General features: G+C 60.7%; 104 protein-coding genes, 1 tRNA gene and 1 pseudogene (2 of these 106 running past the window's edge). 34 read left to right on the forward strand and 72 right to left on the reverse strand.

Going from position 1 to position 115,343, the window contains the following annotated elements; genetic code table 11:
• From TK06_RS15580 to TK06_RS15615, 8 genes are all read right to left on the reverse strand, one after another.
• A protein-coding gene (locus TK06_RS15580) for a response regulator (RefSeq protein ID WP_063322803.1) crosses the window boundary here: on the reverse strand, positions 1-9 show its beginning. It extends 993 nt beyond the left edge of the window; only the first 9 of its 1,002 coding nucleotides appear in the window; its start codon is at positions 7-9; the stop codon falls past the left edge of the window.
• A gap of 45 nt (positions 10-54) precedes the next feature.
• Positions 55-1,065, reverse strand: coding sequence for a chemotaxis response regulator protein-glutamate methylesterase (locus tag TK06_RS15585; RefSeq protein WP_063322804.1), 1,011 nt, complete (start codon positions 1,063-1,065; stop codon positions 55-57).
• Positions 1,062-3,326: a hybrid sensor histidine kinase/response regulator gene (locus tag TK06_RS15590; protein ID WP_063322805.1), complete on the reverse strand. Its 2,265-nt coding sequence runs from the start codon at positions 3,324-3,326 to the stop codon at positions 1,062-1,064. The genes TK06_RS15585 and TK06_RS15590 overlap by 4 nt, the downstream gene beginning before the upstream one ends.
• The gene (locus tag TK06_RS15595; RefSeq protein ID WP_063322806.1) at positions 3,323-3,994 is read right to left on the reverse strand and encodes a chemotaxis protein CheW; all 672 of its coding nucleotides are present in this window, start codon (positions 3,992-3,994) and stop codon (positions 3,323-3,325) included. Before TK06_RS15595 ends, TK06_RS15590 begins: the two co-directional genes overlap by 4 nt.
• On the reverse strand, positions 3,991-5,256 hold the full coding sequence (locus TK06_RS15600) for a CheR family methyltransferase (RefSeq protein ID WP_063322807.1): 1,266 nt from the start codon (positions 5,254-5,256) through the stop codon (positions 3,991-3,993). Before TK06_RS15600 ends, TK06_RS15595 begins: the two co-directional genes overlap by 4 nt.
• Positions 5,253-5,789, reverse strand: a complete 537-nt coding sequence (locus TK06_RS15605) for a chemotaxis protein CheW (protein WP_063322808.1) — start codon at positions 5,787-5,789, stop codon at positions 5,253-5,255. Before TK06_RS15605 ends, TK06_RS15600 begins: the two co-directional genes overlap by 4 nt.
• On the reverse strand, positions 5,789-7,411 hold the full coding sequence (locus tag TK06_RS15610; RefSeq protein ID WP_063322809.1) for a methyl-accepting chemotaxis protein: 1,623 nt from the start codon (positions 7,409-7,411) through the stop codon (positions 5,789-5,791). The genes TK06_RS15605 and TK06_RS15610 overlap by 1 nt, the downstream gene beginning before the upstream one ends.
• A 319-nt stretch (positions 7,412-7,730) precedes the next feature.
• Positions 7,731-8,441: a tellurite resistance TerB family protein gene (locus TK06_RS15615; protein WP_063322810.1), complete on the reverse strand. Its 711-nt coding sequence runs from the start codon at positions 8,439-8,441 to the stop codon at positions 7,731-7,733.
• 183 nt (positions 8,442-8,624) lie between these two features.
• Here TK06_RS15615 and TK06_RS15620 point away from each other — a divergent pair, with 183 nt between their 5' ends.
• The 9 genes from TK06_RS15620 to TK06_RS15660 all read left to right on the forward strand — a co-directional run bounded on the left by TK06_RS15620 (position 8,625) and on the right by TK06_RS15660 (position 17,576).
• The gene (locus TK06_RS15620) at positions 8,625-9,539 is read left to right on the forward strand and encodes a LysR family transcriptional regulator (RefSeq protein ID WP_018611075.1); all 915 of its coding nucleotides are present in this window, start codon (positions 8,625-8,627) and stop codon (positions 9,537-9,539) included.
• Positions 9,540-9,683: 144 nt separating this feature from the next.
• Entirely contained in the window at positions 9,684-11,141 is a 1,458-nt protein-coding gene (locus TK06_RS15625) for a gamma-aminobutyraldehyde dehydrogenase (RefSeq protein ID WP_063322811.1), read from the forward strand.
• Positions 11,142-11,231: 90 nt separating this feature from the next.
• Positions 11,232-12,383 (forward strand): putative ABC transporter substrate-binding protein YdcS, encoded by a 1,152-nt coding sequence (ydcS, locus tag TK06_RS15630; RefSeq protein WP_063322812.1) that lies wholly within the window; start codon positions 11,232-11,234, stop codon positions 12,381-12,383.
• 229 nt (positions 12,384-12,612) lie between these two features.
• Positions 12,613-13,650, forward strand: a complete 1,038-nt coding sequence (locus TK06_RS15635) for an ABC transporter ATP-binding protein (RefSeq protein WP_014336742.1) — start codon at positions 12,613-12,615, stop codon at positions 13,648-13,650.
• 1 nt (position 13,651) lies between these two features.
• Positions 13,652-14,599, forward strand: a complete 948-nt coding sequence (locus TK06_RS15640) for an ABC transporter permease (RefSeq protein WP_063322813.1) — start codon at positions 13,652-13,654, stop codon at positions 14,597-14,599.
• Positions 14,589-15,407: an ABC transporter permease gene (locus TK06_RS15645; RefSeq protein ID WP_063322814.1), complete on the forward strand. Its 819-nt coding sequence runs from the start codon at positions 14,589-14,591 to the stop codon at positions 15,405-15,407. The genes TK06_RS15640 and TK06_RS15645 overlap by 11 nt, the downstream gene beginning before the upstream one ends.
• Positions 15,408-15,479: 72 nt before the next feature.
• A complete protein-coding gene (locus tag TK06_RS15650) occupies positions 15,480-16,904 on the forward strand; it encodes a gamma-aminobutyraldehyde dehydrogenase (protein ID WP_063322815.1) in 1,425 nt (474 codons plus the stop codon).
• Positions 16,905-17,050: 146 nt separating this feature from the next.
• A complete protein-coding gene (locus tag TK06_RS15655; RefSeq protein WP_063322816.1) occupies positions 17,051-17,314 on the forward strand; it encodes a CopG family ribbon-helix-helix protein in 264 nt (87 codons plus the stop codon).
• Complete coding sequence (locus TK06_RS15660) at positions 17,277-17,576, forward strand: type II toxin-antitoxin system RelE/ParE family toxin (protein ID WP_063322817.1); 300 nt, start codon at positions 17,277-17,279, stop codon at positions 17,574-17,576. The genes TK06_RS15655 and TK06_RS15660 overlap by 38 nt, the downstream gene beginning before the upstream one ends.
• 44 nt (positions 17,577-17,620) lie before the next feature.
• On the opposite strand, the gene TK06_RS15665 is transcribed toward TK06_RS15660, so the two are convergent.
• Positions 17,621-17,806 carry a hypothetical protein gene (locus TK06_RS15665; protein WP_003198116.1) on the reverse strand — a complete coding sequence of 62 codons (186 nt, stop codon included), beginning with the start codon at positions 17,804-17,806 and terminating at the stop codon, positions 17,621-17,623.
• Between the two features lie 361 nt (positions 17,807-18,167).
• On the opposite strand from TK06_RS15665, the gene TK06_RS15670 reads away from it, so the two are divergent.
• Complete coding sequence (locus tag TK06_RS15670) at positions 18,168-19,796, forward strand: glucan biosynthesis protein D (protein WP_063322818.1); 1,629 nt, start codon at positions 18,168-18,170, stop codon at positions 19,794-19,796.
• 113 nt (positions 19,797-19,909) lie between these two features.
• On the opposite strand, the gene TK06_RS15675 is transcribed toward TK06_RS15670, so the two are convergent.
• The 4 genes from TK06_RS15675 to TK06_RS15685 all read right to left on the reverse strand — a co-directional run bounded on the left by TK06_RS15675 (position 19,910) and on the right by TK06_RS15685 (position 24,086).
• A complete protein-coding gene (locus tag TK06_RS15675; protein WP_063322819.1) occupies positions 19,910-21,016 on the reverse strand; it encodes an NADH:flavin oxidoreductase/NADH oxidase in 1,107 nt (368 codons plus the stop codon).
• A gap of 391 nt (positions 21,017-21,407) precedes the next feature.
• Complete coding sequence (locus TK06_RS32450; RefSeq protein WP_153044841.1) at positions 21,408-21,590, reverse strand: hypothetical protein; 183 nt, start codon at positions 21,588-21,590, stop codon at positions 21,408-21,410.
• An 85-nt stretch (positions 21,591-21,675) separates the two neighbouring features.
• Complete coding sequence (recJ, locus tag TK06_RS15680; RefSeq protein WP_063322820.1) at positions 21,676-23,385, reverse strand: single-stranded-DNA-specific exonuclease RecJ; 1,710 nt, start codon at positions 23,383-23,385, stop codon at positions 21,676-21,678.
• A gap of 158 nt (positions 23,386-23,543) precedes the next feature.
• Positions 23,544-24,086, reverse strand: coding sequence for a YaeQ family protein (locus tag TK06_RS15685; protein ID WP_003198109.1), 543 nt, complete (start codon positions 24,084-24,086; stop codon positions 23,544-23,546).
• 147 nt (positions 24,087-24,233) lie between these two features.
• Between TK06_RS15685 and TK06_RS15690 the strand changes: the two genes are divergently transcribed.
• A complete protein-coding gene (locus TK06_RS15690) occupies positions 24,234-25,433 on the forward strand; it encodes a CaiB/BaiF CoA transferase family protein (protein WP_063322821.1) in 1,200 nt (399 codons plus the stop codon).
• A gap of 234 nt (positions 25,434-25,667) precedes the next feature.
• On the opposite strand, the gene TK06_RS15695 is transcribed toward TK06_RS15690, so the two are convergent.
• From TK06_RS15695 to ffh, 11 genes are all read right to left on the reverse strand, one after another.
• On the reverse strand, positions 25,668-25,955 hold the full coding sequence (locus TK06_RS15695; protein ID WP_063322822.1) for a DUF3509 domain-containing protein: 288 nt from the start codon (positions 25,953-25,955) through the stop codon (positions 25,668-25,670).
• Between the two features lie 184 nt (positions 25,956-26,139).
• Entirely contained in the window at positions 26,140-27,510 is a 1,371-nt protein-coding gene (locus tag TK06_RS15700) for a transporter substrate-binding domain-containing protein (protein WP_063322823.1), read from the reverse strand.
• A 121-nt stretch (positions 27,511-27,631) separates the two neighbouring features.
• Complete coding sequence (gene thrC / locus TK06_RS15705) at positions 27,632-29,041, reverse strand: threonine synthase (protein WP_063322824.1); 1,410 nt, start codon at positions 29,039-29,041, stop codon at positions 27,632-27,634.
• 104 nt (positions 29,042-29,145) lie between these two features.
• Entirely contained in the window at positions 29,146-30,450 is a 1,305-nt protein-coding gene (locus TK06_RS15710; protein WP_003198098.1) for a homoserine dehydrogenase, read from the reverse strand.
• 132 nt (positions 30,451-30,582) lie between these two features.
• The gene (locus TK06_RS15715) at positions 30,583-31,314 is read right to left on the reverse strand and encodes a DsbC family protein (RefSeq protein WP_063322825.1); all 732 of its coding nucleotides are present in this window, start codon (positions 31,312-31,314) and stop codon (positions 30,583-30,585) included.
• Between the two features lie 308 nt (positions 31,315-31,622).
• Positions 31,623-32,519: a site-specific tyrosine recombinase XerD gene (gene xerD, locus TK06_RS15720; RefSeq protein ID WP_003198093.1), complete on the reverse strand. Its 897-nt coding sequence runs from the start codon at positions 32,517-32,519 to the stop codon at positions 31,623-31,625.
• A gap of 133 nt (positions 32,520-32,652) precedes the next feature.
• Positions 32,653-33,003 (reverse strand): 50S ribosomal protein L19, encoded by a 351-nt coding sequence (gene rplS, locus TK06_RS15725; RefSeq protein WP_063322826.1) that lies wholly within the window; start codon positions 33,001-33,003, stop codon positions 32,653-32,655.
• Between the two features lie 45 nt (positions 33,004-33,048).
• Positions 33,049-33,822, reverse strand: coding sequence for a tRNA (guanosine(37)-N1)-methyltransferase TrmD (gene trmD, locus TK06_RS15730; RefSeq protein ID WP_170845966.1), 774 nt, complete (start codon positions 33,820-33,822; stop codon positions 33,049-33,051).
• Positions 33,804-34,340: a ribosome maturation factor RimM gene (rimM, locus tag TK06_RS15735; protein WP_058544503.1), complete on the reverse strand. Its 537-nt coding sequence runs from the start codon at positions 34,338-34,340 to the stop codon at positions 33,804-33,806. The genes trmD and rimM overlap by 19 nt, the downstream gene beginning before the upstream one ends.
• A 5-nt stretch (positions 34,341-34,345) precedes the next feature.
• Entirely contained in the window at positions 34,346-34,597 is a 252-nt protein-coding gene (gene rpsP, locus TK06_RS15740; RefSeq protein WP_003198088.1) for a 30S ribosomal protein S16, read from the reverse strand.
• A gap of 251 nt (positions 34,598-34,848) precedes the next feature.
• Positions 34,849-36,225, reverse strand: a complete 1,377-nt coding sequence (gene ffh / locus TK06_RS15745; RefSeq protein WP_003198085.1) for a signal recognition particle protein — start codon at positions 36,223-36,225, stop codon at positions 34,849-34,851.
• A 206-nt stretch (positions 36,226-36,431) separates the two neighbouring features.
• Between ffh and TK06_RS15750 the strand changes: the two genes are divergently transcribed.
• From TK06_RS15750 to cmoB, 8 genes are all read left to right on the forward strand, one after another.
• Positions 36,432-37,244: a cytochrome C assembly family protein gene (locus TK06_RS15750; RefSeq protein WP_063322827.1), complete on the forward strand. Its 813-nt coding sequence runs from the start codon at positions 36,432-36,434 to the stop codon at positions 37,242-37,244.
• 12 nt (positions 37,245-37,256) lie between these two features.
• Positions 37,257-38,498 (forward strand): transporter associated domain-containing protein, encoded by a 1,242-nt coding sequence (locus TK06_RS15755; RefSeq protein ID WP_063322828.1) that lies wholly within the window; start codon positions 37,257-37,259, stop codon positions 38,496-38,498.
• Between the two features lie 430 nt (positions 38,499-38,928).
• Positions 38,929-40,242, forward strand: a complete 1,314-nt coding sequence (locus TK06_RS15760; protein ID WP_063322829.1) for an MFS transporter — start codon at positions 38,929-38,931, stop codon at positions 40,240-40,242.
• Between the two features lie 150 nt (positions 40,243-40,392).
• Positions 40,393-42,807: an endopeptidase La gene (lon, locus tag TK06_RS15765; RefSeq protein ID WP_063322830.1), complete on the forward strand. Its 2,415-nt coding sequence runs from the start codon at positions 40,393-40,395 to the stop codon at positions 42,805-42,807.
• A 212-nt stretch (positions 42,808-43,019) separates the two neighbouring features.
• Entirely contained in the window at positions 43,020-43,412 is a 393-nt protein-coding gene (locus TK06_RS15770; protein WP_063322831.1) for a protease inhibitor I42 family protein, read from the forward strand.
• A 2-nt stretch (positions 43,413-43,414) separates the two neighbouring features.
• Positions 43,415-44,059 carry a lysoplasmalogenase gene (locus tag TK06_RS15775; protein WP_063325160.1) on the forward strand — a complete coding sequence of 215 codons (645 nt, stop codon included), beginning with the start codon at positions 43,415-43,417 and terminating at the stop codon, positions 44,057-44,059.
• Positions 44,060-44,202: 143 nt separating this feature from the next.
• A complete protein-coding gene (gene cmoA / locus TK06_RS15780; protein ID WP_063322832.1) occupies positions 44,203-44,946 on the forward strand; it encodes a carboxy-S-adenosyl-L-methionine synthase CmoA in 744 nt (247 codons plus the stop codon).
• Positions 44,943-45,899, forward strand: coding sequence for a tRNA 5-methoxyuridine(34)/uridine 5-oxyacetic acid(34) synthase CmoB (gene cmoB, locus TK06_RS15785; RefSeq protein WP_063322833.1), 957 nt, complete (start codon positions 44,943-44,945; stop codon positions 45,897-45,899). Before cmoA ends, cmoB begins: the two co-directional genes overlap by 4 nt.
• 736 nt (positions 45,900-46,635) lie before the next feature.
• Here the strand turns inward: cmoB and tadA are convergent.
• The 9 genes and pseudogenes from tadA to TK06_RS15830 all read right to left on the reverse strand — a co-directional run bounded on the left by tadA (position 46,636) and on the right by TK06_RS15830 (position 55,249).
• Positions 46,636-47,133, reverse strand: coding sequence for a tRNA adenosine(34) deaminase TadA (gene tadA / locus TK06_RS15790; protein ID WP_063322834.1), 498 nt, complete (start codon positions 47,131-47,133; stop codon positions 46,636-46,638).
• Positions 47,133-48,509, reverse strand: coding sequence for a multicopper oxidase family protein (locus tag TK06_RS15795; protein ID WP_063322835.1), 1,377 nt, complete (start codon positions 48,507-48,509; stop codon positions 47,133-47,135). Before TK06_RS15795 ends, tadA begins: the two co-directional genes overlap by 1 nt.
• Before the next feature lie 196 nt (positions 48,510-48,705).
• Positions 48,706-49,098 carry a DUF6632 domain-containing protein gene (locus TK06_RS15800; protein WP_063322836.1) on the reverse strand — a complete coding sequence of 131 codons (393 nt, stop codon included), beginning with the start codon at positions 49,096-49,098 and terminating at the stop codon, positions 48,706-48,708.
• 181 nt (positions 49,099-49,279) lie between these two features.
• Positions 49,280-49,804 (reverse strand): helix-turn-helix transcriptional regulator, encoded by a 525-nt coding sequence (locus tag TK06_RS15805; protein WP_063322837.1) that lies wholly within the window; start codon positions 49,802-49,804, stop codon positions 49,280-49,282.
• 4 nt (positions 49,805-49,808) lie between these two features.
• Positions 49,809-50,084 (reverse strand): annotated as a pseudogene (locus TK06_RS15810) (hypothetical protein).
• Between the two features lie 387 nt (positions 50,085-50,471).
• Positions 50,472-52,049, reverse strand: a complete 1,578-nt coding sequence (gene guaA / locus TK06_RS15815; protein WP_063322838.1) for a glutamine-hydrolyzing GMP synthase — start codon at positions 52,047-52,049, stop codon at positions 50,472-50,474.
• A gap of 79 nt (positions 52,050-52,128) precedes the next feature.
• Entirely contained in the window at positions 52,129-53,598 is a 1,470-nt protein-coding gene (gene guaB / locus TK06_RS15820; protein ID WP_063322839.1) for an IMP dehydrogenase, read from the reverse strand.
• A gap of 264 nt (positions 53,599-53,862) precedes the next feature.
• Positions 53,863-54,411 carry a hypothetical protein gene (locus TK06_RS15825; RefSeq protein WP_063325161.1) on the reverse strand — a complete coding sequence of 183 codons (549 nt, stop codon included), beginning with the start codon at positions 54,409-54,411 and terminating at the stop codon, positions 53,863-53,865.
• A 70-nt stretch (positions 54,412-54,481) separates the two neighbouring features.
• Positions 54,482-55,249, reverse strand: coding sequence for a sulfite exporter TauE/SafE family protein (locus TK06_RS15830; protein ID WP_063322840.1), 768 nt, complete (start codon positions 55,247-55,249; stop codon positions 54,482-54,484).
• A 218-nt stretch (positions 55,250-55,467) separates the two neighbouring features.
• Here TK06_RS15830 and xseA point away from each other — a divergent pair, with 218 nt between their 5' ends.
• The 3 genes from xseA (at position 55,468) to leuA (ending at position 59,811) form a co-directional block, all read left to right on the forward strand.
• Positions 55,468-56,847 (forward strand): exodeoxyribonuclease VII large subunit, encoded by a 1,380-nt coding sequence (xseA, locus tag TK06_RS15835; RefSeq protein WP_063322841.1) that lies wholly within the window; start codon positions 55,468-55,470, stop codon positions 56,845-56,847.
• A gap of 3 nt (positions 56,848-56,850) precedes the next feature.
• Entirely contained in the window at positions 56,851-57,672 is an 822-nt protein-coding gene (locus TK06_RS15840; RefSeq protein ID WP_063322842.1) for a peptidoglycan DD-metalloendopeptidase family protein, read from the forward strand.
• Between the two features lie 459 nt (positions 57,673-58,131).
• Positions 58,132-59,811: a 2-isopropylmalate synthase gene (leuA, locus tag TK06_RS15845; RefSeq protein WP_063322843.1), complete on the forward strand. Its 1,680-nt coding sequence runs from the start codon at positions 58,132-58,134 to the stop codon at positions 59,809-59,811.
• A 194-nt stretch (positions 59,812-60,005) separates the two neighbouring features.
• On the opposite strand, the gene TK06_RS15850 is transcribed toward leuA, so the two are convergent.
• The 22 genes from TK06_RS15850 to trmJ form a co-directional block, all read right to left on the reverse strand.
• Positions 60,006-60,419, reverse strand: a complete 414-nt coding sequence (locus TK06_RS15850; RefSeq protein WP_063322844.1) for a hypothetical protein — start codon at positions 60,417-60,419, stop codon at positions 60,006-60,008.
• Positions 60,420-60,482: 63 nt separating this feature from the next.
• Positions 60,483-61,277, reverse strand: coding sequence for an amidohydrolase (locus tag TK06_RS15855; RefSeq protein WP_063322845.1), 795 nt, complete (start codon positions 61,275-61,277; stop codon positions 60,483-60,485).
• On the reverse strand, positions 61,265-62,413 hold the full coding sequence (locus TK06_RS15860) for a pyridoxal phosphate-dependent aminotransferase (RefSeq protein WP_063322846.1): 1,149 nt from the start codon (positions 62,411-62,413) through the stop codon (positions 61,265-61,267). Before TK06_RS15860 ends, TK06_RS15855 begins: the two co-directional genes overlap by 13 nt.
• A gap of 270 nt (positions 62,414-62,683) precedes the next feature.
• Positions 62,684-64,156: a ribosome biogenesis GTPase Der gene (gene der / locus TK06_RS15865; protein WP_063322847.1), complete on the reverse strand. Its 1,473-nt coding sequence runs from the start codon at positions 64,154-64,156 to the stop codon at positions 62,684-62,686.
• A gap of 134 nt (positions 64,157-64,290) precedes the next feature.
• Complete coding sequence (gene bamB, locus TK06_RS15870; RefSeq protein WP_063322848.1) at positions 64,291-65,442, reverse strand: outer membrane protein assembly factor BamB; 1,152 nt, start codon at positions 65,440-65,442, stop codon at positions 64,291-64,293.
• Positions 65,435-66,076, reverse strand: coding sequence for a YfgM family protein (locus TK06_RS15875; protein ID WP_063322849.1), 642 nt, complete (start codon positions 66,074-66,076; stop codon positions 65,435-65,437). Before TK06_RS15875 ends, bamB begins: the two co-directional genes overlap by 8 nt.
• A gap of 40 nt (positions 66,077-66,116) precedes the next feature.
• Positions 66,117-67,406, reverse strand: coding sequence for a histidine--tRNA ligase (hisS, locus tag TK06_RS15880; protein WP_014336698.1), 1,290 nt, complete (start codon positions 67,404-67,406; stop codon positions 66,117-66,119).
• Between the two features lie 24 nt (positions 67,407-67,430).
• Positions 67,431-68,540: a flavodoxin-dependent (E)-4-hydroxy-3-methylbut-2-enyl-diphosphate synthase gene (ispG, locus tag TK06_RS15885; protein WP_003185136.1), complete on the reverse strand. Its 1,110-nt coding sequence runs from the start codon at positions 68,538-68,540 to the stop codon at positions 67,431-67,433.
• A gap of 3 nt (positions 68,541-68,543) precedes the next feature.
• Positions 68,544-69,563 carry a RodZ domain-containing protein gene (locus tag TK06_RS15890; protein ID WP_063322850.1) on the reverse strand — a complete coding sequence of 340 codons (1,020 nt, stop codon included), beginning with the start codon at positions 69,561-69,563 and terminating at the stop codon, positions 68,544-68,546.
• Positions 69,563-70,321: a type IV pilus biogenesis/stability protein PilW gene (pilW, locus tag TK06_RS15895; protein ID WP_063322851.1), complete on the reverse strand. Its 759-nt coding sequence runs from the start codon at positions 70,319-70,321 to the stop codon at positions 69,563-69,565. Before pilW ends, TK06_RS15890 begins: the two co-directional genes overlap by 1 nt.
• Before the next feature lie 12 nt (positions 70,322-70,333).
• Positions 70,334-71,482, reverse strand: a complete 1,149-nt coding sequence (rlmN, locus tag TK06_RS15900; protein WP_063322852.1) for a 23S rRNA (adenine(2503)-C(2))-methyltransferase RlmN — start codon at positions 71,480-71,482, stop codon at positions 70,334-70,336.
• 28 nt (positions 71,483-71,510) lie between these two features.
• Complete coding sequence (gene ndk, locus TK06_RS15905) at positions 71,511-71,936, reverse strand: nucleoside-diphosphate kinase (RefSeq protein WP_063322853.1); 426 nt, start codon at positions 71,934-71,936, stop codon at positions 71,511-71,513.
• Between the two features lie 88 nt (positions 71,937-72,024).
• Positions 72,025-72,225, reverse strand: a complete 201-nt coding sequence (iscX, locus tag TK06_RS15910; RefSeq protein WP_003198004.1) for a Fe-S cluster assembly protein IscX — start codon at positions 72,223-72,225, stop codon at positions 72,025-72,027.
• Positions 72,226-72,238: 13 nt separating this feature from the next.
• Positions 72,239-72,580, reverse strand: coding sequence for an ISC system 2Fe-2S type ferredoxin (gene fdx, locus TK06_RS15915; RefSeq protein ID WP_003198002.1), 342 nt, complete (start codon positions 72,578-72,580; stop codon positions 72,239-72,241).
• A 3-nt stretch (positions 72,581-72,583) separates the two neighbouring features.
• Positions 72,584-74,446 carry a Fe-S protein assembly chaperone HscA gene (gene hscA / locus TK06_RS15920; RefSeq protein WP_063322854.1) on the reverse strand — a complete coding sequence of 621 codons (1,863 nt, stop codon included), beginning with the start codon at positions 74,444-74,446 and terminating at the stop codon, positions 72,584-72,586.
• 50 nt (positions 74,447-74,496) lie between these two features.
• Positions 74,497-75,018, reverse strand: coding sequence for a co-chaperone HscB (gene hscB / locus TK06_RS15925; protein WP_063322855.1), 522 nt, complete (start codon positions 75,016-75,018; stop codon positions 74,497-74,499).
• Between the two features lie 8 nt (positions 75,019-75,026).
• The gene (gene iscA / locus TK06_RS15930) at positions 75,027-75,350 is read right to left on the reverse strand and encodes an iron-sulfur cluster assembly protein IscA (protein ID WP_030139597.1); all 324 of its coding nucleotides are present in this window, start codon (positions 75,348-75,350) and stop codon (positions 75,027-75,029) included.
• A 24-nt stretch (positions 75,351-75,374) separates the two neighbouring features.
• Positions 75,375-75,761 carry a Fe-S cluster assembly scaffold IscU gene (iscU, locus tag TK06_RS15935; RefSeq protein WP_003185157.1) on the reverse strand — a complete coding sequence of 129 codons (387 nt, stop codon included), beginning with the start codon at positions 75,759-75,761 and terminating at the stop codon, positions 75,375-75,377.
• 43 nt (positions 75,762-75,804) lie between these two features.
• Positions 75,805-77,019, reverse strand: coding sequence for an IscS subfamily cysteine desulfurase (locus TK06_RS15940; RefSeq protein ID WP_063322856.1), 1,215 nt, complete (start codon positions 77,017-77,019; stop codon positions 75,805-75,807).
• A 50-nt stretch (positions 77,020-77,069) separates the two neighbouring features.
• On the reverse strand, positions 77,070-77,561 hold the full coding sequence (iscR, locus tag TK06_RS15945) for a Fe-S cluster assembly transcriptional regulator IscR (protein ID WP_003185160.1): 492 nt from the start codon (positions 77,559-77,561) through the stop codon (positions 77,070-77,072).
• 265 nt (positions 77,562-77,826) lie between these two features.
• Entirely contained in the window at positions 77,827-78,603 is a 777-nt protein-coding gene (gene cysE / locus TK06_RS15950) for a serine O-acetyltransferase (protein WP_003197992.1), read from the reverse strand.
• Position 78,604: 1 nt separating this feature from the next.
• Entirely contained in the window at positions 78,605-79,375 is a 771-nt protein-coding gene (trmJ, locus tag TK06_RS15955; protein ID WP_063322857.1) for a tRNA (cytosine(32)/uridine(32)-2'-O)-methyltransferase TrmJ, read from the reverse strand.
• Between the two features lie 144 nt (positions 79,376-79,519).
• Here trmJ and suhB point away from each other — a divergent pair, with 144 nt between their 5' ends.
• Positions 79,520-80,338 carry a type III secretion system regulator SuhB gene (suhB, locus tag TK06_RS15960; RefSeq protein WP_003185165.1) on the forward strand — a complete coding sequence of 273 codons (819 nt, stop codon included), beginning with the start codon at positions 79,520-79,522 and terminating at the stop codon, positions 80,336-80,338.
• Between the two features lie 310 nt (positions 80,339-80,648).
• Here the strand turns inward: suhB and TK06_RS15965 are convergent, their stop codons facing one another.
• The 6 genes from TK06_RS15965 to queA form a co-directional block, all read right to left on the reverse strand.
• Positions 80,649-81,197 carry a glycine zipper 2TM domain-containing protein gene (locus TK06_RS15965; RefSeq protein ID WP_003197986.1) on the reverse strand — a complete coding sequence of 183 codons (549 nt, stop codon included), beginning with the start codon at positions 81,195-81,197 and terminating at the stop codon, positions 80,649-80,651.
• Positions 81,198-81,314: 117 nt separating this feature from the next.
• Positions 81,315-82,229, reverse strand: a complete 915-nt coding sequence (gene secF / locus TK06_RS15970) for a protein translocase subunit SecF (protein ID WP_063322858.1) — start codon at positions 82,227-82,229, stop codon at positions 81,315-81,317.
• A 9-nt stretch (positions 82,230-82,238) separates the two neighbouring features.
• Entirely contained in the window at positions 82,239-84,107 is a 1,869-nt protein-coding gene (gene secD, locus TK06_RS15975) for a protein translocase subunit SecD (RefSeq protein WP_063322859.1), read from the reverse strand.
• Between the two features lie 63 nt (positions 84,108-84,170).
• Entirely contained in the window at positions 84,171-84,509 is a 339-nt protein-coding gene (gene yajC, locus TK06_RS15980; protein WP_007916913.1) for a preprotein translocase subunit YajC, read from the reverse strand.
• 43 nt (positions 84,510-84,552) lie between these two features.
• Positions 84,553-85,668, reverse strand: coding sequence for a tRNA guanosine(34) transglycosylase Tgt (gene tgt / locus TK06_RS15985; protein ID WP_161951757.1), 1,116 nt, complete (start codon positions 85,666-85,668; stop codon positions 84,553-84,555).
• Positions 85,669-85,682: 14 nt separating this feature from the next.
• The gene (gene queA / locus TK06_RS15990; RefSeq protein WP_025211994.1) at positions 85,683-86,732 is read right to left on the reverse strand and encodes a tRNA preQ1(34) S-adenosylmethionine ribosyltransferase-isomerase QueA; all 1,050 of its coding nucleotides are present in this window, start codon (positions 86,730-86,732) and stop codon (positions 85,683-85,685) included.
• A gap of 108 nt (positions 86,733-86,840) precedes the next feature.
• Here queA and TK06_RS15995 point away from each other — a divergent pair.
• The 5 genes from TK06_RS15995 (at position 86,841) to TK06_RS33220 (ending at position 93,224) form a co-directional block, all read left to right on the forward strand.
• Positions 86,841-86,925, forward strand: a tRNA-Leu gene (locus TK06_RS15995).
• 288 nt (positions 86,926-87,213) lie between these two features.
• Complete coding sequence (locus TK06_RS16000) at positions 87,214-87,543, forward strand: hypothetical protein (RefSeq protein WP_063322860.1); 330 nt, start codon at positions 87,214-87,216, stop codon at positions 87,541-87,543.
• A gap of 168 nt (positions 87,544-87,711) precedes the next feature.
• Positions 87,712-91,701 carry an NACHT domain-containing protein gene (locus tag TK06_RS16005; RefSeq protein WP_238992547.1) on the forward strand — a complete coding sequence of 1,330 codons (3,990 nt, stop codon included), beginning with the start codon at positions 87,712-87,714 and terminating at the stop codon, positions 91,699-91,701.
• A gap of 646 nt (positions 91,702-92,347) precedes the next feature.
• Positions 92,348-92,986, forward strand: coding sequence for a hypothetical protein (locus tag TK06_RS32455; protein ID WP_139199605.1), 639 nt, complete (start codon positions 92,348-92,350; stop codon positions 92,984-92,986).
• Positions 92,987-93,119: 133 nt separating this feature from the next.
• The gene (locus TK06_RS33220; protein WP_275261145.1) at positions 93,120-93,224 is read left to right on the forward strand and encodes a colicin E3-like toxin immunity protein; all 105 of its coding nucleotides are present in this window, start codon (positions 93,120-93,122) and stop codon (positions 93,222-93,224) included.
• A gap of 144 nt (positions 93,225-93,368) precedes the next feature.
• Here TK06_RS33220 and TK06_RS16015 read toward each other — a convergent pair whose 3' ends face one another.
• The 3 genes from TK06_RS16015 to TK06_RS16025 form a co-directional block, all read right to left on the reverse strand.
• On the reverse strand, positions 93,369-93,818 hold the full coding sequence (locus tag TK06_RS16015; RefSeq protein ID WP_063322862.1) for a hypothetical protein: 450 nt from the start codon (positions 93,816-93,818) through the stop codon (positions 93,369-93,371).
• A gap of 158 nt (positions 93,819-93,976) precedes the next feature.
• The gene (locus tag TK06_RS16020; protein ID WP_063322863.1) at positions 93,977-94,336 is read right to left on the reverse strand and encodes a DUF6124 family protein; all 360 of its coding nucleotides are present in this window, start codon (positions 94,334-94,336) and stop codon (positions 93,977-93,979) included.
• A gap of 513 nt (positions 94,337-94,849) precedes the next feature.
• Positions 94,850-95,416, reverse strand: a complete 567-nt coding sequence (locus tag TK06_RS16025; protein ID WP_063322864.1) for a helix-turn-helix domain-containing protein — start codon at positions 95,414-95,416, stop codon at positions 94,850-94,852.
• Positions 95,417-95,566: 150 nt separating this feature from the next.
• Here TK06_RS16025 and TK06_RS16030 point away from each other — a divergent pair, with 150 nt between their 5' ends.
• The 3 genes from TK06_RS16030 (at position 95,567) to TK06_RS16040 (ending at position 97,607) form a co-directional block, all read left to right on the forward strand.
• Complete coding sequence (locus TK06_RS16030) at positions 95,567-96,349, forward strand: aldolase (protein WP_063322865.1); 783 nt, start codon at positions 95,567-95,569, stop codon at positions 96,347-96,349.
• 19 nt (positions 96,350-96,368) lie between these two features.
• Entirely contained in the window at positions 96,369-97,256 is an 888-nt protein-coding gene (locus TK06_RS16035; RefSeq protein ID WP_063322866.1) for a dihydrodipicolinate synthase family protein, read from the forward strand.
• A gap of 84 nt (positions 97,257-97,340) precedes the next feature.
• Complete coding sequence (locus tag TK06_RS16040) at positions 97,341-97,607, forward strand: Rho-binding antiterminator (RefSeq protein WP_063322867.1); 267 nt, start codon at positions 97,341-97,343, stop codon at positions 97,605-97,607.
• An 18-nt stretch (positions 97,608-97,625) separates the two neighbouring features.
• On the opposite strand, the gene TK06_RS16045 is transcribed toward TK06_RS16040, so the two are convergent.
• Positions 97,626-97,856 carry a DUF6429 family protein gene (locus TK06_RS16045; protein WP_063325162.1) on the reverse strand — a complete coding sequence of 77 codons (231 nt, stop codon included), beginning with the start codon at positions 97,854-97,856 and terminating at the stop codon, positions 97,626-97,628.
• Positions 97,857-98,009: 153 nt separating this feature from the next.
• A complete protein-coding gene (locus TK06_RS16050) occupies positions 98,010-98,285 on the reverse strand; it encodes a DUF2442 domain-containing protein (protein WP_063322868.1) in 276 nt (91 codons plus the stop codon).
• A gap of 229 nt (positions 98,286-98,514) precedes the next feature.
• Between TK06_RS16050 and TK06_RS16055 the strand changes: the two genes are divergently transcribed.
• Together TK06_RS16055 and TK06_RS16060 are read left to right on the forward strand one after the other, a co-directional pair.
• Positions 98,515-99,708, forward strand: coding sequence for a colicin E3/pyocin S6 family cytotoxin (locus TK06_RS16055; protein ID WP_063322869.1), 1,194 nt, complete (start codon positions 98,515-98,517; stop codon positions 99,706-99,708).
• Complete coding sequence (locus tag TK06_RS16060) at positions 99,705-99,935, forward strand: DUF7683 domain-containing protein (RefSeq protein WP_063322870.1); 231 nt, start codon at positions 99,705-99,707, stop codon at positions 99,933-99,935. Before TK06_RS16055 ends, TK06_RS16060 begins: the two co-directional genes overlap by 4 nt.
• Before the next feature lie 71 nt (positions 99,936-100,006).
• On the opposite strand, the gene TK06_RS16065 is transcribed toward TK06_RS16060, so the two are convergent.
• Positions 100,007-100,372 carry a DUF6124 family protein gene (locus TK06_RS16065; RefSeq protein WP_063322871.1) on the reverse strand — a complete coding sequence of 122 codons (366 nt, stop codon included), beginning with the start codon at positions 100,370-100,372 and terminating at the stop codon, positions 100,007-100,009.
• 497 nt (positions 100,373-100,869) lie between these two features.
• Between TK06_RS16065 and TK06_RS16070 the strand changes: the two genes are divergently transcribed.
• On the forward strand, positions 100,870-101,955 hold the full coding sequence (locus TK06_RS16070) for a sensor domain-containing diguanylate cyclase (RefSeq protein WP_063322872.1): 1,086 nt from the start codon (positions 100,870-100,872) through the stop codon (positions 101,953-101,955).
• On the opposite strand, the gene TK06_RS16075 is transcribed toward TK06_RS16070, so the two are convergent.
• The 5 genes from TK06_RS16075 to TK06_RS16095 all read right to left on the reverse strand — a co-directional run.
• Positions 101,939-104,290, reverse strand: a complete 2,352-nt coding sequence (locus TK06_RS16075) for a TonB-dependent receptor (RefSeq protein ID WP_063322873.1) — start codon at positions 104,288-104,290, stop codon at positions 101,939-101,941. The genes TK06_RS16070 and TK06_RS16075 overlap by 17 nt on opposite strands.
• Position 104,291: 1 nt before the next feature.
• Complete coding sequence (locus tag TK06_RS16080; RefSeq protein ID WP_063322874.1) at positions 104,292-106,691, reverse strand: hybrid sensor histidine kinase/response regulator; 2,400 nt, start codon at positions 106,689-106,691, stop codon at positions 104,292-104,294.
• Positions 106,691-107,527 (reverse strand): response regulator transcription factor, encoded by an 837-nt coding sequence (locus TK06_RS16085; protein ID WP_086936660.1) that lies wholly within the window; start codon positions 107,525-107,527, stop codon positions 106,691-106,693. The genes TK06_RS16080 and TK06_RS16085 overlap by 1 nt, the downstream gene beginning before the upstream one ends.
• Before the next feature lie 1,243 nt (positions 107,528-108,770).
• Positions 108,771-110,435, reverse strand: coding sequence for a ShlB/FhaC/HecB family hemolysin secretion/activation protein (locus TK06_RS16090; RefSeq protein ID WP_063322875.1), 1,665 nt, complete (start codon positions 110,433-110,435; stop codon positions 108,771-108,773).
• Positions 110,436-110,531: 96 nt separating this feature from the next.
• Positions 110,532-115,343, reverse strand: partial view of a filamentous hemagglutinin N-terminal domain-containing protein gene (locus tag TK06_RS16095; RefSeq protein WP_086936661.1) — the 3' portion only. The gene runs 2,853 nt beyond the window's last position; the window shows 4,812 of its 7,665 coding nt (coding positions 2,854-7,665); the start codon falls outside the window, past its right edge; the stop codon is at positions 110,532-110,534.

The raw sequence follows: 115,343 nt of genomic DNA on the forward strand, positions 1-115,343 counted from the left end.
ATCATTCATGGTGGCTTACCTGAGTACGGCCTGAGGCAACGCGGGCGGAATTCTTCATGGGGTAAAAATCTCCAACAACCGTGGCGCGATAGCGTCCAGGGCGAGAATATGGACGGCGGCGTCGATGGCGGCCGCCGCTTTGGGCATCCCGTACACCGCGCTGCTGCGCTGGTCCTGGGCAACGGTCACATAGCCCTGCTGGCGCATGAGTTTAAGCCCTTGTGCACCGTCGCGGCCCATGCCGGTGAGCAATACGCCCACCGCGTCACCGCTCCAGTACTGGGCAACACTTTCAAAAAACACGTCGATGGAGGGCCGGTAGATCTCGTTCACCGGCTCGGCGGTGTAGGCCAGGGTGCCGTCCTTCAACAAACGCAGATGATGGTTGGTCCCGGCCAGCAACACCGTGCCACTTTGCGGCGTCTCGCCGTGCCGGGCCAGGCGCACCGTGTGGCCCGACACGCTGCCCAGCCACTCGGCCATGCCTGCGGCGAACACCTCGTCCACATGCTGGACCAGCACGATGGCCGGGGCAAAGTCACGCGGCAGCGCCTTGAGCAGCACTTCCAGCGCCGCCGGCCCGCCCGCCGACGACCCGATGGCCACCAGGCTCTTGCGCGACACTGCCGCACGCTGCGCCGCCGGCGCGGGGCGCTCATGCTTGTTGCGTTCACCGATCAGCCAGCCGATGTTGGTGATCTTGCGCAACAGCGGTGCCGCCGCGTCCGCCGGGTTACCGACGCCCAGGGCCGGGGTATCGACCACATCCAGCGCGCCATGGCCCATGGCCTCGAACACTCGGTGGACATTCTGCTGGCTGTCCCCGGTGACAATCACGATCGCGCAGGGGCTGTCGGCCATGATCCGCCGGGTGGCCTCCACACCATCCATGATCGGCATGAGCAAATCCATCAGGATCAGGTCCGGGGTGTACTCGGCGCAACGCTGCACCGCCTCGGCCCCGTTGGCCGCCACCCAGACCAGTTGATGCGCCGGCTCGAACGCCAGGGCCCGGCGCAGGGCCTCGACCGCCAGGGGCATGTCATTGACGATGGCGATCTTCAAGCGCGCGCCCCTCCGATCAATTCGACCACGGCATCAAGCAAGGCGTCGTCATGGAAACTCGCCTTGGCCAAATAATAGTCGGCGCCGGCGTCGAGGCCACGGCGACGATCTTCTTCACGATCCTTGTAGGACACCACCATCACCGGCAGCGATTGCAGTCGGTTGTCACGCCGCAACAGCGACACCAGCTCGATGCCGTCCATGCGCGGCATGTCGATGTCTGTGATCAGCAAATCGAAATCCTCCGAGCGCAATGCGTTCCAGCCGTCCATGCCATCCACCGCCACGGCGACGTCGTAGCCGCGATTGAGCAACAACTTGCGTTGCAGCTCGCGCACGGTCAGGGAATCGTCCACCACCAGGATCCGCTTGCGCGGGGCCTGGGCCTGGTTCTGCCGGGCGATGCGCTCCAGGCGTCCGGTATCGAGCAACTTGTCCACCGAACGCAGCAGGTCTTCGACATCGACAATCAACACCACTGAGCCGTCGTCGAGCAAGGCCCCGGCGGAAATGTCCTGGACCTTGCCCAGGCGCTCGTCCAGGGGCAGGACCACCAGGGTTCGCTCGCCGATGAAGCGCTCCACCGCCACGCCGTAGATCGTCTCGCGCTCGCGAATCACCACGACCTTGAGGGTTTGGTTGCTGCCTTGCGTCGCCGGGCGATTGAGCAACTGGCTGGCGGCCACCAGCCCGATATGCCGGCCTTCGTGCCAGAAATGCTGGCGGCCTTCGACCTGAACGATGTCTTCCGGCGCCAGGTCGCACATGCGTTCGATGTGGGCCAGGGGAAAGGCGTACGCTTCATCGCCGACTTCCACCACCAGGCTGCGCACCACCGACAGCGTCAGCGGCACCTCAAGATGGAAACGACTGCCCTCGCCCGCCGTCTGCTCCAGCACCACCGCGCCGCGCAGTTGCCGGACCATGTGCTGGACCGCGTCCAGGCCGACGCCGCGCCCGGACACTTCGGTGACCTTGTCGCGCAAGCTGAAACCGGGCAGGAACAGGAAAGTCAGCAGTTCCTCTTCGCTCAGGCTGGCGGCGGTTTGCTCAGGGGAAAGGCCGCGCTCGACGATGCTGCGGCGCACCCGTTCCAGGTCCACCCCGGCGCCATCGTCCGCCAATTCCAGGACCAGCAGGCCGGCCTGATGGGAGGCGCGCAGGCGGATCACGCCTTCGGCAGGCTTGCCGGCCAGTATCCGTTGTTCCGGGGGTTCGATGCCGTGGTCCACGGCGTTGCGCAGCAAGTGGGTCAGTGGCGCTTCGAGCTTTTCCAGTACATCGCGGTCGACCTGGGTTTTCTCGCCTTCAATCTCCAGGCGCACCTGTTTGTCCAGGCTGCGGCCCAGGTCACGGACCATGCGTGCCTGACCCGAAAGCACATCGGCGAATGGGCGCATGCGGCAGGCCAGCGCCGTGTCGTACAGCACCTGCGCCCGCTGACTGGCCTGCCAGGCGAACTCATCCAGCTCGGCGGTTTTCTGCGCCAGCAATTGCTGGGTTTCGGCGAGCAAACGGCGGGCATCGCCAAGGGCTTCCTGGGCTTGCAGGCTCAGGGCATGGTCCTTGAGGTGTACATTCAGCTCTTCAAGGGCACGCAAACCGGTGCTTTGCTGGCGCTTGAGCCGCTGCATCGTCGCCAGCCAGGGCTTGAGGCGCTGAGTCTCCACCAGGGACTTGCTCGACAGATCGAGCAAGCTGTTGAGGCGTTCGGCCGTGACCCGCAAGACCCGCTCGCCGCCTTCGGTGACCCGTTTGCGCTGGGGGGCCGGCTCCGTTGCCGGAGGCGGTTCCACGTCCGGCAGCTCGATGCGTAGCGGCTCGACCGCTGTCTCGACGCTGGGTAAGACCACTGCCGGGGCCTGTGGCGCGTTGGGATCAAGCAGCCGCCCCATCAACGCCACATAGGCGTCGATATCCGGGGCACCGACGCTGTTGCCCGGGGTGGCGATGCGCATCAGCAGGTCAGTACCTTGCAGCAAGGCATCGATGTGTTCAGCGCCCAGCACCAGGCGCTGCTCTTGGGCGCTGACCAGGCAATCTTCCATCACATGGGCCACGCTGACGCCAGCGTCCACCCCGACAATGCGTGCCGCGCCCTTGAGGGAATGCGCCGCGCGCATGCACGACTCCAGGTAATCGGCCTGGGTCGGATCGCGCTCCAGGGCCAGCAGGCCGGCACTCAGCACCTGGACCTGGGCTTCGGCTTCCAGGCTGAACAGCTCCAGCAACGAGGCGTCGCGCATCTGGTCAGGGGTCATGACAGGCTCCGAGCCACGGCGGACAGCAGTTGTTCTTCATCCAGCCAGCGCAGGCTGCGGCCCTTGAAGGGCAGCACACCACGGGTGTACTTGCCCGTCGATTGCGAAGCGCTCGCCAGGACGCGTTCATCGATGGCGTGGATGCCGTCGACCTCATCCACCGGCACCACCACCGGCCCGCCCTTGGCCGCGACAATCAACATGCGCGGCATCACCCGTGCGCCGGAAAGCACCGCTGTGCCGGGTTCCAGGTCCAACAGCTCCACCAGCGACAGGCAGGCCACCAGCGCCCCGCGTACATTCGCCACCCCCAACAAGGCCCGCGAGCGCTGGTGGGGCAAGGAATGGATCGGCTGCAACGGCGCCACTTCCACCAGGCTGCGCGTCGTCAGGCCCAGCCATTCCTCGCCGAGGCGGAACATCAACAGCGAGCGCGTGACCGCATCGGTGTCCGCGGGGGCAAGAGACAGATCCCGCTGATCCTGCGGCAAGGCATAACGGTCGAGCAGCCGGGTGGCGGCCGCCGAATACACCGAGCAATTGCGGCAGTGAATATGCTCGACCAACAACGGACAGGATTTGTCGCCATGCACGCCGATGCGATTCCAGCAGTCGTCGATAGCCTGGGCATCGTCATGGGTAACGGTGTAAGAAGCCGAACCGCTCATCGTTTGTGCTCACTGTCTGCCGCGCGCCCGCTACGGGCGGCGCGTTCCTGCAATCGACGGGCTCCGGCCGCGTCTCCCTGGGAAGCCAGCAGCGCCGCCAGATGCACCAGGGCCTCGGCGTGTTGCGGTTCAAGATAAAGCGCCTTGCGATAAAAACCCTGGGCTTCAAGGGCGCTGCCAGCCATGTCGCTGAGCAGGCCCAACCAATAGAACACCTGGGCGTTTGGCGCGTGGCTGCGCAAGTAGGCCTCGCAGGCCACGCGGGCCTCGGCGCTTTTGCCACCGTTGGCCAGGGCAGCAATATTGGCCAGCAAGGCCGCAGCGTCACTGCTTTTGGGTTCGGCAATCGGCGTCACGCTTGCCGCAAACGGCCGCGGCCGAATCACCGGCGGGACAACGCGGGGCGGTGGCTGACGAACCGGCAGCGGGGTCGGCATCAAGGCCGGCAACGGTTGCGGCTCGGGTGCCCCCTGGCGGCTGAAGGCGAACGATTGGGCAATCCCGATCGAGCGCATGCCCAATCGGCCCAGCAAGCTGCCCTCGGCAGGGCCGATAAACAGCACACCGTCCTGATGGGTCAGGCGCTTGAGCACCTCGAACACCTGCTGCTGGGTCGGCTGGTCGAAATAGATCAGCAAGTTGCGACAGAACACAAAGTCGTAAGGAGCCTCGTTCACCAACAAGGCCGGATCCAGCAGGTTGCCCACTTGCAAACGCACCTGTTCGCGCACCCGCTCGCTGAGGCGGTAGCCCTCGTCTTCGGCGTCGAAGTAGCGCTCGCGAAAACCCAGCTCCGCGCCACGGAAGGAATTCCTGCCGTAACGCGCTTCCCTGGCCCGCGCCACCGACAGCGGGCTGACATCCAGGCCGTCGACCTTGAACTGATGTGGCCCCAGGCCCGCGTCGAGCAAGGCCATGGCAATCGAATAAGGTTCTTCGCCGGTGGAACACGGCAAGCTGAGGATGCGCAGCGCGCGCAGGTGCTTGATCTCGGCCAGGCGCTTGACGGCCAGCCTGGCGAGGGTGGCGAAGGATTCGGGGTAGCGGAAGAACCAGGTCTCCGGGACGATCACCGCTTCGATCAGCGCCTGCTGCTCCGGGGCCAAATGCTGCAGGGCCTGCCAATACTCATCGGCGGTTCGCCCGGGCACGGCACTGATCCGTTGGCGCACGGCCCGCTCGATGATCGCGGTGCCGACGGAGGTCACATCCAGGCCGATGCGCTCCTTGAGAAAATCGAAAAAACGCTGGTCGTTGTTCATGGCGTTGCCCCGAGGTCGTCGAGGTCCAGCGGCGGCGCAGGAAACAGCAGCGCCCGAACGGATTCATCGAGCAGGTCATTGACCCGCACCCATTGCAGCAACCCCTGGGCATCTTCGCGTACCGGGCCGAGGTACGGCGCCTGCCGGTTGTCCAGGCCATAGGGTTTGAAATCGGCCGGGTCACAGCGCACGGTGTCGGTCGCCTGTTCCAGGATCAGGCCCAGCACCTGCCCCGTTTGTTGCGCGTCGCCCTGATAGCGCACCAGCACCAGTCGCGTACTGGTCCGGGCCTCGGCGCTCTGGCCAAAGGTCAGGGCGCACAGGTCGATCACCGGCACCACCGTGCCACGCCAGGCAAACACCCCCGCCACCCAGGACGGCGCCCGGGCGATCGGTTTGAGGGGCAGGCGCGGCAGCACTTCCACCACATCGATGGCCTGCAGGGCGTAACGTTCGTTGCCGATGCAGAACACCAGGAACAACGACTGGCGGGCCGTCGGTGCGGCGCCACGCCGGGTCTCGAGTTCACCCATCAGACTTTGAAACGCGAGACGCCGCTGCGCAGCCCTACGGCTACCTGGCTCAGCTCGTCGATGGCGGAACTGGCCTGGCGCAGGGACTCCACGGTCTGGCTGCTGGCATCGCCCAGTTGCACCAGGGCGTGGTTGATCTGCTCGGCACCGGTGGCCTGGGCCTGCATGCCTTCGTTGACCATCAACACCCGCGGTGCCAGGGCCTGGACCTGATGGATGATCTGCGACAGTTGCTCACCCACCTGTTGCACTTCGGCCATGCCTCGGCGCACTTCTTCGGAGAACTTGTCCATGCCCATCACGCCGGCCGATACCGCGGACTGGATCTCGCGCACCATCTGCTCGATGTCATAGGTCGCCACGGCGGTCTGGTCGGCCAGGCGTCGTACTTCAGTGGCGACCACGGCGAAACCACGACCGTACTCACCGGCCTTTTCGGCCTCGATGGCCGCGTTGAGGGACAACAGGTTGGTCTGGTCGGCCACTTTGACGATGGTCACCACCACTTGGTTGATGTTGCCGGCCTTCTCGTTGAGGATCGCCAGCTTGGCGTTCACCAGATCGGCGGCACCCATCACCGAATGCATGGTTTCCTCCATGCGCGCCAGGCCTTGCTGGCCGGAGCCAGCGGCCACCGAGGCCTGGTCTGCGGCGGTGGACACTTCAGTCATGGTGCGCACCAGGTCTCGGGAGGTGGCGGCGATTTCCCGGGAGGTCGCGCCGATCTCAGTGGTGGTGGCGGCGGTTTCGGTGGCCGTGGCCTGTTGCTGGCGCGAGGTCGCAGCGATCTCGGTGACCGAGGTGGTGACCTGCACGGATGAACGCTGGGCCTGGGACACCAGTGAGGTCAGCTCGGCCATCATGTCGTTGAAGCCGGTTTCCACGGCACCGAATTCGTCTTTGCGCGCCAGGTTCAGGCGCCCGCTCAGGTCGCCGCTGCGCATGATCTCGAGGATCTCGACGATGCGGTTCATCGGCCCCATGATCGCCCGCATCAGTAACAGGCCACAGAGTACGGCGACGACCAGCGCGACCAGTAACGACAGGCCCATGGCGACCTTGGCCGCCGTTACCGCATCGCCAATGGTCTGGGTGGCACTTTGCGCCAGTTCGCGATTGCGCTCGATGATCTGGTTCAAGTGCCCGCGGCCGTCGAGCCACGCCTTGGTCAGCTCTGTGTTCAACGCCAGTCGCGCCCCTTCGTAATCCTTGCGCTGATACAGGTCCAGGACCTTCGCCAAGGCCTTGTTGAAATCCTGGTGATTGACTTCGAACTCGTCGAAAGAGACTTGGTCGGCCGGGGCCTGGATCAGTTTCTGATAGTTCTGTATTTCTTCGCGCAGGTGCTGCTCGAAGCCCTGGTAGCGGGCCTTGTCCTCAGCGGTGATTTCCCGGTTACCCGAAAGGCCGACGATCTGCTGGGTCAAGACGTAGCTGTCCACCCAGCCACCGCGAATCATGGAGCTGTAATACACCCCGGGCACCGCATCGACCCGGACGTTTTCTTCACTGTCCTCGATCTTCAACAACCGTGAGTACGAGACAACCACCATCAACAGCATGATGGCGATGATCACCGCAAAACTCGCCAGGATGCGTTGGCGCAATGTCCAATTCTTCACAGTAAAACCTCGGGCACTTGAAAATGCTGGGGAGTATAGCCGAGGGTTGCGTGGTGACTTAAGGGCGGCGTGGGGCGAAGGCAAGGTTCATTAATCGCCCAGGGCCAGATGAGAGCCCTGTGGCGAGGGAGCTTGCTCCCGCTGGCGTGCGGAGCACGTCCAAACGGACCGACGCGGTATGAGCTGACCCACCGCATCGGCTGGTTTGGGGCGGCTGCGCCACCCAGCGGGAGCAAGCTCCCTCGCCACAGGGGGTTGCGCCCTTCTGTGGGAGCCTGCTCGCGATGGCGGTGGATCAGGGAATAGCGCTGGGGCTGTTCTAGGCGGTCGCCTGGCGCACCTGTTTTTCCAGTTCCACTTTCAACCCCGGCTCCAATTTGAGTTGGCGCGCCAGTTCATCGAGGTAGGACTTCTCCATGAAGTTTTCCTCGTCCACCAGCATTACGCTGGCGATGTACATTTCTGCCGCCATCTCCGGGGTGCTGGCGGCGCGGGCGACGTCGGTGGGGTCCAGGGGCTTGTTGAGTTCGGCGTGCAGCCAGTGTTGTAGTTCCTGGTCGTTGTCGAGCTTGGTGAACTCGCCTTCGATCAACTGCCGCTCGCGCTCGTCCACATGGCCGTCGGCCTTGGCCGCCGCCACCAGCGCCTTGAGGATCGCCTGGCTGTGCTGCTCGACCTGCGCCGGGGGTACACGGTCGAGGGTCTGCGGTTCGGATCTCGGCGCGGTGCCTTGCTGGGCCTGCCAGTTGCCGTAGGCCTTGTAGGCGATCACGCCCAAGGCTGCGAGACCGCCATAAGCCAAGGCCTTGCCGCCGAAGCTGCGGGCTTTCTTGTTGCCCAGCAACAGGCCCATGGCCCCGGCGGCCAGTGCCCCGCCGCCCGCGCCGGAAAGCATCCCGCCCAGGTTGCCGGAGCCGCCGAGCAATCCACCCAGACCGCCGGATGACTTGCCTTGGGACCCGCCAGCCTTGTTCTGCAACATTTCCTGGCCGGACTTGAGAAGCTGATCGAGCAATCCACGGGTGTTCATTTGTTGTCTCCACCTATTCGGGTCAACTTAAGGCCACCAGCGTAGATCGAAAGTGCCCCGGCGCCGTTGGCGAGATTGCTTCCAGATGTTGCCTGGCTCATTCAAAGACACACTTACCTACCCTTCTAAAAAAACGATATACACTCCAGCACATTGATAAAACCGCCTTCCGGGTATTCGACCATGATGACCCTGCGCCAGATCCGCCATTTCATCGCTGTGGCCGAAACCGGCTCGATCTCCGCCGCTGCGCAAACGGCGTTCATTTCCCAGTCGACCTTGACCCTGGCCATCCAGCAACTGGAGCAGGAAATCGGCGTCAGCCTGTTCAACCGCCACGCCAAAGGCATGACCCTGACCCATCAGGGTCATCAATTCCTGCGCCAGGCCCATTTGATCCTGGCTACGGTCGACAACGCCAAGCGCAGCCTGCAACAGAGCACCGACCAGGTCGCCGGCCAAGTCACCATCGGCGTCACCAGCCTGGTCGCCGGCTATTACCTGGCGGACCTGCTGACCCGTTTCCAGCGCGCCTATCCCAACGTGGAAATCCGGGTGATGGAGGACGAGCGGCCCTACATCGAGCATTTGCTGGTCAGCGGCGAAATCGACGTCGGGGTGTTGATCCTGTCCAACCTGGAAGACCGCCATGCCTTGCAGACCGAAGTGCTGACGCATTCACCACACCGCTTGTGGCTGCCGGCGCAGCACCCATTGCTGGAACACGACAGCATCAACCTGGCCGACGTGGCCCGCGAGCCGCTGATCCAGCTGAACGTCGATGAAATGGACCGTAACGCCCAACGCCTGTGGCGCGGTGCCGGCCTGCAACCGAAGATCACCCTGCGTACGGCATCGACCGAAGCGGTGCGCAGCCTGGTGGCGGCGGGGTTGGGCGTGTCGATCCAGCCGGACATGACCTACCGGCCTTGGTCGCTGGAGGGTGACATCATCGAAGCACGACCGATTGCCGACCTCAACCAGACCCTCGACGTCGGCCTGGCCTGGCGCCGGGGCACGGCGCGACCGGCGTCGGTCGACCCGTTCCTGGCCGTCGCCCGGGAGCAGCCTCATGGCGGGCGCAAGCCATCTATTTAATCGAACGCAGCCTTGAGTATTTCGAATTTGTCGGCCTTGAGGCTGAGCACTAGTCTTGCTGCATCACCCCATTCCATTGTGGGAGCGAGCAAGCTCGCCCCCACAGGTTCGGTGTTTCAACCGACATAAAAAGAGAAATCGGACATGGCTGGTATGCAAACCCCGTTGTGCACCGCGTTGCTGATCGACGGGGAACTCGTTCCCGGTGCAGGCATTGTCGAGCCGATTCTCAACCCGGCCACCGGCGAAGTGGTGGCTCACATCGCCGAGGCCAGCACTGAACAGGTGGAAGCCGCGATCCTCGCCGCCCATCGCGCCTTCGACGGCTGGTCGCGCACCACGCCGCAACAACGCTCGAACCTGCTGCTGGACATTGCCAGCGCCATCGAAAAGAACGCCGATGAACTGGCCCGCCTCGAATCCCTGAACTGCGGCAAGCCGCTGTACCTGGCGCGCCAGGACGACCTCAGTGCGACGGTGGATGTATTCCGTTTCTTCGCTGGCGCCGTGCGCTGCCAGACCGGCCAGCTCAGTGGCGAATACCTGCCCGGCTACACCAGCATGGTGCGCCGCGACCCGATTGGCGTGGTGGCGTCCATCGCACCATGGAACTACCCGATCATGATGGCCGCGTGGAAAATCGCCCCGGCCCTGGCCGCCGGCAATACGCTGGTGTTCAAGCCGTCGGAACACACACCGCTGTCGATCCTGGCCCTGGCGCCGACACTGGCGCAGATCCTGCCTCGAGGCGTCATCAATATCCTCTGCGGGGGCGGCGAAGGGGTGGGCAGCCATCTGGTCAGCCATCCCAAGGTGCGCATGGTCTCGCTGACCGGCGATATCGTCACCGGGCAGAAGATCCTTCAGGCGGCAGCGAAAACCCTCAAGCGCACGCACTTGGAGCTGGGCGGCAAGGCACCGGTGATCGTGTGCAACGACGCCGACATCCAGGCCGTGGTCGAAGGCGTGCGCACCTACGGTTATTACAACGCCGGGCAGGATTGCACCGCGGCGTGCCGGATCTACGCCCAAGGCGCGATTCACGATCGCCTGGTGGCCGAACTCGGTGCGGCGGTCAGCAGCCTGCGCTTTGCCGGCAAGCGCGACGCCGACAACGAGATCGGCCCGCTGATCAGCACCCGCCAGCGCGACCGCGTCGCCAGTTTCGTCGAGCGCGCCCTCGGCCAGCCGCACATCGAACGCATCACCGGCGCGGCGGTGCATTCCGGCGCCGGTTTCTACTACCAGCCCACGCTGCTGGCCGGCTGCAAGCAAAGCGATGAAATCGTCCAGCGCGAAGTGTTTGGCCCGGTGGTCACCGTGACCCGCTTCGACGAACTCAGCCAGGCGGTGGACTGGGCCAACGACTCCGAATACGGCCTGGCGTCCTCGGTATGGACGCAAAACCTGGACAAGGCCATGCAAGTGGCGGCGCGCCTGCAATACGGCTGCACCTGGATCAACAGCCATTTCATGCTGGTCAGCGAAATGCCCCACGGCGGCCTGAAGCGCTCGGGCTATGGCAAAGACCTGTCCAGTGACTCGCTCCAGGACTACAGCGTGGTGCGCCACATCATGGCCCGCCACGGCCAGCATCTGTAGATAACAGCACTACTCTAATAACAGGCCTTCAATGGCGCTTCACCCCGTTGAAACACTGCCCCGACCATAATTAAAGCAAGAGGGATTTCCATGTACGCGCACAAGACCGTATTGCTCAGTGCAATCACCACGGCGCTGCTGACCAGCGTCAGCCTCCAGGCCGCCGAACCGCTCAAGGCCGTCGGCGCCGGCGAGGGCCAACTGGATATCGTCGCCTGGCCGGGTTACATCGAACGCGGCGAAAGCGACAAGGCTTACGATTGGGTCACCGGTTTCGAGAAGGAAACCGGTTGCAAGGTCAATGTGAAAACCGCCGCCACCTCCGACGAAATGGTCAGCCTGATGACCAAGGGTGGCTACGACCTGGTCACCGCCTCGGGCGACGCCTCGTTGCGGCTGATTGCCGGCAAGCGTGTGCAGCCGATCAACACCGCGCTGATCTCCAACTGGAAAAACCTCGATCCGCGCCTCAAGGATGCACCGTGGTACGTGGTCAACCAGCAAACCTACGGCACCCCGTACCAGTGGGGCCCGAACGTGCTGATGTACAACACCGACGTGTTCAAGCAGGCGCCCACCAGTTGGAACGTGCTGTTCAGCGCCCAGAACCTGCCCGACGGCAAGCCGAACAAAGGCCGCGTGCAAGCCTACGATGGTCCGATCTACATCGCCGACGCGGCGCTGTACCTCAAGACCGCCAAGCCTGAGTTGGGCATCAAGGACCCCTACCAACTCGACGAGGCGCAGTACAAGGCCGTGCTGGAATTGCTGCGGGGCCAGCAACCGCTGATCCACCGCTACTGGCACGACACCACCGTGCAGATGAGCGATTTCAAGAACGAAGGCGTGGTGGCGTCCGGCGCCTGGCCGTATCAGGTCAACGGGCTGATGAACGAGAAGCAACCGATCGCCTCGACCATTCCCAAAGAAGGTGCCACTGGTTGGGCCGACACCACGATGTTGCACGCCGAGGCCAAGCACCCCAACTGCGCGTACAAGTGGATGGATTGGTCGCTGCAACCGAAAGTCCAGGGTGACGTCGCCGCCTGGTTCGGCTCCTTGCCGGCGGTGCCGGCGGCGTGCAAGGGCAGCGAGCTGCTGGGCGCCGAGGGCTGCAAGACCAACGGTTTCGATCAGTTCGACAAGATCGCCTTCTGGAAAACCCCACAGGCCGAGGGCGGCAAGTTCGTGCCGTACAGTCGCTGGACCCAGGACTACATTGCGATCATGGGCGGGCGCTAAAGCGCATTAACCTGTTTTGGGGGAACCTGCTTAACCCTGTGGCGAGGGAGCTTGCTCCCGCTGGCGTGCGCAGCACGCCCAAAACAGACCAACGCGGTATGACCTGACCCACCGCATCGGCTGGTTTTGGGGTGGCTGCGCCACCCAGCGGGAGCAAGCTCCCTCGCCACGGGATCGCATTCCAATCCCTGAAATTTCATACCCGCCCCGCTTTTTGGAGCCCCGCACCATGACGCTTGCAGTCCAATTCACCCAGGTATCCCGTCAGTTCGGCGATGTGAAAGCCGTTGACCGGGTTTGCATCGACATCCAGGACGGCGAGTTCTTTTCCATGCTGGGCCCATCCGGTTCGGGCAAGACCACCTGCCTGCGGCTGATCGCCGGGTTCGAACAACCCAGTGCCGGCTCGATCCGCATCCATGGCGAAGAGGCCACCGGGCTCGCGCCATACCAGCGCGACGTCAATACGGTTTTCCAGGATTACGCCCTCTTCCCCCATATGAACGTGCGCGACAATGTGGCCTACGGCCTGAAAGTCAAAGGCGTCGCCAAGGCCGAGCGCATCAAGCGCGCCGACGAAGCGCTGGAGATGGTTGCCCTGGGCGGCTACGGCGAACGCAAGCCGGTGCAGCTCTCCGGCGGCCAGCGCCAACGCGTGGCCCTGGCGCGTGCGTTGGTCAATCGCCCACGGGTGTTGCTGCTCGATGAGCCCTTGGGCGCCCTGGACTTGAAGTTGCGTGAACAGATGCAGGGCGAGTTGAAAAAGCTGCAACGCCAGCTGGGCATCACCTTCATTTTCGTCACCCACGACCAGACCGAAGCACTGTCGATGTCCGACCGCGTGGCGGTGTTCAACAAGGGCCGCATCGAACAGGTCGACACCCCACGCAACCTGTACATGAAACCGGCGACCACCTTCGTCGCCGAATTCGTCGGCACCTCCAACGTGATCCGCGGCGAGTTGGCCCGGGAACTGAGCGGTTATCCACAGCCGTTCTCGATTCGCCCGGAACACGTGCGTTTCGCCGAGGGTCCGTTGGCCAGTGGTGAGATCGAAGTCCACGGCCTGCTGCACGACATCCAATATCAGGGCAGCGCCACGCGCTACGAGTTGAAACTTGCCAACGGCCAGACCCTGAACCTCAGCCAGGCCAACACCCAGTGGCTCGACAACACGGCGCAGCACCAGACCGGCCAGCATCTGAGCGTACGCTGGGCGCGGGAGGCGATGGTCGCGCTGCACGACACCGTCAGTGGCGAGGTGTGAGATGAACACCCTGGCCATCGCTCAAACGCCCGCGCCCGGCTCACCGTTGCGACGTTTTTCCAACCTGCTGTACCGGCGCCCCAACCTGTACCTGTCGATGTTGCTGGTGCCGCCACTGATCTGGTTCGGCGCAATCTACCTGGGCTCGCTGCTGACCTTGCTGTGGCAAGGTTTCTACACCTTCGACGACTTCACCATGGCGGTCACGCCGGACCTGACCCTGGCGAATTTCGCGGCGCTGTTCCAACCGTCGAACTTCGACATCATTTTGCGCACCCTGAGCATGGCGATAGCGGTGTCCATCGCCAGCGCCATCGTCGCGTTCCCGATTGCCTATTACATGGCGCGCTACACCAGTGGCAAGACCAAGGCGTTTTTCTACATCGCGGTGATGTTGCCGATGTGGGCCAGCTACATCGTCAAGGCCTATGCCTGGACGCTGCTGCTGGCCAAGGGCGGCGTGGCGCAATGGTTCGTCCAGCACCTGGGCCTGGGGCCGGTGTTGCAGTTCGTGCTGGGGATCCCCGGCGTGGGCGGCAGCACCTTGTCCACCTCACACCTGGGGCGTTTTTTGGTGTTCGTCTACATCTGGTTGCCGTTCATGATCCTGCCGATCCAGGCGTCCCTGGAGCGTCTGCCGCCATCGCTGCTGCAAGCCTCGGCCGACCTGGGCGCCAGGCCACACCAGACGTTCATGCAGGTGATCCTGCCGCTGTCGATCCCCGGCATCGCCGCCGGCTCGATCTTCACCTTCTCGCTGACCCTGGGGGATTTCATCGTGCCGCAACTGGTGGGCCCGCCAGGCTACTTCGTCGGCAGCATGGTCTACGCCCAGCAAGGCGCCATCGGCAACATGCCCATGGCCGCGGCATTCACCCTGGTGCCCATCGTGCTGATCGCGATTTATCTATCCATCGTCAAGCGACTGGGGGCTTTCGATGCACTCTGACTCTCAAGACCGGGCCTCGTGGGGCTTGCGGATCGCGGCGTGGGGCGGGCTGGTGTTCCTGCACTTCCCAATCCTGATCATCTTCCTTTACGCCTTCAATACCGAGGACGCGGCGTTCAGCTTCCCGCCCAAGGGCCTGACCTTGAAGTGGTTCAGCGTCGCCTTCTCGCGCCCGGATGTGCTGGAGGCGATCAAGCTGTCGTTGCAGGTCGCGGCCATCGCCACGCTGATCGCCATGGTGCTTGGCACCTTGGCCTCGGCGGCGCTGTACCGGCGCGATTTCTTCGGCAAACAGGGTATTTCGCTGATGCTGATCCTGCCGATTGCCTTGCCGGGCATCATCACCGGTATCGCGCTGCTGGCGACCTTCAAGACCTTGGGCATCGAACCCGGGATGTTCACCATCGTCGTCGGCCATGCAACCTTCTGCGTGGTGATCGTCTACAACAACGTGATCGCCCGCCTGCGCCGCACCTCCCACAGTCTGATCGAGGCTTCGATGGACCTGGGCGCCGACGGCTGGCAGACCTTCCGCTACATCATCTTGCCTAACCTGGGGTCGGCACTGCTGGCTGGCGGGATGCTGGCGTTCGCGCTGTCGTTCGACGAGATCATCGTCACCACCTTCACCGCCGGCCACGAACGCACCTTGCCGCTGTGGCTGCTCAACCAGCTCAGCCGCCCCCGCGATGTGCCGGTGACCAACGTGGTGGCGATGCTGGTGATGATAGTCACGATGTTGCCGATATTGGGCGCGTATTACCTGACCCGTGGCGGTGAGAGCGTGGCCGGTAGCGGCGGGAAATAATCAACAGTGATCGCTCACTGGGGAACCGCTCCCACAGGGGACTTGGGAAAACATTCAAGAGAGGACTTGGACATGCAAACCAAACTGCTGATCAACGGCCACCTGGTAAACGGCGAAGGCCCCGGCCAGGCGGTGTTCAACCCGTCGCTGGGCCGGGTACTGGTGGAAATCAACGAGGCCAGCGAGGCCCAGGTCGATGCCGCCGTGCGCTCCGCCGATGCCGCCTTCGAAGCCTGGTCGCAAGTACCGCCCAAGGACCGCTCCCTGTTGCTGCTCAAGCTGGCTGACGCCATCGAAGCCCATGGCGAAGAACTGGCGAAGCTGGAGTCGGACAACTGCGGCAAACCCTTGAGCGCCGCGCTGAACGACGAGATCCCGGCGATTGCCGACGTGTTCCGCTTCTTTGCTGGCGCCAGCCGCTGCATGAGCGGTTCGGCGGGCGGCGAGTACCTGCCGGGGCACACTTCGATGATCCGTCGCGATCCGGTGGGCGTCATCGCCTCCATCGCGCCATGGAACTACCCGCTGATGATGGTCGCCTGGAAAATCGCCCCGGCCCTGGCGGCCGGCAATACCGTGGTGCTCAAGCCGTCGGAGCAAACCCCACTCACGGCGTTGCGCCTGGCGGAACTGGCGTCGGAAATTTTCCCGGCTGGTGTACTCAACGTGATCTTTGGCCGTGGGCAGACCGTCGGCAATCCGCTGGTCACCCACCCGAAAGTGCGCATGGTGTCGCTGACCGGCTCCATCGCCACCGGCTCGAACATCATTTCCAGCACGTCCGACAGCGTCAAGCGCATGCACATGGAACTGGGCGGCAAGGCCCCGGTGATCATTTTCGACGACGCCGATATTGACGCGGCGGTGGAAGGCATTCGCACTTTCGGTTTCTACAACGCCGGCCAGGACTGCACCGCCGCCTGCCGCATCTATGCCCAGCAAGGCATCTACGAGCAGTTCGTCGAGAAACTCGGTGCCGCGGTGGGCAGCATCAAGTACGGCCTGCAAACCGCGCCGGACACCGAAATGGGCCCGCTGATCACCGCCCAGCACCGCGACCGCGTGGCCGCTTTCGTCGAACGGGCCATCGCCCAGCCACATATCCGCCTGATCACCGGCGGCAAGGCCGTGGACGGCAACGGTTTTTTCTTCGAGCCGACGGTGCTGGCCGACGCCCAGCAGGATGACGAAATCGTCCGCCGGGAAGTCTTTGGGCCAGTGGTGTCCGTCACCTCGTTCCTCGACGAAGCACAAGTACTGGCCTGGGCCAACGATTCGGACTACGGCCTGGCCTCATCGGTGTGGACCGCCGACATTGGCCGTGCCCATCGCCTGTCAGCCCGCTTGCAATATGGCTGCACCTGGGTGAACACGCACTTCATGCTCGTCAGCGAAATGCCCCATGGCGGTCAGAAACGTTCCGGCTATGGCAAGGACATGTCCATGTATGGGCTGGAGGACTACACGGTGGTGCGGCATGTGATGTTCAAGCATTGACGACAAGACAACGTTGGCAACACATGCTCGCGCCTGCCCGGCGTTCGTCCTGCTAAGGTTTTCGTCGATCGGTGCACGCCCGCCGGTTGACGGAAATCCTGGCAGCACCTAGGGTGTCTACAACGTATACACCTTGGAGATCAGCCATGGCCTCGCCCGTTTTGTCCTTTCGTGTGGAAGAAGGTCTGGCCCAACAGCTGGACTTGCTGGCTGCCGCCACCGACCGCGACCGCCAATATCACCTCAAGCGTGCACTGGTTCGATATGTGGAAGCCGAATCCTGGCATCTGCAAGCCATCAGCGAAGGCATGGCCGATGCCGACGCTGGAAATCTGACCGATCTGGACGCCGTGAAGGCTAAGTGGGCAAAGCGTGCCGAGCATCGTACTGACCGACAAAGCACAGAGTGACCTCGACTCGATCCACGAACATTACCAAAGCGCTATCGGCGCAGAAGGCGCCGATGAGGTCATCCTCGCCATCCTGGAGACATTGCGCCAACTGCAACGCTTTCCCGGCTCGGGCCGTCCTTCGGTCGTTCCCGATATTCGAGAGCTGGTGTTGACACGCTACCCGTTCGTTGCCCCGTACCGGCTCGAGCAGGGACAACTGCAAGTCCTGCGGATACTGCACCAGCGCACCGAACGTCCCCAGGACTGGTCGGTGGAGTGATGTCGGCCGGCGCGCCTGCCCCGACCGCTCACCTGCGCCAGGCTTCAAAACCGCGAAACACTCCTCATCGCATCCACCAGATAGCGCATGGCGATGCGGTCGTTTTCCGACAACTCCCGATAGCGCTCCACCAGTCTCAATTCTTCAAGGCTGAGCCGGCGTGTCCTGCGCGGGTTGGTCAGGCCTGGAAAGATCCCCAGCATTTCGGTAATGCCCTGTATTTTTGTCATGAGTTGTCCTTCTTTACGTCGAGGTTGACCTGATAGCGCCGTCTGAACCCGGGTTAGATCGTCTATCACGCTAAAGAATAGGGAGGATTCAAAGCGTGAAAAGGGAGTTTTAGAGTAATTAGTCAAAAAATGCCGCAATCCTTATAAAAAAAGAAATAACTGTAAGAAAATTTGACCAGGCCACGCTTTCCTTGCTCTCAAAGCCTGTATTTCCCCTATGATTTTGCGCCTCGGTGAACCGATCCAGCTCTCAGGTATCTGTTCTAACGTTCGTCGCGTTTGGCCAAAGGCATGTCCGAACTCTTTTATCAGTCTTTGTTGCCAGGATCGGCTCGGGATTGTTTCGAGAAAGGTTGTATTTATGCACCGCAGGAATCTGCTCAAGGCCTCCATGGCCTTCGCCGCCTACACCGGGCTTTCAGCCTCAGGCCTCATGGCAGCACGCGCCTGGGCCGCCGATCAGACTGCCGACGGCGAAGCCCGTCCTTTCGACTTCAACGGTTTGAAAGATCAAGCCCGACGGCTGGCCGAGAGCCGCTATGTCGACACCAAGCAAGTCCTGCCAGAAACCCTGGCCCTGATGTCTCCGCTGCAGTTCAACGCCATCCAGTACGACGTCAACCACTCGCTGTGGAATGACCTGGACGGGCGGCAACTGGATGCGCAGTTCTTCCACGTCGGCATGGGCTTCAAGCAGCCGGTGCGCATGTACAGCGTCGATCCGAAGACGCGTATGGCCCGTGAGGTGCACTTCCGTCCGGAACTGTTCAACTATCAGAAAACCACGGTCAACACCGCGCAATTGAAGGGTGACCTGGGCTTCGCCGGCTTTCGCGTCTTCAAGGCGCCGGAACTGGATCGGCACGACATCGTTTCGTTTCTGGGGGCCAGCTACTTCCGCGCCGTGGATGCCAGTGGCCAGTACGGGCTGTCGGCCCGCGGTTTGGCCATCGACACCTACGCCAAGCAACGCGAAGAATTCCCGGACTTCACCAAGTTCTGGTTCGAAACCCCGGAAAAGAACAGCACCCGGTTCGTGGTCTATGCCCTGCTCGACTCCCCCAGCGCCACCGGAGCCTATCGGTTTGACATCGATTGCCAGCCAACCCGGGTAGTGATGGAGATCGACGCGCACATCAATGCCCGTACCGCCATCGAGCAACTGGGTATCGCGCCCATGACCAGCATGTTCAGCTGTGGCACCGTCGAACGGCGCATGTGCGACACCATTCACCCGCAAATCCACGATTCCGACCGGCTGGCCATGTGGCGCGGCAACGGCGAGTGGGTGTGCCGTCCGTTGAACAACCCCGCCACCTTGCAATTCAACGCCTTCGCCGACAAGGACCCGAAAGGTTTCGGCCTGGTGCAGACCGACCACGACTTTGCCAGCTACCAGGACACTGTGGACTGGTACAGCAAGCGCCCAAGCCTGTGGGTCGAACCGACGACGGCCTGGGGCGAAGGCTCGGTCGACTTGCTGGAGATTCCTACCACCGGCGAAACCCTGGACAACATTGTCGCGTTCTGGACGCCGAAAAAACCGGTGGCCGCCGGCGACTCGCTGAACTATGGCTACAAGCTCTACTGGAGCGCGCTGCCGCCGGTCAGCACGGACCTGGCCCGCGTCGACGCCACCCGCTCAGGCATGGGCGGTTTCATCGAAGGCTGGGCACCGGGCGAGCATTACCCGACCGTCTGGGCACGTCGTTTCGCCGTGGACTTCAGCGGCGGCGGCCTCGACCAACTACCGCCGGGCACCGGCATCGAACCGGTGGTGACCTGCTCCCACGGCGAAGTGAAGGACTTCAATGTGCTGGTGCTGGATGCGATCAAGGGCTACCGCATTACCTTCGACTGGCACCCGACCGACGACAGTGTGGAGCCGGTGCAGATGCGCCTGTTCATTCGCACCAAGGACCGCACCTTGAGCGAGACCTGGTTGTACCAGTACTTCCCGCCGGCGCCGGATAAGCGCAAGTATCCCTGATCGTTATCCAGCGACTGGGCTTGCTCGCGATGAGGCAAGTACAGGCACCGGCATTTCAGCCAGACAAGCAAAAGCCCCGGCCAACCCGACCGGGGCTTTGTTTTATCCCTCACTCAATCGCGCAAATCCGACTCGTGAATCGGCTGGTCCCGATGCGTTGCCCGCTGGTACTGCGCGGGCCACGTGGCCTTGCGTCCGCCCAGGTCATCGTCGGCATGCAGGGCCCAGTACGGATCGCGCAACAATTCGCGGGCCAGGAAGATGATATCGGCCTGGCAGGTGCGCAGGATGTGTTCGGCCTGGGCTGGTTCGGTGATCATGCCGACGGTGCCGGTGGCGATTTCCGACTCCTTGCGCACCCGCTCGGCAAAGCGCGTCTGGTAACCCGGGCCGGTGGGAATTTCCGCATTGGCGGCCGTGCCACCCGATGACACATCGATCAAATCCACTCCCAGGGCCCTGAACCGCCGTGCCAGCTCCACGGTTTCGTCCGGGTTCCACCCGTCCTCGACCCAATCGGTGGCAGAAACGCGAACGAACACCGGCAGTTCTTCAGGCCATACGGCCCGCACCGCTTCGGTGACTTGCAGCACGAGGCGGATGCGATTCTCGAACGAGCCGCCATATTGATCGCGCCGCTGATTGCTCAAGGGCGAGAGGAACTGATGCAACAGATAACCATGGGCCGCGTGGACCTCAACCACCTTGAAGCCGGCCGTGAGAGCACGCTTGGCCGAGTCCACGAAGGCCTGGATCACCCCGGCGATCTGCCCTTCGTCCAGTTGGACCGGCTGGGTGTGCTGCGGGTCGAAGGCAATCGGCGATGGGCCAACCGGCACCCAACCGCCGTCAGCCGGTTTTACGCTGCCATGCTTGCCCAGCCAGGGTCGCCAGGTGCTGGCCTTGCGTCCGGCATGGGCCAGTTGTATGCCCGGCACGGCCCCTTGGGCGGTGATGAACCGGGTGATGCGTTGCAAGGGTTCGATCTGTTCATCATTCCACAGCCCCAGGTCCTGGGCAGTGATGCGACCGTCGGCGGTGACGGCGGTGGCTTCGGTGAACACCAGGCCGGCACCGCCCACGGCACGGCTGCCCAAGTGCACCAGGTGCCAATCGTTGGCCAGGCCATCGGTGCTCGAATACTGGCACATCGGCGATACCGCGATGCGATTGGGCAGGGTCAATTGGCGAAGGGTATAGGGTTCCAGCAGCAGACTCATGGGGCACCTCTCGAATCAGTGGGCAGGCTCCAGGGTTCTGTTTGAAAAGTCGACGTGTGACAAAAGGTGCAACACCCGCCCCCGCGGGCAAAAAATTCGACAAGACGTCACAAGGGCTATCAAGCAGTGCTTAGAGCCTAGTCGACAACCCGCAGGGACGGAGGGTTCAGAACTTAAAAACCGACGGTGTGACGCAAGCGCCTCCCCCTGTGGCGAGGGAGCTTGCTCCCGCTGGGCTGCGCAGCAGCCCCCTCTCAAGCTCACTCAATCAACCTGATCCACCGCGTCGCCAGGTTCTAGGGCCGCTGCGCGCCCCAGCGGGAGCAAGCTCCCTCGCCACGGGAATTGGGCACGGCGTGGGTTAAGGGAATGCCTCGAATCGGTGTCAGCTTCAAGAGCAAATCGGTTGGTCGACCGGAATGCTTTTGAGCTTTTGAGCTTTTGAGCTTTTGAGCTTTTGAGCTTTTGAGCTTTTGAGCTTTTGAGCTTTTGGGCTTTTGAGCTTTTGGGCTTTTGTGGCGAGGGAGCTTGCTCCCGCTGGGCTGCGCAGCAGCCCCCTCTCAAGCTCACTCAATCAACCTGATCCACCGCGTCGCCGGGCTCCAGGGCCGCTGCGCGCCCCAGCGGGAGCAAGCTCCCTCGCCACAAAGGCCCATCGGCTAGCGCGGTTCGATATGGGCAATCATCAACTGCACCGTTTCCTGGCCGCGGAACTCGTTGAGGTCGAGCTTGTAGGCCAGTTCCACCCAGCGCACGGTAGGGTTGGGCCAGATCTCGCGGTCGATGCCGAAGGCAATGCCGTCGAGCTTCACCGAGCCGCACTCGCTCTTGAGAATGACCTTCAGGTGCCGTTCGCCCACCACGCGTTGTTCGACCAACTGGAACACACCATGGAACATCGGCTCCGGGAAATGCTGGCCCCAGGGACCGGCATGGCGCAGCGCCCGGGCCAGCTCGAGGTGGAATTCCTCCACCGCCAGGGTGCCATCCGACAACAGCCGGCCGGTCAGGTCTTCTTCGCGCAACTGCCGGCGCACTTCCGCATCGAACGCCTCGGCGAACAACGGAAAATTCGCTTCCGGCAGCGTCAGCCCCGCAGCCATGGCGTGACCGCCGTACTTGCTGATCAAGGTGGGATGCTGCGCCGCCACCACACTCAGCGCATCACGAATGTGAAAGCCCGGCACCGAGCGCCCCGAGCCCTTGAGCAAGCCGTCCCCGGCATCGGCAAAAGCAATGGTCGGACGGAAATAGCGCTCTTTCATCCGCGAGGCGAGAATGCCGATGACCCCCTGGTGCCACTGCGGATCGAACAGGCACAAGCCGAACGGCATCGACTCCACCGGCAGGTCCTTGAGCTGGGCCAGGGCTTCGCGCTGCATGCCCTGCTCGATGGACTTGCGGTCCTGGTTCATGCCGTCCAGTTGCGCCGCCATCTCCCGCGCCAGGGCCGGATCGTCGGTGAGCAGGCACTCGATGCCCAGGCTCATGTCGTCCAGGCGCCCTGCCGCATTCAGACGCGGCCCGAGGATAAAGCCGAGGTCGGTGGAGGTGATACGCGAAGCGTCGCGCTTGGCCACTTCCAGGATTGCCTTGATGCCGGGCCGGGCACGCCCGGCGCGAATCCGTTCCAGGCCCTGATGCACCAGGATCCGGTTATTCGCGTCCAGGGGCACCACGTCGGCCACGCTGCCCAGGGCCACCAGGTCGAGCAATTCGCCGATGTTCGGCTGAGGTGTACTGGCATACCACCCCAGGCTGCGCAGACGCGCCCGCAGGGCCATCAGCACATAGAAAATCACCCCGACACCCGCCAGGGCCTTGCTCGGGAACTCGCAGCCCGGCTGATTCGGATTGACGATGGCATCGGCTGCCGGCAGTTCGAGGCCGGGCAAGTGATGGTCGGTGACCAGCACCTGGAGCCCCGCCGCTTTCGCCGCCGCCACGCCTTCCACACTGGAAATACCGTTATCCACGGTGATCAGCAACTGCGGTTCGCGGGCCAAGGCGACTTCGACGATTTCCGGGGTCAGCCCGTAGCCATATTCGAAGCGATTGGGCACCAGGTAGTCGACATGGGCCGCACCGAGCAGGCGCAACCCGAGCATGCCCACGGTGCTGGCGGTCGCGCCATCAGCATCGAAGTCGCCCACGATCAGGATGCGTTGGCGTTGTTCCAGCGCCGTCACCAGCAGATCCACCGCGGCGTCGATCCCCTTGAGCTGCTGAAAGGGAATCAAGCGCGCCAGGCTCTTGTCCAGTTCGGCCTCGGACTGCACACCACGTGCAGCGTACAGGCGGGTCAACAGGGGCGGCAGGTCACCGAGAAATGGCAGGGTGTCGGGCAGTTGGCGGGGTTCTATGCGCATGGGGTGACGGACATTTCTCTATTTTTTGGATCCTGGACTGTGGCGAGGGAGCTTGCTCCCGCTGGGCTGCGAAGCGGCCCCTTTTTGTGGGTGCTGCGCACCCAAGCGGGAGCAAGCTCCCTCGCCACAATGAGTTCACTCAATACCGGGTCAACGGCTCAACCACGCTCGCCCAGCAACCATTGCAGCTGGACTTCATGCTGACCACGGTCGTCGGTCACGAAAATCGTGCCCTCACTGATCATCACATCCCACTTGATCACCCGGGGCATGTCCTGGGCCAGGGTTTCGAGCACTTCCTGGGGCACAGCGGCGATGTTGACGTTCTTCAGGTTCTTGACCGCCGGGATCACCTTGCCTTCCCACACCCGCAGGCTGCCGTAAGCCAGCAGGCTGGTGCGCTCGGTCCGGCGCGAGCACCAGGTCAGGCGATCGGCATCCGGCTGGCCGACTTCGATCCAGTGCAGCACACGGTCATCCAGGCTTTTTTCCCACAGCGCAGGCTCGTCGACGTCTGACAGGCCACGACCAAACGCCAGCAGCTCGTTGTACCAGAACGCGTAGGCCAGCAGACGCACGGTCATGCGCTCTTCGGTTTCCGAAGGGTGGCGGGCGATGGTCTGCTTCACATTCTCATACACATTGCGGTCGAGATCGGTGAGGTTCAGTTCAAACTTGTAAGTCGTGGACGGCTGGGCCATGAACGGGCTTCTTGATACGAGGAAAGGCGGCAAGTCTAACCGATGACGCGGGCAATCCACGAATTGCCGACCATCAACCTACGGCGACTGACGCTGGCCTATGATAAAACGCTCTATTCGTTCTGCCTTTGTCCTACAGGATCTGTCATGTCGCTTACTGCCAAACCCCTTGCCGGCGTCAAAGTCATCGAACTCGGCACCTTGATCGCCGGGCCTTTCGCCTCGCGCATCTGCGGCGAATTCGGTGCCGAAGTCATCAAGGTCGAATCGCCCGACGGCGGTGACCCCCTGCGAAAGTGGCGCAAGCTATACGAAGGCACCTCGCTGTGGTGGTTCGTCCAGGCACGCAACAAGAAGTCCCTGACTTTGAACCTCAAGCACCCTGAAGGCCTGGCGATCCTGAAAAAACTGCTCGGCGAAGCCGATATCCTGATCGAGAATTTTCGCCCCGGCGTCCTGGAAAAGCTCGGCCTGGGCTGGGATGTCCTGCACGCGCTGAACCCGAAACTGGTGATGGTGCGGCTTTCGGGCTTCGGCCAGACCGGGCCGATGAAAGATCAGCCGGGGTTTGGCGCGGTGGGCGAATCCATGGGCGGCCTGCGCTACATCACCGGCTTCGAGGACCGCCCGCCAGTGCGTACCGGGATTTCCATCGGCGACTCCATCGCCGCCCTCTGGGGCGTGATCGGCGCATTGATGGCCCTGCGTCACCGCGAGATCAACGGCGGCACCGGGCAAGTGGTGGACGTGGCCCTGTACGAGGCGATTTTCGCCATGATGGAAAGCATGGTGCCGGAGTTCGATGTGTTCGGCTTCATCCGTGAGCGCACCGGCAACATCATGCCCGGCATCACCCCCTCGTCCATCCACACCAGCTCTGACGGAAAGCACGTGCAGATTGGCGCCAACGGCGACGCAATCTTCAAGCGCTTCATGCAGATCATTGGCCGCGACGACCTGGCCAATGACCCGCAACTGGCCAGCAACGATGGCCGTGACAGCCGCCGCGACGAGCTGTACGGTGTCATCGATCGCTGGGTCAACGCGCTGCCGCTCGATAGCGTTATCGACCAATTGAACCAGGCCGGAGTGCCGGCCAGTCGGATCTTCAGCGCCGAGGATATGTTCAGCGACCCACAGTTTCTGGCCCGTGAAATGTTCCTGCAGGCCAAGTTGCCGGACGGCAAGGCGTTCAAGATGCCGGGAATCGTACCGAAACTCTCCGACACCCCGGGCACCTCCGAATGGGTCGGGCCGGCGCTGGGTGAACACAACGCACAAGTGCTCGGCGAGCTTGGCTACGATGCACAGCAGATCGCCAAGCTGCGCACCGAGGGTGCCATTTGACACACCGCAGCAGGCCGTCACAGAAGATCAGACCTGTGGGAGCGCCTGACAGAACGCGCTAAAAACGTAAAAGCCAGGCAAAAAGAAACCCCGAGAAGTGGGGAGACGACTCGGGGTTAAACGTGACCATTCATGGTCCGTACAACAAGCGACAAGCACCGGAGCACAATGCTTGCTCTTGTTGGTAAAGAGTCTGACTCGTCAGGACGTAGGAAGGTTCCCACAACCCCCCAGTCAATTCGCCCCGACCATGACCTTGTCGCGCGCCAGATTGCGCAGCGCCGCAATCACACAGGGCTCCAGGCGGCCCTCGGCAATCAATACATCGCGATGCAGGCCATCGACCACATCCGTCAACTGACGCTTGTCGGTCAATTGGGCCTGATTGAACACTCGCTCGACCATGATGGCCCCGGAGGCATTCTTCAGCGTCACCAGGCATTCGCCCTTGGCGCCGGAGGGAGTCAGCGTGACCAGATACGGGCTCAAAGCCTCACTCAGCAATAGGCTGATACTTTCCATTCGCTCACCCTTCAATAGTCCGAAAACAACTGCATGTTCACAGTAAGTGACCGTGGGCCGCAGCAGAAAGTTCGTCAGCGCACCGGACCGGCACGCCTCCAACCTGTTCAACCGAGCATGCGCGCCCAATATGACAGGCAAACAACAGCCTTCTCTTGAGGCCTTGGCGTGGTGACGGTCGGCGTCAGGCCATCAACTTGTCGCAACGGCGCCGCCGACGCCCGGCATCGGTCCAGCCCCCCAGAATGCCGCGCAACTGCCCATCAGCCCCATAGAAGGGCACCGACCAATGATAGATTTCCCGCAAGCCGCTGCTGAACATCAATTGCCGGTCGAAGAACCGAGACTGGCCGGTGCGCAATTGCTCCATCACCTCCCCATGGAGCAACTCGGCGGTGGCCGGTGGAAATGCCGCCGAATCCGTCAGCCGCGTGCCCCGCAGCTTTTCGAAGCGGGTCGCTAACTGGTCCTCGTAGCTTTTGTTGCACATGACCAGGCGCCCTTCCAGATCCCGGATGAAAATCGGGTCGGGAATGGCGTCCATCAAGGCGCGTTGGAGCATCAATTGGTCCTTGAGGACCGCCTCAGCCTTGAGACGCTGGTCGATCTGTATCTGCAGACGGCGGTTCCATAGCAGGGACAGGAGGCCGAACACCACGACCACGGTCACGCACCAGTACCCCCAGCGGGAAAACCGCTCCCAGATCGATGGCGCCGGCGCGGGTGTGCTGCCGGCCATCCATTTGGAACGCAGCGCGCGCATGTCCTTGGCCGGGAAGGCTTCCAGGGCTTTGTTCAAGATGCTCAGCAGCACGGCCAGGTCCTGGCGTACCGCGAGGTAGTCAGGTTCCCACTTGCCCTCAAGCCCCCTTCCTACCTGCAATTGCCCCGCCGGATAGAGATGCACCCCGGTTTCATTTTCGATGGTGGCATAGGCCTCCCGACTCTCGACCAATGCCCGCGCCTCGCCATAGGTCTTGGTCGTGCGCAATTTGATGGCCGGGTAGTCGCGCCTGATCTCCGCTTCCAGGGCATGCCGCGCCGGCAACGCCAGGACCTTCCCTTCCAGCTGTTCCAGCGAATGGAGGATCGACTCTCCGTCACGGCCAACAAATACCCAGCCCGAGCCACCAAATGCATGGCTGAAGCTCAGGAAATCCCTGCGTTCGTCATTCATCGCCAAGAGGGTCGTCATGTCGGCTTCGCTGTTCTCCAGCATCGTCAGCAACTCGCCGGGGGAGAACGACTCCCGATGCACGAACTCAAGGCCAGTCATTTGCGAGATGCGCTGGAGAATGTCGTGGTTCAGACCGTTCCACTGCCCCAGTTCATTCTTGAACAGGTACAGCGGAAACTGCATCGTGGCCACGATGACGCGTGGGTTCTCCTTGATCCACTTCAATTCCTGCGCATCCAATACCAGCCGCTCGCCAGGATTGAACGGCGGCGTTTCGAAAGCCGCCAACTGCGTCGCATTGCCCCCTTGCACCCAGTGCATCAGGGCCAGGCCCATTACCCAGCCCCGGGCTGGCTTGCATTTGCTAAAAAACGACATCTGCATTTCCTTCGAGATGACTCGCCCGTCCCTCCAAGGGGCGAAAACCTGATCAGTTTGGCATGCAGAAACAAGAAAGCCCGTCAGGAGACGGGCTTCAAAATGTGACAGGTCTAGGCTATCAGAGCGGCTTGCCGCGGTTGCCATGCTGGCTGACAAAGGCCTGCACAGCCTTCAAGTCGTTGGGCAACACGGTGCAACGCTCATCTCGCTCAAACAAATCAGAAAGATGTGCAGGTAGTTCAAGCGCTTTTCCTACACCGGCTTTCTCCACGGCTTCCGGGAACTTGACCGGATGCGCCGTGCCGAGAATCACCATCGGGATGTCCAGGCTACGACGGCACTCACGAGCGGCCCTGACGCCAATGGCCGTGTGCGGATCGAGCAGCTCGCCGCTCTGCGCGAACACCTCGGCGATGGTTTCGCAAGTCTGCTCATCGTCCACGGCCAGGGAGTCGAACAACTTGCGGGCTTCGGTCCAGCGCTCAGGCTCGACGCTGAAACCGCCGCCCTGGCGGAAGCTGTCCATCAGGCCGGCAATCGCCGCACCATTGCGACCGTGCAGGTCGAACAGCAAGCGTTCGAAGTTCGACGACACCATGATGTCCATCGAAGGCGACAGCGTGGCGTGCAGGGTTTCCTTCACGTACTGGTTGCCGCTCATGAAGCGGTGCAGGATGTCGTTGCGGTTGGTGGCGACGATCAATTGATTGATCGGCAGGCCCATGTTGCGCGCCAGGTAACCGGCGAAAATATCGCCGAAGTTGCCGGTCGGCACCGAGAATGACACGGAGCGGGCCGGGCCGCCCAATTGCAGGGCCGCGTGGAAGTAATAAACGATCTGGGCCATGATCCGCGCCCAGTTGATCGAGTTCACCGCCACCAGCCGCGTGCCCTTGAGGAAGCTCTGGTCGGCGAAACTGGCCTTGACCATTTCCTGGCAGTCATCGAAGTTGCCTTCGATGGCGATGTTGTGGATGTTATCGCCAAAAATCGTCGTCATCTGCCGACGTTGCACTTCCGAGACCCGGTTGTGCGGGTGCAGGATGAAAATGTCGACGTTTTCGCAATGCTTGCAGCCTTCGATGGCCGCCGAACCGGTGTCGCCGGAAGTGGCACCGACGATCACCACACGCTCGCCACGCTTTTGCAGCACGTAGTCCAGCAGGCGACCGAGCAATTGCAGGGCGAAGTCCTTGAACGCCAGGGTAGGGCCGTGAAACAGCTCCATGACCCATTCGTTACCGTTGAGCTGACGCAGCGGTGCGATGGCGTTGTGGGAAAAGACGCCATAGGTCTCTTCCAGGATTTTCTTGAAATCGGCGTCCGGGATGCTGCCGGTGACGAACGGGCGCATGACCCGGAACGCCAGCTCGTGATACGGCAGGCCGGCCCAGGAAGCGATTTCTTCCTGGGTGAAGCGCGGCAGGTTTTCCGGCACATAGAGACCGCCGTCCGTGGCCAGGCCGGCCAGGAGGACATCTTCGAAATTCAGGGCCGGTGCCTGGCCGCGGGTGCTGATATAGCGCATGGGGGCAAACCTTTGGTTTGAGCTTCGAGCTTCAAGCTGCAAGCGGCAAGTTTAAAGCGAATCGGCTTTTTACTTGTCGCTTGCGGCTCGGAGCTTGCCGCTGATTAATTCAAATGTTCAACGCGGATACGGACCACCGGGCCAACGACACCCTGGAGCGCTTCCAACGCCGCAATAGCGTCGTTGATGCGCTGCTCGACCACACGGTGGGTCAGCAGGATCATCGGCACCAGGCCGTCGTGTTCCTCGACTTCCTTCTGCATGATCGACTCGATGTTGATACCGCGTTCCGAGAGAATGCTCGCCACTTGGGCCAGCACACCCGGATGGTCCTTGGCCTGGATACGCAGGTAGTAGGAGCTTTCGCATGCCTCGATCGGAAGAATCGGGTGAGCCGACAACGAGTCTGGCTGGAAGGCCAGGTGCGGCACACGGTTTTCCGGGTCCGAGGTCATGGCGCGAACCACATCCACCAGGTCGGCGATCACCGAAGAGGCCGTCGGTTCCATGCCCGCACCGGCGCCGTAGAACAGCGTCGAGCCGGAGGCGTCGCCGTTGACCATCACCGCGTTCATCACACCGTTGACGTTGGCGATCAGGCGATCGGCCGGGATCAAGGTCGGGTGCACGCGCAGCTCGATGCCATTGGCGGTGCTGCGCGCCACGCCCAGGTGCTTGATGCGATAGCCCAAGGCTTCGGCGTAATTCACGTCAGCGGTGGTCAGCTTGGTGATGCCTTCGGTGTAGGCCTTGTCGAACTGCAACGGGATGCCGAACGCAATGGAGGCCAGGATCGTCAGCTTGTGCGCTGCGTCGATGCCTTCCACGTCGAACGTCGGATCAGCCTCTGCGTAGCCCAGGGCCTGGGCTTCGGCGAGCACGTCTTCGAAGGTGCGACCCTTCTCGCGCATCTCGGTGAGGATGAAGTTGCCGGTGCCGTTGATGATCCCCGCGACCCAGTTGATACGGTTGGCCGACAGGCCTTCGCGGATCGCCTTGATCACCGGGATACCACCAGCCACGGCGGCTTCGAAAGCCACGATCACGCCCTTCTCGCGGGCCTTGGCGAAAATCTCATTACCGTGAACAGCGATAAGCGCCTTGTTCGCGGTGACCACATGCTTGCCATTCTCGATGGCCTTGAGTACCAGCTCACGGGCAACGGTGTAGCCGCCGACCAGCTCTATGACGATGTCGATCTCAGGGTTCGTGGCCACTTCAAAGACATCGTTGGTAATCGCAATACCGGTCGTCTGGAACTGAGGCTTTGGCGTGCGCATGGCAATTTGTGCCACTTCGATCCCACGCCCGGCACGACGAGCAATTTCCTCGGCGTTGCGCTGAAGTACGTTGAAGGTGCCGCCACCGACGGTACCTAACCCACAGATGCCTACTTTGACCGGATTCACTCTTGACTCCCCATGAAACGGCCGACACAAGGTCGGCCGTGAAATACAGCCGCGCAGCAACGCGACTTTGTGTTTAACGGCCCGACGAAGGTTTTCGCCGAGCCGTGATCTTCAGAAGCGGATCGCCCATGATCATTTCGCGCCCAGGGCCAGTTTGGCGACTTGTGGCGCCGGCTGATAGCCCGGAATCACCTGGCCGTCGGCCAAAACGATGGCCGGCGTGCCGTTCACACCAATGGACTGGCCAAGGGCGAACTGCTTGGAAACCGGGTTCTCGCACTTGGCGGCCTTGATTTCCTTGCCATCGACCATCTTGTCCATGGCCGCTTTCTTGTCCTTGGAGCACCAGACCGCCTGCAACTGCTCATCGCCCGGCGAGCCCAGGCCCTGGCGCGGGAATGCAACATAGCGCACTTCGATGCCACGCTTGTTCAGCTCCGGCACTTCAGCGTGCAGCTTATGGCAATACGGGCAGGTGGTGTCGGTGAACACGGTGATGTGGGACTTGGTCTCGCCAATGGCCGGATAGACCACGGTTTCAGCAACTGGAATGCCGTTGATCAACTTGGAAATGCCCTGGCGCTCGGTCATCTCGGTGAGATTGACCGGCTTGCCGTCCTTGAGCTCGAACAGGTTGCCCTGGACGATGTACTGACCGTCGGCGCTGGCGTAAAGCACGCGGCTACCCTTGAGCTTGACCTCATACAGGCCAGCCATGGGACTGGCCGAGATGGTTTCGATCGGCACTTCGAGCTGAAGGTTTTCCAGGCTCTTGCGGATAGCCTTGTCGGCCGCGTCGTCGGCGATGGCAAAGGTACTGGCCAGCGCAATGGCGGCGGCGGTGAACATCTGGATCAAACGCATGGGGACTCCTGAGGCGAACAAATGAGACGGGAAACGCCGACCCGCAGATTCGGGTTCCAACCGCCCACTGTGCAAACCGGGAAAGCCTACCACATAAGGCCCGCGTGACCGAATGCACCTGTCGCAAGACAACATGCATTGTACGAGGCCCAGGAACTGGGTGGCGAGGGAGCTTGCTCCCGCTGGGGCGCGTAGCGGCCCTGGAGCCTGACACCACGAACCTCCAGAAAAAACGGGGGTTTTCCATGAGCGACTGCTGCGCAGCCGAGCGGGAGCAAGCTCCCTCGCCACAAAAAGCGATGCAACACCTATCCACGCGGGTGATGCTTGGCATGCAAGTCCTGCAACCGCGCCCGGGCGACGTGGGTGTAGATCTGGGTAGTGGACAGGTCGCTGTGGCCGAGCAGCATCTGCACCACCCGCAGGTCGGCGCCGTGGTTGAGCAGGTGCGTGGCGAAGGCATGGCGCAAGGTGTGGGGCGAGAGGGATTTGTTGATTCCGGCCACCTTGGCCTGGTGCTTGATGCGGTGCCAGAACGTCTGGCGGGTCATCTGCTCGCCGCGCAGGCTGGGGAACAGCACGTCGCTGGGGCGCCCGCCCAGCAGTTCGTGGCGGGCATCGCGCATGTAGCGCTCGACCCAGACAATCGCTTCCTCACCCATCGGCACCAGGCGTTCCTTGCTGCCTTTGCCCATCACCCGCAGCACGCCCTGGCGCAGATTGACCTGTTCCAGCGTCAAGCTGATCAACTCGGTGACCCGCAGGCCGCAGGCGTACAAGACTTCCAGCATGGCCCGGTCGCGCTGACCAATGGCTTCGCTGAGGTCGGGGGCCGCCAGCAACGCTTCCACATCGGCTTCCGAGAGGGACTTGGGCAATGGACGCCCCAATTGCGGCATCTCCACGCGCAAGGTCGGGTCCACCGCAATCAATTTTTCCCGCAGCAAATAGCGATAAAAACCACGCAAGCCAGAGAGAAACCGCGCCGTCGAGCGCGGTTTGTAGTTCTGCTCCAGGCGCCACGCCAAGTGATCGAGGATCAATTCCCGGCCGGCATTGATCAGCTCCAGGTGGTTTTCCTGCAACCAACCGTTGAACAGCGCCAGGTCACTGCGATAAGCATCACGGGTGTTATCGGACAACCCCTTTTCCAGCCACAGGGCGTCGAGAAACTGGTCTATCAGCGGATGATCGATGGCGGGCATAAGAACTCTTGAAGGATGCGGGCACACCCAGCATCAAAATGGCAAATGAAGCTATGCAGGGTGCTCAAAGCGCAAATCGCAGGCAACAAAAAAGCAGCCCGCAGGCTGCTTTTTTTTGCATCGGAAGCTGGACTTAAGCCAGTTTTTCCTTGATGCGAGCTGCTTTACCCGACAGGTCACGCAGGTAGTACAGCTTGGCTTTACGTACGTCACCGCGACGCTTGACAGCCATGCTGTCGATTTGCGGGCTGTAGGTCTGGAAAGTACGCTCTACGCCAACACCGTTGGAGATTTTACGAACGGTGAATGCACTGTTCACGCCGCGGTTACGCTTGGCGATAACGACGCCTTCGAACGCTTGCAGACGGGAACGGTCGCCTTCCTTCACTTTCACCTGAACGACAACGGTGTCGCCTGGGGCAAAGGTAGGGATTTCTTTGGTCATCTGCTCTGCTTCGAGTGCAAGGATGATTTTGTTAGTCATGCTGTGCTCCTAAGGCAAGTCGTCGGACTCACCATCGATACGTTGTTAACTATCGTCCCGCTCGCGGATGTATTCCTCGAGCAGCTTCTTCTCTTCTCCAGAAAGCGAGCGGCTTTCCAGAAGATCGGCGCGTCGTTCATAGGTCCGACCAAGGGACTGCTGTAAACGCCAACGCCGGATGTGCGCGTGGTTGCCACTTAGCAACACGTCGGGAACACGCTGATCCGCATACACCTCCGGTCGGGTGTAGTGCGGGCAATCCAGCAGACCATCCGTAAAGGAATCTTCCTCAGCGGAATCTGCATGCCCTAAAGCTCCAGGCAGCAGTCGTGTAACCGCATCGATCAGGACCATCGCCGGCAGCTCGCCGCCAGACAATACATAGTCGCCAATCGACCACTCTTCATCGACATGAGCTTCAATGAAACGCTCGTCAATGCCTTCATAACGGCCGGCAATCAGGATCAATGCATCCGAATTCGCCAGCTCGCGTACCGCCGACTGAGTCAGCTGGCGGCCTTGGGGCGACAGGTAGATCACCTTCGCACCCTCCCCGGCTGCCGTCCTGGCCTGAACCAGCGCATCTTCCAGGGGCTTGATCTTCATCACCATGCCCGGACCACCGCCAAACGGGCGATCGTCCACAGTGTGATGTCGATCCGTGGTGTAGTCCCGCGGATTCCAACAAGTGAGCTGTAACAGCTCCTGTTTCACCGCGCGGCTGGTTATGCCGTACTCGCTGATGGCGGAAAACATCTCGGGAAACAATGTGATGACTTCAACGCGCAAGTTAGCCACGTTCAGAAATCCGCATCCCATTCCACCTTCATCTCGCCTGCGGCAAGGTCGACGGCCAACACGCATTGCTCGGTATAGGGCAACAGGCGTTCGCGATCATCCAGGCTGCCGACGCAAGGCTTGACCACCATGACATCGTTCGAACCGGTCTCGAGCAGGTGATCGATTTTCCCGAGCAATTGCCCGAGGTGGTCGATGACCTTCAGACCCACCAGCTGGTACCAGTAGTACTCGCCGTCGGTCAGTTCAGGGAACAGGTTGCGCGGCACGCAGATCTCATAACCGGCCAGAAGACGCGCTTCTTCACGATCATCGAGACCCTTGAGCTTTGCGACCAGGAACTTGTCGTTCCCGCGTCCGCTGACCAGCTCCACCTGTTTCACGCTACCTTCGCGCTTGAGCGTCCAGGTTTTGTAGTCCAACAGGTTCTTGATCGGATCAGTAAAGGAATACACCTTCACTTCGCCGCGAACGCCATGTACAGAGTAGATTTTGCCGACAACGATCAAATCATCAGCATCTTTTGGCGTCGCGTTCATATTGCTCAGGCCGCAGCCTTAGCCGATTCCTTCAACAACTGAGCAACGCGCTCAGAAGGTTGTGCACCAACGCTCAGCCAGTAGGCTACGCGCTCTTGGTTCACGGACAGACGAACTTCCTGACCACGGGCAACAGGGTTGAAGAAACCAACCTGCTCCTTGTGGGAACCGTCACGCGGGTTGCGGCTGTCGGTTACGGTCAGGTGGTAAAACGGGCGCTTTTTGGAGCCGCCAAGGGCAAGACGGATTGTTAGCATGTGAACATCGTTCCTGTAGTCGGTGCTGCAAATCTAAATGCACAGCGGGCATAGGTGCCCGAAAGGCCGCATATTCTAAGGAATATCCGGACTTTTGCAAATGTCTTTTTCCGGCGCCTGGCGCCATGCGATCAAGATTTGCCATAGAGCCGTCATGAAAAACGGCAAGTCAGCTCCCGCGTAGCGCGGGTTTGCTGGAGATCCCCGCATCCGTGCGGGGCAACGCCGACATGACAGCCGGCGCAGATTCTTTACATTTTCGGCATGCCGCCGCCGGGCAACATACCGCCCATGCCGCGCATCATCTTGGCCATTCCGCCCTTGGCGGAGAATTTCTTCATCATCTTCTGCATCTGCTTGTGCTGCTTGATCAAGCGACCGATGTCCTGCACCTGGGTGCCGGAACCCATGGCGATACGGCGCTTGCGCGAACCGCTGATCAACTCAGGGTCGCGGCGCTCGGCCGGGGTCATGGAGTTGATGATGGCTTCCATCTGCTTGAACTGCTTTTCAGCCGCGCCTTGGGCGTTGCCCATCTGCGCCAGGTTCACGCCGCCGATGTTCGGCAGTTTGTCCATGAGCCCGCCGAGGCCGCCCATGTTCTTCATTTGTTGCAGCTGGTCGCGGAAGTCTTCGAGGTCGAAGCCCTTGCCCTTCTTCAGCTTCTTGGCCAGTTTGTCGGCCTTGTCCTTGTCGAGGGTCTGTTCAGCCTGCTCGATCAGGCTGAGCACGTCGCCCATGCCGAGGATGCGCGAAGCGATACGCTCGGGGTGGAACGGCTCGAGCGCTTCGCTCTTCTCGCCCATACCGATGAACTTGATCGGCTTGCCGGTGATGGCCCGTACCGACAGCGCGGCACCGCCACGGGCGTCACCGTCGACCTTGGTCAGGATCACGCCAGTCAACGGCAGCGCATCGCCGAATGCCTTGGCGGTGTTGGCCGCGTCCTGGCCGGTCATGGCATCGACCACGAACAGGGTTTCCACCGGGTTGATCGCAGCATGCAGCGCTTTGATCTCGCCCATCATCTCTTCATCGATGTGCAGGCGACCGGCGGTATCGACGATGACCACGTCGATGAATTTCAGCTTGGCTTCTTTAATAGCCGCCTGGGCGATGTCCACTGGTTTCTGGCTCAGGTCGGACGGAAAGAACGTCACGCCGATGTCGTTGGCCAGGGTTTCCAGTTGCTTGATCGCCGCCGGACGGTAGATGTCCGCCGACACCACCATCACCGACTTCTTCTTGCGCTCTTTAAGGAAGCGCGCCAGCTTGCCGGCCGTTGTGGTCTTGCCCGCGCCCTGCAGACCAGCCATCAGCACCACCGCTGGCGGTACGGCACTCAGGTTCAGGTCTTCGTTGGCGGCGCCCATCAGGCTTTCGAGTTCGGCCTGGACGATCTTCACGAACGCCTGGCCCGGTGTCAGGCTGCGCGACACTTCGGTGCCGACGGCGCGTTCCTTGACCGAATTGACGAAGTCCTTGACCACCGGCAGGGCGACGTCGGCTTCGAGCAACGCCATGCGCACTTCGCGCAGGGTGTCTTTGATGTTGTCCTCGGTCAGTTTCGCCTTGCCGGTGACATGGCGCAGCGTCTGCGAGAGACGGTCGGTTAGGTTTTCAAACATGCGCGATCCTTTCAGGCCCAGATGAGACCGGGATAATGGCGGCCCAGACCGTGAAAAATGTGCTCGGCGAGCCTGCGGCGTGGGCAGGTCGCGGATTATAGCGAAGAAGCGGGCAACGTACACCTTGCTGTCAGTTGCTGTGGTCTTTCGTGCGGAGGCGGTTCTATGCCAAACTCAGCGCCTTTCGGGCTTGCCTAACAGGATTTATGCTCCCCTTGTCACCCAGCTTGCTTGCCACGCTCGCCGCCGCCTGCCTTTATGCCGCTGCGACCCTCTATCAAGGCACCCGCCTGGCCACCGGCGCCAAGGCGAACAAACGCCTGCTGGTCACGCTCGGCGTGCTGGCGGTGCTCGGCCACGCGGCCAGCCTTTATACCCACTTGATGACGCCGATCGGCCTGGGCCTGGATTTTTTCAACGCCGCCAGCCTGATCGCCGTGGCTGTGATCGGCTTGACGCTGATCGCCTGCTCGCGCATCCCGGTGGAGAACCTGCTGGTGCTGCTGTTCCCGCTGGGGCTGGCGACGGTGCTGCTGGCGCAGTTCGCGCCGTCAGGTACGGTGCAGATCATCGACGAAGAGCCGGGCATCCTTGCCCACATCCTGCTGTCGATCCTCGCCTACGGCCTGTTCACCATCGCAGTGTTCCAGGCCTTGCTGCTGCTGGTGCAGGACCACCAGCTCAAAAACAAACACCCGTCCGGGCTGATCCGCAACTTCCCGCCATTGCAAACCATGGAAAGCCTGCTGTTCGGCTTCCTCTGGGCCGGCTGGAGCCTGCTGTCGCTGTCGCTGATCTCCGGTTGGCTGTTCGTCGAGAACCTGTTCGCCCAGCACCTGGTGCACAAGACCCTGCTGGCCTGCCTGGCGTGGATCGTCTTCAGCGTGCTGCTGTGGGGCCGCAACCGCCTCGGCTGGCGCGGCCACAAGGCGATTCGCTGGACCCTGGCCGGTTTCTGCCTGCTGATGCTCGCGTACTTCGGCAGCAAGCTGGTTCGCGAATACATCCTGCATGTCTGACGGACGGCCCTGATGGATACATTGCCCGTGGCGCCGCTGTTTGCCGTGCTGGTGGTGCTGATCCTCTGGTCGGCCCTGTTCACCGCCATCGAAGCCGCCCAGCAGCATCTGTTGGCCCAGCGCACGGCCTCGCGCGCCAGTGACAAACCGCTGGCAACGCTGACATTCCCACTGGCCAGCCTGATCCTGTGCAATACCCTCTGTCGCACCCTGGCCGTGGTCATCGGCACCTTGCTGGCGATTTTTACCTGGCTGGAAAACGGCCCCTGGGTCGCCTGGCTCGGCACCAGCGCCGCCCTGCTGGTGCTTGCCGACTACCTGCCGCGCGCCTTGGCCACCCGCCAGCCAGAAGCGGTGCTGGCGCTGGGCAACACGTTGCTTGGCATACCGTTGAAGATCCTCTATCCGTTTGCCTGGCTGTTGAATAGTGCCAGCCAATTGTTGCTGCGCCCCTTTGCGCGCAAGGCCAGCATCGTGCAGCAGAGCGACGACGAGATGCCCGCGCCACCGCGCAGCGAACACGAACCTGAGCACGGCGCCAGCCGACTGCACCCGATTTCCGGCATCCACGCCCTGGACAACATCACCGTCAACGATATCCTCGTGCCCCGCAGTGAGGTCGATGGGATCAACCTCGACGACCCCATCGGCGAGATCATCGAACAGCTGCGCCTGAACCGTCGCACCCGCCTGCCGGTGTTCCACAGCGACATCAACCAGGTCGAAGCGGTGCTCAACACGCGCCAGATCCGTCATTTGCTGGCGGATGCGAGCCTGACCCAAGAAGCGCTGCTGGCCGCCTCCCACGAGCCTTACTTCGTCCCTGAAAGCACGCCATTGCAACTGCAATTGCTGAATTTCCACAAGCAGCAACGGCGCCTGGGCATGGTGGTGGACGAGTACGGCGAAGTGCTGGGCATCGTCACACTGGAAGACATCCTGGAAGAAATCGTCGGCGAATTCGAAAGCGAGCACAGCCTCGACAACCCCCACGTCCACCCCCAGCCCGATGGTCGCCTGATGATCGATGGCGCGGCGTCGATCCGCGAATTGAACAGGACCTTGGGCTGGCATCTGCCTTGCGACGGCCCCAAGACCCTCAACGGGCTGGTGACCGAAGCCCTGGAAACCATCCCCGAAAGCCCGGTGTGCCTGAAGATCGGCCGTTATCGACTGGAAATCATCGAGACCGTGGACAACCGTGTCAGCCAGGTGCTGGCGTGGCATAACAGTTTGGTGCCTGCCACTTCCTGAAACTCCTGCCTGGACCGGACGCAGGGTAGCCCTTGTGGCGAGGGAGCTTGCTCCCGCTGGGCTGCGAAGCGGCCCTGAAATCTGATAAAACGGTGTGTCAGACAGGTTGGTGTTGCTGCTTTGGGGCTGCTTCGCAGCCCAGCGGGAGCAAGCTCCCTCGCCACAGAGTTCTGCGCAAGCGTCACGAACGTGCGCAGGCTCACTTGTTGATTAGTTAGCCTCCTTCCTATACTCCATCCGCTTACCCAGCCCCGCCCGAACCCCGTGCCTACCCCGCACCCAGCCGGTTCCGGCCAGACCATCGGCAAAATCCGCATCAGTCCTGCGACTGTTCCCACCCGAAACAGCGAAAGGATACCCGCCCACATCCCTGGGTGTTCGACCATAATAATTCGCTCCAATGGAGCACATGACTGTCAGGGATAACCGCATGACGACCGCTACCTGCAACGAGGCTGTGTCTGCCCAGCCGACAAACTCGACCACCCGCGTGGCCACCGCGAGTTTCATCGGCACCGCCATCGAGTTCTACGATTTCTACGTCTACGCCACGGCTGCGGCCCTGGTGATCGGGCCGGTGTTCTTCCCGCAAACCTCAGGCACGGCACAGATGCTGTCGTCCTTCCTGACGTTCGGCATCGCCTTCCTTGCCCGCCCGTTGGGCTCTGCGCTGTTCGGCCACTTCGGTGACCGGATCGGGCGCAAGTCCACGCTGGTGGCGTCCCTGTTGCTGATGGGTGTGTGCACCACCCTCATCGGTGTGCTGCCCGGCTACGCCAGCATTGGCGCCTGGGCGCCGATCCTGCTGTGCGTGCTGCGTTTCGGCCAGGGCCTGGGGTTGGGCGGTGAATGGGGCGGCGCGGCGCTGCTTGCCACCGAGAACGCGCCCAAAGGCAAGCGTGCCTGGTTCGGCATGTTTCCCCAACTGGGGCCCTCCATCGGTTTCCTGGCGGCCAACGGGCTGTTCCTGACCCTGGCCATGGGCCTGGATGATGAGCAATTCCGCGCCTGGGGTTGGCGGATTCCGTTCCTGCTCAGTGCCGTGCTGGTGATCGTCGGCCTCTATGTACGGCTCAAGCTCCACGAAACCCCGGTGTTCGCCAATGCCATGGCCCGCCAGGAGCGGGTAAAGGTGCCGTTGGTCGAGCTGTTCAGCCAGTACTGGGCGCCAACGTTGCTGGGCGCGGCGGCGATGGTGGTGTGTTACGCGCTGTTCTACATCTCGACGGTGTTTTCCCTGAGCTACGGCGTATCCACCCTCGGCTACAGCCGCGAGACCTTCCTGGGCCTGCTGTGCTTTGCCGTGCTGTTCATGGCCGCCGCCACGCCCTTGTCGGCCTGGGCCAGCGACCGCTACGGGCGCAAGCCGGTGCTGATCGGCGGCGGCGTATTGGCGATTGCCTCGGGTTTCCTCATGGAACCCTTGCTGACCCACGGCTCGACCAGCGGCGTCGCGCTGTTCCTGTGCATCGAGCTGTTCCTGATGGGGGTGACCTTTGCCCCCATGGGCGCCTTGCTGCCGGAACTGTTTCCGACCCACGTGCGCTACACCGGCGCCTCGGCGGCCTACAACCTGGGCGGCATCGTCGGCGCCTCGGCCGCGCCGTTCTTCGCCCAGAAACTGGTGGCGATGGGCGGCCTGAGCTACGTCGGCGGTTACGTATCAGGGGCTGCGGTGCTCAGTGTGATCGCCGTGTTGTGCCTGAAAGAGACACGCCACAACGATTTGAACAGGGTCGCCTGAACAGGGAGCCGGGCCTGGCAACAGGCCCGGCTCCAGACCTGTCGGACGCCTGAACAACGCTCAATGAAATACCCGCTAACATTCACCCACCATTGAAACCACCCCCCACCTGCCCCATCTAAGACCCATACCCCATTGCGCAGGTGCCCCATGAGCGACCAGCACTCTACCGAAGCCACTCACGATTACGCCGATTCCGAACACATCGAACACACCTCTTCCGGCACCGGCCTGGCGCTGCCTGGCCAGAATTTGCCGGACAAGGTCTACATCATCCCGATCCACAATCGTCCGTTCTTCCCGGCCCAGGTGCTGCCGGTCATCGTCAACGAAGAACCGTGGGCCGAAACCCTGGAGCTGGTGGCCAAGTCCGACCATCACTCCCTGGCGCTGTTCTTCATGGACTCGCCCCAGGAAGACCCGCGCCATTTCGACACCTCGAAACTGCCGCTGTACGGCACGCTGGTGAAGGTGCACCACGCCAGCCGGGAAGGCGGCAAACTGCAATTCGTCGCCCAGGGCCTGACCCGCGTGCGTATCCGCACCTGGCTCAAGCACCATCGCCCACCGTACCTGGTGGAAGTCGAATACCCGCACCAGCCGAGCGAGCCGACCGATGAGGTCAAGGCCTACGGCATGGCGCTGATCAACGCGATCAAGGAACTGCTGCCGCTCAACCCGCTGTACAGCGAAGAGCTGAAGAACTACCTCAACCGCTTCAGCCCCAACGACCCTTCGCCGCTGACCGATTTTGCCGCTGCGCTCACCTCCGCCACCGGCAATGAGCTGCAGGAAGTGCTCGACTGCGTGCCCATGCTCAAGCGCATGGAAAAAGTCCTGCCGATGCTGCGCAAGGAAGTCGAAGTGGCGCGGCTGCAGAAAGAGATTTCCGCCGAGGTCAACAACAAGATCGGCGAACATCAGCGCGAGTTCTTCCTCAAGGAGCAGCTCAAGGTCATCCAGCAGGAGCTGGGGCTGACCAAGGACGACCGCAGCGCCGATATCGAGCAGTTCGAGCAGCGGCTCGAAGGCAAGGTGCTGCCGACCCAGGCGCAGAAGCGCATCGAAGAGGAAATGAACAAACTCTCGATCCTGGAAACCGGCTCGCCGGAATATGCCGTCACCCGCAATTACCTGGATTGGGCGACCTCGGTGCCGTGGGGCGTGTATGGCCAGGACAAGCTTGACCTCAAGCACGCGCGCAAGGTGCTCGACCAGCACCACGCCGGCCTGGACGACATCAAGGACCGCATCCTGGAGTTCCTCGCCGTCGGCGCCTACAAGGGCGAGATCAGCGGTTCCATCGTGCTGCTGGTCGGCCCGCCGGGCGTGGGCAAGACCAGCGTCGGCAAATCCATCGCCGAATCCCTGGGGCGGCCGTTCTACCGTTTCAGCGTCGGCGGCATGCGCGACGAGGCGGAGATCAAGGGCCATCGGCGCACCTACATCGGCGCCCAGCCGGGCAAGCTGGTGCAGGCGCTGAAAGATGTCGAAGTGATGAACCCGGTGATCATGCTCGACGAAATCGACAAGATGGGCCAGAGCTACCAGGGCGACCCGGCCTCGGCCCTGCTGGAGACCCTCGACCCGGAACAGAACGTCGAATTCCTCGACCACTACCTGGACCTGCGCCTGGACCTGTCGAAAGTACTCTTCGTCTGCACCGCCAACACCCTGGACTCGATCCCCGGCCCGCTGCTGGACCGAATGGAAGTGATCCGCCTGTCGGGTTACATCACCGAAGAAAAAGTCGCCATCGCCAAGCGTCACTTGTGGCCCAAGCAACTGGCCAAGGCTGGCGTGTCCAAGGGCAGCCTGAGTATCAACGACAGCGCCCTCAAGGCCCTGATCGATGGCTATGCCCGTGAAGCCGGGGTGCGACAGTTGGAGAAACAGCTGGGCAAACTGGTGCGCAAGGCGGTGATGAAGCTGATCGACGACCCCAAGGCCGTGATCAAGCTCGGGCCAAAGGACCTCGAGGCCTCCCTGGGCAAACCGGTATTCCGCAACGAGCAGGTGTTGTCCGGCATCGGCGTAATCACCGGCCTGGCCTGGACCAGCATGGGCGGCGCGACCTTGCCGATCGAAGCGACGCGCATCCACACCCTCAATCGCGGCTTCAAGCTGACCGGGCAACTGGGGGACGTGATGAAGGAGTCGGCGGAAATCGCCCACAGCTACGTCAGTTCGCACCTGAAGCAATTTGGCGGCGATCCGAAGTTCTTTGACGAGGCCTTCGTTCACCTGCACGTACCGGAAGGCGCCACGCCCAAGGACGGCCCGAGCGCCGGCGTGACCATGGCCAGCGCGTTGCTGTCCCTGGCCCGCAACCAGCCGCCGAAAAAAGGCGTGGCCATGACCGGCGAACTGACCCTCACCGGGCACGTCCTGCCGATTGGCGGGGTGCGCGAGAAGGTCATCGCGGCGCGGCGGCAGAAAATCAACGAACTGATCCTGCCGGAAGCCAACCGGGGCAATTTCGAAGAACTGCCGGACTACCTCAAGGAAGGCGTCACGGTGCACTTTGCCAAGCGGTTTGCGGATGTGGCCAAGGTGTTGTTCTGAGGATCCTGTAGCGCCTGGACGGGCCTCATCGCGAGCAAGCTCGCACACAGGGTGTGGTGTGGATCACAAATGCTGTGAACACCACAAATCCCTTGTGGGAGCGAGCTTGCTCGCGATGGCGTGATCAGCAACAACACATCCCCACCTGACACACTCAGTAGCATCTTCGGTTATGCTCGCCGTTCGTCGTGAATGCCGGAGCCGTTGCCCTTATGTCCCTCACTCGCCTGCTCGTCCCCCTCAGCCTAGCCCTGTTGAGCGCCTGCGCCACGCAGCCGAAACACAACGTGACCGTGGAAAAACTGAGCCAGTGCCCGGTAAGGCTCAATAACGGACAGAACCTGATCCTGAGCCTGCCCAGCAACCCCAGCACCGGTTATCGCTGGGCGATCCAGGATTCGGCCGGTGGTGTATTGAAGGGCCTGGGGCCGGAGGTTTATCGCAACCCGGAAGACGCCGGCATCGTTGGCGCCGCAGGTGTTTCGACCTGGCGCTTCCAGGCGTTCAACGCCGGCACCGGGCGCTTGCGCCTGACTTATCAACAGCCCTGGGCCCCGGAAGTGCCGCCCGTGGAAACCTTTGACTGCGCCATTTCGGTGAATTGACCGTGGGCTGGCTGATCCTGGCACTGATGGGCGCAGTCACCTACCTGTACGGCCTGACCGTGCACGCCACACTCTTGTGCCTGCTGGTCAAGCCCATGCCGGTGCTGGCCCTGCTCGGCTGGCTGCACGATGCGCCGCCCAGCGAATATCGGCGCTGGGTCAGCCTCGGGCTGATTTTCTCGCTGGTGGGCGACGTATTGCTGGCCTGGCCGGGGGACCTGTTCGTGTTCGGCCTCGGCGCGTTTCTGCTGGCGCACCTGGCCTACCTGAAAGCCTACCTCAGCGACTGCCGCCGCCCGGCGCTGCTGCCCTTGGCCCTTGCCTTGGGTATCGGTGCGATGCTGTTGGGAGTCCTGGTGTCGAACGGCCTAGGGTCGTTGCTGGTGCCGGTGATTGTCTACGGCCTGGCCATCAGCGCCATGCTCTGGCGGGCGTTGGCGCGGCTGGGCACCGGTGTGCCCAAGCGTTCAGCGTGGCTGGCCGCCGCCGGGGCGCTGGCGTTTGTGTTTTCCGACAGCCTCATCGGCATCAACCGGTTCGTGCACCCCTTCCATGCCGCGCCTTACCTGATCATCATCAGTTATTGGCTGGGCCAATGGGGCATTACAGCGTCGGCGTTTACCCAAAAGCCACACGGAGCCAAATAATGTGGGAGCGAACCTGCTCGCGATAGCGGTCTATCAGTCAACATTATCGCTGGCTGAACCATCGCCATCGCGAGCAAGCTCGCGCCCACAGGTTTTTTGGTTAAAATGCCGGCCTTTTCACCACCCATGCCGCTGGAACCGCCGTGAGCAAAGACCCTGATCGCCTATTCGCCCAACCCCTGGCCCAAGTGCCGGACTTCGCCTTCAACGAGGACGTGGTGCGGGTGTTTCCGGACATGATCAAGCGTTCGGTGCCGGGTTATCCGACCATTGTCGAAAACCTCGGCGTGCTCGCCGCGCAATTCGCCCAGCCGGGCAGCGTGCTCTACGACCTGGGCTCGTCCCTGGGCGCCGTGACCCAGGCCCTGCGCCGCCACGTGCGCACCGACGGTTGCCGGGTAATCGCGGTGGATAACTCGGCGGCCATGGTCGAGCGCTGCCGCGAATACCTCAACGGCCAGGACTCGATGTTCCAGGAGCTGCTGCCGGTGGAAGTGATCGAAGGCGACATCCTCGCCCTGACGTTCCAGCCGGCCTCGGTGGTGGCACTGAACTTCACCCTGCAATTCATCGCACCGAACCAGCGCACCGCACTGTTAAGCCGCATCCGCCAGTCGTTGCTGCCCGGTGGCGCCCTGATTCTCTCGGAAAAATTGCGCTTCAACGATGCAGAGGAACACGCCCTGCTCACCGACCTGCACGTGGCGTTCAAGCGCGCCAACGGCTACAGCGAGCTGGAAATTGCCCAGAAACGCAGCGCCATCGAAAACGTCATGAAGCCCGACAGCCTAGAAGAACACCGCGAACGCCTGCTCGCGGCCGGGTTCTCGAAAGTCGTGCCGTGGTTCCAGTGTCTTAACTTCGCCTCGTTGATTGCCCTGCCATGATCGATCTGTCCCCCCTCGCCCGCCATCTGGCCGGCACGCCCCTGGCCGATTGGGCCGCGACGCTGCAGACGCAACTCGACAGCAAGATGGAAAAGGGTCACGGCGACCTGGAGCGTTGGCAAAGCGCCCTCGATGCGCTGCCGGCCTTGCAACCCACCACCGTCGATCTGCTGAATGGCCTGACGCTCGACACCGATTGTTCCGACGAAACCCGTGGGCAAATGCGTACCGCGTTGATGGGCCTGTCACCATGGCGCAAAGGACCTTTCGACCTGTTTGGCGTGCACGTAGACACCGAATGGCGCTCGGACTGGAAGTGGTCACGGGTGGCCCCGCACCTGGACCTGAAAGGCAAGCGCATCCTCGATGTGGGCTGCGGCAACGGCTACTACATGTGGCGGATGCTCGGTGCCGGGGCTGACACGGTGATCGGCGTCGACCCCAACTGGCTGTTCTTCTGCCAGTTCCAGGCGGTGCAGCGCTACCTGTCGCAGCCCAACGCCTGGCACCTGCCGTTTCCATTCGAAGCCTTGCCGCCGGAGCTGGAAGGCTTCGACACGGTGTTTTCCATGGGCGTGTTCTACCACCGGCGCTCGCCGATCGAACATCTGCTGGCGCTCAAGGACTGTCTGGTCAAGGGCGGCGAGCTGGTGCTCGAAACCCTGGTGATCGAGGGCGACGAACACCAGGTGCTGGTGCCCGAGGATCGCTACGCACAGATGCGCAACGTCTGGTTCCTGCCGTCGGTCCCGGCCCTGGAGCGCTGGCTGCGCCGCGCCGGGTTCAGCGATGTGCGTTGCGTGGACGTGAGCCTGACCACCGTAGAGGAACAGCGCGGCACCGAGTGGATGAAGTATCAGTCACTGAGCGACTTCCTCGATCCCGCCGACCACAGCAAAACCATCGAAGGATTGCCGGCGCCGATGCGGGCGGTGATTGTGGCGCGAAAGTAAATCGCCCAGCCTTATTGGAGGCCATACTGTTCACTGGAGATGATCAGAGTCACTGTGGCGAGGGAGCTTGCTCCCGCTGGGCTGCGCAGCAGCCCCCTCTCAAGCTCACTCAATCAACCTGATCCACCGCGTCGCCGGGTTCCAGGGCCGCTGCGCGTCCCAGCGGGAGCAAGCTCCCTCGCCACGGGAATTGGGCACGGCGCGGGTCAAGGGAATGCCTCGAATCAGTGTCAGTTTCAAGAGCAAATCGGTTGGTCGACCGGGATGCTTTTGAGCTTTTGAGCTTTTGAGCTTTTGAGCTTTTGAGCTTTTGAGCTTTTGAGCTTTTGAGCTTTTAGGCTTTTGTGGCGAGGGAGCTTGCTCCCGCTGGGCTGCGCAGCAGCCCCCTCTCAAGCTCACTCAATCACCCTGATCCACCGCGTCGCCGGGCTCCAGGGCCGCTGCGCGCCCCAGCGGGAGCAAGCTCCCTCGCCACGGGGAATTGGGCACGGCGCGGGTTAAGGGAATGCCTCGAATCAGTGTCAGTTTCAAGAGCAAATCGGTTGATCGACCGGAATGCTTTTAGCTTTTAGCTTTTGAGCTTTTAGGCTTTTGTGGCGAGGGAGCTTGCTCCCGCTGGGCTGCGCAGCAGCCCCCTCTCAAGCTCACTCAATCAACCTGATCCACCGCGTCGCCGGGTTCTAGGGCCGCTTCGCGGCCCAGCGGGAGCAAGCTCCCTCGCCACGGGGTTGTGTGTTCAATCTTGCGATTTGGCTCTTCGGGCCTTGAAGAACTCGCTCAACACCGCGCTGCACTCCTCGGCCAACACCCCGCCCTCGTACATCACCCGATGGTTCAGGAAACCCTGGCTGAAAAACTGCCCCTGGCTCTGCACGATGCCAGCCTTGGGCTCCAGGGCGCCGTAGACGACCCGGGCGATACGTGAATGGACGATGAGGCCAGCGCACATGCTGCAGGGCTCCAGCGTCACATAGAGGGTGCTGCCGGGCAGGCGATAGTTGCTCACCGCCTGAGCGGCGGCGCGGATGGCGACCATTTCCGCGTGGGCACTGGGGTCGTGGCCACTGATCGGGCAGTTGAAACCGCGTCCGATGATCTCGCCGTCCTGCACCAGCACCGCGCCCACGGGCACTTCGCCCAGGGCGGCGCCTTGAGCGGCGAGGGCCATGGCTTCGCGCATGAAGTCCTGGTCACGGCTACGGTCGATGATCCTGGCAGGGCGAATCTGGCGCATCAAGCCACCTCGATGGCGGCCATCAGGCCGGTTTCCATGTGGTCGATCACATGGCAGTGGAACATCCACACGCCTGGATTATCCGCCACCAGCGCCACCTGCGCCCGCTCGTTCTTGCCCAGCAGGTAGGTGTCGGTGAAATACGGCACGACCTTGTGCCGGTTCGACGCAATCACCTTGAAGCTCATGCCGTGCAAATGGATCGGGTGCTGGTACTGGGTCATGTTCTTCAATTCGAAAATGTAGCTCTGGCCTTTCTTCAGCGTGGCGATCGGCCGGTCGGCGCAGGTCTTGTCGGTGATGTCCCAGGCCTTGCCGTTGATTTGCCACAGGCTCGGCGGCTTGCCGTTGTCGACGTTGACCGACACCGAACCGACCCATTCGAAATTGAAGTTGAGTTTCTCGGCATTGGCCAGGTCCGGCTCGGACACCGGGTTGGCTGGCAGTGCCGGCGGCCACTGGGTCGGTGCGTCACTGTTGGGCACCGAGCGCAAGGTTCCCAGGCGCACCGGGCCATTGCGCAACGACAACTCTTCGCCGGCTGGCGGCGCCTTGATCGCCAGGCAAATGCGCATGCCCGGGCCAAGCCAGTATTCCTTGCCCAGCGGGCGCGGTTCGATGGGGTTGCCGTCCAACGCATAGATCTGCGCTTCAACGCCTGGGATGTTGATACGGTAAGTCAGGGTGTTGTCGAGGTTGAGCAAACGCACCCGGGTGATCTGCCCGGCCGGCAGATCGATCACCGCCTGCGGCACACCGTTGATGGTCGCCAGCCGCCCGGCCGTGCCGCCACGCGCCGCCTCACGGGGAATGCTGAACTCCACGAACTGGCCTTGTTCGTCCACATGCCAGCTCTTGAGGCTCAGGGTCTGTTCGTACTTGAAGCCAGTCGGCTCACGTTCTTCGACGATCAGCGGCCCCACCAACCCACGCCCGAGCTCTTCGCTGCTGTTGACGTGGGGGTGATACCAGTAACTGCCGGCGTCCGGCACGCGGAATTTGTAGTCGAAATACTCGCCCGGCAGCACCGGCAGTTGCGAGACATACGGCACGCCGTCCATCTCCAGCGGCAAACGAATACCGTGCCAGTGAATGGTGGTGGCGACCGGCAGGTGATTGATGAAGCGCACCCGCAACCACTCACCCTGGCGCACCCGCAGTTCGGTGCCCGGCGCCGAGGGGCCAAACGCCCAGGCCTGGGTCTTGTGCCCAGCCACCAGTTCCACGTCCAGCGGTGCGGCGATCAGTTCATAGTCGTGACCGGCCTCGGCGTCGGCGCGCTTGCCCAGCCAGTACCGCGATGCGCCCCCCGCGCCTACGCCAACGACAACAAGACCGGCCAGGCCACCGAGTATTTGGCGACGGGTAAAGGACATGAACACAACCACCTATTGAATCTGCGCGAACCGGTGGATCCGCAAAAGGCGAATACGATACACCCGCGGATGAGAAACAGTAAGGCCAGCGAAAATGAAAAAAACAAAATGAAAATGCCCTGAGAAAAGTTATCCACAGGGCATTCTTTGTGCACATCGAAGCAAGCCTTTTCGGCAGGATCAGTCCATTCGCTGGTTACGCATTGCTGCGCCGCGGCGTGAAGAAAGCCAACGCCGCCGCAACGATGAACAACGCGGGCACGTCGCCCAACAGATGGCCAACGTGGCTTGTCCCGTCCATATCGACGCCGAAGGACTGCACGGCCATGATCGCGCCGTGCACGACGCTCGACCACACGGTGAACCAGATCAGGCTCAAATGTTTCATCGGATCGCGCGACGCCATCAGCAAGAACACACCGAGTGTCGCGTAGATGCCGACGATCATCAGCGGGTACTGGGAATGGCCGCTGTGCCACGTCCAGCCGGACGGCCACAGGAGCATCAGCGGCCCGATCGCGAAGATGGCGATCAACCCTACAACGATCAGGACGATGCGCAAGGCGGCGAATTTCTGAGTGTCATTCATGGCAGGCTCCTTATTGCGACCGGTTTACCGCCGCAATGGATGCCGAAAGTATAGAACGCATCAGGGACGCCTACCTTGCTACCCCCCGGCGGCTTCCCTTCGAAAGAATTCAAGTTTCCTTGCCTACGCTCGTTCATAGCCTGGGCACGTCCACATTATCGGAATCCCACTTCAGCGGTCGTCACCCAACCAAAGCTTCCAACTCTTTGCAAGCCATGCCCGGTAACCGTCGGCCTTCTTTCGCAACGTTGACCTGCAAGGCCACCTGGGCCACATCCAAAACGCTCTTGGTAAGCGAATAGCTGCCCTTGGCCTGGAGCCAGCTCAGAACGTCTGCCAAGTGCCAGATAGACGCACTCCCCTCGTGCACGGGCGTCGGGAAGCTGCCCGGATGAGCCAACATCAGCTTGCGCATGTTTTGCCGAGATACACCGACGATCTCGGCTACGTCGGTCAGCCCGACTAAATCAGGCGCTACCTCGATCAGTCTGGCCGACGGCACCGCGCGGCGAACGTCGCCCAGCGCACTAAGCACTGCCTTAACCGCATCAGGCGCATCCCGAGTGAACTCAAGTGCCAGCCGCCCCGGCTGCCCGATGCCCACCAAGGCATCGTCGCAGCCCGCTTCGCCTAGCCGCTCGACCAGTTCATCCGGGGCGCAGCCATCGTCAGCAAGCTGATATTTCAAGGTAAAGGTAAATTCCATTGTTCTATTCCTTAGCATCGTAATCCGCATCGCGCCGATTGCGATGCGTCGAGCAATTGTCCACAACGCGTCGCAACGCTCGCGCATGGTTGCCAGGGTTTTTCGGCGTGCTTCATATCGATGTGATGCAGAACTCGCCACAACGGCACTCCACGTCTTTGTACGGGCAATAAACCCGCCCCCAGGCGTGACCGCCGCCGACTTCTATGCGCCACCCGCGCCCTTCGGCATGCCTGAGCGCGTCTTCGATCTCTTTCTTCGGGTGCGTTGGACGAATCATCCGTGATCTCCAGTATTCGCATGAGCCTGCGAGTTGTCAAATGACAACCTTCTTCTTTCGAACGGCAGCACTCGGCGGCGTCTCAAAAAGGCAAATTTGATTGGCACACGACAACTCTCCGTGAACCATGCCGGTGAAATCCCCACAGGGCTGCTGCCGATGATAAGCGCTTCCCGGTGCGCTCCAAGGCGGGTAATCGTAGCGAAAGGTGACGGCACCACCCTCCCAACACTGTCACGGTATGTCATTGCGGTTGGAGAACTGATGGTGCTTGGAATTGGCCAGCTAAAATAAAAAAAGCCCTGAGGAAGTTATCCACAGGGCTTTTTGAAAGTCAGGCGCTGGAGCCAATGACGGCCTTCAGCGGTCCCGATATTCAGGCTTGGCTCATTCCCACTCAATCGTCGCCGGCGGCTTGCTCGACACGTCATACGTCACGCGGGAGATGCCTTCGATTTCGTTGATGATGCGCCCGGAAACGGTTTCCAGCAGCTCGTACGGCAGGTGTGCCCAGCGAGCGGTCATGAAGTCGATGGTTTCCACGGCACGCAGGGCTACGACCCAGGCGTAACGACGGCCATCGCCGACCACGCCTACCGATTTCACCGGTTGGAACACCACGAACGCCTGGCTGACCTTGTGGTACCAGTCGGCCTTGCGCAGTTCTTCGATGAAGATGTGGTCGGCGCGACGCAGCAGGTCGGCGTATTCCTTCTTCACTTCACCGAGGATCCGCACGCCCAGGCCTGGGCCCGGGAATGGGTGGCGGTAGACCATGTCGTAGGGCAGGCCCAGCTCCAGGCCGAGGCGACGAACCTCGTCCTTGAACAGTTCGCGCAGCGGCTCGACCAGCTTGAGGTTCATTTCCTCCGGCAGGCCACCGACGTTGTGGTGGGACTTGATCACGTGGGCCTTGCCGCTCTTGGCGCCGGCCGACTCGATCACGTCGGGGTAGATGGTGCCCTGGGCCAGGTACTTGATGTTGTCCAGCTTGCAGGATTCGGCATCGAACACGTCGATGAAGGTACGGCCGATGATCTTGCGCTTCTTCTCCGGGTCGGACTCGCCGGCCAGGTTGTTCAGGAACTGCTCTTCGGCGTTGGCGCGGATCACCTTGACGCCCATGTTCTCGGCGAACATGGCCATCACTTGCTCGCCTTCGTGCAAGCGCAGCAGGCCGTTGTCGACGAAGACGCAGGTCAGCTGATCGCCGATGGCCTTGTGCAGCAGCGCAGCGACCACCGAGGAGTCCACACCGCCGGACAGGCCCAGCAGCACGTTATCGGTACCGACCTGGGCGCGCACCTGGGCGATGGCGTCTTCAGCGATTTTCGACGGGGTCCACAGGGCTTCGCAACCGCAGATGTCGAGGATGAAGCGCGACAGGATGCGGCCGCCCTGCTTGGTGTGGGTCACTTCAGGGTGGAACTGCACGCCGTAGTAACGGCGATCATCGTTGAACATGCCGGCAATCGGGCAGCTCGGGGTGCTGGCCAGGATGTGGAAGTCTTCCGGCATCTTGGTGACTTTGTCACCGTGGCTCATCCACACGTCCAGGCCGAACAGGCCGTCGGCGTCGACGTGGTCTTCGATGCCGTCCAGCAGGCGGCTCTTGCCGACGACGTCAACGCGGGCATAACCGAACTCACGCAGGTCGGAGCCTTCTACCTTGCCGCCCAGCTGTTCGGCCATGGTCTGCATGCCGTAGCAGATACCAAAGACCGGTACACCCAGGTCGAACACGGCTTGCGGGCAGCGCGGGCTGTCGGCTTCGTGCACGGACTCGGGGCCGCCGGCGAGAATCACGCCTTTAGGCGCGAATTCGCGAATCGCGTCGTCATCCATGTCGAACGGATGCAATTCGCAGTACACACCGATCTCACGCACGCGGCGGGCGATCAGCTGGGTGTACTGGGAACCGAAGTCGAGGATCAGGATGCGGTGAGCGTGAATGTCGAGGGCCATGACTCATTCTCATGTAGTGAATCAGAAACAACTCGGGGCTGAATGAACAGCCCCGGTGATTAACGTTTTGCTGGAAGCCTTAACCTACGCGGTAGTTCGGCGCTTCCTTGGTGATCTGTACGTCGTGGACATGGGACTCGGCCATACCGGCACCGGTGATCCGGACGAATTCCGGCTTGGTGCGCATCTCTTCGATGTTGGCGCTGCCGGTGTAGCCCATGGAAGAACGCAGGCCGCCCATCAGTTGATGGATGATGGCGCTCAGGGTGCCTTTGTATGGCACGCGACCTTCGATGCCTTCCGGTACCAGCTTCTCGGCACCCGCGGAGGAGTCCTGGAAGTAACGGTCGGAAGAGCCCTGGGCCTGGGACATGGCACCCAGCGAACCCATGCCGCGATAGGCCTTGTAGCTACGGCCCTGGAACAGTTCGATCTCGCCCGGTGCTTCTTCGGTACCGGCAAACATCGACCCCATCATCACGCAGGAGGCACCGGCTACGATGGCCTTGGACAGGTCACCGGAGAAGCGGATACCGCCGTCGGCGATCAACGGCACACCGGTGCCTTCAAGGGCGGCAGCGACGTTGGCGATCGCGCTGATCTGCGGCACGCCGACACCGGCAACGATACGGGTGGTGCAGATCGAGCCAGGGCCGATACCGACCTTGACCGCGTCGGCGCCGGCTTCGGCCAAGGCCTTGGCCGCAGCGCCAGTGGCGATGTTGCCACCGATCACCTGCACTTCAGGGAAGTTCTGCTTGACCCAGCGAACGCGGTCGATCACGCCTTTGGAGTGGCCGTGGGCGGTGTCGACCACCACCACGTCAACACCGGCACTGACCAGGGCGGCGACACGGTCACCAGTGTCCTTGCCGGTACCGACCGCAGCGCCGACGCGCAGACGACCCTGGTCATCCTTGCTGGCCAGCGGGTAGGCCTTGGCTTTTTCGATGTCGTTGACGGTCATCATGCCCTTGAGGGCGAATTTTTCGTCGACGATCAGCACGCGCTCGATACGGTGCTTGTGCAGCAACTCGCGGACTTCGTCCTTGTTGGTGCCTTCCTTGACCGTGACCAGGCGCTCTTTAGGCGTCATCACTTGGCGGACGGTGGCATCCAGGCGGTTCTCGAAACGCACGTCGCGGGAGGTGACGATGCCGACCAGGTCGCCATCGTGCAGCACCGGAACGCCGGAGATGTTGTGCATACGGGTCAGTTCGAACAGATCCCGGACCGTGGCGTCAGCCTCGATGGTGATCGGATCCTTGACCACGCCAGCCTCGAACCGCTTGACCTTGCGCACTTCGGCGGCCTGCTGTTCGATGGTCATGTTCTTGTGGATGATACCGATACCGCCTTCCTGGGCCATGGCAATGGCCAGACGGGCTTCGGTCACGGTGTCCATGGCGGCGGAAACCAGGGGGATATTCAGTTCGATGCCACGGGTGAGACGGGTTTTGAGACTGACTTCGTTAGGCAGTACTTCGGAATAACCGGGCACTAGGAGAATGTCGTCGAAGGTCAGAGCTTCTTGGCTGATACGCAGCATCGCGGGGGCTCCCGAGCGGGAAAATGGAAGCGCGCCATTATACTCATGGACCCCGTCTGGCTCAATGTAAAACTCTGTCTATTATTGCCGGGGTGATTGACGGAGCTAATCACCGCGTTCCGGCCATACACCGACCCCCGTGGCGAGGGAGCTTGCTCCCGCTGGACGCGCCAGCGTCCCCTTGCGATGTCATGGCTGGAAACAGCGGGCCGCTTCGCAGCCCAGCGGGAGCAAGCTCCCTCGCCACGGGGGGTGTGCACCTCTCTACAACTCCACCCTCACCCAACTCACCGGCTGATCGAGCCAATCGGCGAATTCGTCGAGAAAGTCCTGCTTGAACCCCGCCTCCAGCCAATTGTTGAAAATGAACCCCAGGTTGGAAAACCCGCAGGGCTGCAGGAACAGGAAGCCATTGATGTCGTCTTCATGACCGCATTCAGGGCAAGTGAAGTTGTCGGTGCGCGCCGGCATCCAGTCTTCCAGGCTTTCGAACAGCGCTTCGCCGACTTCCCTGCGGCACTCGGCGCAACCGGCTTCTTCGAGAAAGCCCTTGGCCGGTGTATAGATGCAGCGCTTGGTGATGATCTCCAGGCCATTGATCGCTTCACCGAACGGCAAGGCTTCGGGATGCAGGACCACCTCGCGAGCACCGGGGGCAATAGCGTGGGCCATGCGATTGCCGGTGCGCCCGCAGGTGGTCAGTTGTTCTTCGACGATATTCTTGCGCACCAGCCAGCGCACGATCGCCCGAGCCCGGGGCTCGTGGACCGGCAGGGTGGAAATTTTCGGAACGATGATGCTTTGCGAGTTCATGGCGAGGCCTGGCTGTTTCCCTGGCAGGGTCTGATCAAAGGCCGGCAGCTTAATCCCTGGCGAGGCCAGGTCAAGCACTCAGGTAGCGCCCGATCAACGCGAGGCCGCTGGCAAGCACCAGCCAGGTGACCAGCCGCACGAATGCTTCTCGCGACATTTTCATGGTCAAGCGACGCCCTACCCACAACCCCAGCGCCATGGCCGGCAACAAACACAGCGCCAGTACCAACAAGGGTAGCTCGGCATAGACCCCGGCCACGATAAACAGGCTCAGGCGCACCACGGTGCTGCAACTGATCAGGGCACTTTGCGTGGCTCGGGCCGGGTCCTTGGGCAAGCGACTGTTCAGGTAGATGGCATATAAAAAGCCGCCACTGCCAAACAACGCGCCGAACATCCCGCCCACCGTACCCATCGGAACCGCCCACAGCGCCGACAACTGTGTCGGCCGGGTCTTGATCAGCAGGCTGTAGATCGCATAGCAACTGATGAACACCCCCATCAGCAGCAACAACAGGTCGGACTTGAGGTTGAGCAGGAAAATCACCCCGAGGGTGCAGCCCAATGCCATGCACGGCAACAACCGCAGCAGCTCCGGCCGGGACACGTCCCGACGCGATGGCAGCAAGTTGCCAAAGGCCGCGACAAAATCCAACAAGACCAGCAGCGGGACGATTTTCGACAGGGGCATGAACAGCAGCAGGATGGGCGCGGCCACCAGCGCCGTGCCGAACCCGGCAATGCCGAAGACGATGTAGGCCAGGGCAATGGCCGAGCCGATCACCAGCCATTGCGTGGGGGCAAATGCCCACTGGCCCAACCATGGGAGAAGATTCATCCGGCACTTCCTTGATGAGGAGAGCGGGGACTTTAGCCAGTTGTGTCATGGCATATCCAGCATTTGTGGTGACAGGCCTGTCGCTATCGCGAGCAAGCTCGCTCCCACATTTGATCTTCAGTGCGACATAGATCCCCTGTGTGCGAGCTTGCTCGCGATGCAGGCAACCCGGTCTAATTGTCTGCACACCATTGGCGAATCCCCTTATCATGCCGCCCATGATTAAAGATCCCTTTGCCCGACTGGGCCTGGACCGTGAGGTCCTGACTGTCAGCCAGCTCAACGGCCGTGCGCGGGTGTTGCTCGAAGACGTGTTCAGCAACATCTGGGTCGAGGGCGAAATCTCCAACCTCGCCCGCCCGGCCTCCGGCCATGTGTACTTCACCCTCAAGGACAGTGGCGCCCAGGTACGTTGCGCGCTGTTCCGGCAGAATGCCGCGCGGGTGCGCCAGGCCTTGAAAGACGGGTTGGCGGTGAAAGTGCGCGGCAAAGTCTCGCTGTTCGAAGGCCGTGGCGATTATCAGCTGATCCTCGACACCGTCGAGCCGGCCGGCGATGGCGCGCTGCGCCTGGCCTTCGATGCCTTGAAGGAAAAACTCAGCGCCGAAGGCCTGTTCAGTGCCGAGCGCAAGGTGCCGCTGCCGGCCCATCCGCAACGCATCGGCATCATCAGTTCGCCCACCGGCGCGGTGATCCGCGACATCATCAGTGTCTTCCGCCGCCGCGCGCCGCAGATCGCCCTGACCCTGATCCCCACCGCCGTGCAAGGCCGCGAAGCCACCGCGCAAATCGTCCGCGCCCTGAAGCTGGCCGACGCCCGTGGTTTCGATGCGCTGATCCTGGCCCGGGGCGGCGGTTCGCTGGAAGACTTGTGGTGCTTCAACGAAGAAGCCGTGGCCCGGGCGGTGGATGCCTGCGTCACGCCAATCGTCAGCGCCGTGGGCCATGAAACCGATGTGTCCATCAGCGATTTCGTCGCCGACGTACGCGCCCCGACCCCGTCCGCCGCCGCCGAACTGCTGGCACCGGATGCTGGCGACCTGGTGCGCCGGGTCGAAAGCCTGCATCGCCGGCTGGTGATGCGCATGCGCGACCGCCTGATGCGCGATCAACTGCGCCTCGAAGGCCTCACCCGACGCCTGCGCCACCCCGGCGAACGCCTGCGCCAGCAAGCCCAGCGCCTCGACGACCTGGACATGCGCCTGCGCCGGGCCTTCGAGCGCAGCCTCAATACCCGCCGCGAACGCTTGATCCGCCTGGAAACCCGCCTGGCCGGGCAACATCCAGGCCGGCACCTGGCGTTGCTACGCCAGCGCCTGGACAGCCTCGCCGAACGCCTGCCCCGGGCCATGCGCGAAGGCCTGAAAGCGCGACGCGTGCAGTTGCACAACCAGATGCAGACGCTGCACATCGTCAGCCCCTTGGCGACCCTTGGCCGCGGCTACAGCATTCTGCTCGACGAACGCGGCCATGCGATCCACCGCGCCGGGCAAACCCAGACCGGCCAGCGCCTGACCGCAAAGCTCGGCGAAGGCGAATTGCTGGTACGGGTCGAAGACAATCACCTGACGCCGGTCACCCTTTCTTTACTGGATTGATTCATGCCGCGATATCTCGCCCTACTGCTGTTGCTGTGCCTGACCCTCAACGCCCACGCCGACAGTTACATCAGTCGCCTGTTGAACAAACCGGTGCCCGGCGGCGTGGCCGTGGTGGACCTGGGCAGCGCCGTCAAGGCACCGAAAGCCAGTTACCAGGGCAAGCCGGTGCTGGTGGTCAAGGAACAGGACAACTGGCTGGCGATTGTCGGCATCCCGCTGACGGTGCAGCCCGGCACGCAACAGATCAGCAGTGGCGGCGGCACCCAGCCGTTCGTGGTCGGCTACAAGAAGTACCCCGAGCAACACATCACCCTGAAGAACAAGCGCCAGGTCAACCCGAACCCGGCGGACCTCAAGCGCATCGATGCCGAACTCGCGGTGCAACTGAAGGCCTACCGCAGCTTCAGCCCGAACATCCCCAGCAACCTGTTGCTGGACAAACCGGTCAACGGCCCGCTGTCGAGCAAGTTCGGCGTGCGCCGCTTCTTCAACGGCGAAGAACGCAACCCCCACGCCGGCCTGGACTTCGCCGTGCCCGCCGGCACGCCGATCAAGACCCCGGCCGCCGGCAAGGTGATCCTCACGGGTAATTACTTCTTCAATGGCAACACCGTGTTCGTCGACCATGGCCAAGGCTTCATCAGCATGTTCTGCCACATGTCGAAGATCGATGTGAAGGTCGGCCAGCAACTGGCCCGGGGCACCGTGGTGGGCAAGGTCGGCGCCACCGGCCGCGCGACCGGGCCGCACATGCACTGGAACATCAGCCTGAACGATGCGCGGGTGGATCCGGCGATTTTCATCGGGGCGTTTCAGCCCTGAGATTTGTGCTGGGACTACCGGCCTCATCGCGAGCAAGCTCGCTCCCACAAGGGTATTTCGGCATTCTGAAAAACGCCGCTGTACCTGTGTGAGCGAGCTTGCTCGCGATGACGGCAGCAGCATCACCACCTCCCCATGGATTGCCAAGCTCCAAACATCGACGCAATAAAACTACAAATTTCCGAAAAGCTCGCGATTAAATCTCGCAAACCCGCCTAAAAACAGAACTTCTCTCAATTTTTTCCGACTGCTTGCGATCCTCTCCTCACGCGGTTAGGGTTGAAGGCATGAAAACCTCTCACACCCTCATTCAGCTTCGCCAGCACCGCAGCCTGTGCCTCGTCAGCGCACGACTGCCGGGCTGAATCGCGGCACCTCGTTCCGGCGCTCAAGCCACCCCATTCGAACCACCGGCAGGCCGCCTTTTCCCGGCCACGACAGACAATAAGGATTCCCCTGATGAGCATGCTCAAAGACCCGTCTTCCAAATACCGCGCCTTCCCGACCATCAACCTGCCGGATCGCACCTGGCCGTCGAAGACCATCACCGCCGCGCCGATCTGGTGCAGCTCCGACCTGCGCGACGGCAACCAGTCGCTGATCGAGCCGATGGACGCGGTCAAGAAACTGCGTTTCTGGAAAACCCTCGTCGCGGTGGGCGTGAAGGAAATCGAAGCATCGTTCCCAGCCGCTTCGCAAACCGACTTCGACTTCGTGCGCACCCTCATCGAAGAAGGCCACATCCCGGACGACACCACCATCCAAGTGCTGACCCAGGCCCGTGAAGACCTGATCGCCCGTACGTTCGAATCCCTGCGCGGCGCGAAAAAAGCCATCGTCCACCTGTACAACGCCACCTGCCCGTCGTTCCGCCGCATCGTGTTCAACCAGGACAAGGAAGGCGTGAAGGAAATCGCGGTGAACGCGGCCAAGCTGTTCGTCAAATACGCCGCCCAGCAACCGGAAACCCAGTGGCAGTTCGAGTATTCGCCAGAGACCTTCAGCGCCACTGAGCTGGAATTTGCCAAGGAAGTCTGCGACGCAGTGATCGAAGTCTGGAACCCGACGCCCGAACGCAAGGTGATCCTCAACCTGCCCGCTACCGTGGAAGTCGCCACCCCGAACATCTACGCCGACCAGATCGAGTGGTTCCACCGCAACATCAGCCGGCGTGACAGCGTGCTCATCAGCCTGCACACCCACAACGACCGTGGCACCGGCGTGGCCGCTACCGAGCTGGGCCTGATGGCCGGCGCCGACCGTGTCGAAGGCTGCCTGTTCGGCAACGGCGAACGCACCGGTAACGTCGACCTGGTGACCGTGGCGCTGAATCTTTACACCCAGGGCGTCAACCCGGAGCTGGACTTCTCCGACATCGACGGCGTGCGCAAAGTGGTCGAGGAATGCAACCAGATTCCGGTGCACCCGCGTCATCCGTACGTTGGCGACCTGGTTCATACCGCGTTCTCCGGCTCGCACCAGGATGCCATCCGCAAGGGCTTCGCCCAGCAGAAATCGGACGGTCTGTGGGAAGTGCCATACCTGCCAATCGACCCGGCCGACATCGGTCGCAGCTACGAGGCGGTGATTCGCGTCAACAGCCAGTCGGGCAAGGGCGGTATCGCCTACCTGCTGGAGCAGGAGTACGGCATCAGCCTGCCGCGTCGCATGCAGATCGAGTTCAGCCAGGTGGTACAGCGCGAAACCGATCGCCTGGGCCTGGAAATGACTGCACAGCAGATCCACGCCTTGCTGCAGCGTGAATACCTGCAAGCCAACACTCCGTACGCACTGGTCAGCCATCGCCTGCAGGAAGAAAACGGCAACAGCGCCGTAGAAGTGGAAGTGGCCAGCAAGGGCCAGGGCGAGACCAACCTGCACTGGCGCGGCAAGGGCAACGGCGCGCTGGAAGCCCTGGTGGCCGGCCTGCCGATTCCGGTGGAGATCATGGACTACAACGAACACGCCATCGGCGCCGGCACCAATGCCAAGGCGGCGGCCTACATCGAACTGCGAGTCAACGGCGAGCGTGCGGTGCATGGCGTGGGTATCGATGAGAACATCACTACCGCTAGCTTCAAGGCCCTGTTCAGTGCGCTGAACCGCTCGTTGAGCCAGCCGGAAGCCAAGGCGGCCTGATCTACAGCTGAAATGCAAAAAGGCCCTGGGGTGTGAACCCTGGGGCCTTTTTGTTTGGCTGATGGTTGGGTGCTGACTGTACTGGCCTCATCGCGAGCAAGCTCTCCACACTGGATCTTCAGTGGAGCCGAAATCCTGTGCCCCCTGTGGGAGCGAGCTTGCTCGCGATGGCGGCCTGTCAGACAACCAAAATGTCAGGCATGGGTATCGACAGAAACGGTCATGGCCTGCAACAACGACGCCCGCAGGGTTTGCAGCATCGCTTGGGTACCCATGATCTGGGTCTGGATGGCCATGGCCTGCTGGGCCTTCTGCTCTTCGTTGGCCTGGCTTTTCTGGACCCGGGCCAACTGGGCTTGCTGCTGGGCCAGCAGTTTCTCGGCCTGCTCGATCTGCTTTTTCAGTTGCTCGATGATGTCCCCACCGCCGCTGGCGGGAGCGCCGGCGACATTCGCGCCGCGGGTATCGACCTGCAGTGTCTTGTCCTTGTCGTCGGCGTCAGTCGATGCCACTGGACTGACCGCTTTCTCTTCTTCAGTCCCGCGGATGGAGACTTTAGGGGCTGACAATGGATAAGGGTTTACGGTGGTTGCGCTGATACTGGTCATAGGGACTTCTCCTTGGCTGACCGGTTATCGGCATGCAACACCGTTCCTTGAGGCTGAATCGTTTCAATTCGTGAATTCGAAGCGATCGGCATCCAGGTTCGCCGGAAACCGCGTGCGATACGCCGCCAAGTCCGCTGCGTTCAAGCACACCTTGAACACACCATCCGCTTCACCGGCGCTGAGCAAGCTCTCGCCCTGGAAATCCAGCACCTGGCTGTCGCCGGTATAGGCGAAACCCTTGCCGTCGGTACCCACACGGTTTACCGCGGCCACGTAGCACAGGTTCTCGATCGCCCGGGCCGGCAACAGCCGATTCCAGTGCAAACGCCGCGCCCCGGGCCAGTTGGCGGTGTATAGCAGCAGGTCGGTGTCCTCGGCGTCGCGGCTCCAGACCGGGAAGCGCAGGTCGTAGCAAATCAGCGGACGAATCCGCCAGCCCTTGAGCTCGAACAGCACCTGTCGCTCACCCGGGGTGTAGTGGTTGTGCTCCCCCGCCATGCGAAACAGATGGCGCTTGTCGTAATGCAACACTTCTCCATCCGGCCGCGCCCAGAGCAAGCGATTGCGATGGCTACCGTCCGCGGCCTGGATGATCACACTGCCGGTAATCACCGCGTCCAGCTTCGCGGCCAGGGCCTTGAGCCATTGGCGCGTCGGGCCGTTCTCCGGCTCCGCCAGGGTCTCGGATTCCATGGAGAAACCCGTGGTGAACATCTCTGGCAGGATGATCAGATCAGCCCCACGTGCCTGCTCAAGCAGCGCTTCGAAATGCTCAAGGTTGGCCCGGCGGTCGTGCCAGGCCAGGGTGGTCTGGACCAGTGCAATGTCGAGGTCCGGTAACGTGCTCAGATCACGCATAGTTTTTCCGCCGCTTCGCGCAGCGTCTCCTCGCGTTTGGCAAAGCACAGGCGCACCAGGCGCTGGCCTTGGGGTGGGTGCTGGTAGAACACCGAGATCGGAATCGTCGCCACGCCATGCTCGCGGGTCATCCACACGGCCATGTCGACGTCATTCAGGTCCGGGCGAATCTGCGAGTAGTCCACCAACTGGAAATAGGTGCCGGTCACGCGCTTGAAGCTGAACCGTGACGGGGCGAGCAGATCGCAGAACAGGTCACGCTTGGCCTGGTAGAAGTCCGGCAGTCCGTTGACGTGTTCCGGATGTTCGGCCATGTAGTCGGCCAGGGCGTACTGCAACGGCGTCACGCCGCAGAAGCTGACGTACTGGTGTACCTTGCGCAGTTCCGCCGTCAAGGCCGCTGGCGCCACCACGTAGCCGGTTTTCCAGCCAGTGACGTGGTAGGTCTTGCCGAACGAACTGACCACGAAGGCGCGGCGGTACAGTTCTTCATGGGCCAGGACACTGGCGTGGGCAACGCCGTCGAACACCAGGTGTTCGTAGACCTCGTCGCTGACCAGGTAGATGTCACGGTCGCGAATCAGCGTCGCCAACTGATCCAGTTCGGCGCGGCTGATCAGCGCACCACTGGGGTTGTGCGGCGAGTTGAGGATGATCATGCGCGTACGCGGGCTCAGGGCTTCGCCGAGCTTCTCGAAGTCGATGGCGAAGTCATCCAGGCCCAATGGCACGTGCACGCAGCGCCCACCGGCCAATAGAACGGAAGGCTCGTAGCTGTCATAGCTAGGATCGAAAACGATCACTTCGTCACCGCTGTGGACCACCGCCGCGATGGCACAGAAAATCGCCTGGGTCGCGCCAGGGGTCACGGTGACCTCTTGATCGGCATCGACGTTGGCGCCGTAGCTGCGGGCGATCTTCGCTGCGATCTGCTGGCGTAGCGCCGGCAGGCCGGTCATGGGCGAATACTGGTTATGGCCTTGGGCAATGTGCCGGCCAACCGCATCGCGCAGGGCCTGCGGGCCATCGAAATCGGGAAATCCCTGGGACAGATTGAGCGCACCGGTCTGCGCCGCGAGCTGGGACATCTGAGTAAAGATAGTGATGCCGACATTCGGCAACTTGCTGGTGATCATCAAGGGTTCCCTGCTCTGCACCCGGCTCTGATGCGGCGCGGGAGAGCTCGAGAATAGCCCAATCGCCGGGCATGAAAAAGGGTGCCACCAAGGGCACCCTTTTCATGTCGCCGAACGACCGTGGCGAGGGAGCTTGCTCCCGCTGGGCTGCGCAGCAGCCCCTGGGTTGTGCCTGATGCACTGCGGGGGCAGAGACATCTGGGGGGCGCTTCGCACCCCAGCGGGAGCAAGCTCCCTCGCCACACAAGCTTCCGGGCAACAGGTATTGAATCAGCGCTTGTCGCGGCGCTTCTTGTCAGCCTTCTTGTGGTGCGACATCAAGCGGCGCTTCTTGTTGACCTGGCGGTCGGTGAGCGTGTTCTTGTTGCCTTCGTACGGGTTCTCGCCGCCCTTGAACTCGATGCGGATCGGCGTGCCGACCAGCTTCAGGACGCGACGGTAGGTGTTCTCCAGGTAACGAACGTACGACTTGGGCACCTTCTCGATCTGGTTACCGTGGATCACGATAATCGGCGGGTTGGCACCGCCCAAGTGGGCGTAGCGCAGTTTGATCCGACGGTTGTTGACCATCGGTGGCGCGTGCTCGCCTACCGCATCTTCGAGGATCTGGGTGAGGCGGTTGGTCGGCCAGCGGGTCACCGCCGACTTGAACGAGTTCTGCACCGAAGCGTAGAGGTTGCCCACGCCCGTGCCGTGCAGGGCCGAGATGAAGTGGATGTCGGCGAAGTCGACGAAGAACAGGCGACGTTGCAATTCGACCTTGACGAAATCCCGTTCGCTCGGCGTCATGCCGTCCCACTTGTTGATCGCGATGACCAGCGCACGACCGGCTTCCAGGGCGAAACCCAGCAGGTTCAGGTCGTGATCGACCACGCCTTCGCGGGCATCCATCACGAAGATCACCACGTTGGCGTCTTTGATCGCCTGCAGGGTCTTGACCACGGAGAATTTTTCAACTTCTTCGTGGATCTTGCCGCGCTTGCGCACACCGGCGGTGTCGATCAGCGTGTACTTCTCTTCGTTACGCTCGAAGGGAATGTAGATGCTGTCACGGGTGGTGCCGGGCTGGTCATAGACGATGACCCGGTCTTCGCCGAGCATGCGGTTGACCAGCGTCGACTTGCCCACGTTCGGACGGCCGATGATGGCGATCTTGATCCCGTCTTTCTCGCTTGGGCCCGGAATGCGCTTGGCTTCCTCGCCTTCGGCAACGATCTCTTCCTCGCCCTCTTCCGGCTCTTCCACGTCGTCCTTGGGGAAACTCTCCAGGGCGATTTCCAGCATCTGGGTGATGCCACGACCGTGGGCGCCGGCGATCGGGATCGCCTGGCCCATGCCCAACGGTGCGAACTCGGCGCGGGCCATGTCCGGGTCGATGTTGTCGACCTTGTTGGCGACCACGTAGGAACGCTTGTTACGCTTGCGCAAATGCTCGGCGATCATCTGGTCGGCGGCGGTAAAACCGGCCTTGGCGTCTACCAGGAACAGCACCACATCGGCTTCTTCAATGGCGAGCAACGACTGCTCGGCCATTTTTTCGTCCATGCCATGTTCATCACCGGAGATGCCGCCGGTGTCGACCAGAATATAGGTACGCCCTTGCCACTTGGCCTCACCGTATTGGCGATCACGGGTCAGACCGGACAAGTCGCCGACAATGGCGTCGCGAGTCCTGGTCAGGCGGTTGAACAAGGTGGACTTGCCGACGTTCGGTCGGCCCACCAGGGCGATTACGGGAACCATGCGGCTCTCCACTTCGTTATTTCAGAAAATACAAAAGCCGCTGCGAGGCAGCGGCTGGTGCTCGGGGCAGTCTGTGCAAGCCCTGCAAACCTTGAGAACAAGGCCGCTTGGGGGGATTAGCCCCAAGCATAGTCTTACTTGATGGTCAGGGCTTCCAGTTTGCCGCTGTTGCCATACACATAGATCATGTTGCCCACCACCAGCGGACGGGCACGCAGGCCGTCGCTGTCGATGCGCTCACGGCCGACGAAACGACCGTCCACCTGGCTGAGCAGGTGCAGGTAACCTTCCAGGTCACCCACTGCGACGTAGCTGGAGAACACTTCCGGGGCCGACAGTTGACGACGGGCCAGGGAGTCGTTGCTCCACAAGGCGGTGGTGGAACGCTCGTCAACGCCTTCGACGGTGCCCGAGGACAGGCTCACATAGACGCTGCCAAAACCCTGGGCGACACCGGCGTAGCTGGACGCATCGCGCTGCCACAACGGACGACCGCTTTCCAGGTCCAGTGCCGCCACGCGGCCCTGATAGCTGGCGACGTACAGCGTACCGCCGGACAGCAGCAAGCCACCGTCGATATCGACCACACGCTCCAGCTCCGAACGACCTTGCGGGATCGCTACGCGCTGTTCCCAGACCGGCACGCCGTTGGATATATCCAGGGCCACCACTTTACCGGTCGACAAGCCAGCCACCGCCAGGCGGTTGGTAACGATCGGTGCACTGGTGCCGCGCAGGGTCAGTACCGCCGGGGTGCTGTCGTACAACCAGCGCTGGTTGCCGGTGGCGGCATCCAGGCCGATCAGGCGGTCGTCCTGGGTCTGGACCACCACCACGTCGCCGTTGGTGGCCGGCGGTGCGAGCACTTCGCTGGTCACGCGGGCACGCCATTTCTCTTCACCGCTGCTCGCGTCCAGGGCGACGATCTCGCCCTTGAGCGTGCCGATCATGACCAGGCCGTAACCCACGCCAACGGCGCCGGAAACGGGCAGTTCGAGATCTTTCTCCCATTTGACGTCGCCGTTGCTGCGATCCATCGCCATGACCACGCCCGTGACGTCGCCGGCATAGATGGTGTCGCCATCGATGGCCGGCACCAGCATGTTGTAGGTTTCACCCTGGCCATCGCCGATGGAACGGCTCCACTGCTTCTGCAGCACGACTTCTTCTTTGAAGTCGGTCAGTTCGGCCGGAGGCAGTTCTTTCTTGCTGTTGCTGCTGCAACCCGCGGCCAGAATGGCCAGGGCCAGCAATGCTGCATGTTTCCACTGGATCACGTCACGCATCCCCTTTGGCCAGGTCGTCCAGCTTGATTTGCAGGCCACCGACCGCGGCTTCATCCGACAGCGCAGCCTTGGCTTTTTGGTAGGCCGCATGGGCCTCATCGGCACGGCCCAGCTGTACCAGCAGGTCGCCCTTGAGTTCTTCGCGGGTCGCCAGGAATGCCTTGTCGGCATCGCCGTCGAGCAGTTTCAACGCCTCTTCAGCCTTGTTCTGCGCCGCCAGCACCTGCGCCAGGCGCTGACGCGCCACTTCGCCCAGGGTCGGGTTGGCCGGTTTGTCGACGATACCTTTGAGCTCAGTGGCCGCGTCGTCCAATTTGCCGCTGTCCACCGCCACCTTGGCCACGAACAGGCGACCGTACTGCGCGTAGGCAGTGCCGCCGAATTCCTTGTCCAGCTTGCCGGCCAGGTCCGCCACGCGGGCCGCGTCAGGCTTGCCGTCCGGGGTCAGGGTGGTTTCCAGCAATTGCTGGTAGAGCACCGAGGCGCCTTGCGACTGGTTGCTCTGGTATTTCTGGTAGGCCTGCCAGCCGAACACGATGACCAGCGCCAACAGGCCGCCAGTGACCAGCGGCTTGCCGTTGCGCGTCCACCAGTCCTTCAAATCCGCCAGCTGTTCATCTTCGGTACTCGACACCCCAATACTCCTTAATCGCTAAATCGGCTGTTTGACAGCTTCAACCCTGCACGACGCAGGTGGCCAGGTGTGCAGCAAGCGCATCCCAGGCAATGCTTTGTTGCTCGCCCTGGCCACGCAGGGGTTTGAAACCTACCACTTGTTGGGCCAGTTCGTCGTCACCGAGGATCAGTGCGTACAGCGCACCGCTCTTGTCGGCCTTCTTGAACTGGCTCTTGAAGCTGCCGGCGCCGGCGTTGATCTGCAGGCGCAGGTTGGGCAACTGGTCGCGGATCCGTTCGCTCAACGACAAAGCGGCCAGTTCGGCGGCCTCGCCAAAGGCGCACAGGTAGACGTCGACCTGACGGGACAGTTCTTCGGGCACCTTGTCCAAGGCTTCCAGCATCAGCACCAGGCGCTCGATGCCCATGGCAAAGCCCACGCCCGGGGTCGGCTTGCCGCCCATCTGCTCAACCAGTCCGTCGTAGCGGCCGCCAGCACATACAGTGCCTTGGGCGCCGAGTTTGTCGGTGACCCACTCGAAGACGGTCTTGCTGTAGTAGTCCAGACCACGGACCAACTTGGGGTTGATCACGTAAGGGATGCCCACGGCGTCCAGGCGCGCCTTCAGCCCTTCGAAGTGTGCACGGGATTCGTCGTCGAGGTAGTCGGCCATTTTCGGCGCGTCGACCAGGACTGCTTGGGTCTCGGCATTCTTGGTGTCGAGCACACGCAGCGGGTTGGTCTTCAGACGGCGCTGGCTGTCTTCGTCGAGCTTGTCCAGGTGGGCAGAAAGAAACTCCACCAACGCTTCACGGTAGCGGCCACGGGACTCGCTGGTGCCCAGGCTGTTGAGCTCGAGCTTGACCGCATCGCGAAGCCCCAGCTCACCCCACAGGCGCCAGGTCATGACGATCAGCTCGGCGTCGATGTCCGGCCCCTCGAGGTTGAACACCTCCAGGCCAATCTGGTGGAACTGGCGATAACGGCCTTTCTGCGGACGCTCGTGACGAAACATCGGGCCGACGTACCAGAGTTTCTGCACCTGGCCGCCGCCGGTGATGCCGTGCTCGAGCACCGCACGCACGCAGGCCGCCGTGCCTTCGGGGCGCAGGGTCAGGGAGTCGCCATTGCGGTCGTCGAAGGTGTACATCTCTTTTTCGACGATGTCGGTCACTTCACCGATGGAGCGCTTGAACAGCTCGGTGAACTCGACGATCGGCATGCGGATCTGCCGATAGCCGTAGTTATCCAGCAGACGCGCCACAGTGCCCTCGAAATAACGCCACAGGGGCGTCTGCTCGGGCAGGATGTCGTTCATGCCACGAATGGCTTGCAGGGACTTGCTCACAGGTAATCCTTAAATTCGTTCGACTCAACCACGCGCAATCACTGCGGCGTCGGCTTCGACCTTTTCGGCCGCTTTCTGGCGAATCAGCCGTTCCAGCTCATCCACCAGATTGTCATTCGTCAGTTTCTGCGACGGCTTGCCGTCGATGTAAATCAGGTTCGGTGTACCGCCAGTCAGGCCGATGTGCGCCTCCTTGGCTTCGCCCGGCCCGTTGACCACGCAACCGATCACCGCGACATCCAGCGGCACCAGCAGGTCTTCGAGGCGCCCTTCCAGCTCGTTCATGGTCTTGACCACATCGAAGTTCTGCCGCGAGCAGCTCGGGCAGGCGATGAAGTTGATGCCACGGGAACGCAGGTGCAGGGACTTGAGAATGTCGTAGCCGACTTTCACTTCCTCGACCGGGTCAGCCGCCAACGAGATGCGGATGGTATCGCCAATCCCTTCGGCGAGCAGCATACCGAGGCCGACGGCGGATTTCACCGTGCCCGAACGCAACCCACCGGCTTCGGTGATGCCCAGGTGCAGCGGTTGGACGATTTCCTTGGCCAGCAGGCGGTAGGCTTCGACGGCCATGAACACGTCGGACGCCTTCACGCTGACCTTGAAGTCCTGGAAATTCAGGCGCTCGAGGTGCTCGACGTGGCGCAGGGCCGATTCCACCAGTGCCGCCGGGGTCGGTTCGCCGTATTTCTTTTGCAGGTCTTTTTCCAGGGAACCCGCGTTCACGCCGATGCGGATCGGGATGCCCCGGTCGCGGGCAGCATCCACTACGGCACGGACACGGTCTTCGCGACCGATGTTGCCCGGGTTGATGCGCAGGCAATCCACGCCCAACTCCGCCACGCGCAGGGCGATGCGGTAGTCGAAGTGAATGTCGGCCACCAAGGGGACCTTGACCAGTTGCTTGATCTTGCCGAACGCCTCGGCGGCGTCCATGTCCGGCACCGATACGCGCACGATGTCGACACCGGCGGCTTCCAGGCGGTTGATCTGGGCGACCGTGGCGGCCACGTCATTGGTGTCGCTGTTGGTCATGCTCTGCACAGCGATAGGCGCATCGCCGCCCACGGGCACGTTGCCGACCCAGATTTTTCGGGATTCGCGACGCTTGATAGGAGATTCGCCGTGCATGACTTATTGACCCAACTTCAGGCGAGCGGTCTCGCCACTGGTGAACGGAGCGATGTCGACCGGCTGGCCGTTGTAGCTGACCTGCGCGCCACGGGCATAACCCAGGCGTACGGCAAACGGCGGCTTGCCATTGACGGCAGTGCTGTCGCCCTTGCGCTTGAGGCCACTGAACAGCACCTTGCCGTTGCCGTCGGTGATCTGCGTCCAGCAGTCGGCGACAAACTGAATCTGTACCTGGCCTTCACCTGCGGCTGGCGCCGGGGTCGGGGCCGCCGGAGCTGCCGGAACAACTGGCGCGGCTGGCGCAGCGTGGGTCGCAGGCGCAGCCGCGGTTGGCGCTGGCGTGCTCGGTGCGGCAGGTGCCGTGGCAATCGGTGCAGCCGGCGCTGCTGGTGCAACTGGCGCAGGGGCTGGAGCAGCCGGCTCGGCACCCGCTTCGGCATTGGCCTCCTGGTCCTGTGGCAACGCCAGGGCGGTCTCGCCTTCGGCCTGGCCTTCGACGACAGCCTGGTCTTCCGGCTCGTCCAGCGGATGGATCTGGGTGGTGCCGTCGGCGCCTTCGACCTCAACGTGCTCAGGGTTCATGGCGACCGGCTCCTTGTTGCGCAAGGAAGCCTGGTCCTGCCACCAGACAAAACCGCCACCAATCACCGCGATCAGCAACAACAGGCTGACGATTCGCAAAATGGTGTGGGAAACGCGAACCGGCTCCTCGATGCGCCCCAGGCTGTGCACGTTGCTGCCCTGGGCATCGGAACCGGTGTATTGATCGAATTGCTGGACCAGCACGGTCTGGTCCATGCCGAGCAACTTGGCATAGGCGCGGATGTAGCCCCGGGCGAAGGTGTGCCCGGGCAGCTTGTCGAACGCGCCCGCTTCCAGATTGCCGAGGGAGGCCACGGTGAGATTGAGCTTGAGGGCCACTTCGGCCAGCGACCAACCATTGCTTTCGCGGGCTTGACGCAGGGTCTCACCAGGATTTACGCGAGTCGCTGCTACAACTTCGGGATGCGCCGCTTTCATCATTGCTCCGACAGGTATTGCTGATATTCCGGCGTACCGGGATAGAGTCTTTTGAGTTGCAGGCCGTAACTTGCAGCCTTGTCGCGATCTTCAAACACATGTGCCAGCCGAACGCCGAGCAATAGACTACGTGCATTTTGCTCACTCAGCAGGCTAAAACGCTCGTAGTAGTCACGCGCGGGCACATAATGCCTGTCTTCGTAGGACAACTCAGCCATTTCCAGCAGCGCCCGCGGTTGCTGGCGGTTGAGCCGCAGCGCCTTTTCCAGTTGCTGGCGGGCCAGGTCGCGCTGGCCGAGCTGCGCAGCCGTCATGCCGAGGTTTTCGAAAACCCGCGAACGCTCAGGGTAAAGGGTGTCGGCGGCAGCCTGCTCGAAGCGCTCGTAGGCGTCCTTGTAGCGTTTCTGCTCGAAAAGAAAACTGCCGTAGTTGTTCAGGATCCGCGCGTCTTGCGGGCGGGCAGACAGCGCCTTGCGAAAATGCTGGTCGGCCAGCTCCGGCTCCATCTCGGCCTGGAACACCAGGGCCAGGGCCGCATTGGCATCCGGGTCGGAATCGTCCAGTTCCAGGGCTTTCTTGAGCGGCACCTTGGCCCGTTCGGTCATGCCCTGCTGCAGGTAGCCAATGCCCAGCTGCACGTAGGCCACACGCGCCTCGTCGCGCCCTTTGCTGGTCCTCATCGGGTTGTAGTCACCCGACAGGACACAACCGGAACAAAGGCCGGCCAACAGCAAAACGAGCGCGAAGCGCAGGGACATAGAGTTCCTCTCTTAGTGACTGTTCGCAGCGTTTTGCACCGCATCGTCCGTGGCGTTCAACTCACGCACGGCAATGTAGCGTTCGCTGCGACGGGTGCGATCCAGCACCTGTCCTACCAATTGGCCACAGGCGGCGTCGATGTCTTCGCCGCGAGTGGTGCGCACGGTGACGTTGAAGCCAGCGTGGTGAAGCTGATCCTGGAAGCGACGAATCGCGTTGTTGCTCGGACGCTCGTAACCGGAATGCGGGAACGGATTGAACGGGATCAGGTTGATCTTGCACGGGATGTTCTTGAGCAGCTCGATCATCTCGACCGCGTGTTCGACCTTGTCGTTCACATCCTTGAGCAGCGTGTACTCGATGGTCAGCACGCGTTTTTCGCCCAGGGACGACATGTAGCGCTGGCACGACTCGAGCAGCATCTTAAGCGGATATTTCTTGTTGATCGGCACCAATTGGTTACGCAATGCGTCATTGGGTGCGTGCAGCGACAACGCCAGGGAGACGTCGATGTGCTTGGCCAGCTCATCGATCATCGGCACCACGCCGGAAGTGGACAGGGTCACGCGGCGCTTGGAGATGCCGTAGCCCAGGTCGTCCATCATCAGGTGCATGGCGGAAACGACGTTGTCGAAATTCAGCAGCGGCTCACCCATGCCCATCATCACCACGTTGGTGATGGCACGGTCGACGGTCGCCGGGACACTGCCAAAGGATTTGTTGGCAATCCACACCTGGCCGATCACTTCGGCGGCGGTGAGGTTGCTATTGAAGCCTTGCTTGCCGGTGGAGCAGAAACTGCAATCCAGGGCACAGCCTGCCTGGGACGAAACGCACAAGGTGCCGCGTTTGCCCTGGGGAATGTAGACGGTCTCGACGCAGCTGCCGGACGCCACGCGCACCACCCACTTACGGGTGCCGTCGCTGGAAATGTCCTGGCTGACCACTTCGGGGCCGCGAATCTCGGCCACAGCCTTGAGCTTTTCGCGCAGGGCCTTGCCGACATTCGTCATGGCGTCGAAGTCGTCGACGCCAAAGTGGTGAATCCATTTCATCACCTGACCGGCACGGAAACGCTTCTCCCCGATCGAGTCGAAGAATTTCTCCATTTCCGGCTGGGTCAGCCCCAGCAGATTGGTTTTAACAGTCGATGTAGTCATGGATTCACCTTCACTCTTAAGCCAATGCTTAGCGAGTGGTTACTTCAGTAGCAGCGAAAAAGTAAGCGATTTCGCGAGCAGCAGCGGCTTCGGAGTCCGAACCGTGAACGGCGTTGGCGTCGATGGACTCGGCGAAGTCAGCACGGATGGTGCCGGCAGCCGCTTCTTTAGGGTTGGTAGCGCCCATCAGCTCACGGTTGCGAGCGATAGCGTTTTCGCCTTCCAGCACCTGGACGACAACCGGACCGGAAGTCATGAAGGCCACCAGCTCACCGAAGAAACCGCGCTCGCTGTGCTCAGCGTAGAAGCCTTCGGCTTCGGCTTTGGACAGTTGCTTCATTTTCGAAGCTACAACGCGCAGGCCAGCGTCTTCGAAGCGGGTAACGATCTTGCCGATCACGTTTTTAGCAACGGCGTCAGGCTTGATGATGGAGAAAGTACGTTGAACAGCCATGGTGTAACTCCAGAAACGGTAATTTGCGAAAAATTAAACCCGCGAATTATACGCGGGTTCAGGGGTATTGCCTAACCTGCCAGGTCGATCAGTCTATTTCTTCGATCCAGAGCGCCTGGACCGCTTCCAAGACCTTCTCGCCACAACGGCCAGAGGTACTGTCGAAACCGGGAAGCTCCATGATCCAGTGCTGCAGATCGACGAAATTGACCTTCAGCGGATCCACGTCCGGCTTGGCTTCGGCCAGTTCTTCTGCGATGCGTTGTACATCATTCCAACCATAGCTCATGACAGTGTCACCATCAGTGCGGCGCTTCGGCCGCATGGTTTAGCGAATATTTCGGGATTTCGACCACCAGGTCTTCGGTGCCGACCTTGGCCTGACAGGTCAGGCGCGACGTCGGTTCCAGGCCCCAGGCCCTATCAAGGTAGTCCTCTTCCAGCTCATCGGCCTCATTCAGCGAGTCGAAACCCTCACGAATGATGCAATGGCAGGTGGTGCAGGCACAGACACCGCCGCAGGCGCTCTCGATCTCGATGTGGTTGTCATGGGCCACTTCGAGAATGGACTTGCCGGTTTCGGCCTCTACCACCATACCGTCCGGGCAATGCTCGGCGTGTGGCAGAAAAATGATCTGCGGCATCAGTTATTCCTCGATTTCATTCAGGTTGCGCCCCGCCAGGGCGGCTTTCACCGTGGAGTCCAGGCGGCGGGCAGCAAAGGCATCGGTGACTTGCGACAGACGCTTGGTCTGCTGCTCGATGGCATAGCCATCGGTGCCTTTGATCAATTCGGACAATTCCTGCATCTGCAGCTCGATGACCATGCGTTCCTCAGCGTCGAGCAAACGGTCGCCGTCAGCTTCCAGGGCACCTTGCACGGCTTCGATCAGGCGCTGGGCATCGACCTGCTGCTCACGCAGCACGCGGGCCACCTTGTCGTCGCTGGCATGCTGGAAGGAATCCTTGAGCATCTTGGCGATTTCGCCGTCGGTCAGGCCATAGGACGGCTTGACCTGGATGCTCGCCTCGACGCCCGAACCCAGTTCGCGGGCGGAGACATTGAGCAAGCCGTCGGCATCGACCTGGAAGGTCACGCGAATCTTCGCCGCACCCGCCACCATCGGCGGGATGCCGCGCAATTCGAAGCGAGCCAGGGAGCGGCAATCACTAATCAGCTCACGCTCGCCTTGCAGCACGTGGACCATCATGGCCGACTGGCCGTCTTTATAGGTGGTGAAGTCCTGGGCGCGGGCAACCGGGATGGTGGTGTTGCGTGGAATCACCTTCTCCATCAGGCCACCCATGGTTTCCAGGCCCAGGGACAACGGAATCACGTCGAGCAGCAGCAGTTCGCCGCCATCGCGCTTGTTGCCGGCCAGGGTATCGGCCTGGATCGCGGCGCCGATGGCGACCACCTGGTCCGGGTCGATTTCAGTCAGCGGCTGGCGGCCAAAGGCCTCGGCAACGGCTTCGCGAACCCGAGGCACGCGGGTCGAACCACCGACCATGACCACGGCCTTGACGTCTTCGAGTTCCACGCCGGAATCGCGCACGGCACGGCGGCAAGCCTTGAGGCTGCGGGCGACCATGGGCTCGATCAGGGCATCGAAGGCTTCGCGGCTCAGCGTGGCTTTCCAGTCGCCATAAGCGACTTCAACGGTGGCGGCGTCGGTCAAGGCTTCCTTGGCGGCGCAGGCAGTTTGCAGCAGGTGGCGTTGCGCACCTGGGTCGAGGTCGGCGGACAAGCCCGCTTGCTCGATGATCCAGCCGGCGATGGCGTGGTCGAAGTCATCGCCGCCCAGGGCGCTGTCGCCACCGGTGGCCAGGACTTCGAAAACACCGCCGGTCAGGCGCAAGATCGAAATGTCGAAAGTACCGCCACCCAAGTCGTAGATGGCAACCAGGCCTTCGGCATGCTGGTCCAGGCCATACGCGACCGCAGCGGCCGTCGGCTCGTTGAGCAGGCGCAGCACGTTCAGGCCGGCGAGCTTGGCAGCATCCTTGGTGGCTTGGCGCTGGGCGTCGTCGAAATAGGCCGGCACGGTGATGACCGCACCTACCAACTCACCACCCAATGCTGCTTCGGCGCGCTGGCGCAACACCTTGAGGATGTCAGCGGAAACCTCAACCGGGCTTTTCGGACCCTGCACGGTTTCGATGAACGGCATGTGGGATTCGCCGCCAACGAAGCGGTACGGCAGCTGGTCGCCCAATTGCTTGACGTCGGACAGACCACGACCCATCAAGCGCTTGACCGAGACGATGGTATTCAACGGATCGGTGGCGGCGGCCAGCTTCGCCGACTCGCCCACTTCAACGTGATCGGCGTGATAACGCACGGCGGACGGCAGGATCACCCGTCCCTGCTCGTCGGCCAGCGGTTCGGAAAGACCGCTGCGCAAGGCAGCGACCAGGGAGTTGGTGGTACCCAAGTCGATCCCGACAGCCAGGCGACGCTGGTGCGGTTGTGGACTTTGGCCGGGTTCGGCGATCTGCAGTAGGGCCATCGTAATCAGGACTTATCTGTAATCAGGCGTGCGACCGGAGCGGCACTGGGTTAATCGTCGAGGCGCTCTTCGAGCTGGCGCACTTCGTAGGTGAGCTTGTCGAGGAACTGCATGCGCCGCATCAGGCGTTCGGCCTGTTCGCGTTGCGCGGCATCGTTCCAGCAGGCTGCGAAGCTTTCGTTCAGGGTGTGCTGGGCGTCTTTCAAGCGCCGCTTGAATACCGCGACACCGGCCAGGTCGGCGCTGTCCTGCAGGTCTTCGAGCTCTTCGCGCCATTGCATCTGCTGCAAAAGAAACTCGGGATCGTGGACCGTGACCTCCAGCGGCAACTCATGGCCGCTGATGGCGAGCAGGTAACGTGCGCGCTTGGCAGGGTTCTTGAGCGTCTGGTAGGCCTCGTTGAGGTTCGCAGACTGCTCAAGCGCCCGTCGCTGTTCGGCTTCGGAGGCGTCAGCAAAGCGGTCCGGGTGGACACCACGGGCCAATTCCAGATAACGCGCGGACAACTGCTCGAGATCCAGCTGGAAAGCAGGCTGCATCTGGAACAACGCAAAATGACAAGGAGTACCCACAAGCCGCCTCAGATGTTGAAGCTTTCGCCGCAGCCACATTCACCGCGCACGTTGGGGTTGTTGAACTTGAAGCCTTCGTTCAACCCTTCCTTGACGAAATCCAGTTCGGTGCCGTCCAGGTACGTCAGGCTTTTCGGGTCGATGATCACTTTCTGACCATGACTCTCGAACACCTGATCGTCTTCGCCCACTTCGTCGACGAATTCCAGCACGTAGGCAAGGCCAGAACAGCCCGTGGTGCGAACACCCAGGCGGATACCCTCGCCCTTGCCACGCCCCGCGAGGGAACGCTGCACATGCTTAGCTGCCGCTTCTGTCATCTGGATAGCCATGAAAACTCCTTACCAATGCGCGGATCAGATCAAGCCTTTCTTCTGCTTGTAGTCGCGAACGGCGGCCTTGATGGCGTCTTCAGCGAGTACCGAGCAGTGGATCTTCACTGGCGGCAGGGCCAGTTCTTCGGCCAGCTGGGTGTTCTTGATGGTTTCGGCTTCATCAAGGGTCTTGCCCTTCATCCACTCGGTGGCCAGGGAGCTGGACGCGATGGCGGAACCGCAACCGTAGGTCTTGAACTTGGCATCTTCGATGATGCCTTGCTCGTTGACCTTGATCTGCAGACGCATCACGTCGCCGCACGCCGGCGCGCCGACCATGCCGGTGCCGACATCAGGATCCTGCGCGTCCATCTTGCCGACGTTGCGCGGGTTCTCGTAGTGGTCGATGACCTTTTCGCTATATGCCATTTGCTTCAATCCTCATCAGTGAGTCGCTCTGGTGGCGACTTCTTCAGTGCGCCGCCCACTCGATTTTCGAAATGTCGACGCCGTCTTTGTACATGTCCCACAGCGGCGACAGAGCGCGCAGCTTGGTAACGGCCTCGCAGACTTTCTGCGCGGCGTAATCGATTTCTTCTTCGGTGGTGAAGCGGCCGAAGGTGAAGCGGATCGAGCTGTGGGCCAGTTCGTCGTTGCGGCCCAGGGCGCGCAGTACGTACGAAGGCTCAAGCGACGCCGAGGTGCACGCCGAACCGGACGACACGGCCAGATCCTTGAGCGCCATAATCAGCGACTCGCCTTCAACATAGTTGAAGCTCAGGTTCAGGTTGTGCGGTACGCGGGCGATCATGCTGCCGTTGACGTAGAGTTCTTCCAGATGCTCGACCTGCTTGAAGAAGCGGTCGCTCAGGGCCTTGATGCGCACGTTCTCGGCAGCCATGTCTTCCTTGGCTACACGGAAGGCTTCGCCCATGCCGACGATCTGATGGGTCGCCAGGGTGCCGGAACGCATGCCACGCTCGTGACCGCCGCCGTGCATGGTCGCTTCGAGGCGAACACGCGGCTTGCGGCTGACGTACAGCGCGCCAATGCCTTTAGGGCCGTAGGTCTTGTGGGCCGAGAACGACATCAGGTCGACTTTCAGCTTGGACAGGTCGATGTCGACCTTGCCGGTGGACTGGGCCGCATCGACGTGAAACAGGATGCCCTTGGAACGGGTCAGTTCGCCGATGGCGGCGATGTCGTTGACGGTGCCGATTTCGTTGTTCACGTGCATGATCGAAACCAGGATGGTGTCGTCGCGCAGGGCGGCTTCAACCATGGCTGGGGTGATGATGCCGTCTTCACCCGGCTCGATGTAGGTGACTTCGAAGCCTTCACGCTCCAGTTGGCGCATGGTGTCCAGGACAGCCTTGTGCTCGATCTTGGAGGTGATCAGGTGCTTGCCCTTGGTGTGATAGAAATGCGCGACGCCCTTGATTGCCAGGTTGTCGGATTCAGTGGCACCGGAGGTCCAGACGATTTCACGCGGGTCGGCGTTGACCAGGTCAGCGACCTGGCGACGGGCGTTTTCGACCGACTCTTCGGCCTTCCAGCCAAACACGTGGGAACGGGACGCCGGGTTACCGAAGTTTCCGTCGACCAGCAGGCATTCACTCATTTTTTGCGCAACACGCGGATCAACCGGGGTGGTCGCAGAGTAATCAAGGTAAATCGGCAATTTCATGGACTCTCTCCTAAATCAGGCTGGCTGGCGTTCCGCGTGCTCTGCGGCAGTCATTCGACGGCGGACGCTTCAATCTTGTCCAGGTGCGGCGCCTTGCTATTGCAACGACGCTGGTCCTGACGCTGGGCTACTTCTTGCACCTCACGACGAGTTACAAGGTCAGCCAAGCTGATACCGCTTAGAAATTCGTGAATCTGCAGGCTGAGGTCGCACCACAAGTGGTGGGTCAGGCAAGTATCGCCGCCATGGCAGTCGCCAAGGCCCTGGCATTTGGTCGCATCGACCGATTCGTTCACCGCATCGATCACCTGGGCGACCTGGATGCCTTGCATGTCCCGCGACAGCTGGTAGCCGCCGCCGGGCCCGCGAACGCTGGACACCAGGTTGCTGCGGCGCAGCTTGGCGAACAGCTGTTCAAGGTAAGACAGGGAAATGCCCTGGCGCTCGGAGATATCGGCCAGGGACACCGGCCCGTGCTGCGCATGCAATGCCAGATCCAGCATTGCGGTCACGGCGTATCGGCCTTTTGTAGTCAGTCGCATGGACAATTACCACGGAGTTCGGAATGGGGGCGAGTATGCAATTCCCGAGTATTTAAGTCAAGTATAAGACCTAGTGCTTTACTCAGGTTTACCCGCGAAAGAGCGCGCGCATGATAGCAAAGGCTGGTCGGCGGCGACCAGCGATACCGCGTTATCGTTTATCGCGAGCAAGCTTTGCTCCCACAACCCCCTACTCCTACAGAGAGGCCCTGTAAAAACCAGGACTCTGGGGAGCAAGGCTTGCCCGCGATGCAGGCACCTCGGTTTAGCTGGCCTGAGTTTCGTCCTTGTCCTTCACACACGCGAAATCTTCCTCGCGCAGCTCAGGCAGGTCCTTGGCACAGTAATTACTGCCCAGATCCTTCAGGGCCCCGCACATCCCCTCCAGGCGCCCATCGACGGCCTGCAAGTGATCGAGCAATTGGTTGATGGCGCGGGCGACCGGGTCGGGCATGTCTTCGCCGACACCGTAGGCGTCGAAGCCAATCTTCTCGGCCATGGCCTTGCGCCGGGCATCCTGTTCGTCATCGGACTTGACGATGATCCGCCCCGGAATACCCACCACGGTCGCGCCAGGCGGCACGGCCTTGGTTACGACCGCATTGGAGCCGACTTTTGCCCCCGCCCCCACCGTGAACGGCCCGAGCACCTTGGCGCCGGCGCCCACTACCACGCCGTCTTCCAGGGTGGGGTGGCGCTTGCCTTTGTTCCAGCTGGTGCCACCGAGGGTCACGCCCTGGTACAGGGTCACGTCGTCGCCGATCTCGGCGGTCTCGCCGATGACAATGCCCATGCCATGGTCGATGAAGAACCGACGACCGACCTTGGCGCCCGGATGGATCTCGATCCCGGTCAACCAGCGCCCGAAGTTCGAGACCAGCCGCGCCAGCCATTTCCAGCCCATGTTCCACAAGGCACCGGACAGGCGGTGGATCCAGATCGCGTGCATCCCCGGGTAGCAGGTCAGCACTTCAAAAGCATTGCGCGCCGCCGGGTCACGATGGAAAACACTTTGGATATCTTCACGCAAACGTTCGAACATTTTATTTCTTCCGCTTAATCAGCTCGCCACGGGCCGCCTTCTGGGTTTCCGTGAGGATGCCGCGCAATATATTCATCTCCGCCCGGCTGACCGAGCTTCGTCCGTACAACCGACGCAGGCGCGCCATCAAGTGCCGAGGCTTGTCTGGGTCGAGAAACTCGATGTCCACCAGGGTCTGCTCCAGGTGTTCATAGAATCGCTCCAGCTCGTCCATGGTCGCCAGTGTCTCACTGCGCGGCGACGTCACCTCGGTTTTTTCGACCTTGCTTGGCTTGCCTTCAGCGGCGAGCCAGGCCATGCGCACTTCATAACTCAACACCTGCACCGCCGCCCCCAGGTTCAAGGAACTGAACTCGGGGTCGGAAGGGATGTGCACGTGAAAGTGACATCGCTGCAGCTCGTCGTTGGTCAGGCCGGAGTCTTCACGACCGAACACCAGGGCGATCTCAAAGCCTTGGGCGGCCTCCTCGACCACTTTGGTGCCGCATTCGCGGGGGTCGAGCAGCGGCCAGGGGATACGGCGGTCGCGGGCGCTGGTGCCGAGCACCAGGTTGCAACCCACCAGGGCATCCTCAAGAGTGGCGACGACTTGAGCGTTGGCCAGGATGTCACCGGCACCGGAAGCCCGGGCGTCAGCCTCGTGATGAGGAAACAAGCGCGGTTCGACCAGCACCAGGCGCGACAGGCCCATGTTCTTCATGGCCCGCGCAGCTCCGCCGATGTTACCCGGATGGCTGGTATTGACCAGGACGACACGAATGTTCTGCAACAAGGGAGGCGCTCTCGAACACGATAAAGGGAGCAAATCTTACAGAAGCACCTACCGTTAAGCTATGAAAGCGAACACCAACCTTCTCCTCGGAAAACTTTCTGATAGAATGCGCGGCTTTCTTTAACAACCTTAGGTGACACATCCATGCAGCCCATGCTGAATATCGCGCTGCGCGCCGCCCGCAGCGCCAGTGAACTGATCTTCCGCTCCATCGAGCGCCTGGATACCATCAAGGTCGATGAAAAAGACGCCAAGGACTACGTGTCCGAGGTCGATCGCGCCGCCGAGCAAAAGATCGTCGACGCCCTGCGCAAGGCTTATCCAAACCACTCCATCCTCGGTGAAGAGACCGGCATGCACGCCGGTACTGGCATCGAAGGCGAAGAGTACCTGTGGATCATCGATCCGCTGGACGGCACCACCAACTTCCTGCGCGGCATTCCTCATTTCGCTGTCAGCATCGCCTGCAAATACCGTGGCCGCCTGGAACACGCCGTTGTGCTGGACCCGGTTCGCCAGGAAGAATTCACCGCCAGCCGCGGTCGTGGCGCCCAGCTGAACGGTCGTCGCCTACGCGTCAGCGGCCGCACCAGCCTGGACGGCGCCCTGCTGGGTACCGGCTTCCCATTCCGTGACGACCAGATGGACAACCTGGACAACTACCTGGGCATGTTCCGCGCCCTGGTCGGCCAGACCGCCGGCATCCGCCGCGCCGGCGCTGCGAGCCTGGACCTGGCTTATGTAGCCGCTGGCCGTTTCGATGCGTTCTGGGAATCGGGCCTGTCCGAATGGGACATGGCTGCTGGCGCCCTGCTGATCCAGGAAGCCGGTGGCTTGGTGAGCGACTTCACCGGCGGCCACGACTTCCTAGAAAAAGGCCACATCGTTGCCGGCAACACCAAATGCTTCAAGGCTGTGCTGACCGCTATCCAGCCGCACTTGCCGGCTTCGTTGAAGCGCTAAGCCGCTCGGCTACAGAAAAAGCACCTTTCGGGGTGCTTTTTTTATGCCTGCCCCACACCACTCAGCCCAGATGAATACCCCGTGGCGAGGGAGCTTGCTCCCGCTGGGCTGCGCAGCAGACCCAAGATCTTGCGGTCGCTGCGCAACCGAGCGGGAGCAAGCTCCCTCGCCACAATGGATGACACCCTGAACATTGATGGAAGCTGACCCACCGCTATCGCGAGCAATCTCCCACAGGGGATTTGGGGTGGGGCTTAAAATGCGGGCGAAAAAAAAGCACCCCGAAGGGTGCTTTTTCATAGCGACTGGATCACTGGGCGGGTTCGTTCTGCCCCAGGATCAGTTGGCCTTCTTTGTTCACCGGGATCTGGTTGCCCGGGTCGCGGTCCATGCGGACTTTGCCTTCTTTGCCGTCGAGCATGTAGCGAACGTCGTAGCCTACAACCTTGTCGCTGATGTCATTGACCGTGTTGCAGCGCGTCTGGGTGGTGGTGTAGGTGTCGCGTTCCTGCATGCCTTCCTGAATCTTGTTACCGGCATAACCACCACCGGCCGCACCCGCCACGGTGGCGATTTTCTTGCCGGTGCCGCCGCCGATCTGGTTACCCAGCAAGCCACCGGCTACGGCGCCCAACACGGTGCCGGCGATCTGGTGCTGGTCCTGGACTGGCTTCTGCCGAGTCACGGTGACGTCCTTGCACACTTCACGCGGGGTCTTGATTTGGGTCTTGACCGGCTCCACGGCCAATACTTGCGCATACTCAGGGCCACTTTTTACCAAGCTGTAGGTGGCGACCGCACCACCGGCTGTTACACCGACAGCACCCAATACCGCACCAACCAGCATCGATTTGTTCACTTGAACCTCCTGACCATCACAAGCGGATTAATCCGCGCTTCTCCCAGCCTTGGAGCACAAAAAAAGGCGCGAGTTCAACTCGCGCCTTTTCAGCCGTGACGGGTGGAAACCGGAGCCTTACGGGCGGTCGTCCACTTCCGTTTCGGTGGCCGCTGGAGGAATCAGGTCCTCGGTGCTCAGGTTCAGCCAGATCAGCACCACGTTGGCGATGTAGATCGACGAGTAGGTACCCGCCAATACACCGACAAACAGCGCGATGGAGAAACCGAACAGGTTGTCGCCACCAAAGATCAGCAGCGCCGCAATCGCCAGCAAGGTGGAGATCGACGTCGCCATGGTCCGCAGCAGCGTCTGGGTGGTCGAGATGTTGATGTTCTCGATCAACGAGGCCTTGCGCAGCACACGGAAGTTCTCACGCACCCGGTCGAACACCACGATGGTGTCGTTGAGGGAGTAACCGATGATCGCCAGTACCGCCGCCAGCACCGTCAGGTCGAAGGTGATCTGGAAGAACGACAGGATGCCCACGGTCACGATCACGTCGTGGATCAGCGAGACAATGGCGCCCACCGCAAACTTCCACTGAAAGCGGAAGGCCAGGTAGATCAGGATGCCGCCCAGCGCCATCAGCATGCCGAGGCCGCCCTGGTCGCGCAGTTCTTCACCCACCTGCGGGCCGACGAACTCGACGCGCTTGACCTGGGCCGGGTTATCGCCACCGGCCTTCTGCAAGGCCTCGGCCACCTGGTGGCCCAGCTGCGGGTCTTCACCCGGCATGCGCACCAACAGGTCCGTCGTCGCACCGAAGCTCTGCACGATGGCATCGCTATAGCCCGACGTCGCCAGTTGCTCACGCACCTTGGTGACATCGGCCGGACGCTCGTAGGTCAGCTCGATGAGCGTACCGCCGGTGAAGTCCAGGCCGTAGTTCAGACCCTTGGTGGCCCAACTGAACAACGCCAGTACGGTAAGGAACAATGTGACGCCGAACGCAACGTTGCGAACGCCCATGAAGTTGATTGTACGTAACATGGCAGCCCCTTAAATCCACAACTTCTTGAAGTCACGACCGCCAAAGATCAGGTTGACCATTGCACGGGTCACCATGATGGCTGTGAACATCGAGGTAAAGATCCCGAGGGACATGGTCACTGCGAAGCCCTTGACCGGGCCGGTGCCCATGGCGAAGAGAATCCCGCCCACCAGCAACGTGGTCAGGTTGGCGTCGAGGATCGCGGTGAATGCCCGGCCGAAGCCTTCGTTGATTGCCCGCTGAATCGTCATGCCCGCGGCGATCTCTTCACGTATCCGCGAGAAGATCAGCACGTTGGCGTCCACCGCCATACCCATGGTCAAGACGATACCGGCGATACCCGGCAGGGTCAGCGTAGCCCCCAGCAGCGACATCAGGGCCAGCAGCATCACCATGTTCACCGCCAGCGCGACGGTGGCGATGATGCCGAAGAAGCGGTAGATGGCGATGATGAACAGCGACACGAACAGCATGCCCCACAGCGATGCATCGATACCCTTGGTGATGTTGTCGGCACCCAGGCTCGGGCCGATGGTGCGTTCTTCAGCGAAGTACATCGGCGCGGCCAGGCCACCGGCACGCAGCAGCAGGGCCAGTTCCGAGGATTCACCCTGGCCGTTGAGACCGGTGATGCGGAACTGGCTGCCCAGTGGCGACTGGATGGTCGCCAGGCTGATGATCTTTTTCTCTTCCTTGAAGGTCTGGACCGGTACGTCTTTCTCGACGCCATTGACCACTTGCTTGGTGTACGTGGTGGTCGGTTTCTGCTCGATGAAGATCACCGCCATGCTGCGACCGACGTTGCTGCGCGTGGCGCGGCTCATCAGTTCGCCGCCGTGGCCGTCGAGGCGAATGTTCACCTGCGGACGACCCTGCTCGTCGAAACCCGCCTGGGCGTCGGTCACCTGGTCACCGGTGATGATCAGGCCACGCTCGATCTGCGCCGCCGGACGACCGCCCTCACGGAACTCGAAACTCTCGGAAGTGGCCTTGGAAGCACCCGGCTCAGCGGCCAGGCGGAATTCCAGGTTGGCGGTCTTGCCGAGGATACGCTTGGCTTCGGCGGTGTCCTGCACGCCCGGCAGCTCAACCACGATGCGGTTGGCGCCCTGGCGCTGCACGATCGGCTCGGCCACACCCAGCTCGTTGACGCGGTTACGCACCGTGGTCAAGTTCTGCTTGATGGAGTATTCGCGGATTTCCGCCAGCTTGGCCGGGGTCATCGCCAGACGCAGCACCGCCTGACCATTGAGGTCGGCCGGCACAATGTCGAAATCGTTGAAGTTCTTGCGGATCAGCGCACGGGCCTGCTCGCGGGTATCTTCATCGCTGAAGCCCAGCTGAATGGCACCGTCGAGTTGCGGCAGGCTGCGATAACGCACGCGCTCTTTACGCAGCAAGCTCTTGACGTCGCCTTCGTAGACTTTCATCCGCGCGTCGAGGGCTTTTTCCATGTCCACTTCCAGCAGGAAGTGCACACCACCGGACAAGTCCAGACCCAGCTTCATCGGATGCGCGCCAAGCTTGCGCAGCCATTGCGGGGTGGTCTGGGCCAGGTTCAAGGCTACAACATAATCGTCGCCCAACGCCTTGCGCACCACGTCCTTGGCTGGCAACTGGTCTTCCGACTTGACCAGGCGCAGCAGGCCGCCCTTGCCGTTTTCGGCGATGGACGCAGCCTTGACCTCGATATCGGACGCCTTGAGCGCAGCGCTCGCACGGTCCAGATCGGCCTGGGTGACCTGCAGCGCAGTGCTTGCGCCACTGACCTGAATGGCCGGGTCATCCGGGTATAGATTGGGAGCGGAATAAATCAGACCGACCGCCAGCACCGCCAGGATCAGTACATATTTCCACAGAGGGTATTTGTTCAGCATCACGCCGCCCGCTTATGACGCGGGGCGCCTTGCGCGCCCCGTCGATTGAATAGAAGTTGTTACTTAGATCGCTTTCAGCGTGCCTTTTGGCAGCGTGGCCGCGATGGCGCCCTTCTGGAACTTCATTTCAACAGTGTCGGACACTTCCAGTACCACGAAGTCATCAGCCACTTTGGTGATCTTGCCCGCGATGCCGCCGGTGGTGACCACTTCATCGCCCTTCTGCAGGCTGCTGAGCAGGTTCTTCTGCTCTTTGGCGCGCTTGGCCTGTGGACGCCAGATCATCAGGTAGAAGATGACCAGGAAGCCGACCAGAAAAATCCACTCGAAACCGCCACCCATAGGGCCGGCAGCAGCAGGTGCAGCGGCATCAGCCATGGCGTTAGAGATAAAAAAGCTCATTTAGCACTCCAGTTGCAAGTATTGAATCTAGGGATCGGAAAACTCAGTCCAAAGGCGGAACAGGCAACCCGCGCTTGGCATAGAAGGCCTCGACAAAGGCGGCCAATGTACCCTGTTGGATAGCCTCGCGCAAACCAGCCATAAGCACCTGATAATGGCGCAAATTGTGGATGGTATTGAGCATACTGCCGAGCATTTCGCCGCACTTGTCCAAATGATGCAGATAAGCGCGGGAGAAGTTCTGGCAGGTGTAGCAATCGCACGTCGGATCCAGCGGCGAATCATCATGGCGATGGAACGCGTTACGGATCTTCAGCACGCCCGTGTCGATGAACAGATGCCCATTGCGGGCATTACGGGTTGGCATCACGCAATCGAACATGTCCACCCCGCGGCGCACACCCTCAACCAGATCTTCCGGTTTGCCAACGCCCATAAGGTAACGAGGTTTGTCAGCGGGCATTTCGCCTGGCAGGTAATCGAGCACCTTGATCATCTCGTGCTTCGGTTCGCCCACCGACAAACCGCCGATAGCCAGGCCGTCGAAGCCGATCTTGTCCAGGCCTTCGAGGGAACGCATGCGCAGGTCGCGGTGCATGCCGCCCTGGACGATGCCGAACAACGCTGCGGTGTTTTCGCCATGGGCATTCTTCGAACGCTGGGCCCAGCGCAACGACAGCTCCATGGACACCCGCGCCACGTCTTCATCGGCCGGGTACGGGGTGCATTCGTCGAAGATCATCACGATGTCCGAGCCCAGGTCGCGCTGCACCTGCATCGACTCTTCCGGGCCCATGAACACCTTGGAACCGTCCACCGGAGAAGCGAAGGTCACGCCCTCCTCCTTGATCTTGCGCATCGCGCCCAGGCTAAACACCTGGAAACCACCGGAATCGGTCAGGATCGGGCCTTTCCACTGCATGAAATCGTGCAGGTCGCCGTGGGCCTTGATCACTTCCATGCCCGGGCGCAGCCACAGGTGGAAGGTATTACCGAGGATGATCTCCGCGCCAATCGCCTCGATGTCACGCGGCAACATGCCCTTGACCGTGCCATAGGTGCCCACCGGCATGAACGCCGGGGTTTCCACGGTACCGCGGGGGAAGGTCAGACGACCGCGACGAGCCTTGCCATCGGTGGCGAGCAACTCGAAGGACATGCGACAGGTGCGACTCATACTGTTTCCTCGGGTCCGCGTGGCGCGGGGTTACGGGTGATGAACATCGCATCACCGTAGCTGAAAAAGCGGTATCCATGCTCGACGGCGGCCTTGTAGGCGGCCATGGCTTCGGGATAACCGGCGAACGCCGAAACCAGCATCAACAGCGTGGATTCGGGCAAATGAAAGTTGGTGACCAGGGCATCGACCACATGAAACGGCCGGCCCGGGTAGATAAAGATGTCGGTGTCGCCACTGAACGGCTTGAGCACGCCATCGCGGGCGGCGCTTTCCAGGGACCGCACACTGGTGGTCCCCACCGCCACCACCCGCCCACCGCGAGCGCGACAGGCCGCCACGGCATCGACCACTTCCTGGCTCACTTCGAGCCATTCGTTGTGCATGTGGTGGTCTTCGATACGCTCGACTCGCACCGGCTGGAACGTGCCAGCGCCAACGTGCAGCGTCACGAATGCGGTCTCCACGCCCTTGGCGGCAATCGCCTCCAGCAACGGCTGATCGAAATGCAGCCCCGCCGTCGGTGCCGCCACCGCCCCCAGGCGCTCGGCGTACACGGTCTGATAACGCTCGCGGTCCGAACCTTCGTCCGGGCGGTCTATATAAGGAGGCAACGGCATGTGCCCGACACGGTCGAGCAGCGGCAACACCTCTTCGGCAAACTCCAGCTCGAACAACGCATCATGCCGCGCCACCATCACCGCCTCGCCACCGCCGTCGATGAGAATCGACGAACCCGGCTTGGGCGACTTGCTGGAGCGCACATGGGCCAGCACACGATGACTGTCCAGCACCCGCTCCACCAGAATCTCCAGCTTGCCGCCGGAGGCCTTCTGGCCAAACAACCGCGCCGGAATCACCCGGGTATTGTTGAACACCATCAAGTCGCCCGGGCGCAAATGCTCGAGCAAATCAGTGAATTGACGGTGAGCCATGGCACCGCTGACCCCATCCAGGGTCAACAGTCGACTGGCGCGACGCTCGGCCAGAGGGTGGCGAGCGATCAGCGAATCCGGGAGTTCGAAGGTAAAGTCAGCAACACGCATGATGGGGTTCGTCTAGCAGGGCCGGAAAGTCTAGCGGAAATATCAAAAATTCACCATGAAACGTGATTGACCAACGGTAGGCACCTCTCTATACTTCGCCGCCATTGAGCCCTGATGGCGGAATTGGTAGACGCGGCGGATTCAAAATCCGTTTTCGAAAGGAGTGGGAGTTCGAGTCTCCCTCGGGGCACCATCTTAAAGAAAGACCTTGAAATTCAAGGTCTTTTTTTTCGTCTGCAGAAAAGTCACCCGATCCATTTGTGGCGAGGGGATTTATCCCCGCTGGGTCGCGAAGCGGCCCCAACCACCAAACCTGTGGCAAGGAAGAATCTGTGGCTAGTAGGAACCCGTGGCGAGGGAACTTGCTCCCGCTTGAGCGCAAAGCGCTCACAAAAACGTCACAGCCCCCACCGATGCTCCGCCTTGCGACACCCAGTTGACCCACCGCCCCTCCTCACCCGCTGACAAAGGACTTCACCTCATGGAATTGCTGCTGGAAACGGTCGCTCTTTACTCGCTGAAGCTGGCTTATGAGACGGAGGGGCATAGTCCGATTTTGCGGGATGATCCGTTGATGGGCGGGTGTGATCGGGAGGTGTTTGGGTTGTTGGTGCGGCGGGGGGATGTGGCTGGGATTCAGACTAAGATTGAGCGGTGCCTGACACTGACGCTGGAAGCAGTTGGGGGTGGAAACACGGTTTTGGGGCGAGAGCTAACTGGCTTGACAGTAGATTTCAGTGTTACGCGGACAATGGAGGAGCTTCAACCCCCGCTAATAGCACTGAGGGACTATCTGAAAGCGATCCAATGATCGGCAGATGGCGCAATCTTTCCAACCATCGCAACCGCTAAAACTGCCTGAAATGCTCCCCGGATAAGCGAGTAATGGCGTACCATCGCCGGAAGAGTCTATGGAAGCTCGCAGGCTCAAAAAGGCCGCCGGAAAATCTGGTGTAGTTCAATACACAATATCTGCCCTATGATCTCTTCTTATTACCTGCCCCGCAGACTTACGAGTGGCGACAAGATCTTCACTGAAGAAGAGTTGCTAATCGCTTCAAATTTCGTTGTCGTATTAGCCGAACCGGGTGGCGGCAAAACTGAGCTTCTGAATAGCTTGGCCCGCTATCTAGGCACCTCTGCTATAACCGCAAACGTATTCAAACACGTCGGATTCGATGCTGTAAATTGCCCCCTTGTAATCGACGCATTCGATGAGTTGGCTAAGGTTGATAGGACAGGCATCTACGGACTTCTTGCCGACGTCAAAAAGGCAACCCCAACCCGCGTCATTCTTTCAAGTCGGTCCAGCGAGTGGGATACATCTACGACAAATGTATTCAAAGAATTCCTCGGTCGCCCTCCTCTAGTAGTAAGGCTATGTGAATTTGATGAGACGGAACAGCGTACAATCTTTGACCATCATGTAACAAACGAAAATTTTTCGATTTTCCAAGCTGAAGTTTCTCGATTCGATCTAGAAGCGCTACTCCCAAACCCTCAATTTCTAAAACTATTCGCCAATGCATATATCGAGAGCGGAAGGTGTTTTACCGATAAAAAGTCCATATTCTCTCAAGCTGTCGAACACCTAGCAAAGGAAGCAAACTCCAATATAGCAAGGACTAACCCAACACTCTCGACACCACAAAAAATCAATCTATCATCGGAAGTTTTCGCCAAACTCTTATTGTCAGGCGCGGAGGGTATCAGTACCAGCGAAGCTACAGAAGATCGGATGTATCCTTTGCTTGCATCACTATTTACGATTAATACTGCGGCAGATGGCATCTTAGCTACTCGTCTATTTAAACCTGGTGACCGTGCGGATCAGCACCGCCCAGTCCACAAAATTGTTGCTGAGTACTGTGCGGCAGATTATCTTGTCAAACGAATAGTAGACCCAACCGACCCTATAACACTTCCCAAATGTTTAGCTGTTATCGCTCCGAACTCTACAGTAAGGGATGAACTGCGAGGACTGTTAGGCTGGATGGCATCGCTTGGTAACAAATCCATAGAAGAGTCCGCGATCGAACTTGACGCTTATGCCGTGCTTGCGAACGGCGACCCTTCTCTGCTTGAACGATCCTCAAAGCGCCTGCTGGTGAGGAAGTTAAAAGAAATTGAATCCAAAGACCCCTATTTTAGAAAGGGAGATTTTTGGCGCCGATTCAGTGTGGCGGGTTTCTTTACTCAAGAAGTTCTAGACGAAATAAAGCCTCTTCTCACTACCAGTAGTGATGGGCATCTACGAAACTTGTTACTAGAACTGTTATCAGGATCACCAGCCAATGAATATTTAATAGGTGAACTACGTCAACTCACCTTAGCACCGAACGAAAGTGAAGCCACACGCTTACTGGCGAGTAGATGCTTGCTAGATACAAGGGGATATGAACATCGAAACGACTTGGATATTCTAATCCGCCAGGCAAATCACACCTCACTAAATGTTGCAGCCAAAATTATAGAAAGCATTGATCCGGAAAGAATCGACCCCTATTACCTGTCTAACTTTCTACGAACCTGTGCGACACTTTACCCAGATCATCAAAAGCACCATGAACGAGTGATAGGTGCGCGCTATTTTATAAAACACCTAGTCGAGCGACTAAATCTACGGCTCACAAAATGGCTATTAGACAACCTGAGCCAAGGACTAAGCTGTAAATGCCACAAGGAACCTTACGAATGTGACTGTCGAAACGGCATCAGCAAAATCATAGGCTTGATGCTGGATCGCTACTTTGAGCTAGCCACTCCTCCTTTTGATTCAGAAAATATTTGGCGATGGGTCGAAAATTTAAATTTTCACGAACAGGAAGTTTCAAGCCAAAGCAAGGCCGTTCAAATCCTTCAAGAAAATAGCCAGTTACGCCAAGGTATCATTTCGTATGTATTTAAAAATCTAACCGACCGAGATCAAATATGTAACACGAAAATTCATAAATTTGATTGGCACTCTCACTCCGGCCTTGCTTTTCATACAGCCGATTATAAATTTATAGTTGATTTAGCATTTGAAAACGACAATCCAGATTTGTGGGCGTGTTTCATTGCCAGACATCAACTTTATAGAAAGGAAGAGGAGCGAGGCCCCGACGACTTTCGTCGGCATATGCGCCTGCAAGCTTCGAAGAAGCCCCCATTCCTGCGAGAGTGGGTCAAGCTCAACAGAGCCATAGAGCAATCAGAGCGCGAACATCGAATACCAAAATTTAGGCGGACCCGCCGTATGAGGCGTCTTCGTCAGTACCAAGAAGATGTTCGGGTGAAAAATTTTGACTATTTCAAGAACAACCGAGAGCTCGTAGAAAGTGGCCGTCATTGGGGTTCACTCGTCCGTTTCGCCGAACTAATGCTTATAGATCCAGAAAAAATTCCTTGTGAGATCGGTGACGACACGCTTGTTCGAAATGCACTCAGAAACTGTCTCGACTTTATAAATTGTTACGTCCCCGACTTACCCAAACTTGCTGAACTGCAATGCTCTTCTCAGCATCAACAATCGGAGAGAGTGCTTTATGCGGCCTGCATAGAAATCCTTCGTGAAAAAGGCAATTTAGAAAGCGTTGACATACGACTTCTGAAAGCACTGAGAACGAACATTTACGTGGCATACAATGCGATATCTAAGGAAGATCGAGACACGCTAAAAACTGAAGTTGATCGTTTAACTTTCTCTAACATCAAGAGCGCTGAGATTTTCTTACGAGAATATCTCGAGCCACAACTGGCCCACCCCAACTGCGACAGCACCGAAGTATGGTTATTACGTCGAGATGAAGCCTTTAGTCATTTACGCGCCAAGCTTTCTATCGAATGGCTGGAGAAGTACAACAGGCTAGAGCTAGGAACACTAGATACACTTTTTGAAATTGCAGCTCAGCACAGTACTCATGAAAATTTGCGACGAGTTATCCTAAAGCAATGCGCCAACTCCAGATACGGCGGACCGACTCCAGATGAAAACAAACACATCGAACAACGGCGTCAATTTTGGTTCTTTCGCGCTTGGTATTTTTTAAGTGACCCACCTGAAGAATGCTGGGACTTCCTCAAAAAAGATCGAGAAACTGTTTTCCTGTTTTATGAACGGAGCGGGCGAATCAGCCATGGTGCTCATTCTTACTGGCCTAGACTCACTCCAAAAAAAGTGGAAGCCATTCTAGAAGCCTTTATCGACGAATGGCCCAAGGTAAATCTACCCAATCATTGGGGCACTGGCAGCCCCAAGGGAGAGAACGCGTACCGTTTTTTAACCGAAATAATTTGGTTAATCAACTCAGACGCCGCCAATGATGCAATCCCAGTTCTCGATCGACTTATAGCTAGCCCTCGCTTCACGGAAATACATAACGACTTGCAAAGCATATACTCCAATCAAGTCAGAAAGTTAGCCCTTAGAGATTTCGAACCTCCTACGCCATTGGAAATTGTAGCTCGCTTAGACCATGACACAGTGGTAACAGTTGAAGGTCTACGCGAACTATTAATTCAAGAACTACATTTTTTTCAAAAGGCCATCGATGGGGGCGAGTTCAATTCCGCAGATCGATTTTATGAAAAATCCGAACGAGTTGACGAGATTACGTCCACTCTAATTATAGCTGAGCGTCTTAGCCTTAGACTCGAACCACAAGCCATCTCAGTTACACCTGAACACCAACTGAAAGATGCAAATCGAAGTGATTTCACAGCAAGTAAATTTATTAGCGGCAGGAGAAAACTTCTGGTCACCGAGGTGAAAGGGCAGTGGCATAAAGATCTATACACCGCTGCCTCTGCTCAACTCCATGAACGCTACTCTATCCATCCAGACGCAGAGCAGCAGGGCATTTTCATTGTAATTTGGTTTGGCAAACATGAAAAAGTATCAGGACGCAAGAGGCATAGTATAAAAACCGCCCAAGATCTTAAAAAAAGTATCGAAGCCACGCTCCCCCCCGCAATTACAGGGGGCTAATTGACGTATTTGTGTTAGATGTATCTAAACCTCCATCTAAATAACCTCCCCGAAAAGTGTATATCATCAATTAATCCCAGTTAAAAAGGGACAGATTTATTTTTAGTCAAAGAAGTAAATTATTCCTTTTTTCCGCCTTTCCTCAGTGGGCATGCTTATTCCAAGCGCTCGCCAAAATATGGTGGGCTCATGCAAAGTTAGCTATAAGGCTTGAAGCTCGAGCATCCGTTTCTCACGCCAAACGAGGTACTCGGCTAACACTGGAGCGCAGCGATGGCGAGATAAGACAGCTAAAGGAAATATATCTCTCCTTTTTCTATTTTTTCTACGCAATGGCCCTTCTAGCGTTATGTCAGAGGATCCGTCAGCAAGCTTGGACGATGTCCATCCTTAACAGAGTGCCCCTCAACGCAGGCTCGTCTCCACCGAAAAATGGCAATGGTCATAAAGTGGAGATACGATGAGGTAAATCACAGCCCCCCCAATCCACGCTGGGGCGTTGATTTTCCTATAGACGTAGATAGTGGCAAGGTAGTAGCTTGACAGTAACAGGCTGGACACCACCGGCGACCATAATTTTTCGTTATCAGATTTTCAACTACCTAAAACAACATCAGACTGTTAAAAGTTCTACTAAGGAGCAGTTATGGCAAAGTGTATATTTTCGGTTATAGAATCAAGGTGGTGGAGCGATGGCAATCACAGTGTCAGGCCATTATTCGAAGCTCTAGCTGGTATACATTACGACAATCCATCAGCCTTCTATTATGATATGTTCAGTGAAAAGCAATCTTTATCATCAGGTCTAAAAATGCGCTGCCGAGATAGTCAAACCCAAGTGGTATATCTCGCCACTCATGGAAGCGACAGTTCTATTGGCGGAGCAAGCGGTCACATGATCACGCGTACTGAACTGAGAAATATGCTCACAACTCACAACAATACAAAACAAGTAAAGGGACTTTATCTAGGAACATGCCTGATGGGAAATCAGTCTTTAGCAAAATTCCTTCTTGAAGATGCTGGCACTAATTTAGATTGGGTTGCTGGCTACAAGGAGGAAGTAGACTGGATCGACGGGAGTGCCATTGATATGATCTTCTTCTCTAAGCTTGCAGAGGAGTATCGAAAAAATAATAGCCGCCGCAAAGGAAAAAAATCCTCAAGGCAGATGGCTCATACTGCCGGATCGGAACTGCTTCACCTTGTACCTGGCGCACATTCGAAATATGGATTTAATATATTCATGCATGAAAGCCGAAAACTGACTAGCATGTTTAGCTAGCGCTACAACTTAACCGCCTCTATATGCATTAGAGGCCGAAACTTGCGCCTTAAAGAAGAGAAAACAGAAACGAGACAGATTTATTTTCGCCACATAAATAAATCTGTCCCCTTTTGACTAAAAAACTTAAATAATTAATGGAGGGTTTGATGCTCTCGAAGAATGGGTAAAAATCCTCGAACCCCACTTTCAACATTCAATTGATTTTAGCATCTACGACTATCAGATTGCTTTCTGACTATCGAGGCAGTTGGCAGTCACGGAACGAGTAGCTAATAAAAGCACGCGTACTTCCGTGACAGTGACATTAAATATCGAGATGAGCAGAGGGCTCGCGCCGAGTGAGTTCGTGCGCATCCCTTTATACTAATTCACATATCGCCTAGTTAATATTCTTTAAAAAACCCAACGCGGTAAGTACACCAGACATCATCCCAAGGAGAGTACCAGCATAAATCACAAAAATAATAACAAAAACCTCCATAACAAGACCTGGATGTTTTCTGCAAGTAAATAGAAACGACTCTTTTGCCAGCTGATATCCCTTGACACCTTGCGCTTTTAACAAATCTTTATGCTCCTGTACGTCAGGACGGCTAGCCAAAGCTTTCTCATACAGCAAAGTGTTATTGGCCGCAAAAGAAAGAATCCACATTGCGCCAAAGCAGATAAACGCCAGAACTAAACAAAAAAAGCTGAAAGTAGACTCTGGCGGAATCTTATCCATCCTGACACCAATCATGATCACAAAGGCAGATAGTAAAATTTGCGGCGTTAAGTTTCTTAGAAACTCAAGATAAGCCGCCCGTCCCTTCTCTTTAAAAAGCCACATCACAACCTCCCCCCAGCTATACAAAGTTATCTAACATCCAACCCATGCCAACCTAGCTCAGACCGCTGATCTAACACCTGAAAAATCGCAGTTATTTTTTAACATGCTTCACTTTCCACTGCGACGACCGCAGTGGAAAGAACCCTTGCTTCGCTGAATTACCGCGTTTCAACAATATCCAACGCCCGATTCGCCAACAGCTCACTCACCTCAATCACCTGCAAAATCCCCAACGCAACCCGCCGTCGCGAACCATCCAAATCAAACGCCAAATCACTGATCATGGCATTCGCCGAAGCCAGATTCTCACTCAGATTCGCAAGCAAACACTCAGAATCTACACTCGGATCAATCCGTAAAATGGAGTCGGTCTTGTCAGACGTTTCGCTCTTAGGCTTGGGTTTCAGATAAAAATCCAACGCTCGCGTGGCAGCGTCGTCGATTTTCTTGTTGCGGGCAGACTGAGCACGGGAGACGTGTTCGTTCGCATCGGGAGGGTTCGGAGTATCTTTTGCCATCGTCTTGCTTCCTGTAGTAGGAGCCATCACCCGCTCGCTGCTAAACGATGGGAGGCAGCTGTACGCAGGTTAGCAGACCGGGGAAACAAGAAACCGGCGCGTCCGGGGACGCCCTGCGCACAGCCACCATCAAGTGCAGGATGAGGAATCCTGACTGGATGACGCCTTGCACAACCTGTTTCACCACGAGCTGCTAAACCCGATCACTGACCATCAGTGACAGGTCCAAAACTACCGACGCAACCCCAGGCGCACAAGCCGGCGGATTCTGGCGTAGTTGTAGGCAAAGGCGCAAGGCGCTGTGGCTTGGCGGGCTTCGTTGCTGGGGTCTGTCGGTCTTTACTGACAGATGCCATTCGACTGGGCCGAGCAGATGCCCCGATACAGTTCAGTTGAGGCTGTCGGAAGATTTGTGGCGGGGCGGTCATTGGAGGGGACTGCTGCGCAGTCCAGCGGGAGCAAGCTCCCTCGCCACGGTGGTTTGCTTCCTGAATTGCGTTGTGAGTGGAGCCACTAGGCGCCCTCGCCCTTTTCCGACGACTCATCGCTATGCACCACCACCAGCAACTGCGCCTGAACATCCCCCACCGAACGCAGGCGATGGGGTTTCTGCGCATTGAAATGCAAGGCATCCCCGCGGTTCAGCAACACGCGCTCGTTCATGAAGTCCACTTCCACCTGGCCCTCGTGAACGAACAGGAACTCCTCTCCGGTGTGTTCCTTGAACGCGTGATGCGCGGTGAATTCGGCCGCCGGATAGAGGATGAAGGGCAGCAGGCTGCGTTCGGACACTTGATGGGCCAATACCGCGTATTCGGAGCTGCCGCTGCTCGCCGCGAGGGATTGGCGGTCTTCGCTGCGCACCAGGCTGTAGCTGTCGAGGGAGACGTTTTCTTCGGAGAACAGCTCTTCGACTTTGACGCTCAGGGCCTTGGCGAGCTTGAGTGCCGTGGCGATGGAGGGCGTGCTCAAGCCCCGCTCCACCTTGGACAGGTAGCTCTTGGTCATCCCGGTTTTTTCGGCCAGGACGTCCAGTGTCATGCCGAGTTTTTTCCTGAGCAATTTCAAGCGAATGGACATAGGTAACCAACATTTCCAGAGAAACGGACAATCTGCGATTGCAAATGACACTTTGTGTCATATAGTCTATTTAGTGTCATTAACACCTTCCTTTCACAGCTTCCATGACGCGGATCAAGAACGGTCAAAGAACGAATCAGGAGAACGGATATGAGCAAGACACTGGCGACGCCCAAGGACCAGTTGGTCCAGCATGCTGTTAATCAGATGCAGAAAACACTGCCGGATAATACGTGGACTGTACGACAAAAGCTGGCCCTGACCTGCCGCATCCTGTTCGAGAACGGCCACGACTCAGGGCTGGCGGGGCAGATTACCGCGCGCGGGCCGCAACCGGGCACCTATTACACCCAGCAATTGGGCCTGGGCTTCGATGAAATCACCGCTGGCAACCTGTTGCTGGTCAATGAAGACCTCGAAGTGCTGGAGGGCCATGGCATGCCCAATCCGGCCAATCGCTTTCACACTTGGGTCTACCGCGCCCGGCCGGATGTGAATTGCATCATCCACACCCACCCGACCCACATTGCCGCGCTGTCGATGCTGGAAGTACCGCTGCAGATTTCCCACATGGACCTCTGCCCGCTGTACGAAGACTGTGCCTTCCTGGAGGGCTGGCCGGGGGTGCCCGTGGGCAACGAGGAAGGCGAGTTGATCGCCGGTGCCTTGGGTGACAAGCGCGCCATTCTGCTTTCCCACCACGGCCAGTTATCCACCGGTGCCACCGTGGAAGAAGCCTGCAACATCGCCCAACTGATCGAACGCGCCGCGAAGCTGCAATTGCTGGCCATGGCCGCCGGCGAGGTGAAACCGATCCTGCCTCACCTGGGCCGCGAAGCCCATGACTGGATCGCCCGGCCCAAGCGCCACGCGGCCGCCTTCAACTACTACGTCCGGCAGAGTCTGCGCCAACACGCCGATTGCTTGAACTGAACCCATCAGGAGCGAAGCCATGTCTACCCCCAACATCCACGGCATCATCGGCTACACCATCACGCCCTTCTCCACCGACGGCCAGGGCTTGGACCTGGACGCACTGGGCCGATCCATCGACCGTCTGATCGACAGCGGCGTGCATGCCATCGCGCCCCTGGGCAGCACCGGCGAGGGCGCCTACCTGAGCGACGCCGAGTGGGACCAGGTCAGCGAGTTCAGCATCGCCCGCGTTGCCGGCCGAGTGCCAACCGTGGTCAGCGTGTCTGACCTGACCACCGCCAAGGCGGTGCACCGCGCGCGTTTTGCCCAGGCGAAGGGCGCCGATGTGGTGATGGTGTTGCCGGCCTCTTATTGGAAACTGAGCGAGGCGGAAATCCTCGCGCACTACCAGGCCATCGGCGCCAGCATCGACCTGCCCATCATGCTCTACAACAACCCCGCCACCAGTGGCATCGACATGTCGGTGGAGCTGATCCTGCGGATTTTCAACACGGTGGATAACGTCACCATGGTCAAGGAAAGCACCGGCGACATTCAGCGCATGCACAAGCTGCAATTGCTGGGCGAGGGCCAGGTGCCGTTCTACAACGGTTGCAACCCCCTGGCGCTGGAAGCCTTCGCCGCCGGCGCCAAGGGCTGGTGCACCGCCGCGCCGAACCTGATCCCGCAGCTCAACCTCGATCTGTACGCCGCCGTCTTGGCGAACGACCTGAGCCAGGCCCGGGCGTTGTTCTATCGTCAATTACCGCTGCTGGATTTCATCCTCAAGGGCGGTCTGCCCGCCACCATCAAGGCTGGTTTGCGTACGCTTGGCCTGGAGGTTGGCGATCCGCGTCTGCCGGTTTTCCCATTGGATGAGGCGCGTAACCAGCAACTGCAGACGATGTTGAAGCAACTGCTCTGATTCGCGAAGGGCGCTGAGTTCTAATCTTGCGACGGACAGGTGGCGTCCCAACCTGTCCGGTCGCGCCATTGGGGGTCACTTGAGATGAAGACCTATCAACCGTTGAACTGCGACCTGCATGATTACCTGGAGATTGCCTGCCTGTACGGCTACACGCTGGACATCGAATTGACCAATGGCCAACGCCTGACAGCCCGCGCGATCACCACGCGGACCGCCCCTACGCGGGAGGAGTTTCTCGATGTGGAAACTGCGGACGGGCGCCGAGAGATTCGTCTTGATCAGTTGTTGGCGATTACGCCGCGGGATGACAGCGCCAGGTTTGGTCGGGTTGTGCTGGCGAGTGGGTAAACCGTTCAGACGCGCCCCTCAACGCTCTGTCCCAAACAACTTGTCGGCAAGCTGCCGACCTCGCTCCAGCCCTTCAGCCGTCAACCAGATCGATTTGTTCCTGTTTACCGGATTGCTGATGAGGCCTTGTTCATGCAATCGGTTCATGACTTCGAAGTCGAAACCTTTCCAAGCGTTGCCATCGTCGGAGCTGAAAGCTGCCAACAAGGCAAGCACAGCTTCTTCTATCAAAGTGTCGTCGTAATCCATGGTCGCTGCTCCGCGCGTGCTTGGCTGGTAACGCCGAATCAGCATCAGCGTCTCCTAAACCCTATCTGGTCAAAGATAAGTAGAGAGTTTAGCTGTCTGGCGCGGGGGGGTGTTCCATGACGGCACGGGTTCATAATATCCAACCGAGAGTGTCTAGGTTGGCACTACTTCACCCGCTTGCTCCAACGCCAAGCGATACAAGGTGACAGCCGCCAGTTCCAAGCCATTCCCCCAGCTCACATCGAAACCCCATTCGCCCACTTGGGCGGTGCCGAACAACGACAGGTCCTCCAGGGGCTTGAGCACCGGGAATTGTCGGATGTGTTCCCGCAGGTCAACGTCGTAGCGCTTACCGTTGGAAAACTCCACCTGCAAGGCATGTTTGCCGGCGACAGGCTTCACGCTGCTTATTCTGGCTTTGCTGATCATGGGTCAGCTCCTCCGATTCTGTTAATTCCATACACGCCGCCGTTCCGCAGTCTGATTGCCGCCCAATGACTGACATCCCCCGCTGACGCTTCAGCTTATTCCGCTCCTCAACAGCCAGCCCTACCTATATTGAGGAAACCGGAACAACCACTTCAAGAAACCGCCTACATCGCGCCCCTCTCTTCCCGCGTTAGCGTCTGTCCCGCACTCACTGGACGAGACTCACTACGTGGCGACACGCAAAAAAGACATCCCCCAGGTCCGAAACCCGCCCGGTGGTGATGGGCATTACGTCACCTATCGGGACATGACCGCCAGCGAACTGGCCGAGCGCGAAGCCCGGCAGTTGGCTTACGAAGCCATGCTTGCCCGGCAGGCAGCCTATGAACGAGAGCGCTGGGCCACGGCGGCTAACAAGCCGCTACCCACCGTAACCGGAAGCGTGTTTGCCAAGAGCTGCAAGCTCCCCGACGGCATCATCGATTACAGCAACCCCAACGGCTACGTCCCTGCCGATCTGGTCAAGCAGTACGGCGATCTCATGTGGCTCGGCGGCAGGAGCGCCGACCCATCCGGCACGATCCCCCTCAAGCAGATCGGCGCTGGCACGGTACCCGTTACTCTGGGCAGGCTCGCGCTGGGCGGGTCGGCAACTTCTACGGCAGCCGCTGCCGGCGGCACCGTTGGCGCGGCCCTGCTGACAGGCATCGTCGCCTTGCTCTGGCCGTCCAGCCTCGGCGACAGCGCGCTTTACAGCGAAGACCAGCTACGTCACCTCAAGCAGGCCCGCAGCCGCATGCGCCTGAGCATCGAGCAGCAGGCCGATGGCAGCCTCAAGGGCTACGGCTTCTACACCGGCCAGAACCGCGACTGGGAAATGGTCGACGTCGTCCAGTTCACCCCTCGCGCCGATCAATTCATCGCCGACCTGGGTGATGGCATCGAACTGATCTGGACCCCGGCCACCGACCCGTCCGACGTCCTCGGCATCCCCGCCCTGGAAGCGGCGCCACAGGCGCCTCATATCTGGATCTATCCGCCGACGCCAGTAGCCGACAGCATTATCGTCGATCCGATCTATCCGCCGGAGTACAAGGATTTCATTCTGGTGTTTCCGGCGGATTCGGGGGTTCGGCCGGTTTATGTGGTTTTGAGTGTTCCGGGGGATCATAAGTACTACAAGCCCCCCTCGCTGCTTCCAGCGTTTCCAGACGCTACGATTGCTCCTTCCAAAACCTTTGTACGTGGTGGTGGCGTTAAACGTCGAAGATGGAAGGATCGTAAAGGCAAAATTTATGAATGGGACTCACAGCGCGGCGCCGTAGAGCTGTACACAAAACAGGGTCAACACCTTGGCGAGTTCGATCCGATAACTGGCGAACAAACCAAACCCGCCGATCCGACAAGGAAAGTAGAAAAATGAAGCCCGTCGTTGAAATTTTTGACCAGACTACCGAAGAGCTAATACAGACCGTGGAAGTCCCAAGCGTATACATGGACCCGTTGGCCGCACTTATGGGCTGGACAAAGCCTGAAGATTTTTGCTTTGTCTACGACCTGTCACCACAGCAGATAACGACCATAGAAGAGTGGACTCACACAACCATTCATGGTGATAACCGCATCGTTCAAATCGTCTGCCTTGAATGACGAATGCGGTCATTTTTTGAATAAGGTCTTGTTAGACAAGACCTTATTCTTATACCGCCGTAGCTGAGTCGCTACCTCACCTCAACAATATCCAACGCCCGATTCGCCAACAGCTCACTCACCTCGATCACCTGCAAAATCCCCAACGCCACATGCCGCCGAGCCCCGTCCAGATCAAACGCCAAATCGTTGATCATGGCATTCGCCGACGCCAGGTTCTCACTGAGGTTCGCAAGCAAACATTCAGAATCAGCCCCAGGGTCGATCCGTAAAATGGAGTCCGACTTATCAGACGTTTCGCCCTTAGGCTTGGGCTTCAGGTAGTAATCCAGGGCACGAGTGGCCGCTTCGTCGAGCTTTTTGTTGCGAGCCGATTGGGCACGTGATGTGGGTTCATCTGTATCTGTAACTGGAGGATTCGGTGTAATTTTGACCATAGCCTTAGCTCTCTTTGGGTTGGGCTACGTCCCGCTCGCGACTAAACGATTGGGAGGTAGCTGTACGCAGGTTAGTCGACCGACGAGCTAAGAAATCGGCGCGCCCGAGGGCGCCCTGCGCACAGCCACCATCGAGTGCAGGGATGGGGATACCTGACTGATGAACGCTTGAGCGACTTAGCAACGACGGGCGACTAAACCCGATCACTGATGTGCAGTGACAGGTCCCAAACTACCGACGCCACCCAAGGCGCACAAGCCGGCGGATTCTGGCGTAGTTGTAGGCAAAGGCGCAAGGCGCTGTGGCCTGGCGAGTTGCGGCTGCCCAATGGCTGACAGCCGCGACTGACATTCCTACAGCCCACGCAAAAAATCTTTCCACTCCATCCCCTTCCGCAAAGCCCCCATCCGCTCCAGCAAAGCCCCTCACAAATCCCTACCCCGATAATGCCTTCTTTCCACCCCCCTAGCGCTACAACCGAGCACCGTGTGCCCCCATGAACCTACGCACCTTCATCCGTCGCTACTGCCTGGATTCCAGGCTCGCCACGAATGCCCTGACCCACCTGCACCGGGCGCTTTCCTCCCTGGTGCGCTACCTGGCGCAACAAGGCTTCGACGACAAGTCCTGGCCGGCCACTCGCGACGAAGGTGCCCTGGACCGTCGCCTCCACACCCTGTGCCCAGAGCTGGCCGCCACCGTGTTCAGCCACGCCCGCGAAGGCATCATCCTCGTCGATCCGTACGGTCGGGTCATCAGCGTCAACGAAGCCTTCACCCGCCTCACCGGTTACGGGCAAGAGGAAGTGAAGGGCCGGGAGTTGAACTCCCATCGCATGGTGCGTCGGCTCGCGGCGTTTTATGCGCCGATGAAGAATGCGCTGGATTTCCACGGGCATTGGTCCGGTGAAGTTCAGAGCCATCACAAGGATGGTCGGGAGATGACGTCGCGCATCAGCATCAGTGCCGTGCATGACCGTCACGGTAATGTGCAGCACTATGTGGCGCTGCTCAGCGACATGACGCAGGTGAAGCAACGCCTTCAGTTACTGGAGCGCGATGCCCGTTATGACGCCCTCACGCAACTGCCCAATCGATTGCTGTTGGCCGAGCGGATGCGCCAGGCGCTGGGCAAGGCGCGGATTCACCAGCACAAGGTGGCCATTGCGTTCATTGATCTGGACGGGTTCAAGGCGCTTAACGACAGTTACGGGCATGACTGGGGGGATCGGGTGTTGCAGATTGTCGCGACACGGATCAATGCGACGTTGCGTGAAGGCGATACGTTGGCGCGCCTCGGTGGCGATGAATTCGTGGCGGGGCTGGTGGGTTTGCAGGCGGTGGAGGACAGCGAGCCGTTGCTCAAGCGGATGCTGGCGGCGGCCAATGCGCCGATCCTGATTGGCGCGCAAACGGTGGAGATTGCCGCCAGTATCGGCGTGGCGTTTTTTCCTGAGCATGGGCTGGAAGTCGATGGGCTGATCAGCAAGGCGGACCAGGCGATGTACCTGTCGAAAAAGGCCGGCGGCAATCGTCTGGCGTTTTGTCCGACGCGGTTTATTTCGCTCAATAGCGGAGCCTGACGGTGGTGCCGAGGGTTCTTTCGCTGCCGGTCATGACGCCATAGTCACCGGCGCCGAGCAGTGAATAGACGGCGGTGATGTAGTTGCGGTCGAAGACGTTGCGCACCCAGCCCTCCACTTCCCAGGCGCGGTCCTGGCTGCGCAGGCCCAGACGCAGGTTGGTGAGGCCGTAGCTGGGTTGATAGCTGCCTTCGCCGCCTTCGAGGGTGCCGGAGTAGCCGGTGCGGAAGCTGTAGTCGATGCCGCTGAAGGCTTCCAGCCCGTAGGGCAGCGGATGGGTGTGGTCGAGGCCGCTGCTGAGGTTCCATTCCGGCGCGTTGTAGAGCCGGTCGCCGCTGAGGTCGCAGGTCCATTGGCCCGAGGCCGGTGGGCACGGTGCGTTGGGGAAGCTGCGGTAGCGCGCATCGCTCCAGGCCAGGCCCAGGCGCCCGGTGAGCCGGGGGGTGAGTTGCCAGGCGGAGTCCAGCTCGATGCCGCGCAGGCGAACCTTGCCGACATTGATCAGATTGTCCCGCAGCGGTGGCGCGAACATGGTCGTCGGCGGGCTGTAGGTAAGCGCCTGGTAGTTGTCGACGTCGGTCTGGTAGACGGCGAGGTCGAGCAATGCGCGCTCGTCCCAGAAGCGCGTCTTCATGCCCAATTCCAGGGACGTGGCGCGCTCCGGCTCGAAGGTGGGCGCGGTGAACGGGCCGACCACGTCGAAGTTGATGCCGCCGGCCTTGTAGCCCCGCGACCAGCTGACGTAGCCCATCACCCCATCGCTGAAGCGGTAGCTGGCGCTGAGGAGGCTGGAGACGTTGTTTTCCTTTATCGAATCCTCGCGGTAATAACCACCACCGAGGGCAATGTCGCGCAGCAACAGTCCACCGGCCTGGAACACCGCAGGCAAACCCGTCAGCGGGGCGAGGTTGCTGACGTCGCGGGAGATCCAGCCGTCCTTGCGCTCCTGGCTGTAGCGCAGGCCGCCGGTGAGTTCCAGTGGTTCGATCGGGCGCCAGGAAACCTGGCCGAAAATGGCTCGGCTGTCGCCCTTTTGCTCGCCGTCATAGCGTTGCCGGGCGCCGTCCAGCAGCATCGCCGGCACCTGCTTCGGGTCGGTGAAGGTGATGCCGTAGAGCTTGCGCAAGGCTTCCAACTGATCGCCGACGAACCAGGACGCGGCGTCCTGGCCAAATTCGGCGTCGATCTCGCGGTCGAGCTGTTGGCGCAGGTAATACAGCCCGGCCACATAGTCGACGGACGAACCGACCGTGCCGGACAGGCGCCATTCCTGGCTGAACTGCCGGTGGCCCAGCTCGGTTTCGGACTCGGCCACGGACAGCGCGGTGCTGTCGCTGTCGCGGGTGGCGCGGTAGTCCCAGTCGCGGTAGGCGGTGATGCTGGTCAGGCGCATCGCCTCGTCGAGGTCCCAATTCAATTCCAGTGAGACACCGTTCTGCAGGGTTTGCGGATGCCCCGGCGCGTCGATGCGTGCCTCACGCTTGTAAGGGTCGGGCTCCGACAATGGATAGCCGAGGAACTGGGCGCGTTTGCGGGTCTGTTGGCTGTAGTGATTGACCAGCAGAACGTTGCCGGCTTCGTTTTGCTCGGCATAGTCGGCGATCAGGCGGGCGCTGAAGTCCGGGGTCGGCGTCCACAGCAATTGCCCACGCAGGCCATGGCTGTCGGCGTCGCCGAGGCGGGCGCCGTCTTGCAGGTTTTCCACGGCGCCATCGGTGGCGCTGTCGAAAACATTGAGTCGGCCAGCCAGCACATCGTCCTGCAACGGCCCGGATACCGTCCCACGATATTCCCGCAGGCCGCGCTCGCCATAGCTGGTTTCGAGGTTGGCTTCGGGCTCAAAGGTCGGTTGCCGGGTGATGATGTTCAGCGCGCCAGCGGTGGTGTTCTTGCCGAACAAGGTGCCTTGCGGCCCGCGCAGCACTTCGATGCGCTCGATGTCCATCAACTCGGTGAAAGCCATGCCCTGGCGCGCCTGGTAGACGCCATCGACGTAGGTGCCAACGCTGCCTTCCAGGCCATCGTTGTAGGCGGTCGCGCCGAAGCCGCGCAGGCCGAAGCCGGCGTAACGGGCGTCGTGGCCGGAGACCACCAGGCCGGGCACGCGCTGTTGAATGTCTCGAAGAGAGTGCAGGCCGGCCTCGTCCAGTTGCTCGCCGTAGAGGACGTTGATCGGGATCGGCACGTCTTGCGGGTCTTCCTCGCGGCGGCGAGCGGTGACGGTGGTGGCGTCGAGCGTGAGGGCGCTGGGCGCCGCTTGTTCGGCCTGGACCGACGCCCAGGGCACCATCGAAAGGCTGCCGAGCAAGAGCAGCCGATGACCCAAACCCGGCATGCTAGTGCTCCCGAGCCAATGCGCGACGCGTGCTGTCCGGGCAGGCCAGTGCCTTGACCCGCGCCAGCAATTCACGGCTGTCGGCGGGCTTGAGCAGGACCGCGTCGAAGGCCAGGCCCTCGGGATAATCCTGCGGCCTGCGGGGCGGCACCGCCGAATAGAGCATCACCGGCAGATGGCGCCAACGCTCGCGCACCTGGCGCAGCAGCGCCCAACCGTCCATGCCGGGCATCATCTGGTCGCTGATCAGCAGGTCGATTGGCTGCTCAGCCAGGCAGGCCAAAGCGTCTTGACCGTTCGTTGCGATGCTGACATCGAAACCGTAACCGGCCAGCAGGTCGTAGAGCCATTCGCTGTTCTGCTCGACGTCGTCCACCAGCAGAACGTGTTTACCCTGGCCGTCGAACGGCGTGGCATTGTTGTCGACGATGCCGTTTTCCAGGTCGTGTTCTTGGGCGCAATTCAATTGCAGGCGAAAGCTGAAGTGGCTGCCCTGCCCGGTGGCTTGGGGTTCGAGGCGGCTGTCCATGCGTTCCAGCAGTTGCGTGACGATGGACAGACCCAGCCCGCTGCCTTCATAGCGCTGGGCATTGCGGCCGCGACGGAACGGTTGCAGCAGTTGTTCGAATTCTTGCGGGTCGATGCCGATGCCGGTGTCGATTACGCTAAAGCGCAGTTCCACGGTATCTGTGGTCGCGCCCGGGGCCCAATCCACTTCGAAGCGGATCTGGCCGTTGAGGGTGAATTTCGCCGCGTTCGCCAGCAGGTTCATGAGCACCTGCCGAAGGCGTTTGAAGTCGGCCTCCACCAGTGGCGGCAGGTCGTCTGCCAGCACAGCTTCGAAGGTGTTGCCCTGGCGTGCGGCGAGAAAGCCCGCTTCGCCTGCTATCTCGTTGAGGAACCCGTATAGGTAGCCCGGCGCGAGGGTCAGCTGCATTTGCTCCAGCTCGCCACGGGAAAACTCGAGCATCTCATCGATCAGTTCCAGTTGCTGGCGGGCGTTGCGCTCGATGGTCGCTTGATAGTCGCGGTTGGGCCCGGCGTGCAACAGACGCGCATAGTCGATGATGCGCACCAGCGGCGAGCGCAGGTCGTGGCTGATGCGCGCCATCAACGCGCTGCGGGCCGCCAGGGAGTCGCGCAACTGCGACGTGCGCAGCGCCACGGTGCTTTCCAGGCGTTCGTGCTCGGCCTGGCGCTGTTGTTCGAGGGTGGCCAGGGCGTGTTTTTCGCGGTTGCGGCTGCGGGCCACTTCCATGATCAACGTGCACACCAGCAACGCCACGCCTGGCAGTGTGGACGATAAGCTGTATTTGCTTTGGGGCGACTGCCAGGGCAATTGCTCCTGGGGGAAAAGCATCCGCATCAGCAATTGTGCAAGCAAGAGCCCCGACACCAGCCAGGCCAGCCAGCTGTAGCTCAGTCGTCTGCGCCAGGCCATGAACAGCGTGACGAGCAGCACCCCGTAGAAACTCATGAGGGATATCTGGACGACCTGCGCGCCCTGGACGGAATCGACTTTTAGCCACCAGAGCCGGCCGAGCACACACCCCGACAGCGGCAGCCAATAGCTCCAGCCAATGACTTTGGGCAATGCGGACACCTGCAACAGCACGCGGAAGTAGGCGAGAAACAGGACGAACGAGATTGCGCTGGCGCAGGTCAGCAGCTCCCGGGTCCAGCCCAGCGCGGTGGGCCAGTAGATCAGGTAGCCGTTGAGGATGCAGGTCAGCAGGATATAGCTCAGGACCGCGCCCGCATTCACGCTCAGCAATCGGGAGCGCAGGATCCAGCCGACGATGAAGCCGAACGGCACGACCAGCAGGACGATGCCGAGGGCGAGCCCGTCGCTCAGGTAAGTCTGTTGCTGACTGCGCAGCAGCGCCGGTTCGGACCACAGTTCCGGCTCCAGCAACAGCTGGAAATGGCTCGTCACGCGGACGAACACCGTGACGCTCTCCCCCGCCGCCAGCGAGACCGGGAACGCCGGTTGGCGCGCCGCCGGTTGGGGCCATTCGGCCAAGGGATAGACGCCTCCGGCGTGGGCATCACGCCAGCGCCCGGCTGAAGATTGATAGACGCGGATGTCGTCCAGGCGCGGCGCCCCGACCACCAGCAAGCGCGAACACGCCGCATCGCTGGAATTGGTGAGGTGCCATTTCAACCAGAAGGCGGAGCGGCTGTAACCTTGGCTCGGCCAGCGCGGGGTTGCGGGGTTGAAATGGGTGTCGGGCAGTCGGGCGACTTCTTCGAGGCTCAAGTGGGCCTGGGCGTCTTCGAAAATCTGCGCCGCAGGCATCAGGTCCAGACGGTCAGCCCGGCACAGCTCCACGGGCGCGGCGTGTAGCAGCCCGGCGGACAACAAGGCAATCGTCAGCACCAGGAACTGTAGGAGCCGCATCAGGCGCGCCCGACCGACTCTGCATCAACGAGGCCCAGGGTCTGCTGGCGAAACTGGCTGGGCGTCATGCCGATTCGCTGTCGAAACGCCGTAGTGAAGTTGCAGGCATTGCGAAAGCCCACCACTTCGGCGACGTCCTGCACGCTCATGGCGCTTTCGGAGAGCAGTTCCTGGCCGCGCCGCAATCGCGCGTCGCGAATGTAGGCAAACACGGTCATCCCCAGGTGTTCGCGGAAAATGGCGGAGAGGCGCTTTTCATGAGTGCCGACTTTTTGCGCAAGCATGCCCAGGGACGGGATGTCGTCCAGCTGGTTTTCGATCAGTCGCATCGCGGCGCGCAGCACGATTTCATCGCCTTGCGGTTCCGGATCGGCCGGGTTGTCCGCAATGGCCGGCGGCGCTCGCCAGGTCAATTGCAGATGGATCCTGATGCGCGCCAGGACTTCCTCGGGGGCGCAGGATTTGGGGATGTAGTCCACCGCGCCCACGGTCAACCCTTCCAACCGCTCCAACGACGTATTGGCCGAGGACAGAAACAGGATCGGGGTATGCCGGGTGGCCGGTGCCTCGCGTAACAACCGGCACAGGCTGAAGCCGTCCATTTGCGGCATGTGCACATCCAGGACGATCAGGTCGGGACGCAGGGCAAGGGCGCGTTGATAACCCTGGTAGGCATCGCTGGCCAGGGAAATGCGCCAGGGCTGGGTCTTCAACAGGATGAGCGTGGCGCGAATGTCTTCGGGGACATCGTCGATCAGCAGAATATGCGGCAACGGCTCGGACGCCGCCGCGCCTGCCGCCGTCAATACCTGCCTTTCGTATCGTCCGTTGTCCATTCGCCAGGTCTCTTTTTGTGTTTAGCCAGGTCGCTGTCGCGCAATTGCCAAGTGAGGAAGCACGTTTCGGGCCGGCAACAAACCGATATAGCGGCAGATCAAATGAGAACTGAAGCTATCAAATTCTTAATCGGCGATAAATGGTCGTCTCGTCCGAGGCGTCCATTGATACGCAAGGGCCTTGGCGAGGCGTAGAGGCATGTGGCGAGGGATGGCAAACAAGAAGTGGCTGCACCTGGACATCAGCCCAGGCGAGCTTTGACAGCGAACAACAGGCGAGACGGCCAACGCGGTGGACGCTGTTCACCCGTGGCGAGGGAGCTTGCTCCCGCTGGGCTGCGAAGCGGCCCCCAAACCAGACAACTCGGTGTACCAGATAGATTGAGTTCACTGCTTTGGGGCTGCTGCGCAGCCCAGCGGGAGCAAGCTCCCTGCCACGGGTTGTTGAGCTCCTTAAATGCGCGGTAATCGATCAGAACGAGTAACCGATCTGCGCGAGCAGTTGCGGGTTTTCCTGGCGCGTGTCGCTCTGCGCTTCGCCGCTGGAGTGACGCCAAGCGACTCTGTGGCGAGGGAGCTTGCTCCCGCTGGGCTGCGAAGCGGCCCCCAAACCAGACAACTCGGTGTACCAGATAGATTGAGTTCACTGCTTTGGGGCTGCTGCGCAGCCCAGCGGGAGCAAGCTCCCTCGCCACGGGTTGTTGAGTTCCTTAAATGCGCGGTAATCGATCAGAACGAGTAACCGATCTGCGCGAGCAGTTGCGGGTTTTCCTGGCGCGTATCGCTCTGCGCTTCGCCGCCGGAGTGACGCCAGGCGACCCTGTGGCGAGGGAGCTTGCTCCCGCTGGGCTGCGAAGCGGCCCCCAAACCAGACAACTCGGTGTACCAGATAGATTGAGTTCACTGCTTTGGGGCTGCTGCGCAGCCCAGCGGGAGCAAGCTCCCTCGCCACGGGTTGTTGAGCTCCTTAAATGCGCGGTAATCGATTAGAACTGGTAACCGATCTGCGCGAGCAGTTGCGGGTTTTCCTGGCGCGTATCGCTCTGCGCTTCGCCGCCGGAGTGACGCCAGGCGACCCTGTGGCGAGGGAGCTTGCTCCCGCTGGGCTGCGAAGCGGCCCCCAAACCAGACAACTCGGTGTACCAGATAGATTGAGTTCACTGCTTTGGGGCTGCTGCGCAGCCCAGCGGGAGCAAGCTCCCTCGCCACGGGTTGTTGAGTTCCTTAAATGCGCGGTAATCGATTAGAACTGGTAACCGATCTGCGCGAGCAGTTGCGGGTTTTCCTGGCGCGTATCGCTCTGCGCTTCGCCGCCGGAGTGACGCCAGGCGACTGTTGCGTCGAAGGAGAGTTGGCCGTATTGAGCGCGCAGGCCCACACCGCCGCCGGAGATGCTGCGGGTGTTTTCCTCATCGGCCCACTCGTTGTGGTTGATGCGCACCTTGCCGGCGTCCCAGAACAGGTAGGGCGTGAGCTTGTCGATTGGGTAACGAAGCTCGATCTGGGTCAGCATGCCTTCGTCGCCCGAACCTTCGCTTTGCGGATAAGCCCGTACGCCATCGATGCCGCCGAGGCTGAAGTCCTCGGAGGAGTCGAGGTTGTCGTTGCTCCACTGGCCGAGGAAACGGGCGAAGAGCGTGAAGTTGGCCGGCAGCGCTTGCAGACGGGCGAGGTCGACGTTCACTTTGCTGAAGTTGCCCTCGGTCTGGGCGGTCTGGCGGTCGCCCTCGCGCAGGGCCGAATCCAGTTTCAGGTCACCGTAGGTCAGCGTCGCGCCGCCGTAGGTGATGCCGCCGCCCAATACCGTGTCCCTCACGTCAAATTGCAAACTGATGGGCAGCGTGTTGCTGCTTTTTTCAAAACTGAGGCCCAGCACTTCGTACTTATCCTCGAGCTCCTTGTGCTGGTACTGCCCAGCCAACATGAGGTTCGCCTGGTTGCTGCGCAGGAGCGGGTAGCTCAAGCCGATGCTGCTGACCTCAGCGGTACCGGTGGCCCCCAGGTCGGCGAATTCCGCGCCCAGGTCATAGGCGCTCTGGGCATAACCCACGTTGCCACGCAGGCCAGAGGTGCCCAATGGCATCGAGTAGCCGAGGCTGCCGAAATACAAGTCTTCATCGGTGGCCATCACCGCGGCGCTGAGCCGGTCGCCCAGCATCAGCGGGCTGTTCCAGTCGCCTTGTACCGTCAGGCGATTGCGCCCCGAATAACGATTGCCATGGTTGTCCAGGGTGGCCTTGCCCTCGAAGGCCTCGGTCTTGCTCACTTTGGCATCGAGATCGCCCGTGCCGAGTGCCTCACCTGGCCGGATCACCGGACGAACAGCCACGCCCGGCAAGTCCGAAAGCACCAATATGCTGCGCTCCAGCCGATCACGCTCGATCACGTCGCCCGGTTGCAGGTCACCCAGGAACGGCTGCGCCTGCGCGGCCAGTTTCGCATCGTCGTTGGTGGCGGTGACCTTCCCATAACGGCCTTCGATCACCGCGATGGTCAGTTCCCCGTTGGCCATGCGTTGGGCCGGCAAATAGGCACGTGCGAACGGGTAACCCTGCTCACGGTAATAAAGCGTGACCTGCCGGGCCACTTCCCGCAGCTCGTCCAGGTCATGGGCTCGACCGATAGCCGGGGCGACGACACGTTGCAGGCTGGCCTCGTCGATGCGCGTGTTGTCGGTGAAATGGACGGCGTTGAGCTGGACCTTGGCGCCGCCGACTTTTTCCTGCTCTGGTTGTGGTGCGTCTATATCCAGGCGAATGCTTTGCGGCAATTCCTGCTGCGGAATCGGCAGTTCCTGCAGGATACGGCCGGCGTCGGGGATCGGGCGCGCCGGCAGGGTCGCCGCCCAAGCCGGGGAGGTGGACAACAACGCCAGACCAGCCGCGCAGGACATCAGTTTGTTATGCATGGAATCAATCTCGAATAATTCGGGTTGCCTGAGCCCTTGGCCACGTCCGGGGACGTGGCCAAGGGTTCCTTCAAATGAAAAGGTGGATGTCAGGGATCAGGGACGCATGGCCAGGCCCGGCAAGCGCACGCCGCCGCGCACGACGAACACGGTCTGCGGTGGGTAGGCCGCACAGGCGCCGCCTTCGGATACGCCGCCATCGGCGCAGACGTTCCCGGCCAGTTCCCGCTCGCTGGCGGTGTCCTCGGCCTGGGCAGCCGAATCGCTGTCGCCTTGCGCCAGGGCGTTGCCCGCGCCGTCACCCGCATTCCCGTTGGCACGCGTGCCGCCTTGGTCCACCAGCAACAGACCGCCGTCATCGACTCCGTGATCAGACCAGTCGACCGGTTTCGCCTGGGACGGGTTGAGCTCCGGTGCATGGGGCGAACTCACCTCTGCGCCGACGCGTGTCGCATCGGCGACGCTCTGCCGGACGGCGTCATAATCAATCGACGGCGTCACGGTGAGATTGGCGTTGGCCGGACTGCTCACGATCAGGTAACCGAGGTCAGCCAGCCCGCCAATGTTGATCAGGTGCGAACCCGGGCCTTGAGTGCCTACCGAATACAGTGGGTTGCCGAGCATCGGCTTGGTGTCGCCGTTCCACAGGCCGTTGGCGTCATAACCGGCGATACCGCCACCGTTGAACGTGGTCTGGCCATCGAACACCTTGGTCTGGGTGGTCGCGCCGTTGGTGGACACCACCAGGACGGGCTGCTCGCGGTAAACGGCATGCACGCCCGTGTTGCCCAGGGCCCTGCCGAAATTGCTTTGTTGCTCGTCACTGTTGTAGCGGAAATTGCCGCTGCCACTGCCGACCACATCCACCACACCGGTACTGCCAGCGAGACTGCCGGTGTAGATCACCGCCCGGCCGCCGGCGCCGGTCGACACCGTCACGCCCGCGTCGGCCTTCACGTCACCGCCCGCAGCCACGCCCGCCGAAGCGGATTGACCGGCGTTGAGCACGATCGCATCGGCGGCATTGCTGGTGGTGCTGACGTTCTCGGCCAGGGTGATGTTGCCGGTGGTCGTCACGACCTGGACTTTGCCGGTGTTGCCGATACCGACGATCTGATCCAGCCGGGTACCGTCCAGTGCCGTCTCGGTCAGCCTGCCGACGGTGACGTCGGCCCGATTGACGAAGCTGACATCCTTCGCTCGGCTGGCGATATCGCCGACCCAGTTGCTGGCGTTGCGCAGATCGAAATTCCCGCCCTTGAGCGCCAGGCCATCGGCGGTGATATTGCCGTTGGCATCCTGGGTGGTCTTGCCGCTGATGTTCAGGAACACATTGCCGCTGGTAGCCAGGGCTTCGTTGATCGCCAAGTCACCTTGGGTACCGATGCTGACGTCGCCGGTGTTGTTCACACCAGTGGTGACCTTGACCACGTTGCCGTTGCCATCGGTTTCGGTGAGCGTGCCGACTTTCAGGTTGCCGGTGTTGTTGAAGGCGACCTTGCCCGCGTCACTGGCGATGTCGCCCACCACGTTGCCGTTGTTGCGCAACTCGAAGTCGCCACCGTTGAGGGCCAGGCCGTCGGCGGTGATGTTGCCGTTGCCATCCTGGGTGGTCTTGCCGTCGACATTGAGGAACACATTGCCGCTGGTGGCCAGCCCTTCGTTGATCGCCAAGTCACCTTGGGTGCCGATGCTGACGTCACCAGTGTTATTCACACCAGTGGTGACCTTGATCACATTGCCGTTGCCGTCGGTTTCGGTCAGCGTGCCGACTTTCAGGTTGCCGGTGTTGTTAAAGGCGACCTTGCCCGCCTCGCTGGCGATGTCACCCACCACGTTGCCACGGTTGCGCAACTCGAAGTCGCCACCGTTGAGGGCCAGGCCGTCGGCGGTGATATTGCCGTTGCCATCCTGGGTGGTCTTGCCATCGACATTGAGGAACACATTGCCGCTGGTGGCCAGCCCTTCGTTGATCGCCAAGTCACCTTGGGTGCCGATGCTGACGTCACCAGTGTTATTCACACCAGTGGTGACCTTGACCACGTTGCCGTTGCCGTCGGTTTCGGTCAGCGTGCCGACTTTCAGGTTGCCGGTGTTGTTAAAGGCGACCTTGCCCGCCTCGCTGGCGATGTCACCCACCACGTTGCCACGGTTGCGCAACTCGAAGTCGCCACCGTTGAGGGCCAGGCCGTCGGCGGTGATGTTGCCGTTGGCATCCTGGGTGGTCTTGCCGTCGACATTGAGGAACACATTGCCGCTGGTGGCCAGCCCTTCGTTGATCGCCAAGTCACCTTGGGTGCCGATGCTGACGTCACCAGTGTTATTCACACCAGTGGTGACCTTGACCACGTTGCCGCTGCCATCGGTTTCGGTCAGCGTGCCGACTTTCAGGTTGCCGGTGTTGTTGAAGGCGACCTTGCCCGCCTCGCTGGCGATGTCACCCACCACGTTGCCGTTGTTGCGCAACTCGAAGTCGCCACCGTTGAGGGCCAGGCCGTCGGCGGTGATGTTGCCGTTGCCATCCTGGGTGGTCTTGCCGTCGACATTGAGGAACACATTGCCGCTGGTGGCCAGCCCTTCGTTGATCGCCAAGTCACCTTGGGTGCCGATGCTGACGTCACCAGTGTTATTCACACCAGTGGTGACCTTGACCACGTTGCCGCTGCCATCGGTTTCGGTCAGCGTGCCAACCTTCAGGTTACCGGTGTTGTTGAAGGCGACCTTGCCCGCCTCGCTGGCGATGTCACCCACCACGTTGCCGTTGTTGCGCAACTCGAAGTCGCCACCGTTGAGGGCCAGGCCGTCGGCGGTGATGTTGCCGTTGCCATCCTGGGTGGTCTTGCCGTCGACATTGAGGAACACATTGCCGCTGGTGGCCAGCCCTTCGTTGATCGCCAAGTCACCTTGGGTGCCGATGCTGACGTCACCAGTGTTATTCACACCAGTGGTGACCTTGACCACGTTGCCGTTGCCATCGGTTTCGGTCAGCGTGCCGACCTTCAGGTTGCCGGTGTTGTTGAAGGCGACCTTGCCCGCCTCGCTGGCGATGTCACCCACCACGTTGCCATTGTTGCGCAACTCGAAGTCACCACCGTTGAGGGCCAAGCCATCGGCGGTGATGTTGCCGTTGCCATCCTGGGTGGTCTTGCCATCGACATTGAGGAACACATTGCCGCTGGTGGCCAGTCCTTCGTTGATCGCCAAGTCACCTTGGGTGCCGATGCTGACGTCACCAGTGTTATTCACACCAGTGGTGACCTTGACCACGTTGCCGTTGCCATCGGTTTCGGTCAGCGTGCCGACCTTCAGGTTGCCGGTGTTGTTGAAGGCGACCTTGCCCGCCTCGCTGGCGATGTCACCCACCACGTTGCCATTGTTGCGCAACTCGAAGTCACCACCGTTGAGGGCCAAGCCATCGGCGGTGATGTTGCCGTTGCCATCCTGGGTGGTCTTGCCATCGACATTGAGGAACACATTGCCGCTGGTGGCCAGTCCTTCGTTGATCGCCAAGTTACCTTGGGTGCCGATGCTCACATCGCCGGTGTTGTTCACCCCGGTGATGGTTGTCTGCGTGCCGTCGGCATGGGTCGCGGTCAGCGAACCCACCTTGAGGTCTGCGCTGTTGTTGAATTGGACCTTGCCCGCCGCGCTGGCGATGTCGCCAATCACGTTGCCGGTGTTGCCCAGCGCGTAATTGCCGCCCAGCAGCACCAGGCCGCTGGCATCCAGTTTGGCCCCGGCGTCGCCGGACTGGGTGGTGTTGCCCGCCACTTCCAAGGTGATGATGTCGTCGGCACGGGTCTGGCCCTGGCTGGCATCGTCTCGAGGGCCGTTTTCTATGGTGATGCCTTTTACCAACGTCAGGTCGTGATCGGTTTTCAGGGTGACCGCCTCATCGGAGGTAATCCCCACGGTACCGTCCACGGTGCCCACCGTCAGGTTGCCATTGCCGGCAAATGCCAGGCTGCCGACATCGGCGGCAATGACACCCACGTCATGCCCGCCCTTGCCCAGTTGGAAGTCACCTTCGCCACGCAAGGCCAATTCGTCTGCGGTAATGGTCGCGCCAGTTCCCTGAGTCGCACCTTTGCCCGCGTCGACGCTCAGCGTCAGTCCCTTGCCGGTGGTGCCGTCTTCGTCGGTGCCTTCGGGATCCTTGAGCATCAGATCGCCCAGCAAATCCAGGACGCCGTTGGCGACCAGGGCCAGATCGTCCTTGAACGTCGCGCCTTCATCGTCGACGGTGATGTTGCGCGTCTTGTCGTTGCCGATGACGACCTTGTCGAAGCCATCCTGGATGTTGGCCAGGTCAGCGTCGGACAGCACCAACGGATCGTTAGGCCCGGTCACCTCCGGGTCGTCGCTGCCGCCCAGGTGGATGTCCAGGCCATCGGTCTTCTGCTGCAGGGTGAGACTGCCGCTACCGGAAACGCTCGCAGCGAGATCGATTTCGTCGGCGGTCAGGCTCGTATCGCCCTGGGTGAGCAGGGCCTGGCCGACCGTGAGCTTGTCCGCGACAAGGTTCAGGTCACCGGTCTGGGTCATGCCGGCGACCGGCACGCCTTGCGGGTTTGTCGGGGTCTGGCTATCGGGAATGGTTACAACGCCGACGGTCAGGTCATCGACATCGGCAAAGCTGACCGTGCCGGTGTCGCTGGAGATGGTGTTGACGTCGTTGGCCGCGTTGTCGAGATCATGGGTAGCGCCGTCACCCAGCAACACCAGGCCATCGGCGACAAGGGCACCACCGGCGGTCTGGTCGACCTTGCCACCGTTGCTCTGCAACACCAGGACGGGGGCCGGCTTGGTGTCATCGTTACCAGTGCCCGGGGCGTCGGCCACGGTCAATTGGTCATTGATATGGATATTGCCGGTGCCGGCATTGAGGACGAGGTTGTCGTTGATGCG

The sequence above is a fragment of the Pseudomonas fluorescens genome, assembly GCF_001623525.1.
GTDB lineage: Bacteria > Pseudomonadota > Gammaproteobacteria > Pseudomonadales > Pseudomonadaceae > Aquipseudomonas > Aquipseudomonas fluorescens_Q.

Excerpts from the sequence above, each read along its gene's own strand:
- TK06_RS15590 (WP_063322805.1), bottom strand. The coding sequence starts at position 3,326 with ATGACCCCTGACCAGATGCGCGACGCCTCGTTGCTGGAGCTGTTCAGC.
- TK06_RS15595 (WP_063322806.1), bottom strand. The coding sequence starts at position 3,994 with ATGAGCGGTTCGGCTTCTTACACCGTTACCCATGACGATGCCCAGGCT.
- TK06_RS15600 (WP_063322807.1), bottom strand. The coding sequence starts at position 5,256 with ATGAACAACGACCAGCGTTTTTTCGATTTTCTCAAGGAGCGCATCGGC.
- TK06_RS15605 (WP_063322808.1), bottom strand. The coding sequence starts at position 5,789 with ATGGGTGAACTCGAGACCCGGCGTGGCGCCGCACCGACGGCCCGCCAG.
- TK06_RS15615 (WP_063322810.1), bottom strand. The coding sequence starts at position 8,441 with ATGAACACCCGTGGATTGCTCGATCAGCTTCTCAAGTCCGGCCAGGAA.
- TK06_RS15620 (WP_018611075.1), top strand. The coding sequence starts at position 8,625 with ATGATGACCCTGCGCCAGATCCGCCATTTCATCGCTGTGGCCGAAACC.
- TK06_RS15625 (WP_063322811.1), top strand. The coding sequence starts at position 9,684 with ATGGCTGGTATGCAAACCCCGTTGTGCACCGCGTTGCTGATCGACGGG.
- ydcS (WP_063322812.1), top strand. The coding sequence starts at position 11,232 with ATGTACGCGCACAAGACCGTATTGCTCAGTGCAATCACCACGGCGCTG.
- TK06_RS15635 (WP_014336742.1), top strand. The coding sequence starts at position 12,613 with ATGACGCTTGCAGTCCAATTCACCCAGGTATCCCGTCAGTTCGGCGAT.
- TK06_RS15640 (WP_063322813.1), top strand. The coding sequence starts at position 13,652 with ATGAACACCCTGGCCATCGCTCAAACGCCCGCGCCCGGCTCACCGTTG.
- TK06_RS15645 (WP_063322814.1), top strand. The coding sequence starts at position 14,589 with ATGCACTCTGACTCTCAAGACCGGGCCTCGTGGGGCTTGCGGATCGCG.
- TK06_RS15650 (WP_063322815.1), top strand. The coding sequence starts at position 15,480 with ATGCAAACCAAACTGCTGATCAACGGCCACCTGGTAAACGGCGAAGGC.
- TK06_RS15655 (WP_063322816.1), top strand. The coding sequence starts at position 17,051 with ATGGCCTCGCCCGTTTTGTCCTTTCGTGTGGAAGAAGGTCTGGCCCAA.
- TK06_RS15665 (WP_003198116.1), bottom strand. The coding sequence starts at position 17,806 with ATGACAAAAATACAGGGCATTACCGAAATGCTGGGGATCTTTCCAGGC.
- TK06_RS15670 (WP_063322818.1), top strand. The coding sequence starts at position 18,168 with ATGCACCGCAGGAATCTGCTCAAGGCCTCCATGGCCTTCGCCGCCTAC.
- TK06_RS15675 (WP_063322819.1), bottom strand. The coding sequence starts at position 21,016 with ATGAGTCTGCTGCTGGAACCCTATACCCTTCGCCAATTGACCCTGCCC.
- recJ (WP_063322820.1), bottom strand. The coding sequence starts at position 23,385 with ATGCGCATAGAACCCCGCCAACTGCCCGACACCCTGCCATTTCTCGGT.
- TK06_RS15685 (WP_003198109.1), bottom strand. The coding sequence starts at position 24,086 with ATGGCCCAGCCGTCCACGACTTACAAGTTTGAACTGAACCTCACCGAT.
- TK06_RS15690 (WP_063322821.1), top strand. The coding sequence starts at position 24,234 with ATGTCGCTTACTGCCAAACCCCTTGCCGGCGTCAAAGTCATCGAACTC.
- TK06_RS15695 (WP_063322822.1), bottom strand. The coding sequence starts at position 25,955 with ATGGAAAGTATCAGCCTATTGCTGAGTGAGGCTTTGAGCCCGTATCTG.
- TK06_RS15700 (WP_063322823.1), bottom strand. The coding sequence starts at position 27,510 with ATGTCGTTTTTTAGCAAATGCAAGCCAGCCCGGGGCTGGGTAATGGGC.
- thrC (WP_063322824.1), bottom strand. The coding sequence starts at position 29,041 with ATGCGCTATATCAGCACCCGCGGCCAGGCACCGGCCCTGAATTTCGAA.
- TK06_RS15715 (WP_063322825.1), bottom strand. The coding sequence starts at position 31,314 with ATGCGTTTGATCCAGATGTTCACCGCCGCCGCCATTGCGCTGGCCAGT.
- xerD (WP_003198093.1), bottom strand. The coding sequence starts at position 32,519 with ATGCCCGCCATCGATCATCCGCTGATAGACCAGTTTCTCGACGCCCTG.
- rplS (WP_063322826.1), bottom strand. The coding sequence starts at position 33,003 with ATGACTAACAAAATCATCCTTGCACTCGAAGCAGAGCAGATGACCAAA.
- trmD (WP_170845966.1), bottom strand. The coding sequence starts at position 33,822 with ATGGGATGCGGATTTCTGAACGTGGCTAACTTGCGCGTTGAAGTCATC.
- rimM (WP_058544503.1), bottom strand. The coding sequence starts at position 34,340 with ATGAACGCGACGCCAAAAGATGCTGATGATTTGATCGTTGTCGGCAAA.
- rpsP (WP_003198088.1), bottom strand. The coding sequence starts at position 34,597 with ATGCTAACAATCCGTCTTGCCCTTGGCGGCTCCAAAAAGCGCCCGTTT.
- ffh (WP_003198085.1), bottom strand. The coding sequence starts at position 36,225 with ATGTTTGAAAACCTAACCGACCGTCTCTCGCAGACGCTGCGCCATGTC.
- TK06_RS15750 (WP_063322827.1), top strand. The coding sequence starts at position 36,432 with ATGCTCCCCTTGTCACCCAGCTTGCTTGCCACGCTCGCCGCCGCCTGC.
- TK06_RS15755 (WP_063322828.1), top strand. The coding sequence starts at position 37,257 with ATGGATACATTGCCCGTGGCGCCGCTGTTTGCCGTGCTGGTGGTGCTG.
- TK06_RS15760 (WP_063322829.1), top strand. The coding sequence starts at position 38,929 with ATGACGACCGCTACCTGCAACGAGGCTGTGTCTGCCCAGCCGACAAAC.
- lon (WP_063322830.1), top strand. The coding sequence starts at position 40,393 with ATGAGCGACCAGCACTCTACCGAAGCCACTCACGATTACGCCGATTCC.
- TK06_RS15770 (WP_063322831.1), top strand. The coding sequence starts at position 43,020 with ATGTCCCTCACTCGCCTGCTCGTCCCCCTCAGCCTAGCCCTGTTGAGC.
- cmoB (WP_063322833.1), top strand. The coding sequence starts at position 44,943 with ATGATCGATCTGTCCCCCCTCGCCCGCCATCTGGCCGGCACGCCCCTG.
- tadA (WP_063322834.1), bottom strand. The coding sequence starts at position 47,133 with ATGCGCCAGATTCGCCCTGCCAGGATCATCGACCGTAGCCGTGACCAG.
- TK06_RS15795 (WP_063322835.1), bottom strand. The coding sequence starts at position 48,509 with ATGTCCTTTACCCGTCGCCAAATACTCGGTGGCCTGGCCGGTCTTGTT.
- TK06_RS15800 (WP_063322836.1), bottom strand. The coding sequence starts at position 49,098 with ATGAATGACACTCAGAAATTCGCCGCCTTGCGCATCGTCCTGATCGTT.
- TK06_RS15805 (WP_063322837.1), bottom strand. The coding sequence starts at position 49,804 with ATGGAATTTACCTTTACCTTGAAATATCAGCTTGCTGACGATGGCTGC.
- guaA (WP_063322838.1), bottom strand. The coding sequence starts at position 52,049 with ATGGCCCTCGACATTCACGCTCACCGCATCCTGATCCTCGACTTCGGT.
- guaB (WP_063322839.1), bottom strand. The coding sequence starts at position 53,598 with ATGCTGCGTATCAGCCAAGAAGCTCTGACCTTCGACGACATTCTCCTA.
- TK06_RS15825 (WP_063325161.1), bottom strand. The coding sequence starts at position 54,411 with ATGAACTCGCAAAGCATCATCGTTCCGAAAATTTCCACCCTGCCGGTC.
- TK06_RS15830 (WP_063322840.1), bottom strand. The coding sequence starts at position 55,249 with ATGAATCTTCTCCCATGGTTGGGCCAGTGGGCATTTGCCCCCACGCAA.
- xseA (WP_063322841.1), top strand. The coding sequence starts at position 55,468 with ATGATTAAAGATCCCTTTGCCCGACTGGGCCTGGACCGTGAGGTCCTG.
- TK06_RS15840 (WP_063322842.1), top strand. The coding sequence starts at position 56,851 with ATGCCGCGATATCTCGCCCTACTGCTGTTGCTGTGCCTGACCCTCAAC.
- leuA (WP_063322843.1), top strand. The coding sequence starts at position 58,132 with ATGAGCATGCTCAAAGACCCGTCTTCCAAATACCGCGCCTTCCCGACC.
- TK06_RS15850 (WP_063322844.1), bottom strand. The coding sequence starts at position 60,419 with ATGACCAGTATCAGCGCAACCACCGTAAACCCTTATCCATTGTCAGCC.
- TK06_RS15855 (WP_063322845.1), bottom strand. The coding sequence starts at position 61,277 with ATGCGTGATCTGAGCACGTTACCGGACCTCGACATTGCACTGGTCCAG.
- TK06_RS15860 (WP_063322846.1), bottom strand. The coding sequence starts at position 62,413 with ATGATCACCAGCAAGTTGCCGAATGTCGGCATCACTATCTTTACTCAG.
- der (WP_063322847.1), bottom strand. The coding sequence starts at position 64,156 with ATGGTTCCCGTAATCGCCCTGGTGGGCCGACCGAACGTCGGCAAGTCC.
- bamB (WP_063322848.1), bottom strand. The coding sequence starts at position 65,442 with ATGCGTGACGTGATCCAGTGGAAACATGCAGCATTGCTGGCCCTGGCC.
- ispG (WP_003185136.1), bottom strand. The coding sequence starts at position 68,540 with ATGCACGGCGAATCTCCTATCAAGCGTCGCGAATCCCGAAAAATCTGG.
- TK06_RS15890 (WP_063322850.1), bottom strand. The coding sequence starts at position 69,563 with ATGAAAGCGGCGCATCCCGAAGTTGTAGCAGCGACTCGCGTAAATCCT.
- pilW (WP_063322851.1), bottom strand. The coding sequence starts at position 70,321 with ATGTCCCTGCGCTTCGCGCTCGTTTTGCTGTTGGCCGGCCTTTGTTCC.
- rlmN (WP_063322852.1), bottom strand. The coding sequence starts at position 71,482 with ATGACTACATCGACTGTTAAAACCAATCTGCTGGGGCTGACCCAGCCG.
- ndk (WP_063322853.1), bottom strand. The coding sequence starts at position 71,936 with ATGGCTGTTCAACGTACTTTCTCCATCATCAAGCCTGACGCCGTTGCT.
- iscX (WP_003198004.1), bottom strand. The coding sequence starts at position 72,225 with ATGAGCTATGGTTGGAATGATGTACAACGCATCGCAGAAGAACTGGCC.
- fdx (WP_003198002.1), bottom strand. The coding sequence starts at position 72,580 with ATGCCGCAGATCATTTTTCTGCCACACGCCGAGCATTGCCCGGACGGT.
- hscA (WP_063322854.1), bottom strand. The coding sequence starts at position 74,446 with ATGGCCCTACTGCAGATCGCCGAACCCGGCCAAAGTCCACAACCGCAC.
- iscA (WP_030139597.1), bottom strand. The coding sequence starts at position 75,350 with ATGGCTATCCAGATGACAGAAGCGGCAGCTAAGCATGTGCAGCGTTCC.
- iscU (WP_003185157.1), bottom strand. The coding sequence starts at position 75,761 with ATGGCATATAGCGAAAAGGTCATCGACCACTACGAGAACCCGCGCAAC.
- TK06_RS15940 (WP_063322856.1), bottom strand. The coding sequence starts at position 77,019 with ATGAAATTGCCGATTTACCTTGATTACTCTGCGACCACCCCGGTTGAT.
- iscR (WP_003185160.1), bottom strand. The coding sequence starts at position 77,561 with ATGCGACTGACTACAAAAGGCCGATACGCCGTGACCGCAATGCTGGAT.
- cysE (WP_003197992.1), bottom strand. The coding sequence starts at position 78,603 with ATGTTCGAACGTTTGCGTGAAGATATCCAAAGTGTTTTCCATCGTGAC.
- suhB (WP_003185165.1), top strand. The coding sequence starts at position 79,520 with ATGCAGCCCATGCTGAATATCGCGCTGCGCGCCGCCCGCAGCGCCAGT.
- secF (WP_063322858.1), bottom strand. The coding sequence starts at position 82,229 with ATGTTACGTACAATCAACTTCATGGGCGTTCGCAACGTTGCGTTCGGC.
- secD (WP_063322859.1), bottom strand. The coding sequence starts at position 84,107 with ATGCTGAACAAATACCCTCTGTGGAAATATGTACTGATCCTGGCGGTG.
- yajC (WP_007916913.1), bottom strand. The coding sequence starts at position 84,509 with ATGAGCTTTTTTATCTCTAACGCCATGGCTGATGCCGCTGCACCTGCT.
- tgt (WP_161951757.1), bottom strand. The coding sequence starts at position 85,668 with ATGTCCTTCGAGTTGCTCGCCACCGATGGCAAGGCTCGTCGCGGTCGT.
- queA (WP_025211994.1), bottom strand. The coding sequence starts at position 86,732 with ATGCGTGTTGCTGACTTTACCTTCGAACTCCCGGATTCGCTGATCGCT.
- TK06_RS16000 (WP_063322860.1), top strand. The coding sequence starts at position 87,214 with ATGGAATTGCTGCTGGAAACGGTCGCTCTTTACTCGCTGAAGCTGGCT.
- TK06_RS16005 (WP_238992547.1), top strand. The coding sequence starts at position 87,712 with ATGATCTCTTCTTATTACCTGCCCCGCAGACTTACGAGTGGCGACAAG.
- TK06_RS32455 (WP_139199605.1), top strand. The coding sequence starts at position 92,348 with ATGGCAAAGTGTATATTTTCGGTTATAGAATCAAGGTGGTGGAGCGAT.
- TK06_RS16015 (WP_063322862.1), bottom strand. The coding sequence starts at position 93,818 with ATGTGGCTTTTTAAAGAGAAGGGACGGGCGGCTTATCTTGAGTTTCTA.
- TK06_RS16020 (WP_063322863.1), bottom strand. The coding sequence starts at position 94,336 with ATGGCAAAAGATACTCCGAACCCTCCCGATGCGAACGAACACGTCTCC.
- TK06_RS16025 (WP_063322864.1), bottom strand. The coding sequence starts at position 95,416 with ATGTCCATTCGCTTGAAATTGCTCAGGAAAAAACTCGGCATGACACTG.
- TK06_RS16030 (WP_063322865.1), top strand. The coding sequence starts at position 95,567 with ATGAGCAAGACACTGGCGACGCCCAAGGACCAGTTGGTCCAGCATGCT.
- TK06_RS16035 (WP_063322866.1), top strand. The coding sequence starts at position 96,369 with ATGTCTACCCCCAACATCCACGGCATCATCGGCTACACCATCACGCCC.
- TK06_RS16040 (WP_063322867.1), top strand. The coding sequence starts at position 97,341 with ATGAAGACCTATCAACCGTTGAACTGCGACCTGCATGATTACCTGGAG.
- TK06_RS16045 (WP_063325162.1), bottom strand. The coding sequence starts at position 97,856 with ATGGATTACGACGACACTTTGATAGAAGAAGCTGTGCTTGCCTTGTTG.
- TK06_RS16050 (WP_063322868.1), bottom strand. The coding sequence starts at position 98,285 with ATGATCAGCAAAGCCAGAATAAGCAGCGTGAAGCCTGTCGCCGGCAAA.
- TK06_RS16060 (WP_063322870.1), top strand. The coding sequence starts at position 99,705 with ATGAAGCCCGTCGTTGAAATTTTTGACCAGACTACCGAAGAGCTAATA.
- TK06_RS16065 (WP_063322871.1), bottom strand. The coding sequence starts at position 100,372 with ATGGTCAAAATTACACCGAATCCTCCAGTTACAGATACAGATGAACCC.
- TK06_RS16070 (WP_063322872.1), top strand. The coding sequence starts at position 100,870 with ATGAACCTACGCACCTTCATCCGTCGCTACTGCCTGGATTCCAGGCTC.
- TK06_RS16075 (WP_063322873.1), bottom strand. The coding sequence starts at position 104,290 with ATGCCGGGTTTGGGTCATCGGCTGCTCTTGCTCGGCAGCCTTTCGATG.
- TK06_RS16080 (WP_063322874.1), bottom strand. The coding sequence starts at position 106,691 with ATGCGGCTCCTACAGTTCCTGGTGCTGACGATTGCCTTGTTGTCCGCC.
- TK06_RS16085 (WP_086936660.1), bottom strand. The coding sequence starts at position 107,527 with ATGGACAACGGACGATACGAAAGGCAGGTATTGACGGCGGCAGGCGCG.
- TK06_RS16090 (WP_063322875.1), bottom strand. The coding sequence starts at position 110,435 with ATGCATAACAAACTGATGTCCTGCGCGGCTGGTCTGGCGTTGTTGTCC.